This window comes from Streptomyces sp. enrichment culture, from assembly GCF_964272895.1.
Taxonomy (GTDB): Bacteria; Actinomycetota; Actinomycetes; order Streptomycetales; family Streptomycetaceae; genus Streptomyces.
Map to the genome: position 1 here is coordinate 6807435 of NZ_OZ186832.1, position 113529 is coordinate 6920963.

The following is a 113529-nucleotide window of genomic DNA, read 5'->3' on the forward strand; positions in this document are numbered from 1 at the left end:
CCAGGCGGTCGGTGACACGCGGTCCGGTCCTCCTGCGCGGGACCGGACCGCGTCGTACCGCGTCGGCCTGCCCCGCAGACGCCCCCCGCAGAGGCCCCTCACCGCTGCGCCCGCAGCAACAGCAGCGCCACGTCGTCCAGGCGCTCCTCCGCCGCCGCGAGATGCCCCACCAGGGCGTCCGCCAGCCGGTCCAGCGGCTGGTCCCCGACCCGCGCGAGCCGTCGCCCGAGGGCGGCCAGCGCGTCCTCGATGTCCACGCCGGGGGACTCGATGAGGCCGTCGGTGTACAGCACGAGCACCGAGCCGGGCGCGAGCGCCACCTCGGTCGTCGGATACGCGGCGGAGGCGTCGATGCCCAGCAGCGGGCCGCCCGCCAGGTCCAGCACCCGTACCCGCCCGTCCGGCCGCAGCAGCAACGGCGGCGGATGCCCGGCCCGCGCCATCACCGCCCGCCCGTGGGCGGGATCGAGCCGCAGGTACAGACAGCTGGCGAACAGATCGGCGCCCAGGTCGATCAGCAGCCGGTTGGTGCTGGTCATCACCTGCTCCGGCGCCTGACCGACGGTCGTGTACGCCCGTACGGCGGTCCGCAGCTGCCCCATCAGCCCGGCCGCCGTCACGTTGTGCCCCTGCACGTCGCCTATCACCGCGGCCGCCTCACCCGCGGTCGGCACCAGGTCGTAGAAGTCGCCGCCGATGTCCATGCCGCGGGTGGCCGGCAGATAGCGCGCGGCCGCCGTCACGCCGGGCAGCGGCGGCAGGGAGTGCGGCAGCAGGGCCGCCTGCAGCCCGTGCGCGAGCTGGTGCTTGGCGTCGTAGAGCAGCGCCCGCTCCAGGGCCAGCGCGATCAGCCCGCTGAGGCTGATGAGCACCGCCCGTTCGTCGGTGGGGAAGGGGTGCGGCTCGGCGTAGGCGAGCACACAGGTGCCCACCGGCCGGCCGGAGGCGATCAGCGGCAGATACGCCCACGCGGCGAAGCCGTCCGGGGTCGCCAGGCGCGCCGGGTACAGCCGCTCCAGTTGGGCGCGGGACTCGAAGAACGCGGGCACCCCCGTGTTCAGGGCGTGCACCCCGGGCGTCTGCTGGGTCAGCGGGGCGCCGTCGAACCGCTCCACGATGTGCGGGTCGGGATAGCCCCGGTGCCCCAGCACATGCAGCCGGTTCGCCCGCGACCCGAGCACGACCACCGCCTGCGCGCCGACCGCCGGGGCGATCTCGTCGGCCACCAGCTGGACCACGTCCTGCGCGCCCACCGCCTCGGTCAGCGCCCCGGCGAGCGTCAGCACCTGCGAGATCGTCACCAGCCGCGACGGGGCCCCGCCGACGCGAGCCGAGGGCCCGCCCTGCGACGAACCGCCCTCCGAGGCCGCGCTCCCCGGCGAGCCGCCCTCCGACGCCCCGCCCTCCGGCGCCCCGCCGACCGGTGCCCGGCCCTCCGTATCGCCGCCCGAGCCCCCCGGTGCCCCGCCGGCCGCCCCGTCCGCGACCCCGGTACGGGGAGCCGCCGGCCCCATTGGCGCCACCCCCCGCGCACGGGTGATCCGCACACTGAGGCCGGTCGTGCTCGGGTACATCCGGAACGACAGCCAGTCACCCGGTGGGCGCAGCGCCACGAACGACGTGCCCTGCTGACTGAACAGCGCCGCCCGGTACCGGTCCTCGTACACCGGGTCGTTGAGCCAGGGCACCGACGCCCACAGCTGGGTGCCCAGCAGCCGGCTGACCGGGACGCCGATCAGCTCGGCGGCCGCCGCGTTGGCGAAGGCGACCCTGCCGTGCAGATCGAGCGAGCACAGCCCGTACGGCAGCCGCGCGACCATCCGCGCCGCCTCGACCGTGCCGAGGGTGCCCGCCACGCCCCCCACGGGCGGGCTGCCGAGGAGGTCCGGCTCGGGGGCGAGCGGCAGGCTCTGCTCGGCGGCCCGCTCCAGCCGCACCGCGAGCCTGCGGCAGGCCGCGGTCAGATGCTCGCGCTCGTGGTCGGACATCACCGGAGGGTGCGAGCCGGGCCAGGTCACGAACACCGCCCCGTAGACGGTGGTGTCCGTGGCCACCGGCAGCGCGGCCAGCGCGAAGGGGTACGGCAGGACCACCGCGATCCGCGGATACAGCCGGGCCATGTCCTCCTCGCCGCCCACCCACACCAGCCGCCGCTCGCGGGCCGCCTCGGCGACCGGGATCGGCGCGCCCAGCGCCACCCGCTCCCACGGCGCGGCGAACGCCCGCGGCAGCCCCGCCATCACCGCCATCTCCAGCACCGAATGCTCCTGCGACAGCAGATAGACGGCACCGGAGTGCGCATGCACCTCGTCCATCATCGCGGCGAGGGACAACGACAGCAGCGGCCGGCCGACCGGGGCACGGGAGGCCGCCGGCGCCTGCCCGTCGGACACGCCGACCACCTCCTCGCCCGGCCACGGGACACCGCCCCGCGCGCGAAGACGGGGCTGGTCTTCAAATCTCCCCCGACCGCGGCGACGGCGCACGGCGAGACGGCCCGCACGCCCACGGCGGATCCGCCCGGAAGGGCGAGCCGGCGCGAGGAGCCGGCCCTGCGTCCGCCGGGACAGCGTCGGGCGGGCCGGTCCGCTCCCCGCCCCTGCCCCGGCTCACCGCACACGCGGCCGTCCACCGGCGCGTTCGCGGCACAGGGGCTGCGCCGAGGCGTCATCCGCGTTGTAATGACGGACGTGGTCAGTGCGGGCGCCGAGGGACGAGGAGGCAGGGTTCAGCGTGCCGAGACCGCGCTGAAGGCCCTCACCGGAGACCCGGACGCGTCCGACCGGCTGCGCCGCCTGCTGGAGCAGGCGCTCGTCTTCACCTGCGCCACCTTCGCCGCCGTCTACACCCGGGCGGCCGCCCAGGACCTGCTGCGCCTCGTGGAGTCGGCCGGCGTGCCCCGCACCCTGTACGGGCTGCGCGACGGCTACCCGCTGTCCGGCCGCTCCCCGGCGGCGGACGCCCACCGCATCGGCCGCCCGCTGTGGCTCGGCCCCGAGGACCTCGCCGACGGCCCGGAGGCCCGCCGCACCCCCGCGGGCGGCTTCTGGCTGGCCGCGCTGCCCACCGACCCGGAGCGGGACGGCGGCTGCCTCCTCGCGGTCACCGAACGCCCCGGCGGCTTCGACGCCGAGGACCGCGCCTGTCTGGAGCTGATCGCCGACGCCGTCTCCAGCCCGGCCGCGGCCGAGCCCGTCGAGGGCGGTGTGATGCGGCCCGGCGGCTTCGTCCTCGCCGTGGACACCGGACGCGTCGAGGTCGGCGAGGAACTCCTGGACCTGTTCGGCCTGGACCCCGCCGAGTTCGACGGCAAGGTCGAGACACTGCTCGGCCTCACCGTCCCCGAGGACCTGCCCGCGCTGATGAGCGTCACCGAGGCCGACCACATGTCCATCGGCGAGCGCGAGCTGGAGTTCCGGGTGCTGCAACCCGACGGACCGCCGCGCTGGCTCCGGCTGCGCGGCCGGCTGCTGCCCGGCGGCGAGGGCGGCCCCGCCCGCCTCGTCGGCACCGTCGCCGACGCCTCCACGGTCCGGCCCGACATCACCGACGTCGCCCGCGTGCAGCGCCTCGCCGCCGCGCTCGCCACCGCCGGCACCGTCCGCGACGTCAGCCAGGCCGTCGTCGCCGCGCTGCGCACCCCGCTGCGCGCCGACCGCATCGCGCTCGCCGAACTGGAGGGCGACCGGCTCGTCGTCACCGTCCTCGACCCACCCGACCCCGAGTCCTGGCCCGAGCTGTGGCGCATGGAGTGGCGCACCGAGTGGCCCGACGCGCCGGTGCGGGCCATGCCCACCCTCGCCGCGGCCCTGGACGAGGGCCGCGCCCGCATCTGGCCCGCCGGCACCCACCTCGAACCCGCCCTCGCCGACGTCGGCCCCGGCGGCCTGGCGGTGCTCCCGCTGCCCGCCGCGGGCCGCATGGCCGGCGCCTGTCTGATCGGCTGGGACACCCCGCACGACTTCGGCCCCGACGAACGCGCCCTGCTCACCGCCTCCGCCGGTCTCGCGGGGCAGGCGCTGATGCGGGCCCGCGCCTTCGACGCCGAGCACGAGCTGGTCGGCATGCTCCAGCGCCAGCTGCTGCCCCGCCGCCTGCCCAAGCTCCCCGGCGCCGAGGCCGTCGCCCGCTATCTGCCCACCACCTCCGGCCTGGAGGTAGGCGGCGACTGGTACGACGTCATCCCGCTGCCCGACAACCATGTCGCCCTCGTCATCGGCGACGTCCAGGGCCACAGCGCGGCCGCCGCCACCCTGATGGGTCAGATGCGCACCGCCCTGCGCGCCTACGCCGCCGAGGGCCACCCGCCCGACGTCGTCGTCGCCCACGCCAACCGGCTCCTCGTCGACCTGGAGACCGACCTCTTCGTCACCTGCGCCTACGTCGACGTCGACCTGGAGGAAGGATCCGCCTGGAGCGTGCGCGCCGGACATCTGCCGCCGGTGCTGCGTCACCCGGACGGAAGAACCGAGACCGTCGAGGCCGAGGGCGGACTGCCGCTCGGCGTGGAACGGCAGGCCGACTTCCCGATGGCCCCGCTGCGCCTGCAACCCGGCACCGTGCTCGCCCTGACCACGGACGGACTGGTGGAGTCGGCGGGTGCCGACATCGACACCGGCCTCGCCCGGTTCGCGGCCGGCCTCGCCGCGGCCGACCCCGCCCATCTCGGCCTGGTCGCCGACGCCCTGCTCGGCAGCGCCCACCGCAGCGACGACATCGCCCTGCTCCTGATGCGCTACGACGGGATGGCCGTACGCCCCCGGCGGGAGAGCTGGACCGTCTGGCGCGTCCCCGAGGCCGTACGGCACGCCCGCCGCTTCACCCGGCGCACCCTGCGCGCCTGGGGGGTCGCCGAGGAGGCCGACGCCGTCCTGCTGATCGTCTCCGAGCTCGTCACCAACGCGCTCGTGCACACCGAGGGCCCGGTCCGCCTCGACCTCACCCTCGTCAACAGCCGGCTGCGGGTCGCCGTCGCCGACTCCTCCCCGCGCACCCCCGTCAAGCCCACCAGCATCGGCTGGGAGGCCACCGGTGGCCGCGGTCTGCTCCTCGTCGAGGCCATGTCGGCGACCTGGGGGACCCTGCCGGTCAGCGGCGGCAAGCAGGTGTGGTGCGAGGTCGCCCTCGACCGGGCCCCCTGAGGTGTTGCCTTCCCCTCGGTGAAAGACCAGGTCGGACCGGGTTTCCCGAGCCCCGCGACCAGGGGCGACGGGCAACCCGTCGACCCCGGCCCGCCGCCCGGACAGGCTGATGGCGACCGAGAAGCACGGCCTGCGAACCCGCAGGAGACCCGCAAGGGGGAAACATGCGTAACAAGATCCGCGGCGTCGCCGCACTCGCCACCGCCGCGGCCGCCGTCCTCACCCTCGGCGGCGCCGCCGAGGCCCGGCCCGCCGACTGGGACCGCTGCCCGGACGGCGCGGTCTGCATCTACCCCGAGGGCCGGGACCCGGAGACCGACCCCAGCGTCAACCCCACCCACGTCTTCTGGAGCTACGGCGCCCACAACCTGCGCAACCAGGTGGGGCACCACTGGGTCTACAACAACCAGACCGGCGGAGCCACCGCCAACCTGTGCACCCGGTACAACGGCGGCGGCTGCGGTGAGGCCATCCCCGCCGGCGTGGCCGTCTACGCCGACCTCACCCCGATCAACTCCGTCCGGCTGAACCGTCCCTGACCTTTTCCGGCCACGGGGGAGCAGGGCGTCCGGAACCGTCGTACGGCGGCTCCGGACGCCCGCCCGTGTCTCCGTCCCTTCCTCCCCGCGCTCGCCGCCGTCGCCGCTCCGGTTCCGCCGCTCCGGGTTTTTCGCCACTCCGGGTGAAAGACCTGCCGTCCCCCTCCGCCCCGGCAGTAGCCTGGGCGTCCGCCGTCTCACGACGTGGACGCACCATGCCATGGGGGACGTTTTGGGGGACCAGCAGCACGACCCGGCGGACGGGGAGCACAGCGCACCCGCGCCCTCCCCGCGGACCACCGCCTCCTTCCCCGCCCAGCTCAGACGACTGCGACAGCAGCGCGGCCTGTCGCTCGCCGACCTGGCCCGCCGCACCCACTACAGCAAGGGCTACCTCAGCAAGATCGAGACCGGAGCCAAGCGCGCCACGGTCGACGTCGCCCGCCGCTGCGACCAGATCCTGCGCGCCGACGGGGAGTTGCTGCGGCTGGTCGAGCAGCCCGGCCCCGACGAGCCCGCCTGCCCCTACCGCGGACTGTCGGCGTTCGGCCGGGCGGACGCGGCTTGGTTCTTCGGCCGGGAGCGGGCCACGGCGGCGCTCGTCGAACGGGCCTTCCAGCGGGTCGGCAAGGGGCCGGTGATGCTGGTCGCCCCCTCGGGAGCGGGCAAGTCGTCCCTGCTGCACGCCGGATTCGTGCCCGCGCTGGCCCGGCCCGGAGGCTTCCCCATGCCGGGCGCCGACCGGTGGCCGGTGATCACCCTCACCCCCACCGCCCGCCCCGTCGAGGAACTCCTGGAGCGCACCGCCAAGACCCTCGGCGTCCCGGAGCTGACGGGCCGCCCCGACCGGCTCCCGGCCGCCGTCCGCGCGGCCCTGCTCCCCGCGCCCCGCACCGAGCCCCCACCGCCGCCGCTGCGCCCGGTCCTGATCGTCGATCAGTTCGAGGAGCTGTTCACGCTCTGCTCCGACGAGACCGAGCGGCGCACCTTCGTCCGCCTGCTCACCGGGCTCGCCGCGTCCCCCGACGACGGCGCCCTGGTGATCCTCGGCGTCCGCGCCGACTTCTCCGGACGCTGCCTGGAACTGCCCGAGCTCGCCGAGGCGTTCACCGACGGCCTGTTCGTGCTGCCGCCGATGACCCCCGACGAACTCCGCGAGTCGATCACCCGCCCGGCCGAGCTCGCCGCGATCCCCCTGGAACCCGGCCTCGTCCCCCTGCTGCTGCGCGACGCGGGCCTGGCCACCCACACCTCCGCCGCCCTGCCGCTGGTCTCGCACGCCCTCCTCGCCACCTGGCAGCAGCGCGACGGCGCCGCCCTCACCGTCGCCGGGTACGAACGCACCGGCGGTATCCAGGGCGCGGTCGCCCGCACCGCCGAGAGCGTCTTCGCCGGGCTCTACCCGGCCGAACAGCGCACGGTACGGCGGCTGCTGTCCCGTCTGGTGCGGGTCGGCGACGAGACGGGACCGACCCGGCGCCGGGCCCGCCGCGCCGACCTGACCGCCCACCTCGCCGACGCGGACGGCGCCGGGCGCGCCCTGGACGCGTTCGTCCGGGCCCGGCTGATCACCGTCGACCAGGACACCGTGGAGATCGCCCACGAGGCGCTGCTGCACGCCTGGCCCCGGCTGCGCGACTGGGTCCACGCCGACCGCGCCGGACTCCTGGTCCACCAGCAGCTGGCCCACGCCGCCGCGGACTGGGAGAGGGAGGGCCGCGACCCGTCGGCCCTGTACCGCGGCAGCCGTCTGGAGACGGCCCGCGCCTGGGCCGAGGACGCGGACGGGCTCAGCCCCCTGGAGGAGGAGTTCCTCGCCGCGGCGCTCGCCGAGGAGGAGGCCCGCGGGCGGCAGGCGCGGCGCCAGACCCGGCTGCGGCAAGCCCTGCTGGCCGGCCTCGCGGTGCTCCTCGGTCTCGCCCTGACCGCGGGCGCCCTCGCCCAGCAGCAGCGCTCCGCCGCCCTCGCCCATGAGCGCGCCGCCCGCGCCCAGGCCCTCGCCGTACGCTCCGTCTCCGTGGCGGGCGGCCGCCCCGAGGCGTCGATGCTACTGGCCGAGGATGCCTACCGCCTCGACGCGGGCGCCGAGGCACGCGGCGCCCTGCTCAGCACCCAGGCCCAGCCGTTCTCCGCCCGCCTCACCGGGCATCGCGGCCCCGCCAACACGGTCGCCTTCGCCCCCGGCGGCCGGCTCCTGGCCAGCGGCAGCTCCGACGGCACGGTCCGGCTCCGCCGCCTGTCCGACCGCCGCCTCCTCGCCACCTTCCGGGTCCCCGGACGGATCCGCGCCGTCGCCTTCGCCCCGGACGGGCGGACCTTGGCGGCGACCTCGACGGACGGGCCCGTACGGCTGTTCGGCGTGGCGGAGACGGAGGACACCGCCGCTCTCGGGGGCGCCGCCGCCCGTGCCCTGGCCTTCGACCCCCGCGGCGCCCGCCTCGCCGTGGCCGCCGCCGACGGGACGGTCCAGATCTGGCGCACCCGCCCCCGCCCGCGCCGGGAGGCGGTCCTCCCCGGCCACGCCGGGAACGTCAACGCCCTCGCCTACACACCCGACGGACAGCGGCTGCTCTCCGTCGGCGCCGACGGGACCGTACGCCTGTGGGACCCGGACCTCGCGCGGCCGCTCGCCGCCCTGCGCGGGCACACCGGAGAGGTGCTCGGCCTCGCCGTCGCCCCCGGCGGACGCGCCCTGGCCACGGGCGGCACCGACCGGACCGTACGCCTGTGGGACCTCACCGCACGCCGGACCACCGCGACCCTCGCCGGCCACGGCGACGACGTCAACGCGCTGGTCTACACGCCCGACGGCACCACCGTCGTCAGCGCGGGCGGCGACGGCACCACCCGGCTGTGGGACGTGCGCGCCGCCCGCGCGGTCGCCACCCTGGCCGGGCACACCGACTACGTGCTCTCCGTCGCCGTGGACCCCGCCGGGCGCACCCTGGCCACCGCCGGGTTCGACCAGTCCGTGGCGTTGTGGGACCTGCGGGGCCGCGCGCTGACCGCCCGCCCCTTCACCGAGCTGTCGCGCGCCGACCACAGCCCCGACGGCAGGCTGCTCGCGGCGGCGGGCACGGACCACACCGTGCGGCTGTGGGACGTGCGGACGCGGCGGCCCGTGGCGACCCTGCGCGGCCATCGGCAGTCCGTGTTCGCGGTGGCCTTCGCCCCGGACGGGCGCACCCTCGCCTCGGCCGCGTCCGACGGCGACATCCGGCTGTGGGACGTGCGGACCCGGCGGCCCGTGGCGACCCTGCGCGGCCATCGGCAGCCCGTGTTCGCGGTGGCCTTCGCTCCCGACGGGCGCACCCTCGCCTCGGCCTCCGCCGACCGCACGGCACGCGTCTGGGACCTCACCGGACACCGCCCGCCCGCCGTGCTGGAGGGCCACACCGACTTCGTCAACGACCTGGCCTTCAGCCGCGACGGCCGCACCCTGGCCACCGCCGGCGACGATCTGACCGTGCGCCTGTGGGACGTGCCGGGTCACCGGCCGCGGGCCACGCTCACCGGCCACACCGGAGCCGTGCGCGCAGTGGCCTTCGGCCCCGACGGACGCACGCTGGCCAGCGGCGGCAACGACGGGACCGTCCGCCTGTGGGACCTGCGCCGGCACCGCCCCACCGGCACGCTCACCGGACACGCCGGATCGGTGCGCGGCATCGCGTTCTCCCCGGACGGCGGCAGGCTGGCCAGCAGCGGCGGCGACGGCACCGTACGCCTGTGGGACGTGCCGGCGCGGCGGCCCTGGGCGACCCTGACCGGGCACACGGGCGCGGTGTGGGGCGTGGACTTCGCGCCCGGCGGGCGCACCCTGGCCAGCGCCGGCAACGACGGCACCGTACGGCTGTGGGACCTGGACCCGGCGACACGGCTGACGGAGATCTGCCGGCTGCGGCGAGGGCTGGACACCGAGGCCCACGGACCGCTGCTCTCCGGCGTCGCGGTCGCCTCGGGACGCGGCTGCGCCGGACCCTGACACACCCTCAACCACCCTCAGGAGTGAGGGTTTCCCCAGGGTTGACCGTTGCCTCTTTCGAGTGGACCGCGCGCCGGGCGGGAGCATCCCGCCCCGCCTCGGGAGTCTGACAAGTGACCACCCCTCCGCGTGACCACGAAACGGGGACCCGACGATGATCCGCCGCACCTTGATCACCGGCGTGCTCGGCGCGCTGCTCGCCCTCCTCCTCGGCGCACCACCCACCACGGCCCTCGCCCCCGCCGACGACTGCCGCCCCCTCGCCCCCGGCGCCTCCCCGGCCGCCGAACGGGCCGTCGCCGCGGCCTGCGCGGAGGTCGCCGCGGGCACTTGGTACACATGGGGCGGCGGCCACGGCCCGCAGCCCGGCCCCACCTACGGCCAGGTCGACCCCGAGGACCCGGCCAGCGAGCACGATCCCGAGCGGCTCGGCTTCGACTGCTCCGGCCTGGTGCGCCACGCCTACGCCCGCGCCACCGGCCAGGACATCCTGAACGGCGTGGCGAGCGCCCAGTACTACACCCACCGCGCCGCCGAGCGGTTCACCCCCGACCAGGGCCTCGCCCCGCTGCTCCCCGGCGACCTGCTCGCCTGGGGCAGCTCCGACCACCTCAGGCACATCGCGATCTACCTCGGCGCGGGCCGGATGGTCGAGGCCCGCCAGTCCGGCACCAGGCTGATGGTCAGTGACGTCCGCCTGAACGCGAGCTACTTCGGTGCCCTGCGCGTCGAGACAGGACCGGTGTCCGGACCCCTGTTCTCCACCTGGGGCAGCGGTGTGTGGACCAAGGCCGAGCCCGCCACCGCGGCCCGCCGCGTGTACGCCTTCCCCGGCCCCACGACCGTCCGCGTCCGCTGCCAGAAACACGCCGAGCGCGTCACCTCCGACGGCTACACCAACGACGTGTGGTCCTACCTGCCGGACTACCGGGCCTGGATGACCAACATCTACCTCCGGGGCCCCGCCTGGCTACCGGGCGTGCCCGCCTGTCCCTGAGCCGCGCCGATGACCGTCCGGCGAACAACAGGGCAGGCGAAGAAGTACGCCGGGCAACCGCCGACCCCCGAAGATCCCCGCTATGGTGAAGCAGATGAAGGCACTCGTGCTGTCCGGAGGCGCCGGAACACGGTTGAGGCCGATCACCCACACCTCGGCCAAGCAACTCGTTCCGGTGGCAAACAAAGCCGTTCTCTTCTACGGCCTGGAATCGATCGCCGCGGCGGGGATCACCGACGTCGGACTCGTCGTCGGCGACACCGCAGAGGAGATCCAGGAGGCGGTGGGCGACGGCTCCAAGTTCGGCCTGGAGATCACCTACATCCCGCAGGAACGCCCGCTCGGACTCGCCCACGCGGTGCTGATCGCCCGTGACTACCTGGGCGACGACGACTTCGTGATGTACCTCGGCGACAACTTCATCGTCGGGGGCATCACCGGACTCGTCGAGGAGTTCCGCACCAGCCGCCCCGACGCCCAGATCCTGCTCACCCATGTCGCCGACCCGCGCGCCTTCGGCGTCGCCGAGCTCGGCCCCGACGGACAGGTCGTCGGGCTGGAGGAAAAGCCGGAGGAACCCAAGAGCGACCTCGCCCTGGTCGGCGTGTACCTGTTCACCCCGGCCATCCACGAGGCCGTCCGCGCCATCACCCCCTCCTGGCGCGGCGAGCTGGAGATCACCCACGCCATCCAGCACCTGCTCGACACCGGCGCCGACGTCCGCTCCACCGTGATCCACGGCTACTGGAAGGACACCGGCAACGTCGTCGACATGCTGGAGGTCAACCGCACCGTCCTGGAGACCATGGAACGGCGCATCGACGGCGAGGTCGACGAGGGCTCCGAGACCATCGGCCGGGTCGTGATCGAGGAGGGCGCCCGCGTGGTCAACTCCCGCATCGTCGGCCCCGTCGTGATCGGCCACAACACGGTCGTCACCGACTCCTACGTCGGCCCGTTCACCTCGGTCGCCGAGAACTGCCGCATCAAGGACAGCGAACTGGAGTTCTCGATCGTGCTGCGCGACTCCTCCATCGACGGGGTCGGCCGCATCGAGAACTCCCTCATCGGCCGCCATGTCGAGGTCACCCCGGCACCCAGCGTGCCCAGCGCCCACTGCCTCGTCCTCGGCGACCACAGCAAGGTCCAGATCCACACCTGAGGTGCACACCCCCGACATGAACCTCCTCGTCACCGGCGCCGCCGGGTTCATCGGCTCGACCTACGTCCGCATGCTGCTCGCGGACGACGGCCCCGATGCCCCGCACATCACGGTGCTGGACAAACTCACCTACGCCGGCACCCTCACCAACCTCCCGTCCGACCACCCCCGGCTGCGGTTCGTGCAGGGCGACATCTGCGACGCGCCGCTCGTCGACAAACTGGTCGCCGAGAGCGACCAGGTCGTGCACTTCGCGGCCGAGTCCCACGTCGACCGCTCCATCGAGGGCGCCGCCGACTTCGTCCGCACCAACGTCCTGGGCACCCAGACGCTGCTGGACGCGGCCCTGCGCCACGGCGTCGGCCCGTTCGTGCACATCTCCACGGACGAGGTGTACGGCTCCATCGAGACCGGCTCCTGGCCCGAGACCCATCCGCTGAGCCCCAACTCCCCGTACTCCGCCTCCAAGGCGTCCTCCGACCTGCTCGCCCTGGCCTACCACCGCACCCACGGCCTGGACGTGCGCGTCACCCGGTGCTCCAACAACTACGGCCCGCACCAGTTCCCCGAGAAGGTCATCCCGCTGTTCGTCACCAACCTCCTCGACGGCAAGAAGGTCCCGCTCTACGGCGAGGGCCTCAACGTCCGCGACTGGCTGCACGTCGAGGACCACTGCCACGGCGTGGAACTGGTGCGCACCAAGGGCCGCCCCGGCGAGGTCTACAACATCGGCGGCGGCACCGAACTCACGAACAAGCAGCTCACCGGCCTCCTGCTGGAAGCCTGCGGCGCCGGCTGGGACATGGTCGAGCACGTCACCGACCGCAAGGGCCACGACCTGCGCTACTCGGTCGACTGGACCAAGGCCCGCACCGAGCTCGGCTACACCCCCCGGCACGACTTCACCGCCGGGCTCGCCGCCACCGTCGACTGGTACCGGACCCACCGCGCCTGGTGGGAGCCGCTGAAGGAGCGCCGATGAAATGGCTCGTCACCGGTGCCGGCGGCATGCTCGGCCGCGACACCGTCACCGCCCTCACCCGCCGCGGCCAGGACGTGACCGGCCTGGACCACGCCGCCCTGGACATCACCAGCCTGAAGTCGGTGGAGGAGGCCCTCGCCGCCCACCACCCCGACCTGGTGGTCAACTGCGCCGCGTACACCGCGGTGGACGACGCCGAGACCGACGAGCGGACGGCCCTGCGGATCAACGGCGACGGCCCCCGCCTGCTGGCCCGCGCCTGCGCCGCGACCGGCGCCCGCATGCTGCACGTCTCCACCGACTACGTCTTCTCCGGCGAGGCCCGCACCGACGCCTACCCGGAGAACCACCCCACGGCCCCGCGCACCGCGTACGGCCGCACCAAACTCGCCGGCGAGCAGGCCGTCCTCGCCGAACTGCCCGAGCGCTCGGCGATCGTCCGCACGGCCTGGCTGTACGGCGTCCACGGCCGCAACTTCGTACGGACGATGCTGGACCTGGAGGCGTCCCGCGACACCGTCGACGTCGTCGACGACCAGCGCGGCCAGCCCACCTGGAGCGCCGACGTCGCCGAACGGCTCGCCGACCTCGGCCCGCTCATCGGCCCCGGTCTGCACGGCGTGTTCCATGCCACCTGCGCCGGCGAGGCCACCTGGTACGACCTGGCCCGCGCGGTCTTCGACGGCGTCGGCGCCGACCCCGACCGGGTGCGCCCCACCAGCAGCGCGGCCTACCCCCGGCCCGCGCCGCGCCCCGCGTACAGCGTCCTCGCGCACGACCGGTGGCAGGAGGCGAGCCTGCCCCCGCCGCGCGACTGGCGCGACGCCCTGCACGAGGCACTTCCCCTGATCCGCAAGGAGTCCCCTTCGTGAAACGCCATGAGTTCCTGCGCGACCTGCACAAGGCCACCGCGAACCGCAACTACCTGGAGATCGGCGTCAACGACGGCCGCTCGCTGCGGCTGTCGCGGGTGCCGAGCATCGCGATCGACCCCGCCTTCAAGGTCGTCACGGAGATCAAGTGCGACGTCCATCTGGTGAAGGCCACCAGTGACGACTTCTTCGCGCGTGAGAATCCCCTGCAGCACCTCAAGGGCGGTCGCCATCCGCTGCGCAACCTCAAGCGCGGCCGCAGCCCGTTCGGCTACTGGCGGCGCACCACGCTCGACCTGTCGTTCATCGACGGCATGCACCTGTTCGAGTACGCGCTGCGGGACTTCATCAACGTCGAGAAGCACTCGGACTGGTCCAGCGTGATCGTGTTCGACGACATGCTGCCGCGCAACATCGACGAGGCGGCCCGCGACCGGCACACCGGCGCCTGGACCGGCGACGTCTACAAGATCGTCGAAATCCTCGGCCGCTACCGCCCCGACCTGGTGACCGTCCTGGTCGACACCGAGCCGACCGGTCAGCTGGTGGTGTTCGGCGCCGACCCGGCCAACACCGTCCTCAGCGACAAGTACGACGAGATCATGGCCGAGTTCGACGTGCCCGACCCGCAGAAGGTGCCCGAGGCGATCCTGGACCGGGTGCGGGCGGTACGGCCCGAGACGCTGCTGTCCGCCGGGTTCTGGGGTCCGCTGGTGCGGGCCCGCAACCTCGGCGCGCGGCGCTCGCGGGGCTGGCCGCCGCTGCGCCGCGCGCTGGAGGAGTTCGCCGTCAGCCGCTGACCCGGCCGGTGCGCAGCCGCTCGTAGTGGGCGCGGCAGGTCTCGTACTCCGGAAGGAGTCCGTCCTGCCGCGCCCGCGCGAGCGTGGGTGCCTCGGCGTCCTTCGGGGAGAGCACCGGCTCGATGCCCCGCGGCCACTCGATGGCGAGGTCCGGATCGAGCGGGTGCACGCCGTGCTCGCGTTCCGGGGCGTATCCGGTGGAGCACAGATAGACGACCGTCGCGTCGTCGCTCAGCGCCATGAAGGCGTGCCCGAGGCCCTCGGAGAGGAACACCGCGTGCCGGGTGTCCTCGTCGAGGCGCACCGCCTCCCAGCTCCCGAACGAGGGCGAGCCCAGGCGCAGGTCCACGACGACGTCGAGGACCGCGCCACGCACACAGGTGACGTACTTGGCCTGGCCGGGCGGGGTGTCCGCGAAGTGCACCCCGCGCACCACGCCCCGGCGGGACACCGAGCAGTTGGCCTGCGCGAGCGTCAGGTCGTAGCCGGTGGCCTCGCGGAACTCCGCGCCGCGGTACCACTCGTGGAAGCTGCCCCGCTCGTCGGGGAACACCTTGGGCTCCAGCACCCAGGCACCCTCGATCTCCAGCGAACGCACGTCTCACCTACCTCCCGGCCCGGGCGGACGCGCCCCCGAGCATCCTGCGTACCTTGCGGACGACCCGTCGTGCGAGCCCCGGCTCGGGGGCGCGCACGACCTCGACGAGCCCGGAGCGGGCCCGCAGTTCCAGGGACAGCGCGTAGCGGCGGGGCGCGGCCAGGTCCGGCGCGGTGACCAGTGCCGTGCGCCAGATGCCGTCCGCCAGCCGCTCGGCGGGCAGTTCGGCGGTCAGCAGCGAGCCGGTGCCGGGCGTGGCCGGGGACAGTGTGGCGGGCAGCTCGACCGGGGTCGCCGACGCCGGGGAGGTCAGCCGCAGCGCCACCTCGGTGGCCGAGGGCACGTACAGCGGCAGGGGGGCGCTCAGCCGTTCGCCGGTGAGGGTGATCCGCTCGGTGGCGAGCTTGGTGAGCCCGAGGCGCTTGTCGGCCTTGTCGACGTCCAGGGAGAAGTTGCGGTGCGGGTCCGTCCAGTACGGCAGCACCACCCGGCCCGCGACCAGCCCGGCGGGCGGCAGGGAGCGGTCGCTCTTGGGCGCCGGGCCCACCCGGACCTCCTTGGTCCAGCCGCCCAGCTTCAGCCGGGCGACGGCGTCCCACAGCCCGGCCCCGAGCGGGCCGTCACCGGCGGCGGTCGCTGGGTCGACGGTGGCGGTGGCCCGCAGCACCAGCCGGACCCGGTCCTCGCCCGCGGGGACGGCGTCGCGGGTCACCGTGACGGGCTGGAAGTGCGGGGCGGCGTTGGAGCGCTCCTTGAGCACCAGGTCCAGGGTGCCCTTGTCGAAGCGGGCGACGGTGTCCTCGGCCAGCCAGTCGATGGCCTCCTGGACGCTCTCGGGGGGTTCGGCGGAGGGGGCGACCGCGTCGGCCGGGAACGTCATCGGCTTGCCGCCGTGGACGTACTCGGCGGCGAAGACGACCTCCAGCGCCCCCGCGCGCCAGCCGACGCGCTCGGGCAGCGCCCTGATCCTGATGCCGGCCTCCCACTCGGCGAAGGCGGCCACGTCGTCGTAGCGGCCCTCGCGGGCCAGCCGGGCGACGAACTTCTGTGTCGCCGTCAGACCGGCGGCGACACCGGGCCCGAACCGCTCGACGACGACCTCGTGGATCTGCTGGAAGAGCTCCTTGCGGAAGTCCTCGGGGGCCTTCAGGAACCGCGTGCCGCGCAGCCGTTCGACCATCTCGTTGCGCAGCCAGCGCCGGTAGAGCCGGTCGCGCGTCGCACCGGGCTCGGTGTACCGCTCGACGACGTCGAGGGCCTCGCGCAGGTTCTTGAAGTACCCGGCCGGGTCGAACTGCTGGAAGCCCGCGTTGGAGGCGTCGTCGCGGCGTACGTGGTAGTAGCAGACGTAGTCGCTGAGCACCGAGACGTTCCCGGCGCGCAGATACGCCTCGGTGACGAAGACATGGTCCTCCAGGCGCCGGCGGCCCTCGGGGAAGCGCAGACCGGTGCGGTCCAGGAAGGCGCGGCGGACCATCTTGTGCGGGGTGAGGCTGTCGATCAGCGGCGCGTTGTCGACGGTGGCGCGCGGGTGGTTGCGGCGGAACAGCTCCACCGGCACGCCGCGTCCCTTGCCGGCCATCTTGCCGACGATCACGTCGGCGTCGTGGGCGACGCCGTAGTCGTACATCCGCTCCAGGGCCTCGAGGCCGAGGTAGTCGTCGTTGTCGACGAACATCACGAACTCGCCCTTGGAGGCGTCGATCCCGACGTTGCGCGGCTTGCCCGACCAGCCGGAGTTCTCCTGGTGGATGACGTGCACATGGGGGTGCTCGGCGGCCACGGCGTCGAGCCGGGCCGGCGTGTCGTCGGTGGAGCCGTCGTCGACGAAGATCACTTCGTATTCGTCGTCGGGCAGGGACTGACGCAGCAGCGAGTCGACGCAGTCGTCGATGTAGTGCCCCGGGTTGTACACCGGAACGATGACGCTGACCTTCACCGGCATGGCCTCCTGGCCCCCTGGGGTCGTCTGCCGTTCGTATCGAGGAATAGAGCGCGTTGCCCGATCCTATCCCGCCCTCCGTCGCCGATCGGCGTCCGCCGGGCCGGACTTACGCTGGTCGTATGCGTCTGCTGCTGATGTCGGACACCCACCTGCCGCGGCGGGCCCGGGCGCTGCCGGGCGAGCTGCTGGCCGAGGTGCCGGCCGCCGACGTGGTGCTGCACGCGGGGGACTGGGTGGACACGGACACCCTCGATCTGCTGGAGGCGCGCAGCAGGCGGCTGATCGGGGTGTACGGCAACAACGACGGCCCGGCGCTGCGGGCCCGGCTGCCCGAGGTGGCGTACGCCGAGCTGGGCGGACTGCGGTTCGGGGTGATCCATGAGACGGGGCCCGCGCAGGGGCGTGAGGCGCGGTGCGCGGCCCGCTTCCCGGAGCTGGACGTGCTGGTCTTCGGGCACAGCCACATCCCCTGGGACACCACCGCCCCCTCGGGCCTGCGGCTGCTCAATCCGGGCTCGCCCACCGACCGGCGCCGCCAGCCGTACTGCACTTACATGACGGCGTCCGTGGCCGACGGCCGGCTCGAGGACGTGGAACTGCACCGGCTCCCGCGGCGCTGAGCGGCGAGGAGATCTCACCCGAAGGGCTGAAGGGGAAGGGGCCGCTCATGTAGGGCGGGCCGCTCCGGCCTGCCGGTGACGGCCCGCGTGCTTCGAGTCTGGACTGCCTGTCACGGACCTCCTTCCCGCTGCTCTGGGCGGGGGACGTGTTCGTCCCGTTGAGCGGCGACTTCCCCCTCTGTCCGATTTCACACGTTTTGCACGGAGATTTTTTCGGTGCTCAGGGCCTGGTCCCGTGGATCGCCCCGGCCGTCGAGGTCAGCGGGGCCCCGCTGCCGCCCCAGCGCAGCGCGACGATCTCCGCGGCCACCGACACCGCGACCTCCTCGGGCGTACGGGCCCCGAGGTCGAGCCCGACCGGCGAGCGCAGCCGGGACAGCTCCGCGGCCGTGAGCCCGGCCTCCTCCAGCCGTGCCCGGCGCTCGTCGTGGGTGCGGCGGCTGCCCATCGCCCCGATGTAGGCGGCCGGCCGCCGCAGCGCCTCCTCAAGGAGCGGCACGTCGAACTTGGGATCGTGGGTGAGCACACAGATCACCGTGCGCTCGTCGGTGCCGGTCTGCCGCAGATAGCGGTGCGGCCAGTCCACGACCACCTCCACGTCCGGCGGGAAGCGGCGGGGCGTGGCGAAGAGGGGGCGAGCGTCGCAGACGGTCACCCGGTAGCCGAGGAAGTCACCGATCCGGGCGACGGCGGCCGCGTAGTCGATCGCGCCGAACACCAGCATGCGCGGCGGTGGCGCGAAGGAGTGCAGGAACACCGTCACGGCGTCCTCGCGCCGCTCCCCGTGCGGACCGTAGTGCCGCAGGCCGGTCGCACCGAGGGCGAGCTCGCCGCGCGCGTCGGCGGTGACGGCGGCGTCCAGGCCGGGCGCCCCGAGCGTGCCCCGCACCTCGTCGGGCCACACGGCGAGCGTGGCCCCGCGCGGGGCCGGGCCGTCGGTCACCGTGGCCAGGGTCACCGGCCGTCCCTCGGCCACCGACGCGGCGACCGCGCCGAAGGCCGGATCCAGCTCCGCCGTCACCGGCCGGACCAGGACGGTGATCTCACCGCCGCAGGTCAGGCCGACCGCGAAGGCGTCGTCGTCGCTGTAGCCGAAGGTCTGCAGCTCGGCCCGGCCGCTCGCCACCGCCTCGCGGGCCAGCTCCAGGACCGCGCCCTCCACACAGCCGCCGGAGACGCTGCCCACCACCTCGTCGTCGGGGCCGACGGCCATCGCCGCCCCCGGATCGCGCGGCGCGCTGCGGCTGACCGCCACGACCGTGGCCAGCCCGAACGGGACGCCCGCGGACCACCAGCCGCTCAGCACCGGGAGAATCTCACGCACCGCCACGCTCCTCGACGTCGACGCCCATGGCGCTGCCACCACGCTTATTGCGTTGCCGCCACCCACCGGCCTCTGCTGCACTGCTCGGGTCCGAGCGTCGAGCCGAGGAGAGGCAATGCGCGCACCTGTCATGTCCGCCCCGCAAGGAACGACTCCCTCTCCGAAGGACATGACACTTCGTGCACACGCTCAATCTTGGCATTCTCGCTCACGTCGACGCAGGTAAGACCAGTCTGACCGAACGGCTGCTGCACAGCGCCGGAGTCATCGACACCCTCGGCAGCGTCGACGAGGGCAGCACCCGGACCGACACGCTCGCGCTGGAGCGCCGGCGCGGCATCACCATCAAGTCGGCGGTCGTCTCCTTCCCGGTGGACGGCGTCACCGTCCAGCTCATCGACACCCCCGGCCACCCCGACTTCATCGCCGAGGTGGAGCGGGTGCTCGGCGTGCTCGACGGCGCCGTGCTGGTCGTCTCGGCCGTCGAGGGCGTCCAGGCGCAGACGCGGGTGCTGCTGCGGACGCTGCGGCGGCTGGGCATCCCGACGCTGCTCTTCGTCAACAAGATCGACCGGCGCGGGGCGCGGGGCGCCGACCTGGTGCCGGTGATCTCCCGGCGGCTGAAGGTGCCGGTGGTGCCGATGGGGACGGCGGAGGAACTCGGCGCCCCCGGCGCCCGGTTCGTGCCCGGGCTCGGCCCCGGCGCCCTGGACGTCCTCGCCGACCACGACGACGGCCTGCTGGCCGCGTACCTGGAAGGTGCCGTCCCGCCCGGCCGGGTGCGCGCGGCCCTCGCCGAGCAGACCCGTCGGGGGCTGGTGCACCCCGTGTACTTCGGCTCGGCCGTCACCGGCGCCGGAGCGGACGAGCTGATCGCCGGCGTCCTGGAACTGCTGCCCGCCGCCGACGGCGACCCGGACGGGCCGCTGTCGGGCACGGTGTTCAAGGTCGAGCGGGGCCCGGCCGGCGAGAAGATCGCGTACGCCCGCGTCTTCTCCGGCACCCTGCGCGTGCGCGACCGGGTGACCTTCGGCGACCCGCCGCAGGAGGGCAAGGTCACCGCCCTCGGCGTCTTCGAGCACGGCACGGACGTCCCCGCGGACCGCGTGCCGGCGGGCCGTATCGCCCGGCTGTGGGGCCTCGCCGACATCAGGATCGGCGACTCCCTCGGCGTACCGCGCGGGCCGGGCGGGCGCGTCTTCGCGCCGCCGACGCTGGAGACGGTCGTGGTGCCGGGGCCGGGCACGGACCGGCGGGCGCTGCACGGGGCGCTGACCCAGCTCGCCGAGCAGGATCCGCTGATCGGGCTGCGCCACGACGAGGTGCGGCAGGAGACCTCCGTGTCGCTGTACGGGGAGGTGCAGAAGGAGGTCGTCCAGGCCACGCTCGCCGAGGAGTACGGGCTCCAGGTCGACTTCCGCGGCACGACGCCGCTGTGCGTGGAGCGGCCGATCGGGTCGGGGGAGGCGGTGGAGTTCGTCAAGAAGGGCGACCACCCGTTCCTGGCCACCGTCGGGCTGCGGGTCGACCCGGCGCCGCCCGGCTCGGGGGTCGCCTTCGGCCTGGAGGTGGAGCTCGGGGCGATGCCCTACGCGTTCTTCAAGGCGGTCGAGGACACCGTGCGCGAGACCCTGGAACAGGGCCTGCACGGCTGGCGGGTCACCGACTGCACGGTCACCATGACCCACTGCGGCTACTGCCCCCGGCAGTCCCACGCCCACCAGCGTTTCGACAAGAGCATGTCCAGCACCGGGTACGACTTCCGCGGACTGACCCCGCTGGTCCTGGTCGACGCACTGCGGCGGGCGGGCACCCGGGTGCACGAGCCCCTGCACTCCTTCCGGCTGGAGGCCCCGGCGGACACGCTGGGCGCCCTGCTGCCGGTGCTGGCCGCGCTGCGGGCCGTGCCGCGCACCACCCGGACACGGGACGCCGTCTGTGTGCTGGAGGGCGATGTGCCCGCGGCCCAGGTGCACACCCTGGAGCAGCGGCTGCCGGGGCTCACCCGAGGCGAGGGGGAGCTGGAGAGCGCCTTCGACCATTACGCGCCGGTCGTCCGGGGCGAGGTGCCGCGGCGGGCCCGCACCGACCACAACCCGCTCGACCGGAAGGAGTATCTGCTCAACGTGACGCGCCGAAGGGCGGGTTGACGGGGACGGAACAGGGAGTTGACGGACCGTCAGTTCGGTTCGACGGTGAGGAGCATGCTGAAGAAACGTGTGCGTCCGATCGTCGTCCTGGTCGTGCTGTGCGGGTTCCTGTGCGGCTCCCCGGCGGCGGGCACCCCGCCCGCCGCCCTGTCCGACGCCCTGTGGTTCGACGGCTCCCCGCTCACCGTGCGCGACGGCCGCCTCGTCGACGCCCACGGCCGTGAGGTGGTGCTGCGCGGCTACAACGTCTCCGGCGAGACCAAGCTGGAGGAGAACGGCGGCCTGCCCTTCGCCTCGGTGGCGGACGCCCGGAAGTCGGCGGCCGCGCTGCGCGCCCTCGGCGGCGGCAACGCGGTCCGCTTCCTGCTGTCCTGGGCGCACGCCGAACCCGAGCGCGGCCGGGTCGACGGCGCCTATCTGGCCGCGGTCACCGACCAGATCCGCGCCTTCCTGGACGCCGGTGTCCGCGTCTACCCCGACTTCCACCAGGACCTCCATTCCCGCCATCTGTTCGATCCGGACAGCTGGTACACCGGGGACGGCGCCCCCAAGTGGGCGGTGGACGCCGGGAACTATCCCGACGAGTCCTGCGGCGTCTGCTTCTTCTGGGGCCAGAACATCACCCAGAACGAGGCGGTGAAGCGGGCGTCGTACGACTTCTGGCACAACGCGTACGGCGTCCAGGACGCCTTCCTCGCCACGGCCGAGAAGACGATGGCGTATCTGCGTCAGCACCTGAGCGACGGGCAGTTCGCGGGGATCGTCGGCTTCGACCCGTACAACGAGCCGCACGCCGGGGTGTACCGGGCCGGTCAGAGCAGCCGTATGTGGGAACGCGACGTGCTGTGGCCGTTCTACGAGCGCTTCCGGGCCCGGATGGACGCGGCGGGCTGGCGGGACAAGCCGGCCTTCGTCGAGCCGAACCTCTTCTGGAACGCCAACCTCGCCTTCCAGCGCCAGGAGGGCGGCCTCCTCGACGCGGGCAGGCTGGGCCCGCGCTATGTCTTCAACACCCACTTCTACGACCAGAAGGCGATCTCCGGCGTCTTCATGTGGGGCAAGGCGGCCGACGGCCAGTACGCCGGTGACTTCGGCGCCGTCCGCGACCGCGCCGCCGCGGCGGACACCGCGGCGGTGGTCAGCGAGTTCGGGCACCCGCTGAGCGGCACGGTCTCCGACAAGGCGCCGACCGTCCTGAAGGCGATGTACCAGGCCCTCGACTCCCGTCTCCCCGGCGCCACGTGGTGGTCCCGACCGGCGATGAGCGGCACCGTGCTGTCGGCCACGCAGTGGCAGTGGGACATCTACAACGGCCGCCACCACGAGGCGATGAACGGCAACCCCGACAAGATCCTCACCGCGGGCGACGCCTGGAACGACGAGGACCTGTCGGCCGTACGCCTCGACGACAGCGGAGCGGTGACGCTCCGTCAGGATGCGCGTCTGCTGGACCGGTTGTATCCGTCCGCCACAGCGGGCACCACCGTCGCCTTCACCTACGAGGACCGCTCCCGCGACGGGTCGACGACGCTGACCTGGAACCCGGTGCCGGACGCGCTGCCGAACGTGGCCCGGCTGGTGGGCTCCGGCCAGTACGGCGTGCTGCTGTGGCGCTCGGCCGGAGGCGCGGCGCCCACGGAACTGCATCTGCCGGCGTCCTTCCCGCCGGCTGCGACCACCGTCGTCTCCGACCTGGGCACCCTGCACGGCCTGCCCTCCCACCCGGCGGACGCCCCGGTCGCCGTCGCCGCCGAGCCGGGCGGCGCGGGAAGCCGCCGCCTGCTGCTCACCGCGCGGGACTCGGGCGTCCTGCACTACGCGCTGGTGACCAACGGGGCGACGGCTCCGCCCGCTTCCCTGCTCCAGGCGGCCCGAGCGGAACTGGCCGCCTGGGCGGTCAGCTAGCCGGACCGGTCCAGTCGGCGGGCACCTGGGCGAGGCGGACGCGCTGCGGGTGGTCGCCGACCGGGACCGAGACCGTCTTGCGTCCGGTGGCGAAATCGATGGCGGTGACCTGATCGGAGCCGCTCTCGGAGATCACACAGGACCTGCCGTCACCGCTGACCGTGGCCCAGTAGGGCTTGGCGGCGGTGACCAGCGGGCCCTCCTGGAGGGTCGCGCGGTCCACGACGGTGGCGTAGTCGTCCATCGTGCCCGCCACGCACAGCTTGCGGCCGTCCGGGCTCATCGCGATGCCGTGGTGGCGCGAGTCGTTGACCCAGGTCGTGCGGTCCTCGCTGGTGGCCGGGTTCTTCGGCAGGACCTTGGTCCGGGTGATCCGGTCGCTCGCCACGTCGTACTCGAAGAAGCCGTTGAAGAACGACACCTGGAAATAGAGCTTGGACTCGTCGGGGCTGAACGCGGCCGGCCGCACCGCGTCCGAGTACGCACCGAGCCCGGCCGCGTCCAGCCGCTGCCGCATGTCGATCACCTTGACCTGGCGGAACGTCGACGTGTCGACGACCGTGATGCGCCGGTCGCCCTTCGTCCAGTCCAGCCAGGGCGCGTCCAGCGCGGTGTTCACCTCGCCGATGGACATGTTCCAGATGAACCGGCCGTCCCGCGAGAAGACGTTCTCGTGCGGCTTGTCGCCGGTGCCGAAGGAACCGAGCTGTCTGCCGGTGACGATGTCCAGCACATGCACGGTGTTGGAGGTCGACGCCGACACCGCCACCCGGGTGCCGTCGGGGGAGACCGCCATGTGGTCGGCGCGGTAACCCGACACCGCGAAACGCCAGTTGATCGCCCCCGTGGCCAGGTCGAGGGAGACGACATCGGCGAAGCTGGGCCGCGACACCACCATCGACCGGCCGTCGGGGGTGGCGTACATGTCGTCGACGAACTGGTCGTGGCCCTCCCCGACGCTGTTGCGGATCGCCATGAAGTAGACCCACTTGACGGGATCGGCGTTGATCTCGGCCATGCGCTGGTCCTTGTCCGGCACCACATCGATCCGGCCGATCCGGGCGAAGTCGCCGGAGGACTTCAGGACGTCGGCGGTGCCGTCCCAGTTGTTGCCGACGAACAGCACCTCGCGCAGCGCGGCGGGGGAGCCGGCCGAGGCGGTGGTCGCGGGGGCGGTGGCGGTCAGGGCGAGGGCGGCGGCGACGGTGCACAGGTGCCGGGGGCGGAAGGCAGGCATGGCTGCACTCTCCTCGGGAGTGGGGGAGTCTGAATACAGCGCCGTTCAGAGTGACTTACTGGAAAGTAAGGAAGGGGTGCCCTTCTCGACAAGACCGCGGACACGACAAAATCGGTCCGTCGGCGGCGGACGACGGGAGGCACGGTGGCGGGCAGGCTGAAAGGGCCGACCGGCCGCTACGGCGGCAGGTCCGCGCAGGAGCGGCAGGCCGAGCGGCGCCGGCGCTTCCTGGACGCGGCGCTCCAGCTGTTCGGCGACACCCCCGGCTACCGCGGCACGACCGTCGCCGCGCTCAGCGAGGCCGCGGGGCTGTCCACCCGGCAGTTCTACGAGGAGTTCCGCACCCTGGAGGACGTGCTGGCCGAGCTGCACCTCCAGGTCAACGGCTGGGCGGAGGAGGCGGTGCTGGCGGCGGCCGCGGCGAGCGAGGGCCGGCCGATCGCGGAACGCGCCGCCGCGATCTTCCGGGCGTACGCCGCGAACGTCACCGGCGATCCGCGCCGCATCCGGATCACCTTCGTCGAGATCATCGGCGTCAGTCCGCGTCTGGAGGAGCAGCGCCTGGCCCGCCGCGCCCGCTGGGTCGACCTGATCTGCGCCGAGGCCCAGGCCGCCGTCGCCCGCGGCGAGGCCGCCCCGCGCGACCACCGGCTCGCCGCCGCGGCCTTCATCGGCAGCGTCAACGGCCTTCTGCACGACTGGAGCGCGGGCTGGGTCGACGCGACCCTGGACGAGGTCGTCGACGAGCTCGTCCGGCAGCTGCTGGGCATCCTGCGACCGCCGCCATGGGGTCGCTGAGGGCGGCTCGGCTCCCGGACCCGACGGGGGCTCCGGAGTGGTCCCCGGCTCTCCTGCGGGGCTCAGCCCCCGAGCCGCTCCAGGGCCGTGATCACCGGCGTCACTCCGTCCTCGGCGCGGATCGACGTGCCGAGGGACTGGGCGCGGGCGCGGTACGAAGGATGGGAGACGGCGCGGTTCAGGGCGGCGGTGAGGGCGTTCTCCGTGACCTTGCGCAGGGGGAGCGAGCGAGGGGCGACGCCCAGCGTGACCAGGCGGGACGCCCAGAACGTCTCGTCGAACTGGACGGGGACCGGCACCGCCGGGACCCCCGCGCGCAGCCCTGCCGCGGTGGTGCCCGCGCCGGCGTGATGGACTACGGCCGCCATGTGCGGGAAGAGCAGGGAGTGGGCGACCTCGCCGATCGTCAGCATGTCGTCCCCGTCCGCCGTGAGCCCGCCCCAGCCGCGCTGGATCACCCCGCGCAGCCCGGCCCGCCGCAGCGCCCGCACGACCAGCGCGCTCAGCCCCTCGGGGTCCGGCACGGTGGCGCTGCCCAACCCCACGAACACCGGTGGGGGCCCGGCGGCGAGGAAGTCGCGCACCGCGTCGGGCAACCGGGCCCCGTCGTCGTACGGCCACCAGTACCCGGCGACGTCGAGGCCGGGCCGCCAGTCGTGCGGCCGGGGCACCACCAGCGGGCTGAACCCGTGCTGCACCGGCCAGCCCTCCCGCTCCAGCCGGCGGCGCACGGCACCGGCGCGGACGGCGGGCAGCCCCAGCCGGGCGCGCAGCGCGGGCAGGGCCGCGGAGTAGACCCGCTCCACAGCGAGGTTCACCCCCTGCCCCGCCAGCCGGTTGGCGGTCGCGCCCCAGGAGCGGTCGCCCAGCAGCGGCGGACCGAACTCCCGGGTGGGGGCGATCGGTTGGAGGTGCAGCCCCAGGCTGGGCAGCCTGAGCCCCTCGGCGACCGTCACGCCCAGCGGGGCGATCGCGGCGGCGACCAGCAGCACGTCGCTCTGCCGGGCCGCGGCGACCAGGTCGTCCGTCATCCGGCCGACCAGCGCCCGTGCCATGGCCGCCAGCTTCAGCAGCTTGCCCGGACCGGTCGCGCTGCGGTGCAGCGCACGTCCGCGCGGCGACTCCAGCTCGGCGCGCGGATCGACCGGCAGCGCGTGGAAGCGTACGCCGGAGCCCGAGACCAGCGGCTCGAAGCGGGCGTGGGTGACGAGGGTGACGTCGTGGCCCGCGCGCACCAGGCCGTGTCCCAGACCGGTGAAGGGCGCGACGTCACCCCGGGAACCCGCCGTCATGATCGCGACTCGCACGCCGGTCAGTATGGCGGGTCGGACGCGGAGCCGTCCGTCAGGCGTGGGGACGTGGCTCGTTTCGTCCCTCGTGGCTCACGTGTTGTCGTCGTCCCATGCCTGGATCATCGTCTGCTCGACGATCTTGCCGTCGCGGAGCCGGAGCATCGACTCGGACAGGACGCGGACCCCGTCCGGGTACTGGCAGGACTCGCTGTAGGCGGCGCGGTCGCCCTGGACGACGCAGTCCTCCATCTTGTGCGTCATGTCGCGGCTGTAGACGTCGTCGAGCAGTTCGGCGATCTCGTCGCGGCCGTGCATGACCTTGGGATGGCTGGGCTGGGTGTTGCGGTCGACGACCCGCAGCTCGGCGTCGTCGGCGTAGAGCTCCAGAAGATCCGCCGAAGACCGTCCTTCCAGGCCGCGGCGCAGGGTGTCGGCGCTGAAGCCAGGGCTGGTGCTGGTGCCCATGATGACCTCCTCGGGAGGCGGGCGGCCGGGCGACGGGTCGCCGATGCCTCTCTTCGAGCGTCCTCCGGCCCGCCGGACACGGCAAGCGCTCCGCCTGACGGGTGAGGGACGCCCTCCGGCCGTGTCCGCGAGCGGCTCCCCGGCGTTGCTGAGGGCATGATCTCACCTCGTCGTATCCTCGCCGCCGCCTGTCTCGCCGCCGGGGTCGGCGCGCTCGCCGCCCCCGCGGCCGGCGCCGCCGAGACGGACGCCAAGGCCGGCGGTCTGAGCCCGATGGCCATGCTGGACTCGCTCGCCGTCAGTGACATCCCGGCGCCGCACAAGGACGCGGTCCCGCTGCCGTCCCGGCAGCTGAGCCAGCTCAACCGCGTGCCCAGCGACCTCGACCAGCTGCACCAGGTCACCGACCTCGTCGCGCCGGTCACCGGCCTGCTCCCCGCCGTCCAGTAACCGACCCCCGCCCCTTTCGGCCCGCCCGGCCGCGTCCGTGCCCCGGACGCGGCCGGGCGTGTTGCCGCCGGGCGTCCGCCGCCGCGGGCGGCCGGCACATAGGGTCGGCGCGAGGACCACGACGTACGACTGGAAGGGACCGGACGGGCATGGCGCGGGAGGTACGCGGGGTGAGCCACGGCGGTGCGCGGCGCTCGGCGGTGGTGCGGTGAGCGCGGCACGCATCGAACGGCTCGTCACCTCGGGGCGGTTCACGCTCGACGGCGGCAGCTGGGACGTCGACAACAACGTGTGGCTGGTGGGTGACGACCACGAGGTCGTCGTCATCGACGCCGCCCATGACGCCGACGCCATCGCCGACGCGGTCGGGGAGCGCCGGCTGACGGCCATCGTGTGCACCCACGCCCACAACGACCACATCGGCGCCGCGCCCGCCCTCGCCGACCGCACCGGAGCGGTCATCTGGCTGCACCGCGACGACCTGCCGCTGTGGAGGCAGACCCACCCCGACCGCGAACCCGACGCCTGGCTGCGCGACGGGCAGGTCATCGAGGCCGCGGGGACGGATCTCAGGATCCTGCACACCCCCGGGCACGCGCCCGGCGCGGTCTGCCTCCACGACCCCGGACTCGGCGTCGTCTTCACCGGCGACACCCTCTTCCAGGGCGGACCCGGCGCCACCGGACGTTCCTGGTCCCACTTCCCGACCCTCGTCGCCTCCATCCGCGACCGGCTGCTCACCCTCCCGCCCGACACCAAGGTGCTCACCGGGCACGGCGAGTCCACGACCGTCGGCGCGCAGGCTCCGCACCTTGAGGAATGGCTCGATCGCGACCACTGAGCCGGGCGCGGTCCCTAGGATCACCGCCATGACCACCCACACGTTGGAAACCCTGCACGGCGTCCGCGTCCTGCGCTGCGCCCCCGACGGTCCCCTCCTGGACGGGGAGAGCGCGGCGCTGGATCTGATCGGCGACGCCCTCGGCCACGAGGCCGGGGTGGTGGCGGTGCCGGTGGAACGGGTGGCGGACGCGTTCTTCCGGCTCGGCTCCGGTGTCGCGGGCGCGGTGACGCAGAAGTTCGTCACCTACCGGGTGCGGCTGGCCGTCGTGGGAGACGTCTCCCGGCAGGCCGCCGGGAGCGGGGCGCTGCGCGACTTCCTGCGCGAGACGAACCAGGGCGGGCACATCTGGTTCGTGGCCGGGTTCGACGAGCTGGGGGAGAAGCTGCGGGCCGCCGGATGATCCGGTCGTAAAGGCGACAGGAGATGACCGGTTTCCAGGGCAGTGTCGTCGTCACACGACAGTCACGAGCCAAGGAGGCCGGACAGATGGACAAGCCGTTGCAGGGCAGGGTGGCGCTCGTCGCCGGGGCGAGCCGCGGGGCGGGCCGTGGCATCGCCGTGGAACTCGGGGCGGCGGGCGCCACGGTGTACGTCACCGGACGCACCACACGCGAGCACCGCTCGGAGTACGGCCGCCCCGAGACCGTCGAGGACACCGCCGACCTGGTCACCGAGGCGGGCGGCGAGGGCATCGCCGTACCCGCCGACCACCTCGACCCGGCGCAGGTGCGCGCCCTGGTCGAGCGGATCGACGCCGAGCGGGGCCGGCTGGACGTCCTGGTGAACGACATCTGGGGCGGGGAGCACCTGTTCGAGTGGGACGCGCCCGTATGGGAGCACGACCTGGACAAAGGGCTCAGACTGCTCCGGCTCGCCGTCGAGACGCACGCCGTCACCAGCCACCACGCCCTGCCCCTGCTGCTGCGCAGCCCCGGCGGGCTGGTCGTCGAGATGACCGACGGGACGGCCGAGTACAACGGCGCGCACTACCGGAACTCCTTCTTCTACGACCTCGCCAAGGCGTCCGTGCTGCGCATGGCGTTCGCCCTCGGCCATGAGCTCGGCCCGCGCGGAGCCACGGCCGTGGCGCTGACGCCGGGCTGGATGCGCTCGGAGATCATGCTGGAGACCTTCGGGGTGCGGGAGGACAACTGGCGCGACGCGCTGGACAAGCAGCCGCACTTCGCGATCTCCGAGACCCCGCGCTACGTCGGCCGCGCGGTCGCCGCGCTCGCCGCCGATCCCGAGGTCGCGCGTTTCAACGGGCAGTCGCTGTCCAGCGGCGGCCTCGCCCAGGTCTACGGCTTCACCGACCTCGACGGCAGCCGCCCGGACTGCTGGCGCTATCTGGTGGAGGTCCAGGACCCGGGAAGGCCCGCCGACACCACCGGCTACCGCTGACCGTCCGCCGACGGCAGGGACCAGCGCGCCGGGTTGCCGGGCGGCAGCGCCAGATCCTCGCGTACGGCGTCGTAGTAGGCCCGGCGGGCGGCGCGCTGCTTCTCCATCAGCCGCCGCCATGCCTCGGGATCGCGGGTGCCCGCCCGCAGGAAGCCCTCCATCTCCAGGGCCACCACGACCCACGCCCGCGCCCGCTCCACCACCTCGGTGCTGCCGAGCATCAGCAGCGCCTCCCCGACCGGGTCCCGGCCGACCGTCGCCTCCGCCAGCAGCGGCTCGGCCTCCTCGGGGGACAGCGGATGCGGATGCGGGTCGTTGCCGAGGTGCGCGGCCACCCGGTAGGTGAGCGTGACGGTCTGCTTCACCGCCCGCGCGTAGTCCGTGTACACCCCGAGCCGCCGCTCCTCCCAGCGGGCGTCCCGCTCACGCCGGAAGCGGGCGCCGTCACTGCGGACGACCGCCAGATACGAGCCGAGGGCGCCGATGACGACACCGAGGAGCGCGGGCAGTTGGGAGAGGAACGCGGACATGGGCGCACACGGTAGCCGGGGAGGTGATCTTTCGACAGCCCGGCCCATAACTCCGTAGCTCCGCTTAAGAGTTGATGGAGAACTCTTCACTTGTCCTGCGATGCCATGGTGGGGCAGCGTGTTGGCGTGCAGACCGACACCCGTTCCGACTCTCCCTGGCGCGTGCGCGACTTCCGCACGCTCTTCACCGCCACCGCCCTGAGCCAACTCGGCACGAACGTCGGCTATGTGGCCGTCCCGCTGGTCGCCGTCGCCGCGCTGGACGCGAGCCCCGGCCAGGTCGGCGCGCTCGCCGCGCTCAGCACCCTGGCGTTCCTGCTGATCGGGCTGCCCGCCGGGGCCTGGGTGGACCGGATGCGCCACCGCCGCGTCCTGATCGCCGCCGACCTGGTCCGCGCGGCCCTCAACGTCTCGATCCCGCTGGCCTGGTGGCTGGACGCGCTCACCCTCGGCCACCTCTACGCGGTGGTGCTGCTCACCGGCTGCGCGACCGTGTTCTTCGACGTCGGCTCGCAGAGCACACTGCCCCAACTGGTGGGCAGTCAGGCACTGGTGAGCGCGAACGCCGCCGTGGTGAGCCTGCAGGCGGTGAGCAACATCGCCGGACGCGGCGCGGGCGGCGGTCTTGTGCAGCTGCTCACCGCGCCGGTCGCCGTGCTGTTCACCGCGCTCGCCCACCTCGCCTCGGCACTGCGCCTCACCGCCGTCGGCGGACGGCAGGCGCCCCCACCGGCGCCGCGGCGGACCCGGTTGCGCGCCCAGATCGCCGAGGGGCTGCGGCACGTCCTGGGCAACGCCGAACTGCGCGCCCTCGCGCTCACCGCCACCCTCACCAACCTCGGTGTGCAGATCGTCAACACCGTGCTGCCGATCCTGTTCGTCCGCGAACTGGGCCTGTCGGCCGGTGCGTTGGGGCTCTTCTGGGCGGCGGGCGGTCTGGGCCTCCTGCTCGGCGCCCGCTGTGCCCGGCCGCTCGCCGCCCGCCTCGGCCACGGGCGCACCCACGCGCTCACCGGGGTGCTCCTCGCCCCGGCCGCGCTGCTGGTGCCGCTGATCGGACCCGGGCCCTGGCTGTGGGCGGCCGGACTCGGCTGGGTGCTGTCCATGGCCAAGATCGGCACGGCGAACGTGCTCGGTGTGAGCCTGCGCCAGCGGATGACGCCGGACGTCCTGCTCGGCCGTATGAACGCCACCTTCCGGTTCATGCTCACCGGCGCCCTCGCCGTCGGAGCGGCCCTGGCCGGACTGCTCGGTGAGCTCATGGGGGTCGGGGTGACGCTGTGGGCGGGCTCCGTGGTGCTGGCGGCCTCCTTCCTGCCGGTACTGCTCTCCCCGGTGCGCACCCGCCGGGACCTCCCGGCGCGGCAGCCGGACAGCGCCGTCGCGGGCGAGGCGGCGCGCACCGGGGAGGAGGCGCCCGCGTGAGGGGGGCGCGGGCCGTGCGCCGGAGAAGGGCCGGGAAATGTCACCGTTCCGTCGCGAAATGCCCTCCCGCCGCAACCGCCGCTGCCCGACGGTGGTCTTGCAGGCAGACGTCGCACGGTGTGCGTGCGCCGCAGGGGAGTACGGGAAGGTGAGGAAGCTCATGGGGGACATACGCAGACGAGGAGCCGCGGTCGTGGGGACCGGCGCGCTCGTGGTGCCGCTGGCGCTCGGGCTGGGCGCCGCGCCCGCCCAGGCCGCGAGTTGCACCACATCGACCGGGCCCTACCAGAAGCAGGTCGAGAAGTTCCTCGGTCTGACCGTGGACGGCGTGCAGTCGCCGACCGACTGCCAGAAGATCAAGGCGTTCCAGGACAAGCACGGCATCAAGCCGAACATCGGCTACGCCGGTCCCGTCACCTGGGGTGTGATGGACCTCATGCGCAAGCAGCGGGCCGTCGGCGACAACCCCAACCGGGACGGCAAGTGCCCGACCAACAAGGGCCGGATCGCCTGCGTCAACCTCACGCTCCAGATCACCTGGATCCAGGACGGCAGCCGTCTGGTGTACGGGCCGGTGCCGGTGCGCACCGGGCGCAACGGGTACGAGACACGCACCGGTCTGAAGAAGATCTACTGGCGCAACATCGACCACGTCTCCAGCATCTACGACGTGCCCATGCCCTACGCCCAGTTCTTCGACGGCGGCCAGGCATTCCACTCGGTGAAGGTGAGCATGTGGAACCCGCCGGGCTCGCACGGCTGCGTCAACATGACCACGACCACGGCCAAGAAGTACTGGTCGCTGCTGAAGAAGGGCGACGACGTCTTCGTGTACGGCCGCAAGCCCGGAACCTGATGCTTGGATTCCGCTTGAGGTTCCGGCCAGAGGGACGTGATCAGCAACACGGTCTCTTTTGTCCGGTTCGTCCGTCCTTACTCACATGGTCTTCACCTCCGGCGCCGTATGCTTCACAGCATGTCCACCACTGTTGAACCCGTCTCCGAGCGATCGGCCGCGGAGGTCAACGAGGAGATCCGGGCGCTGTGGCGCCGGTCGGGCGGGACACTGACCGTCGAGCAGCGCGAGGAGTACCAGCGGCTCGTACTGGAGTGGGCCGCCGTGGCGGCCCCGCAGCCGGCGCGGGCCGCCTGAGTCACTCGTCCTCCCTCGTCCTCCCGCGGCCTCACGGGGCTCAGCCCCAGGTCGCCGAGTAGTGACTGCGGTAGGCCTTGCGGTCCTGTTCCGCGCGGATGAACCGCGTGGCCACCAGGGCCACAAGGCTTCCCGCGACGATGAGCAGCCCCGGACCCGTGTTCCGCGGATCCGCCAGCCTCGACAGCAGTGTCGAGGCGGGCTCCCCGCCCACCTGAGCCGACGACCCCGGTGAGACCTCGCCCGGTGCGAGGGCGCTCTGCGGTGCCGACGCGGACGGCTCGGGCGCCGGGGCCGCCCCGCCCGCGGGTGCCACCAGCCGTACGCCGAGCGCCTCCAGCGCCTTCGTCACCGGCTGGAAGAACGTCGTACCGCCCACGGCGCAGTCACCGCTGCCGCCCGAGGTGATGCCGAGCGCGATGCCCTCGGCGAACAACGGCCCCCCGCTGTCGCCGGGTTCGGCGCACACGTCCGTCTCGATGAGGCCGCTGACGCTGCCCTCGGGGTAGTTGACCGTCACATCGACCGCGCGGACGACACCGTCGTGCAGTCCGCTCGTGCTGCCGCTGCGGAACACCCGCTGCCCGACCGACGGATCGGCCGCACCGGTGATCCGCACACCCCGCCCGCCCCCGAGGTCCACCACATCGGCGCCGTCGCCCGCCCGGCCGCCGGTGTAGCCCACCAGCGAGTAGTCGTCGCCGGGAAAGCTTCCGCGCACCGTCCGCCCCACCTCCTCGCCGCCCTGAGGGCCGGCGAACCACACCGACCCGGTGGGACCGCAGTGCCCGGCGGTCAGGATGAAGTCCGCGCGGCCGTCGGTGACGTTGAACCCCGCCGAGCAGCGCCCCGCGGTGGACAGGATCGGCTGCGCCCCGTTCAGCCGGGTGGTGAAGGTGCCCGCGGTGCGCTCCACGCGCACCGGGGCGCCGAGGTTCCGCGCCAGAGAGGTCAGCCGCGTCCAGTCCGCGGCCGAGACCGTGCGGTCGGCCCGCAGCACCACCTCGTTGGACCGGTAGTCCAGCGCCCACGCCGTGCCCGCCACGCGCGGGGCCGCGCGCAGCGCCGCCACGGCCGACCGCAGTTCGCCCAGGCTGTGCCGGACGACCTTGGGCTCGGCACCGGCCCGGCGCACCTCGGCCGCGGCGCCGGTGTCGGTGACCGCGACCACGGTCCGCCCGTCCTTGCCGATCCAGCTGCCCGCCGTCCGCGAGGGGCCGAGCCGGGCCTCCAGATCCGCGCCGGCCGACGTGACCCGGGCGCGGGGCGGCGCGGACGGGCCCGGCGGCTCGTCGGCGACCGCCTGGCCGACCATGGCGCCCCCCAGAAGGAGGCCGCCGACGGCCGCCAGCCGTGTCACCCGCCGGACGATCCGCCGTCGTGCGTGCCCCATGCATGACTCCCGAACCCTTGAGGACGCGGCACCTCACGCCGCGGGGCGCTCCCGCAGTCGAGCGCCCACCCCTCCATACGGGCCGCGCCCCACGGGTGTTCAGCGAGTCCGCCGGTACGAGGGCGTCCGGTGCGAGGGCGTCCGGTGCGCCCTCGGGGCGTCCGTCACGCCTTGCGGGCCACCCCGCCGAACATCGCGACCTCCTCCGGCTCGGCGCCGTTGGTGTGCTCCGGCCGCCAGCGCGAGCAGGAGACCACGCCCGGCTGCAGCAGCTCGTAGCCGTCGAAGAAGCGGGCCACGGCCTCGGGCGTGCGCTGGGTGAGCTTCGGGGTGCCGTGCTCGTTCCAGAACTTCACGGCCTCGTCCACGTCCGGCATCTGCGGGTGGGTGACGGTGTGCGACAGCACCAGGTGGCTGCCCGAGGGCAGGGCGTCCATCAGCCGGCGTACCAGGCCGTACGGGTCCTCGTCGTCACCGATGAAGATGACCACGCCGAGCAGCATCAGCGCGATCGGCTTGCTGAAGTCCAGCGTCTTCGCAGCGTGTTCGAGGATCGCGTCGACGTTGCGCAGGTCCTCGTCGAGATAGTCGGTGGCGCCCTCGTCGGTGCTGGTGAGCAGGGCGCGGGCGTGGGCGAGGACCAGGGGGTCGTTGTCGACGTAGACGATCCGCGCGTCCGGGGCGAGCCGCTGGGCCACCTCGTGGGTGTTGTCCGCGGTGGGCAGCCCGGTGCCGACGTCGAGGAACTGCCGGATCCCCTCCTCGGCGACCAGGTGCCGCACGGCGCGGCCGAGGAACAACCGGTCGGCGCGGGCGTACTCGCCGATGCCGGGGTGGAGTTGGCGGATCTGGTCGCCGGCGGCGCGGTCGACCTCGTAGTTGTCCTTGCCGCCGAGCCAGTAGTTCCAGATCCGCGCCGTGTGCGGCTGGTCGGTCTTGATACGGGCGCGCAGCGCCTGGGCGGTCGGTTCTGCGGCCGGCGGGTTCTCGGTCACGGGATCAGCTCCTGGGTTGCCGGGTGGTACGGGGTGGCAACGAGCAATCTAGACCGACAAGTTGATCAATGCCGCACCGCCGGGAAAATACGTCGGCCGGCGCCCGCGGACCGCCGCCTACACTGCGGTTCATGGAGACGATCGCGTTCGACCGGCTGGCCGACGGAAAGTACCTGCTGCTGACCACCTACCGCAGGAACGGTACGCCGGTCGCCACGCCGGTCTGGGTCGTGCGCGACCGGGACGCGCTCGGCGTCTGGACGGTCGCCGACTCCTTCAAGGTGAAGCGGATCCGGGGCCGCGCCGATGTCCTGGTCGGCCCCTGCGATGTGCGCGGCAACCCCACGGGCGCCCAGGTGCCCGGCACGGCCGAGATCTGCGACGAGGCGACCAGCGCCCGCTACCGCGCCCTCATCGCCCGCAAGCACGGCCTGGTCGGCCGCCTCAGCCTCCTCGGCAGCCGGCTCAGGCGCGGCACGCGGGGCACCGTGGGGATCCGGGTGGTGCCGGGCCGGCCCTGACGGTCAGGTCCAGGCGCGGTACGGCTCGTCGATCAGCTGGAAGACGGGCTCGCCGCGCACGGGGTCCTTGGCCGTGGACAGCCGCACCCGGTCGCCGCTGTGGATGCCGATCGGCGGGCCCATGACCCGGCCCCGGATCACAAAGCCCTCGGCCATCTCGATGAGCGACACATTGCGGGCGGCCGGGGTGTTGCGGTGCACGACGGTGGAGTGGCGGACCGTGCCCACGCCCTCGCTGCGCTCGGTGCGCAGGTCGCTGCCCTGGCAGACCGGGCACAGCAGCCGGTGGTACATGGCGGTGCCGCACCAGGTGCAGCGCTGGAACAGGATGGTCTCGGGTGCGGCGTCCCCGGCGCGGGCGGCGGGGCGGTGTTCGAGGACGCCCGCCGCGGAGCCGGATGCATGCTGAGTGACGCTTCCTGAGTGGTGGTACACGCTGGTCAACTCCCTGCGCTCGGCCGGAATCCCGCGCGCGGCACGCCGCGCACGTCTGTACGCGGAGGCGTGTGCCACCGTGCACGGCGACAGCGTATGGCACTCAGTGCCACCAGTAAAGGTACTGGGTTCCAGGAATTTCGGTACCGGGTTCCAGTGCGGTCCGCGGCCGCGCTCAGCCGCGCGGCGCCAGCGTCGTCTCGATCTCCTGCACCACCCGCCACAGGGGGGCGCCGCGCCGCGAGACGACGACCACCACGTCCTCGGGGTCCTCCTCGACAGGCTCTGCGGGACCCGCGCCGAACGCGGACCGCACATAGCCGAGCGCGCGGTCCACCGCCGCCTCCGGGTCGCCCCGGCCGTCCGAGCGCAGCCAGGAGCGCAGCGCGTTGTTGTGCGCGGCCACCACCGCCGCCGCGATCACATCGGCCCGCAGCGTTCCGTCGCGGCGGCCGCGCAGCCGCCGGCGCAGATGGTCGGCCAGGGCCCGCTCGTAGCGCCACACCACCGACAGCTCGTACGCCCGCAGGCCCGGCACCTGCTTGGTGAGCCGGTAGCGCTGCACCGAGAAGGTCGGGTTCTCGGCGTACATCCGCAGCACCAGCCGGGCCGCGTCGCACACCCGGCCGACCGGCTCCTCGGTGCCGTCGCCGGACTCCAGGAAGGCCGTCATGTCGGCCAGACAGCGCTCGTGGTCGGGGAAGACCACGTCCTCCTTGGACGGGAAGTAGCGGAAGAAGGACCGCCGCCCCACCCCGGCGAGCGCCACGATGTCGTCCACGGTGGTCTGCTCGTAGCCGCGCTCCAGGAACAGGCGGAACGCCGCGGCGATCAGCGCGTCCCGCATGGTCGCCTTCTCGCCGCGCCGGGGCGTGGTGCTGCTGGAGCTCATGGGCGGGAACGGAGCACTCGGGGGTGCGGATGGCACTCAGTGCGCTGCGGGGGCGGTTAGCCTTGCCGGGTCCGGCGGCCCGGCCGGGACACCGCACCACCGAGGAGACCCGCATGCCCGAGGGCCGGCACCGCCTGCTGTACGTCACCGACCTGGCCTACCCGGCGCGCGGGCGGCGCTACTGCGACGAGGACATCCGGCTGACCGCGCGGCTGCGGGACGACTTCGACCTGGCGCTGTGTCATCCGCGGGACGCGGCCGCCCTGATGGACGCCTTCGACGCCGTCGTCGTCCGCAACAGCGGCCCCGTCCTCGCCCACCGGGACGCCTACGACGACTTCCGCGCCCGCGCCCTGCGCGACGGCGTGCGGGTGTACAACCCGCTGACCGGCCGCGCGGACATGGCCGGGAAGCAGTACCTGCTGGACCTGAGCGCCGAGGGCCGGCCGGTGATCCCCACCGTCGACCGCGCGGGCGACCTGCACCGCCTGCCCGCGGCGGACCGGTACGTCGTCAAACCCAAGCTCGGCGCCGACTCCATCGGCCTGCGCGTCGTCTCCGGCGCCGAGCTCGGCGGCCTCGCCGACGGCACCGTGCTGGTGCAGCCGCACATCGACTTCGCGTACGAGGTGTCCTTCTACTTCGTCGACCACGACTTCCAGTACGCGCTGTACGCCCCCGACCCCGACCGGCGCTGGGAGCTGCGGCCCTACGAACCGACGGCGGCGGACCTGGAGTTCGCCCGCGGCTTCATCGCCTGGAACGCCCTGGAGCACGGCATCCAGCGCGTCGACGCCTGCCGCGCGCCCGATGGGCGCCTGCTCCTCGTCGAGTTGGAGGACCTCAATCCCTACCTCTCCCTCGACGCGCTCCCGGCCGAGCGGCAGGAGGCGTTCGCGACGGCGATGACCGCGTCGCTGCGCCGCTTCCTGGCCGGCTGAGCGCCCAGGCGGACGCCGAGCGTCCCGGCAGCTGCCGCGCCGCCCGAACGAGGAACGGCCTAGGCATTCTCCGTCGCCAGCCGGGCCACCGCCGCCGCCACCTCCTGCTGCACGGCCTCCGGCGGCGCCTCGCCCTGCACCGCGCTCACCAGGTGCTCGGCGAGGCGGTGCAGCTTGGTGTTGGTGTTCTGGGAGGCGTGGACCAGGACGTCCCACGCCTGATCGGGACTCAGTCCGAAGGAGGCCATGAGCACACCGCGGGCCAGATCGATGGTGGGCCGGGTGCGCATGGCCCGGCGCAGCTGCACCACCTCCACGCCGAGGTCCCGGCCGGCGTCCTGCTCGGCCTGGGTGGTGAACAGGGGGCCGGTGCCGGTCAGGTCGAGCAGCCGCTCGACCGCGGGCGCGGCGGCCCGGACAGTGATCGTCTTGCCCTCGGCCAGGGCCTCCCGGCGCGCCCGCAGCAGCGCGTTGAGGCCGGTGCAGTCGCAGAAGTCCACGTCCCCGAGGTCCAGGTCGAGCCCTGACACCGAGTCGGCCAGGGCGTGCAACAGGCGCTCCTGGAGGCTGTCGTCCAGGTCCAGGCACATCTCCCCGCGGACCGTCACGACCACGCGGTCGCCCTCGGTGCGGGTCGTGACCAAGAACAGCTCGGGCCGTCGGCCGGCGGCGGAGCCGTCTGCTCCGGGGACCGCCACGGCCTCGTCGGCTGAGGACGCCGAATACGCGGGCTCCGGCATCGCGGCCTCTCCCTCACTCGTGCTCCGACTGCGGGCTGGTGCCTTCCTCTGCCCTTCAAGGCTGGACCGGCCGCCCGAATACGTCAAGGGATACATGAAATCTATTTCGCGCTTTGGTATGCGGGAATGGCTGGTCGTATGCTGGTCCCATGGGTGGAGTGCCTGAGCCGCATACAGGGTGGACGTTCCTCACCAATCACGCACGCGTGCTGGCCGCCATTGCCGATGATCACACTGCTCGTATCCGTGACATCGCGGCGTACTGCCGGCTGACCGAGCGTGCCGTGCAGAAGATCATCGCGGACCTGGAGCAGGCCGGATATCTGTCGCACACCCGTGAGGGACGGACCAACACGTACCGCATCGAACCCGGCATGGTCCTGCGCCATCCAGCGGAGGCGGGCCTCACGGTCGCGGCCCTGCTGTCGATGCTCGCGCGGGACGAGGCCACGCGCGGCGGGCAGTCGGTGGACCCGGGCATGGCCTCCGCCGACGCCTGAAACGGGCGTCGCGTCAGCTCCGCGCGTACGGCGGGGGGTTGCGGCGGAGGTTCGGTGCCTGCCCCGCCTGTGCGGGGCCTCGGCGTCGCACCCCGCGTGCGGCGGGAGCGGTTCCGCGTTGAATTGCGCCTGCGCGGGAAGGGATTCGGTCCGTCCGGCGTCGTATCCCGCCTCGGGGGCGGGGTTCAGCGTCCCGCGGTGCGGCCTGCCAGTGCCTCGCTGACGGCGCGGACGCTGCGCGCGATGTGCTGCAGCTGCATGACCTCGGCCGCGTACATCTTGATGGTGTGCTCGATGACCGACTCCGGCATGCCCAGACGCGGCAGATCGGCGCGGGCGGTCTGCAGAGCGGTGCGGGCGACCCGTATCTCCTGCTGCACCTGGATCTGCGCATGACGGGCCAGCAGCACCGGGTGGCGCATGAGCGCCGGATAGCTGGCGTAACGCGCCGGCACCAGTTCGCGCAGCCACTTCGCGGCCGAGCGCTCCCAGTCGTAGCTGCCGGGGGTCTTCACCTGGCAGGGCCAGTCAGGGCTTGTGCGCGTGGTCGTCAGGGGCATGAGCATCGCTTCCGGTCGTGCGGCGTCGGGGGATCTCGACGGCGTGGGCGGCCCCGGCCTAGGGGATGACCGGGGCCGCTCACGGGGATTCGCGCAGGGGATGCGCGACCGAACATCCCGGCGCCGACGCGGGTAGGTGACGGCGGTCCGGGTGCCTGCTGCAGTATTTATATATACCGCTGGGTATGCAACAAGCATGAAAAAATTCATGCCGGGTTTGGGCCGATGGGCCCCCCAAAGCGACGAGAGTGCCCTCAGTCCTTGAGGAAGAATTGATGGTGCTCGGAGATCTGCTCGTACTCCTCCAGGCGGGCGTGCGTTCGCTCGGGGTCCGCGTCCGTCATGGCCTGGAGCAGCGCGGACGCCATCAGACCCGGCGCCGCGTAGGAGTCGAACACCAGGCGTGAGCCGGTCCCGGTGGCGAAGGTGACATCGGCCTCGTCGGCCAGCGGACCGAGCGCCAGATCCGTGATCAGCGCGACCCGCAGCCCCGCCGAGCGCGCCACCCGCAGCGCGGCCAGCGTCTCCTGGGCATGCCGGGGCATCGAGAAGGCCAGCACCCAGGTGCCGCCCGCCTCGCGGGACTGCAGCAGCGCGTCGTAGGCGACACTGCCGCCGCGGGTCACCAGCCGGACGTCGGGGTGGATGCGGCGCGCGGCGTAGGCGAAGTACTCGGCGAGCGAGGCGGAGATCCGCAGCCCCAGCACCGTCAGCGGGGTCGAGCGCGACAGTTTCCGGCCGATCTCGATCACCTGGCCCGGATCGGCGAAGTCGCGCCGCAGGTTCTCCAGGTTCTCGATCTCCGCGTCCACCGCCGACTGCAGCTCGTTGCCGCTCTCCTCGGCGACCGCCGGACCGCCGATCGTGCCCAGGGCGATGGTCTGCAGCTTCTCGCGCAGCGCCGGATAGCCGCTGAAGCCCACCGCCGCCGCGAACCGGGTGACCGACGGCTGGCTGACCCCGACCCGGTCCGCGAGGTCGGTGATCGACAGGAACGCGGCCTCGGTCAGATGGTCGATCAGGTACTGGGCGATACGGCGCTGGCCGGGCGACAGCCGTGGTCTGTCGAAGAGCGTCCTGAGCTGGGACGCCGGGGCGGCCTCCGCCTCCGCGACCGCCTTGCCCTGGCTGATCGCGGACGCCTGTGCGCGTGCCTGCTGCGGCGATGGCACCGGTGTGTCTCCTTTGTTGCCCACGGACGTTCAACATAGCTCACCGACCGCGCTGACCAGGGTCGCAGAGGGTGATCTTCAACGCCTGTAGACGGTGATGGAGTGGCCCACGTCCTCCACCGCCCGGCTGCCCGCGAGCAGCTCGGCCAGTCGCCCCGTCGCCTTGGCGGCCGCCGAGTCGGAGACCACCAGCAGACCGCGCACCCGGTCCACGGGCACCCGGCGCGGATCGTCCGCCTCGATGCCGTAGTACGCGGGCACACCGCTGCCCTTGTACACCAGCCACACCCGCTGCCCGGGCCAGCGGGTCCGCAGCCGCTCCGCGAGCCGCCCCAGGTCCTGGCCCCAGTCGACATTGGAGTCGTGCAGCCGGTACCGGGTGGCCGCCGGGCCGCCGAACGCCTCGTTGGAGTACGGCAGATAGAAGGGGTACGCCCGCACCGAGCTGACCGCCACGCACACCGCGAGCCCCGCGGCTGCGGCGGGCGCCCACCGCCACCGCGCCGCGAGCACCCCGGCCGCGGCCACCCCGAGGAACAGCGGCAGGAACACCGCGTACCGCGTCCCGAAGTCCCGCGAGCCCTGCATCGCCGCCACCAGCAGCACCGCGGCGGGCAGCAGCACATAGGGCGCGGCCGGCCGCAACCGCCGCAGCGACATCAGCGCCACCGCACCGGCCGCCCACAGCACCAGCATGCCCAGCGGGGTCTTCACCAGCAGCGCGGCCGGCAGGTAGTACCACAGCGACCCGGTGTAGAGCCGGCCGAACAGAAAACCCTGCCAGGGCCGGTTCTCCAGCGCGAACTGCAGCCGCATCCCGTCCCGGAACGGCTCCGGCAGCGGCAGCAGCCCGACCAGGAGGCCACGCAGCCCGCGGACGTCGGGCACCTGACCCGGCGTCCACCGCAGCCGCGGATCCACCACCAGATACACCGCCCATACGACGGCCAGGGCGGCCAGCGCCACAACCCCCGCGCCCGCCACCGCCCTTGCCCGCGCGCCCGGCCGCGCGGACTGCACCGACACCACGGCCAGCGCCATCAGCACCGGCACCGCCACGAGCGCGTTCATCCGGGTGGCCACCGCCGCGCCGAGCGCCGCCCCCGCCAGCGGCAGATACAGCTCGGGCCTGCGGCGCGCCCGCCAGGCCAGCCAGGCCGACGTCAGCAGGAACCCGGCCGCGGGCACGTCCAGCGTGGCCAGCGAGCCGTGGGCGATGACATCGGGGGAGAAGGCGTACAGCGCGAGCGCCGTCAACGCCCCCGCCGAGCCCGTGAGTTCCCGCGCGAAGGCGAACACCACCAGTCCGAACAGCAGCGTCAGCGCGATCACCGGCAGCCGGGCGTACAGCATCACCCGCCAGGGATCGTTGCCCGACTCGTACAGCAGCCGCCGCCCCAGCAGACCCTGGTCCGCCGGCAGCGGCGGGTGCAGCTGCGGCCGGGCGAAGGCGACACCGGCACCGATCAGCAGCTTGCCCAGCGGCGGGTGTTCGGGGTTGTAGCGCAGGGTGTGCTCGCGCCACTGGACCACGGCGGTGCCCACGTACACCGGTTCGTCGATCGTGGGTGTCTGCCGCTGGGCCGCGGTCACCATGGCGACGGCCATCTGTGCCAGCAGCAGCACGACGGCGGCGCCCACCGCCCACCGCCCGAGAACCGTCCGCCGTGCCATGCCCCCACCTTCGCACCGGCCGCCGCTCGCGGCCGGCAACCGCCGGATGCGTGTACGGCCCGTGGCGGCGGCCCGTTCAGCCGGGGGTGTCTCGCGGACCAGGGCGGCACGAGTGGCGAGACACCCCTAGGGTGCCGGCATCGCCGTCACCGGCACCACCAGATCCGCCCGGTGCCGGGTGGTGGCGATCAGGTCGGCGTTGCGCTGGTCGGTGCCCAGCACCCATGCCACCGCCTCCTCGTGGGCCTTGCCGAACTCCTCGTGCCGGGCGACGAGACGGCCGATCCGCTCACTCTCCCGCGACTCGCAGAACCACACCTCGTCCAGCTGCCCCCGCACCCGCGCCCAGGCGCCCGTCTCCAGCAGCAGATAGTTGCCCTCCGTCACCACCAGCCGCACCGACGGCTCCACCGGCACCGCGCCCGCCAGCGGCTGCTCCAGCACCCGCTCGAAACCCGGCGCGTACACGGTGTGCGGACCGCCCGCCTCCTCCCGCAGCCTGCGCAGCAGCGCCGCGTACCCGGCCGCGTCGAAGGTGTCCTCGGCGCCCTTGCGGTCCCGCCGGCCCAACCGCTCCAGTTCCGTGTCCGCCAGATGGAACCCGTCCATCGGCACATGCGCCGCCCACGGCTCACCACCGGCGTTCAGCGCCCGCACCAGATGCCCGGCCAGCGTCGTCTTCCCCGCGCCCGGGGCGCCCGCGATACCGAGCAGGACCCGGCGCCGGCCGTCGGCGAGGGCGCGGGCACGGGCGAGCAGGTCGTCGAAGGTCACAGCCACGGCAGGAGTGTGCCATCAGGGCGGGCCCGCCGAGCCGGGCATGTCCGGAAGCACACCCCGTGTGACGCATGTCGGCCACTGGACGCCGCCGAGGCGGGTAACCATGACCACCATGACGGATCTCGGTCTGCCCGAAGGAATCCTGGCCTGCCTGTTCGACCTGGACGGGGTCGTCACCAAGACGGCCGTGGTGCACGCGGCGGCCTGGAAGGAGATGTTCGACGCGTTCCTGCGCGAACGCGAGGGCCCGCACTTCCGGCCGTTCGACGCCGCCGCCGAGTACGACGAGTACGTCGACGGCCGCCCCCGCGCCGACGGGGTGCGCACCTTCCTCGCCGCGCGCGGCATCGAACTGCCCGAGGGCGGCCCCGACGACCCACCGGACGCGGCGACCGTGCACGGCCTCGGCAACCGCAAGAACGCCCTGCTCCTGGAGAAGATCCGCACCGGTGGCGTCGAGGCGTACGACGGCACCCTGCGCTATCTGGAGGCCGTCCGCGCCCAGGGCCTGCGCACCGCGATCGTCTCCTCCAGCGCCAACTGCCGTGACGTACTGCGGGCGATCGACGCCGAGCACCTGTTCGACGTACGCGTCGACGGAGTGGTGGCCGCCGAGCGCGGACTGCCCGGCAAGCCCCGCCCCGACACCTTCCTGGCCGCCGCCCGCGACCTGGGGGTGCGGGCCGAGCAGGCGGCCGTGTTCGAGGACGCGCTGGCCGGCATGGACGCCGGCCGCTCCGGCGGCTTCGGCTACGTCGTCGGCGTCGACCGCGTCGGACAGACCGACGCCCTCTACGCGCACGGCGCCGACATCGTCGTACGGGACCTGGCCGACCTGGGAGGCGAGGCGTGATCACCCACCGCGGTTACGCCGTCGAGCCCTGGACCGTCCGCGAGACCTCCCTCGGCCTCGACGTCCTCGCCCAGAGCGAGTCCGTGTTCGCCCTGTCCAACGGCCATGTCGGCTGGCGCGGCAACCTCGACGAGGGCGAACCCCACGGCCTGCCCGGCTCCTACCTCAACGGCGTCCACGAGATCCACCCGCTGCCCTACGCGGAGGCCGGCTACGGCTACCCCGAGTCCGGGCAGACCGTCCTCAACGTCACCAACGGCAAGGTGCTGCGCCTCCTCGTCGACGACGAACCCTTCGACCTGCGCTACGGCCGCCTCGTCCGCCACGAGCGCACCCTGGACCTGCGCCGCGGCGTCCTCACCCGTATCTGCGAGTGGACCTCCCCGGCCGGCACCACCGTCCGGGTGCGCTCCACCCGCCTGGTCTCCCTCACCCAGCGCGCGATCGCCGCCGTCGCCTACGAGGTGGAGCCCGTCGACTCCCGCGCCCGGCTGGTGATCCAGTCCGAACTGGTCGCCAACGAGTCGCTGCCCGGCTCGGACGGCGACCCGCGCGCCGCCGTCACCCTGAAGTCGCCGCTGGAGCCCGAGGAGCACCACGCCGAAGGCACCCGGCTGCGCCTGGTGCACCGCACCCACCGCAGCGGTCTGCGGGTCGCCGTCGCCGCCGACCACGTCGTCAGCGGCCCCGAGGGCACCACCGCCGACAGCGAGTCCAACGCCGACGTGGCCCGGCTGACCGTCACCTCGGTGCTCGAAGCCGGCCAGAGCCTGCGCGTGGAGAAGCTCGTCGCGCACGGCTGGTCCGGCACCCGCTCCCGGCCCGCGATGAGCGACCAGGTCGACGCCGCCCTCGCGGCCGCCCGGCACAGCGGATGGGACGGCCTGCTCGACGACCAGCGCGGCTACCTGGACGACTTCTGGGCCCGCGCCGACGTGGAGGTCGACGGCGACGAGGAGATCCAGCAGGCCGTACGCTTCGCGCTCTTCCACGTCCTGCAGGCCGGCGCCCGCGCCGAACAGCGCGCCATCCCCGCCAAGGGCCTGACCGGCTCCGGCTACGACGGGCACGCCTTCTGGGACACCGAGACCTTCGTGCTGCCGCTGCTCACCTACACCTCGCCCGACGCGGTCGCCGAGGCGCTGCGCTGGCGGCAGAGCACCCTGCCCGCCGCCCGCGAACGCGCCGCCCAGCTCGGCCTGCGCGGCGCCGCGTTCCCCTGGCGGACCATCGACGGCTCCGAGGGCTCGGCGTACTGGCCCGCCGGCACCGCCGCCTTCCACGTCAACGCCGACATCGCCGACGCCGTGGTGCGCTATGTCACCGCCACCGGCGACACCGGCTTCGAGCGGGAGACCGGCGTCGAACTGCTCGTGGAGACGGCCCGGCTGTGGCGCTCCCTCGGGCACCACGACCCGCACGGCACCTTCCACATCGACGGCGTCACCGGCCCCGACGAGTACAGCGCGATCGCCGACGACAACACGTACACCAACCTCATGGCGCGCGCGAACCTGCTGGCCGCCGCCGAGGCGGTCGCCCGCCACCCCGAGCGGGCCGCCGCCCTCGGCGTCGACGACGAGGAGTCCGCCGCCTGGCGCGACGCCGCCGAGGGCATGCACATCCCCTACAACCGCGAACTCGGCGTCCACGAACAGCACGCCGGCTTCACCCGCCACCAGCGCTGGGACTTCGAGGGCACCCGCCCCGACCAGTACCCGCTGCTGCTGAACTTCCCCTACTTCGACCTCTACCGCAAACAGGTCGTCAAACAGGCCGACCTGGTCCTGGCGATGTACACCTGCCCCGACCACTTCGACGAGGAGCACATCGCCCGCAACTTCGCCTACTACGAGCCGCTGACCGTACGGGACTCCTCCCTGTCGGCGTGCTGCCAGGCCGTCATCGCCGCCCAGGCCGGACACCTCCGGCTCGCCTACGACTACACGGCCGAGGCCGCGCTGATGGACCTGGCCGACCTGGAGCACAACACCCGCGACGGCCTGCACATCGCGTCGCTGGCCGGCACCTGGATGGCGCTGGTCGCCGGGTTCGGCGGGATGCGCCGGGACGCGGACGGACTGCGGTTCGCGCCCCGGCTGCCCGAGCAGTTCAGCCGGCTGGCCTTCACCCTCCAGCTGCTGGGCCGCCGGCTGCGCGTGGAGATCACCCAGGACAAGGCCACCTACACCCTGCTCTCCGGCCGGCCCCTGCGCATCCGCCACCACGGCGAGACCCTCACCGTCGCCCCGGACGGACCCGCCGTCCGCACGGTCCCCGCCCCGCCCGTACGCCCGGCCCCGCAGCAGCCCCCGCACCGCCGCCCCCACGACCGCTGAACCCCGGCCGACCGGCCCCCGGCGACGCGCCCTCCGGTGCGCGGGGCCCCGGTCCGTCCGGCCCGTCTCAGGCACTTGGCCGTACGGCACTCGGCACGACAGTGGACCGTGGGTTAGTTTGTGCTTGTTTTCCCTGAAAACCGTCAGCAATCCGGCGAGCCGTGTGCGCCGCGGGGAGGGGCAGACCGATGGCCGACAGCGCGAGTGCCACGCGCGCCGGGACACTGCGCCTCGCCAGACCGAGCGCGACCGCCCTGGTCGCGGGAGGTTTCGCCCTCGTCCAACTCCTGCTGATCCCCCCGCGGATGGGCCTCGGCTGGGACGAGATCGTCTACGTCAGCCAGGTCGGCGACCACGCCCCCGCGGCCTTCTTCAGCGCACCGCGCGCCCGCGGCGTCAGCCTCCTCGTGGCGCCGGTCGCCTCCTGGTCGGACTCCACCCCCCTGCTGCGCGTCTACCTCGGGCTCCTCGCCGCCCTCGCCCTCTACCTCGCCCTGCGCGTCTGGCGCGGCCTGTTCCCCGAACGCGTCCTCGCCGCAGCCGGCGCCCTGTTCGCCACCCTCTGGGTCACCGTCTTCTACGGCCCGCAGGCCATGCCCAACTACTGGGTCGCCGTCGGCGCCCTGATCTGCGCCGGCTGTGTACTGCGGGTGCGCGCCGATCCGGCCGACCGGGCCGCCCTGTGGGGCGTCGCGGGCAGTGCCGCGCTGATGGCGCTGATGCGGCCCACGGACGCCGTCCACGTCACCCTGCCGCTGGTCGCCCTCGTCCTCGCCGTACGCCACTGGCGGCTGCTCCTCGCCCTCGCCGGAGGTCTCGCGGCGGGCGCCGCCGAGTGGGTGATCGAGGCGTACGTCAGCTACGGCGGGCTCGCCGAGCGGCTGCACGAGGCATCCCGCATCCAGGGCGGCCTCGGCTGGAACAACGCCGTCGGCGACCAGTTGCGCAGCCTCACCGGACGCACCCTGTGCCGTCCCTGCACCGGCGACCTGCCCAACCCGGCGGTCACCCTGTGGTGGTTCCTGCTGCCGGTGCTGGCCGGGCTCGGCCTGTGGCTGGCCGTCCGCGCCCGGCGCACCGAACGCACCCTCGTCCCGCTGGCCTGCGGCCTCACCGCGGCCTTCCCCTATCTGTTCATGATCGGCTACGCGGCCCCCCGCTTCCTGCTGCCCGCCTACGCCCTGCTCGCGATCCCCGTCGCCGACGCGCTGTGGCACCTGGTGCGCACCCCGGCCGGGACCTGGCGGCCCCGCGCCACGGCCGTCGTCGCCGTGGGACTGGCCGGACACCTGGCCCTCCAGGCCGCCCTCGTCCACCATGTGGCCGACCGCACCGTCGGCGCCCGCGACAACTGGGCCCGCACGGCGGACGAACTGCACCGCCTCGGCGTGCGACCGCCCTGTCTGCTCACCGGGTTCGAGTCCATCCCGCTCGGCTACTACACCGGCTGCTCCTCGGGCAACACCCACGGCCACAACGCCAACACCACCGCGGCGGGCGTCCTGGAGACCACCCGCCGCATGCCCGTCGCCGCGATCAGCCGCGCCGGCAGCACCCCGCCCCGCTACGCCCGCTCCTGGACCCCGCACCGCTTCGCCGGTTTCGACCTGTACGTGGCACCGGCGGTCCGGGAGGGAAAGGGAACATGAGGGGACTGCCGCACACCGCCGCCGCGAGGCCGGTGAAGGAGGGCGCAGCCTGATGACGTCCCAGCAGTACACCGCCGCGGCACCCGTGCGCAGACGCGCCTACTGGCGCACCTTCGCCTCCGTCACGGTCGTGCTGGTCGCCGTCCTCCTCGCCCACCAGCACTGGCCGGTCCTGCGCAGCGGGGCCCTGCGGCTGGCGGTCGCCGACCGGGGGTGGCTGCTGGTGGGGGCGGCGGCGACCGTGCTGACCTGGGTGTGCTCGTCGCTGGCCCAGCAGGGCGCGGTGGCGCGGCCGCTGCCCGCGGGGCGACTGGTGGCCGCGCAGTTCGCCGCGTCGGCCGCCAACCACGTCCTGCCCGCGGGCCTCGGGGCCGGTGCCGTCAACCTGCGCTTCCTGATGCGCTGCGGGCTCACCGCCGCCCGCGCGGCGACCGCCCTCGGGGTCAAGGCCGCCGCCAGCGCCCTGGTGCGCGGCGCCCTGATCGCCGTACTGGCCCTCGCCAGTCCCGGTGTGCTCCAGGTGCCGCGCATGCCTCCGGTGGGCCTGGCCGTACTGCTCGGGCCGGCCGTGGTGGTCGCGCTGCTGCTGGCCAGTCCTCTCGGGCCGCGCTGCCGCCGGGCGCTGGCGGCGGTGCGCGCGGACATCCGTGAGGTGCATGCCCGGCCGTCGCGGGCGGCCGCGCTGTGGGGCGGTTCGCTGGCCTTCGCGCTGCTGCACGCGGGTGTGTTGATCGCCGTCACCCAGGCGGTGGCCCTGCCGCTGGCCCCGGCCGAGGTCGCGCTGCTGTACCTGGCCGCGAGCAGCGCGGCGGCCCTGCTGCCGACGCCCGGCGGACTGGGCTCCCTGGACGCCGCGCTCGCGCTCGCCCTGACCGCCTCGGGGGCGACGGCCGACGCCGCCGCCTCCGCCGTGCTGGGCTACCGGCTGCTGACCGTGTGGCTGCCTCTGGTGCCGGGCCTGCTGGTGCTGGGGTGGCTGGTGCGGCGCCGGGCGCTGTGAACGGCACCGGGGTTTCCGGGGCGAGGGCCGCAGGTAGGAGTGGGGTGTCGGACGCGGACGAGGGGGGAGTGGCATGGCAGCGCGCAGTGACAGCGAGGGCCGGCTGGGGGAGGAGTTCTTCACGCCGGGCATCTCGTCGTTCACCGAGTTCCTCGGCGCCCACCGGCCCGGACTGCTGCCCACCAGGCCGCCGTTCGCACCCGGTGTGCGTGCCGCGCCGGACAGCTTCCCGCACGGCACCACCGTGCTCGCCCTCACCTACCGCGACGGCGTGCTGATCGCCGGGGACCGCCGGGCCACCATGGGCAACCTCATCGCCCAGCGTGACCTGGAGAAGGTGCACCCGGCCGACGACCACACCGCGGTCGCCTTCGCGGGCACGGTCGGGCTCGCGGTGGACATGGTCGAGCTGTACCAGGTCGAGCTGTACCACTTCGAGAAGATCGAGGGCACGCCGATGACGCTGAACGCCAAGGCGTCCCGGTTGTCCGGCCTGCTCCGGCAGAACCTCGGCCAGGCCATGCAGGGCCTCGCCGTCGTCCCGCTGCTCGCGGGCTACGATCCGCGGGCCCCCGAGGGGCGGCGCGGCCGTGTCTTCTCCTTCGACATCGCGGGCGGCGCCTACGAGAAGCGGCACTTCCACGCCGAGGGCTCCGGATCGCCGTACGCGCGCGGGGCGTTGAAGAAGCTGTACCGGCCGGACATGGACCGGTCCGAGGCGGCGCTCGCCGCGCTCCAGGCACTGTGGGACGCGGCCGACGACGACTCCGCGACCGGCGGCCCCGACCTCGGCCGGCGGATCTACCCGATCGTCGCCGTCATCACCGAGGACGGCTTCGAGCGGCTCTCGGAGGCGGAGACGGAGGAGCTCAGCCGCGCCATGGTCGCGCAGCGCGGCATCCGCCCGGACGGGCCGGACGCCACCCCGTGACGGGGGTGGCGTCCGGCCGCCGGGTCAGGGCGTGAACACGGCCGAGTGATGGGTGGTGTAGGCGTCCAGCTGGGAACTGCGGGCGCTGTAGAGCACCTTGGTCGCCGTGGTCGAGGCGTCCAGGACGACCTTGACGCCCAGGTTGGCGACGATGTTGTTGGTGGCCAGGTAGTTGGCGTCGCCGCCCTTGACCAGGATGATCGTCGGCGCGGCGCCCGCGGGCCGGATGTTCGCGGCGTCGACCTGGAAGGAGAACTGGTTGGCGACCACGGCGTTGTCGCTGCCGTCGATGTGCACCAGCCCGAACAGATCGTCGTAGCGCGTGCTGGTGCCGTCGCCGTACACCCGGCGGAAGTGGTTGCCGCTGATCAGGCTGCCCGAACTGCCGCCGGTCAGGGCGATCATGCCGGGGAAGTTGCTCAGCAGCTTGTTGGACGTGATCGTCGAGCGATGGCTGTTGACCAGGGTGATGTTGCAGGCCCACAGCACACTGTTGCCGGTGATCAGGATGCCCTCGGCGTTCTCCGCGAACACCGAGTGACCCGCCCAGGCGCTGATCAGGAAGTTGTTGGTGATCTTGGCGACCTGGGAGGCGCCGGTCAGCGAGATGCAACTGCCGCACTCGGCGACGAAGTTGTTCGTGAACGTCGGCGCGTCCGCGCCCTTCACGATCATCGCGTGCTCCAGGTACACGAACCCCATTCCCTCGAACCGCAGCGCGTCGTTGTCCGACTGCACCGAGATGCCGATCTTGGAGTTGCCGGGTGTGTACGGCTTCGACGAGGAGACGCCGTCGATGCAGAAGTCCTGGAAGACGATGGAGTTCAGCCGCCCGACCGTGGCCGGCGCGCCCGCGCGCTGCACCAGGAACGCCTCCCGGTGCCCGTCGGTGTTCTTCACCCGGACATGACTGGCGCCGGGCTGCACCTCCACCCACGAGCCGGTGGACGACTCGTCGCGGATCGCGTTGGACAGGAAGCCGTGCCCGGAGCCCTTGATCTGGAGGAAGCCGACGTCGATCACGACCCGGGTGAGCAGGTCGTAGTGGCCCGGCGGGATGTAGATGACCGCGCCCGGTCTGGTGTTCTGGGTGGTCTGCTTCGCCTTGATGTCGGCGATGATCTCGTTGATGACCCTGCCGATGTCGGTGTACGGGGAGACCGACGCTCCCGGCCAGGTGGTGACGTCGTAGACGGTGTCTGCCATGGGGTTCCTTCCGGTGGCGGGCGGGTCAGAGCAGGCCGACGATGGCCTGGTACGACGGGTGGGGAGCGGGCTTCTCACGAAGGGCGGGGAGCGGGCGTTCGGCGGCCTGTGCGGGGCGGCCGAGCAGCGGGCCGGCCAGTGCGGCCAGCGCGGCCGCGCGCAGCACGGTTCTGCGGGCGAGGGGAGGCTCAGCGGGCATGGCTGCTCCTGAGGTGGGCGGGATTCAGCGGACGGCACCGGCGGTCATGCCGGCGATGACCTGCTTCTGGAAGACCGCGTACAGGGCCAGTTGGGGAAGCAGGACGAGGGTGGCGGACGCCATCATGGCGCCGTGGTCGACGCTGTAGATACCCTGGAACTGGGAGACGCCCAGGGAGACGGTGGTCAGCGTCGGGTCGTTGATGAGGGTGACCGCGAAGGGGAACTCGTTCCAGACGTAGACGACATTGAGGATCGCCAGCGTCGCGACCACCGGCCGCATCAGCGGGAACACCACCCGCCACGCCATCCGCCACAGCCCCACCCCGTCCATCACGGCGGCCTGCTCGATCTCCTCGGGGAAGTCCCGCAGGAAGCCGGTCAGCAGCAGGATGTTGAAGGGGATGGTGACCGCGATGTACGGCAGGATCAGCGCGAGATGGGTGCCGAACAGGCCCAGCGCGATGTCGATCCGGTACACCGGGAACAGCAGGACGTAGACGGGGATGGCGAGCCCGGCCAGGAAGTAGTGGCGCAGGGTGGACTGCACCCGCCTGCGGCGCAGCACCATGCGGGTCAGGGCGAAGGCCGCCAGGTACGACACCACCAGTCCGACCGTCACCGACACCACGGCCAGGATCAGCGTGTTCTTGTACATCACCAGCAGGTTCAGCGTCTGAAGCGCCCGCTCGTAGTTGCCGAGGGTGAGATCGCCGAGGGAGAAGGAGCGGTCCAGGATGCGGTCGTTGCTCTGGAAGGACAGCAGCACGATCCACAGCAGCGGGAAGAGGACGACGAAGGTGATCAGATAGGCGGCCGCCGAGGCCACCAGGCGCCGCTTGCTCAACTCGCCCCGCCCTTCCGGCGGTTGCCGAGGAAGGTGGCCGCCGAGGCGAGCGCGCCGACGACGAAGACCACCACCGCGAGCGCCATGCCGTAGCCGTACTGCTGGGTGGTGAAGGTGATGTGGTACATGTAGCTGACCAGGACTTCCGAGAGATGGATCGGGCCGCCGCCGGTCAGCGCGTAGACCAGCTCGAACACCTTGAACACGCCCGTGACGACCAGGGCGGTCACGATGCCGAACGTCTCGCGGAGCATGGGCACCTGGATGTGCCACAGCTGCTGCCACCGGCCGGCGCCGTCGAGACTGGATGCCTCCAGCACATCGCGTGGCAGCATGCGCAGTCCGGCGTAGAAGAGGGTGAGGACGAAGCCGATCTGCTGCCAGAGGTAGACGAAACCGATCGAGTACGGGCTGAGGGTGGGGCCGCCGATCCACTGGGGGTGGGCGGGGACGCCGATCGCCAGCAGGAAGGCGTTGAGCAGGCCGATCTGCGGGTCCAGGATGAAGATCCACACCAGTCCGACCAGGATCGGCGCGACGATCGCCGGCGCGAACACCAGGGCCCGCAGCGCCGCGCTGCCGCGCACCCCGCCGCTGAGCAGCACCGCGAGCAGGAAGCCCAGCGGGATCAGCAGGAACAGGGCGATGCCGAGGATGATCGCGGTGTTGCGCAGGGAGGTCCAGAAGACCGGATCGCCGGCCATGTGGCGGTAGTTGTCCAGGCCGGTGAAGGCGGTGGCGGAGACGCCGTCGTAGTCGGTGAAGCTGTGGTGGAGCGAGTACAGGATCGGGAAGATCATGTACAGGCTGTAGAGGAGCAGGGCCGGCGCGACCAGGAGCGCGAAGCGCCGGCGTGTGGTGAGCCAGTTCATGCCGTCCCGACCGTCACTTGATGGACTTCTGCACGCTGCGCACGGCCTCTTCCGGGCTGAGGCTGCCGCTCATCACGCCGTAGAAGCTGTCGTACATGGCGCTGGCGGTGGCCGCCGGGACCACCAGGTCGGGCTGGGCCGCGGGGCTCTTCCAGCCGGGCTTGGACGCCTCGGCGAGGACGGCGGCGAAGACCGGGTGCTGCTTGGGATCGACCTGGGGCTCGTACGTGGTCACCGGTGGCTGGGCGTTGTCGACGAGGATCTTCTGGCCCTCGTCGCTGTAGTAGAACTGCACGAACGCCTTCACCGCCGCGTACTTCTTCTCGTCCCCCTTCACCTTCGCGCTGACCACGAAGGGCGCGGACGGCACGTTCATCACGATCTGCTGGTCGCCCACCCCGTCGTCGAAGACCGGGCCCGCCCAGAAGCCGGTGGTGTCGCCGACCTCGCTCTTCTCGATCTTGGCGGCCTCCCACACTCCGGCGTCCAGGAAGGCCGCCTTGCCGGCGGTGTAGGAGGCCACGGCCTGGGCGTAGGTCTGGGTCGTCATGTTCTCGGGGAACGCGCCGGCCTCGGCGAGTTCGCGCACATGCCGGTACAGGCGCAGGAAGTCGGGGTTGTCGTAGCTCGCGTTGCCCGCGAGGATCGCCGGGTACTTCTGCTCGTAGCCGAAGCGGTTCAGCATCGCCAGGAACGCCCAGACGCTGAACGCCGAGCTGTTGGCGCCCTGGGCGATGGGGACCACGCCCGCGGCCCTCAGCTTCTTCACGGCGGCGAGGAGTTCGTCGAAGGTGCGCGGCGGCTGGATGCCGTGCTCGTCGAGGATCGCCTCGTTGTAGTAGAAGCCGGTGATCAGGGCCTGGTAGGGGACGCCGTACTGGATGCCGTCCGGGCTGCGGAAGGCGGCCAGCATGCTCAGGGCGAACTTCGCCTCCAGGTTGTCCTCCCGCAGGATCGGGGAGAGGTCCAGCAGGTCGCCGTCCTCGACCATCGTCCTCGCCAGCGAGTCGTACACCCAGAAGATCTCCGGCAGGGTGTCGCTCTGCGCGGCGATCGTCATGCGCTGGGCGTGCTGTTCGACGGGCTGTCCCTCCAGCCGGATCTTCATGTCCGGGTGACGGGAGTTGAACTCCTCGACGATGCTCCAGGTCGCGGGGTCCTGCGTCTTGCTGTCGGGGTTGTGCATGGACAGCGTGATCACGCCGTCCAAGGAGGCGGTGCCGCCGGTGTTCGTCGCCGAGCCGCAGGCCGTGGCCAGCAGCGCGGTCGCCGTGGCGAGGATCAGGAGGCGGCGGGGGACGGGGGGTTTTCCGGCAGGGGAGGTCGCCATGGTGCTGTGCCTTCCGGGAGGGATGTGCACCGGCGTGGGGGAACCGGGCGGTGAGAGGTCGCCGAGGGGCTTGAGCCGCTGCGCGCAAACGTTTCGATGAAAAGTACTCGGGTCGCTTGCGGTGTCAAGGGGGTGTGTCGTGGTTGTTTCTGAGGCGCGCGGCTGGGGGGTGCCGCTGATCTGGGCGTCCTCGGCATTGACGAGCTGCACTCATCGTGTCATCGTCGGCGCAAACGTTTCGATCGGTGTCCGCGGCACTTCGATAAGCTGCGGCAGCTCTACGGCAAGCAGGGAGGCGGCGAACCACCCGTGGCGACGATCAACGACGTGGCACGCAGGGCGGGCGTGTCCACGTCCACCGTGTCCCATGTCATCAACGGCACCCGGCCCGTCCGCGAGGAGACCCGGCTCAGGGTCGAGGAGGCGGTGCGGGCGACCGGCTACAAGCGGGACGGCCTGGCGCGGGCACTGCGCCGCAACCGCACCGACTCCATCGGGCTGATCGTCTCCGACGTGTCCGAACCGGCCTTCGCCGCGATGGCCCGCGGGGTGGAACGGGAGGCGACGGCCGCCGGCTACACCGTCCTGCTCGCCAACTCCGCCGAGGACCCCGAGCTGGAGGCCCGCATCCTCCAGGTGCTCGCCGAACGACGGGTTGACGGCCTGGTCGTGGCCCCCGTCGCCCGCTCGCGGCGCGAGGAGATCACGGCCGTGCTGGACCAGGGCACTCCGGTGGTCGTGATGGACCGCCTCGGCGGGGTGCGCGCCGACCAGGTGGGGGTGGAGAACACCGCGCCCATGCGGGAGCTGGTGCTGCACCTGGTGGCGCACGGCCACCGCAGGATCGCGCTCGCCGCCGGGGACATCGCCGTGCCGACCATCGCCGAACGCCGGCGCGGGTATCTGGAGGCGCTCGGCGAGGCCGGCATCGAGGTCGACGACCGACTGGTCGTCCGGGGCAGCGGGCTCGCGGGCGAGACACGGGAGCGGATGCTGGAGGTGCTGCGCGGTCGTCCGGACGCCCCGACGGCCGTGGTCGCCGCGAGCACCGAGACCGCCGTCGGAGTGCTGGAGGCGGCGCGCGAGTGCGGCATGGCCACACCCGGCGACCTCGCCTTCGCCACCTTCGACGGCTTCCCGCACGCCGATCTGTTCCGCCCCGGCATCACCACGGTCGCCCAGCCCGCCCACGACATCGGGGCCACCGCCATGCAGCTGCTGCTCAGCCGCATCGACGGCACCCTGACCGCCCGGCACCGGTCCATCCGCCTCGACCCGGAGACGACGTACCGCGAGTCCTGCGGCTGCACCGTCTGAGGGTTCTTCTCCTTGAGGCCACCGCTCTGCGAGGGGCGGCGGGAGAGGTCCAGTCTCCCGCCGCCCGAGTTCAGCGACGAACCATCACTGAAGGGATCAGTCTGTCATGCCCTCTTCCCTCGACCACCTCACGCGCGCCACCAGAGCCCGCACCGCCCGCGTCTCCAGCTGGGACCAGCGCGGCCGCAACCAGGACTACTGGACCACCCCCGCCCACTCCTCCCGCGTGCTGGCCGACCTGGAGGGGCCGGGACGCATCACCCACATCTGGATGACCCAGTTCTGCCGCCGCACCCTCGGCCCCGGCCTGATCGACCCCCTGGAGGCCGACACCGTCGCCCCGGTCATGGAGATCCACAACGCCCTCGGCGTCAACTGGGAGGAGCCGGACCCCGACTACTACCGCAAGGTCCTCATCCGCATCACCTGGGACGACGAGGAGGAGCCCGCCGTCCTCGTCCCGCTCGGTGACTTCTTCGGCATCGGCCACTGCCTGCCCAACAGCTACCAGTCGGCCCTGTTCACCGTCTCCGCCAAGCCCGAGGAGTCGCTGGTCTTCGGTGGCAGCGCGGCCCTCAACTGCTGGGCGCCGATGCCCTTCGACCGGCGGGCGCGCATCGAGCTGGTCAACGAGAACGACCTGCCGATCCAGCAGTACTTCTCCATCGACTACGAGCTGTTCCCCGAGCCGCTGCCCGAGGACACCCTCTACTTCCACGCCCGCTTCAGCCGCAGCAACCCCTGCAACGGCTGGGCGCCCGACATCCAGACCAACAGCCCCGAGGTCAACATCGCCGACCTCACCGGCGAGGACAACTACGTCATCCTCGACACCGAGGGCAAGGGCCACTACGTCGGCTGCAACCTCTCCGTCCATCACCGCCAGGGCAGTTGGTGGGGCGAGGGCAACGACATGATCTGGATCGACGACGACTTCCTGCCCGACGGCTCCCCCAGCTGGCCGCCCTCCCTGCACGGCACCGGCACCGAGGACTACTTCAACCACGCCTGGGGGATGCAGAAGAACGCCTACCTCTACCACGGGGCGATCGTCCACGAGGCCGACGTCCCCGGATACTCCGTCAACTACCGCTTCCACATCGCCGATCCGGTCCGCTTCGAGGAACGCATCCGGGTCTCCGTCGAGCACGGCCACGGCAACCACCTCGCCGACGACTGGGCGTCCACGGCCTACTGGTACCAGACCCTGCCCTCCCCGAAGGCCGTCCTCCCGCCGCTGGAACAGCGGCTTCCCGTACGGCCCGCGGGGCAGCCCATGCCGGTGCCCGCACCGCGCTCCGGCGCGGTCGCCGAGGAGATCGCGGTGATGCGCGAACGGTACCGGGCGCGCTACGAACGCCACATGGAGCGCCTGGCCGAACGCACCCGGCAGCGCGGCGAGCGCTCCCTGCAGGAGTCCGAGGCCAACATCAAGCAGGCGGCCGAGGTGCGCCGCCGCTACGACGAGCGCGCCGATGACTGAGACCCCGGTGCGCCCGGCCGCCGCCCTCGACCCGCACTTCCCGGCCTTCCATCTGCGTCCGCCCGCGAACTGGCTCAACGACCCCAACGGGCTGGTCTTCCACGACGGCCACTACCACGTCTACTACCAGTACAACCCGCACGGTGCCCGCCACGCGGACATGCACTGGGGCCACTTCCGCAGCCGCGACCTGCTCCACTGGGAGGCCCTGCCGCTCGCCCTGGCCCCCACCCCCGGCGGCGACGACGAGGGCGGCGTCTGGTCGGGCAACGCCGTCTCGCACGACGGACGGCTCACCGCCTTCTACTCCGCCCGGCACCCGGGCCGCCGTCACCAGCCGGTGACCTCGGCGGTCTCCACGGACGGCGGCACGGTCTTCCGCAAGCGCGGCCGGCTGCTCATCCCCGAGCCGCCCGACGGCACGGTCATGTTCCGCGACCCGTACGTCTGGAGGGACGGCGACCGCTGGCGGATGCTCGTCGGCGCCGGTCTCGCCGACGGGCGGGGCGCGGCGCTGGAGTACGTCTCCGAGGACCTGGAGGACTGGCGGTACCGGGGCGTCTTCCTCGCGCGGGCGCCGCAGCCGCTGCCCGGTGGGCGGAACACCGAGGAGGGCTGGGAGTGCGCCCAGTACGCCTCCTTCGCCGACGGGACCGCAGCGGTCCTGGTCAGCGCCTGGGACCCGGAGGAGGGCGCGAGCTGCACCGCGTACTTCCCCGGCCGCGAGGCCGACGGCGGCTTCCGTGCCGGTGAGGCGCGGCTCCTCGACCACGGACCGGACTTCTACGCCCCCGCCCTGCTGCGCGCCCCCGACGGGCGGCTGCTGATGTGGGCGTGGATCTGGGAGGCGCGCGACGAGGAGCGGGTCGGCGCGCCCAGCGGCTGGACCGACGAGGTCGGCTGGGCGGGGATGCTGTCGCTGCCCCGCGAGGTGAGCGCCCGCCCCGACGGCACCCTGCGCCAGCGCCCGGCCCGCGAGCTGCTCGCCCTGCGTCGGGTGCGGTGCGTCGACGCGGCCGGGGTGGCGACACCGGGGCGCGCGACCGAGCTGGGCCGGGTGCCCCGCGCCTTCGACGTCACGGCCCGGCTGGAGCGCGGCACCCGGCTGCGGCTGCTCACCTCGGCCGACGGCGGGGAGTACCTGGACCTCGTCCACGATCCCGGTACGGGGGAGCTGGTCGTCGACCGCGACCACGCCTCGCGCGACGCACGGGCCAAGCGGGGCCGGTGGCGGCTGCCGCCGGAAGGGGAGGCGGCGGAGGTGCGGGTGCTGGTCGACCACTCGGTGGCGGAGGTCTTCACCGCCGCCGGGCACACCCTCACCCTGCGCTTCTACCCGACGGGGGACGACCCCTGGCGGCTGCGCGTGGCGGCCACGGGCGACCGGCCGGCGGCCTACGAGGTGCGTGCCTGGGAGTGGTGACCGGCGGCGGCGTCGCCCGTCGCGATGTTTCGGACCGTCCCACGGGAAACGCGGAGGAGGACGCCGGTCACCGGACCGGCGTCCGATCCGACCGCACGACCGCACAGGAGGCCGACATGGCGAGCGAAGACGCCACCCCGGACCCGATGGCCGACGACGCCTACCAGCCGACCGGTGGCAACGAGGAACAGGAGGACGCGGCCCCCTTCGACCCCGAGGACACCCTCGACCAGCCCAGCTACGACGAGACCCTGGACGCGGGCTACTCCCCGCCCGAGCGCCCGCTCGGCGTCACCAAGCACGGCACCACCGCCGCCGAGCAGCACGAGGGCGAGACCCTCGACCAGCGGCTGGCCCAGGAGAGGCCGGACACGGGCGAGCGGTGACGGGGCGACCGGAGGTCGGCCGGGAGGCCGGGGGTGGGGTGGGCGAGGGGCCTCCGGTCGGCTCCGGTGGGGTGGTGGGGGGCACCGGTCGGCTCTGGAGGGCTGGGTGAGGGGGGCACCGGTCGGCTCTGGCTCAATTCCGACGGTTTTTCGCCGTGTTGACGACCGGCGCGGTCACCCAGCGGCGTCGTGGGGATGCAGAGGGTGAGTCACCGATCGGAGGTCGACCATGCCCCACCCCACCCCACCAGGACCGGCCCCCGGCGTACGGACCTCGCCGGAGCGTGCGGCGTGAGGACCGGACCGCAGCGCTATCCCGGCGCCTCCACCGCCTACTGGTACCAGGACGACTATCCGGGCTCCCCGATGGAGACCAACGTCATCCTGTGGCACTCCACCGAAGGCACCTCGCTCCCCTCCTACGGCGGCGGCGCGTCCGCCCCCAATCTCACCGCGAAGCCCGACTTCGGTGCCAAGCGGCTGCGGTGGTACCAGCACTTCGACTTCGACACCTCCTCGCGTGCCCTGCGCAACCAGCCGGGCGGCGTGGAGACCAACACCCTGAACGTGTGCCAGGTCGAGATCGTCGGCACCTGTGACCCGGCCACCCACCGGCGCTGGGGCACCGCACCCCACCTGTACATGCCGAACCTGCCGTCCTGGGTGATCCGGGACCTCGGGGCGTTCGCGCGCTGGGCGCACCAGAGCCACGGCGTCCCGCTGACCAGCGGGCTCACCTTCAAGCCGTACCCGAGTTCGTACGGCGCCAACGGCGTCCGCATGTCCCGCGCCCAGTGGACCGCGTTCAAGGGGCACTGCGGACACCAGCACGCCCCCGAGAACGACCACGGCGACCCGGGTGCCTTTCCGATGGCCGCCATCCTCGCCGCAGCGAAGGGAGAGACGATGGACCTGACCCGCGCCAACCTGAGGGCGATCGCCGTCGCGGTCCTCACCGAGGACGGCATCATCGACAACCCCAACCCGGCCACGGCCGACGACAACCCGTACATCTCGTTGGAGACGTTCGCCCGCAACGCGGAGATCATCCTGCGGCGCATGGAGCGGAAGCTCGCCGCGCTGCAGCCCGTGGAACTGACGGACGCGCAGGTCGCGGCCCTGGCCGACCGGCTCGTCTCGCATCCCGGTTTCGCCGACGCGCTCGCCGACAAGCTCGCGGACAAGCTGGCCCAAAGGCTCAGCTCCTGAGGGCGTCCGCGGGGCGCGCGGCTCCGGACGGCGCCGGCGGGGCGCCGCCCGGAGCCACGGGGCCGTACGTCGCCGCCGCCCCGTCGGGCGGCAGCGTGACGTCAGGGCAGCAGCTTGTCGAGGGCCGCGGGACCCTCCTGCGCCAGCTTCCGCTTCGCCCACTCCAGATTGTGCGGAGTGATGTCCTTGCCCGAGGCCAGGACGATGTCTTCCGGCGACACATCGACGCCGGTGCGGGTGTGGAGGAGATCGTCCGGAGTGGCGCGGTCCGGACGCCAGGTGGCCTCGGGCGGGGAAGCTTCGGGCTGTGAAGTAGACATGATCTGTGCTCCTCCGGTCAGGGAGTGTGCCGCGGCCCCGTATGTCATCGGGTCCACTTACACCATTCAACGCCTTCGCGCCGTGTGCATCCGGAACGCGGGGACATACGTACTCGACACGGGGCGACTTCCCCGGACCCGCGGGGACATGCACCCCTGGATCCGCCTGCGCGGTGCTCAGCGGATCCGGGCGGCGATCGTTCGCGCGCACTCCAGGGACTCGGTGTGCGCGGTGTCGATCTCCAGGTCGTAGGCCACGCCCCGGTGCACGGACTCGGCCTGGCCCGCCGCCATGCCCGGGGCCCGGTCGCCGCGGGCCAGCTCGCGGCCGGCGACGATCTCGGGGGCGCAGCGCACGCCGACCCACAGGACGTCCAGGCCGTGCAGCGCCTTCTGCCAGCGTCGCTGGGAGTCGGCGCCACCGAGGAAGACGTCGTCGAGGATGACGCGTGCGCCCGCGCGGACCATCGCGGCCACGCCCTCCATCCAGGCCGCCTCCAGCGTCATGAAGTCGGCGCCGACGCTGACCGTGCCGTCGGCGGCGATGTCGAGGCCGGCGTCGGAGTTCTGCAGGGCGGCGGGCAGGGCGTCCACGAAGGTGTCGACGCTCAGCGCGAGCCAGGGTTCGGGCAGGACGGCCTGCAGACAGCGCACGATGCCCGTCTTGCCGGAGCTGGAACCGCCGTTGAGAAAGATCACCTGAGTGGCCACCGCGCCACCCTAGGGGCAACCCGTCCGCTGCCCAAGCGGATTTCGCCGGGCTCCGGAGGGGGCCGCCTGCTGCCGGGGGATGCGTGAGCGGCAGGGGAAGGCCGGGGCGTGGCCCGTGGGTCCCGCTTGCGCCGGTGTCCCCCGGCGGACGGGCCTAGCCCTCCTGCTCGGTCAGCAGGGCTTCCGCCTCCGCGAGGATCTCCGTGACCCGGAGGCCGAAGGCCGCGTCGCAGGGGTGGGGGCGGCCGGTGCGGGCCGCGGTGAGGAGGGCGTCGGCGGCGAGGGAGAGGGCCGCCACCGGGCCGTCGCCGCCGTGGGGCAGGCGGGCCACGCCGGCCGAGCCGCGCAGTTCCACCTCGGCGCCGGCCGCGGCGGGCGGGGCGGTGAGGCTGAGCGTGAGCGAGCTGAAGGCGCCGCTCTCGTGCTCGATCACGAGATGCGCGGTGTCCTCGGGCCCGTGCGCGGCGGACGCCACCCGCACCGCGTCGCCCAGCACCGGCAGCAGCACGGACAGGGCGTGCGGGCCCACGTCCCACAGCGCCCCCTTCTCCCGCCGCCACGGCGAGTGCGCGAACGGGCTGTCGCCGCCGCCGAAGACCGACCCGAGCCACTGCGCCCGCGCGGTGAACCACCCCTCCTCCAGGGCCTGTTCGGCGATCCAGGTGGCCGCCTCGGGCCGGAACCGGGTGGTGAAGAAGACGACCGACGCCACCTGTGCCTCGCGCACCGCGTCGGCCACCGCCCGCGCCTGCGGGACCGTCGCCGCCAGCGGCTTGTCGAGCAGCAGATGCCGGCCGGCCCGCGCCGCCCGTACCGCGAGATCGGCCTGCACCCCCGGCGGCAGGGCCACCGCGACCGCGTCCACCTCGTCGAGCAGGGCGTCGACAGCGTCGTAGGGCCGTGCCCCGTGGCGGCTCGCGAGCTCCTTGGCGGCGTCCGGGCGCCGTCCCCACACCCCGGTGAAGTCGAGCTCCGGGTGGGCCTCCAGGGCGGGCGCGTGGGCCATCCGTGCCCACGGGCCGGTGCCGAGCAGTCCGATGCGCATACCGCCGCCTCTCCACGGTGCCGAACCTCGTCCCGACCGGCGGCCGGGCCACCGGTCCGCAGCCGAGCGTGCCACACGCTGCGGGCGCAGGCCCAGACCTTTGGCACGGGCGTCCGAGGGGCGCAGCGACGCACGACCGGTGATTTAGCCGGTGGCCACGGGCGCGGGGGCGCCGACAGTGGCTCTCGCGCGCCCACCGGCGGACGGCGGGCCGCAGACGCCCTACGACCGAGAGGACGACTCGTCGTGCAGCAGCATCCCCACACCCCTGTCACCCCCGAGGCGCCGGCCGCGGCCCGCGCCGCCCGTCGCGGAGGCCGGCGCCTGGCCGGTACGGTCGCGGCGCTGGCGGCCGTCGTCGGGCTCGGCACCCTCGCCGGGCCCGGCGCGCAGGCCGCGGACAACCCCTACGAGCGCGGTCCCGCGCCGACCCACGCCAGCATCGAGGCGTCGCGCGGCCCGTACGCGGTGTCCGAGACGTCGGTGTCCTCGCTCGTGGTGACCGGCTTCGGCGGCGGCACGATCTACTACCCGACCAGCACCGCCGACGGCACCTTCGGCGCGGTCGCGATCTCGCCCGGCTACACCGGCACCCAGTCCTCGATCGCCTGGCTGGGCCCGCGGCTGGCCTCGCAGGGCTTCGTGGTGTTCACCATCGACACCAACACCACCCTCGACCAGCCCGACTCCCGCGGCCGTCAGCTCCTGGCCGCACCGGACTACCTGACCGAGCGCAGCTCCGTGCGCTCGCGCGTCGACGCCACCCGGCTCGGCGTGATGGGCCACTCCATGGGCGGCGGCGGCAGCCTGGAGGCCGCGAAGTCGCGTCCCTCGCTCCAGGCCGCGATCCCGCTGACGCCGTGGAACCTCGACAAGACCTGGCCCGAGGTCACCACGCCCACGCTGATCGTCGGCGCCGACGGCGACTCGATCGCACCGGTCTCCAGCCACGCCGAGCCGTTCTACACGAGCCTGCCGTCCCGCACGGACCGGGCCTACCTGGAGCTCAACAACGCCACGCACTTCGCGCCGAACACGTCGAACACGACGATCGCGAAGTACAGCATTTCGTGGCTGAAGCGGTTCATCGACAACGACACCCGCTACGAGCAGTTCCTGTGCCCGCTGCCCTCCCCGAGCCTGACGATCGAGGAGTACCGGGGGAACTGCCCGCACACCTCCTGACGGTGCGCAACCACTGTGCCGGCGCACGGGCGCGGAGCCGCCGCGCTGGGCGCCGGCACAGACGTGTCCGGGCGGTCGCGGGAAAGGGCAGGTCGCGCGGGTGACCGGGGCCGAGCGGTCCGGACCTACCGCTTCCGGGCGCGGTTACTCGCACGTAACCTGCGAGGAATGACCGGACGGACGACCGTGACGACCCCGAGCGTCCCTGGACGCGAGGCGCACCTGCGGACCCTCACCTCGCTCCCCGAGCGCGCGGCCGCGCTCGTCGTGACCGGCGAGCCGGGCATCGGCCGCACGACCCTCCTCGACCACGCGGCCCACACCTTCACCGCCGGTCCGGTCCTCCGCCTCCGCGCCGATCACGCGCGCGGGCGCCGCCCGTACGAGGGGCTGCGCGCCGTCGCACGGGCGGTGACCGACGCGTGGGGGCCGCGGGGGGTGGCGGGGGACGAGCGGGCTCGGGAGCCGTTCGGGGCCGCGGGGGGCGAGGGCTGGGCCGGGGTGACGGGGGGCGAGGGCTGGGCCGGGGTGACGGGGGGCGAGGGCTGGGCCGGGGTGCTGGTGGCCGCGCTGCGGGGGGCTGCGGCCGGGGGGCCGCTGCTGCTGTGCGTCGACGACGTCCACCTGTGGGACGGGCCGTCCCGTGCGGCGCTGGCGCGGGTCGCGCGGCGGCTGCCGGAGGCGGGGCGGGTGGGGCTGCTGCTGTCCGCCGCCGGGTTCGCCCCGCGGGAGCTGGCCGGGCTGCCCGCGCTGCCGCTGCGTCCGCTGTCGTCGTCGGCCGGGAGCGCGCTGCTGGACGAGGTGGCCGACGCGCCCGTCGATCCGGCCGTACGGGACCGCCTGCTGGAGGAGTCCGAGGGGAACCCCGCCCTGCTCCTCGCCCTGACCGCCCGGCTGACGCCCGGCGAACTGTGCGGCCGGCATCCGCTGCCCCGCCCCCTGGCCGACCCCGCCACCCTCGCCGCCGTCGCAGGCCCCCGCCTCCACGGTCTTCCTCCGCACGCGGCCCGCCTCCTCCTCGTCACGGCGGCGGCCCTGCGGGCCACGGAGGGCGAGGAGGTGGACGCCACGCTGGTCGCGGAGGCGTCGGCGGCGCTGGAGGGGAGCACCGCGGGCGGGGTGCGCGGAGGGCTCGGTGCCGGCGAGGGTGTGCGGGCGGCTGGGTGCGGCGGGCCGCGTCCCGCCGGCGGCCTCGCCGCCCCGCGTGACGGTGGTGCACCGCCGGGCGAGCCGTCGGCCGGGCTGCGCCGCGTCGAGGAGGCCCTGGCCTGCGCGGACGGGCTGGCGCAGCTCGTCGACGGCAGGCTCCGCCTGGTGGGCGCCGTCCTGCGCAGGGCCGTGTACGCGGCGGCGGCGCCGGGTCCGCGCGGGGACGCGCACCGATCGCTGGCGCGGGTGCTGGATGGGAACGGCGACCGGCTGCGGGCCCTGCTGCACCGGGGCTGGGCGGCGGCCGGTCCCGACGCGGGGCTGGCGGCCGAGCTGACCGGGGCCGCGGCCGACCCCCGCACGCCGGTGCCGCACCGGCTGCGCTCGCTGGCGCACGCCCGCGCCGCGGAACTGGCGGCCGACGAGGCGACCAGGGCGCGCTGCCGTACCGCGGCCGCGGAAGAGGCGCTGCGTGCCGGGTCGCCCGGCCGCGCGCTGGAGCTGCTCGGCGAGGTCGCGCGCCAGGGTGTGCCCGACGGGGTGCGGGGGCGAGCCGAACTGCTGCGTGGGGCCGTCCAGTGGCTCGACGGCCCCCTCACCACCGCCCGCGAGTCCCTGCTCACGGCGGCCACCCTCCTCGCCGACCCCGCCCCCACCCTCGCCGCCCTCGCCTCCGCCCGCGCCGGTGACGCGGCCTGGGCGGCGGGCGACCTGCACAGCTGCCTGGAGATCCTGACCGCCGATCCCGCCAACCGGGACACACGGCATCGAGGGCCGTCGGGGCGGGAGGAGGGGCGTGCGGGCGAGGTACGCGTGCCGCCCGTTCCGCGGGCTTCCGACGACCTCCGGTTCTTCCGTCTCGGGCTGCGTGCCGTGCTGGAGGGGCGGCGGGAGGGGGCCGTGGGGCCGCTGCGGCGGGTGGTGGAGGGGGCGCGGGAGCGGGCGGACGCGGAGGGGCTGCTGCGGGCGGCCGCGGCGGCGCTGGTGCTCGGGGACGTGGCCGCGGCCTCGCGGGCGGCGGCGCGGGCGGTGGCGGTGGCGACGGCCGACGGCGACCTGGTCGTCGTACCGCGGGCGCTGGAGTTCCTGGCCTACGCCGAGCTGCGCAGCGGACGGCATCCGCAGGCCCGCGCCCACGCGGAGGAGGGGCTGCGGGCGGCGCGGCGCGCGGGGCAGCGCAACACGGCGGCCGGTCATCACGCCGTACTGGCGCTGGCCGCCTCGATCGAGGGGGAGACCGCCGCGGTCGCCGGGCACGCGGCGGCCGCGCTGGCGACGGCACGGCGGCACGGTCTGGCGCAGACCGCCACGCTGGCCCAGTGGGCGTCGGGCCGGGCGGACCTCGGGCGGGGCCGCCCGCTGGAGGCGGCGGACCGGCTCGGCCCGCTGGTGCGCCCCGGCCCCCGGCGCGGCCACTTCGCCGTGTGGATGCTCGCCCTGCCCTGCTTCGTGGAGGCCGCCGTGCTCGCCGGGCGCCCGGCACAGGCGCGCGGCGCGCTGGAGGACCTGGCCGCCTGGGCCGCGTTCGGCGCCGATCCGCAGGCCCCCGCCCAGCTGCTGCGCTGCCGTGCCCTGCTCGCCCCGCCGGACCTCGCCGACGAGCTGTACACCCGCGCCCTCGACCAGCACGAGCGCACGGCCGGTGACTTCGAACGGGCCCGTACGGAGCTGCTGTACGGCAAGTGGCTGCGGCGCCGGCGCCGGCTGCGCGAGGCCCGTGACCGGCTCGGGGCGGCGCTGGTCGGCTTCGAGAGCTGCGGGGCGCGGGTGTGGGCCGAGCAGACGCGCGGCGAGCTGCGGGCCCAGGGCGGGGCGCCCGACGCCGTGCCCTCGGGCGCGCTGTCCCGGCTCACGCCCCAGCAGTGCCGGATCGCCCGCCATGTCGCCGACGGCGCCACCAACCGGGAGGTCGCCCGGATCCTCTCGGTGAGCACGCGGACCGTCGACTACCACCTGCGCAACGTCTTCGCGGCGCTCGGTGTGCGCTCCCGCGTCGAGCTGGCGCGGCTGGTCGAGCAGGCGCAGACTCCGTGACCGCGGGACGCCCGGTCCGCGCCCGTCCGGAATTCCGGCGCCCGAACCCTAGGGACCGACCGGACGGTATGCCATCCTTCCGGCAGGATGAGTCAGGTCGCACACCTGGGGGAGGACCGTGATGCAACGCGCCCTACGGCACCGAACGCCCAACCGCCCCGTACCGGCCGTCGTACCGCAGCCTCGGACGAGGCCCGTCCGGTCGCTGATCGACGCCGAGGCCATCACGGTCCTGCACCGGGCGGCGCGGGTGCTCCTTGAGGACCTGCCCGAACTGACCGACCGCCTGCTGGCCCTCGTCCAGGACCAGGAACCCTCCTACCGGGCCGCCGTGGCCGGCGACCCCGTCGCCGTGTGGCAGGAGATGCACCGCTCGCTGCGGCACAGCGTCGGATCGCTGCTCGACCCGCGCGGATCGCGGGACGCCGCCCGCCGGTGCAGCTGGAAGATCGGCGCCACGCGCGCGGAACAGGGCGTTCCACTGGATGCGCTGCTGCACGCCTTCCGGCTCGGCGGCTCCCTGGTGTGGCAGCGGCTGGTCGAGGAGACCCAGCGCACGGCGCCCGAGGACGTGCGGCTCCTCGTCCATGTGGCCTCCGACATCTGGAACTTCGTCGACGAGCACTGCACGCTCGTCGCCGACGCCTACCGCCAGGTCGAGCGGCAGCTGGCGTGGCAGCGCGAGAACCGGGTGCGGGTGCTGGTCGCCGCGCTGCTGGAGGGCTCCAGCCGGATCGCCGATCTTCCCGACACCGCCGAGGCGCTGGGGCTGCCCGAGCAGGGGCGGTACGTGGTGCTGGCGGTCGACGGGGGATCCGGGGCACCCGGCGCCGGGCTCGCTGCGGGTGTGCGCGTGCACTGGCACACCGGCGTCGAGGTGGACTACGGCATAGTCCTGGTGCCGGAGGGTGAGCTTCCGCAGCTGTCGCCGACGGACGGGCGGATCGGTGTCAGCGGGGTCGTCGACGGGCTGGCCGCCGTGGGGGACGCCCGCGGACAGGCCGACCTCGCGCTGAGTCTGTGCGCCGCCCAGGGCGGGGTGGTGCGGCTCGCCGAGCAGCTGCCCGCGGCCCTCGTCGTGTCCAGTCCCGACCTCGCCGGAGCCCTGGCCGAACAGGTGCTGGGGGCGCTGTCGGCCATCGACCCGGCCGATCGCGAGGTGCTGCTGGACACCGTCGCCGCGTGGCTGGCCTGCGACGGGTCGGCGCAGCGGGCGGGGGAGCGGCTGTACTGCCACCGCAACACCGTGCTGAACCGGATGCGGCGGTTCGAGCAGCTCACGGGGCGGTCGTTGGCACGGCCCTCGGACGTGGTCGAGGTGAGCCTGGCGCTGACGGCGCGGCGGCTGCTGCGGCACACCGACTGAGCCGTCTGGGCGTCGGCACAACGGCGCCCCCTCCGCCTTGGTTACCCGCAGCCCACCCGCAGATCGCTCTGTACCGGCTTCCCCCCGCCGTGCTGTCGTGAGCTCCCCTTCCCGCAGACCCGTGCCTCTCCCCGGCACGGACCCGAGGAGCCGCGATGCCCGAAGCACCACCGGACGACGAGCCCGCGCTGCATGTCGAGGACCTCGACGTGGCCTACGGCCGGGCCCTGTCCGCACTGCGTTCCGTGTCCCTGACCGTGCCGCCCGGCGCCGTGGTGGCGCTGCTGGGCGCCAACGGCGCCGGGAAGACCACCCTGCTCAGGGCGGTCTCCGGCACCCTGCGCCTGCACCGCGGCGCGGTCACGGCCGGTCGCATACGGTACGGCGACACCGCACTGGACGGGCGCGACCCCGTCGCCGCGGTACGCGCCGGAGTCGTCCAAGTACCCGAGGGCAGGCGCGTGTTCGCCGGACTCACGGTCGACGAGAATCTGCGCACCGGCGGCCTCGGCCTCGGCCGGCGCGCCCCGCACCAGGTCCGCGAGGCCCGCGACCGGGTGTTCGCGCTGTTCCCGCGGCTCGCCGAACGCACCCGGCAGCACGCGGGCCTGCTCTCCGGCGGCGAGCAGCAGATGCTGGCCATCGGCCGCGCCCTGATGGCCGCGCCCCGGCTGCTGCTGCTCGACGAGCCCTCGCTCGGACTCGCCCCGCTCATGGTGCAGCGCATCGCCGAAGTGGTCCGGGAGATCAACGCCCAGGGCACCGGCGTGCTGCTGGTCGAGCAGAACGCCGGGATGGCCCTGTCGCTCGCCACCCACGCCTACGTCCTGGAGGTCGGCGAGGTACGGCTGTCCGGGCCCGCCGGCGAACTCGCCCGCACCGACGCGGTGCGCCGCCTCTACCTCGGGGAGAGCACCGACGACGCCCAGGGGGCCGCGTGAACGAGCGCACCACCCCGCCCGTCCTCGAAGTGCGGGACGTCACCGTCCGGTTCGCCGGACTGACCGCCCTCGACGACGTGTCCTTCACCGTCGTCCCCGGCACCGTGCACGCCGTCATCGGCCCCAACGGCGCCGGCAAGTCCACCTGCTTCAACGTCGTGTCGGGCCTGTACCGGCCCGCCTCCGGCGCGGTCCGGCTCGGCGACACCGAACTGACCCGCCTGGCCCCGCACCGCATCGCCGGGCTCGGTGTGGCCCGTACCTTCCAGAACATCGTCACCACCGAGGGCACGGTCGCCGACAATCTGATGCTCGGCCGCCACGCCCTCACCCGCGCCGGATTCGCCGCCAGCGCCCTGCGCCTGCCCGGCGCCCGCCGGGAGCAGCGCGAGCATCTGGCGCGGGCCCGGGAGATCGCCGAACTCGTCGGACTCGGCGACCTGTTCGACGCTCCCGTCGCCGGGCTGTCCTACGGCGACCGCAAGCGGGTCGAGTTCGCCCGCGCCCTGTGCCTGGAGCCCCGTGTGCTGCTGCTGGACGAGCCCGTGGCGGGCATGAACGGCGCCGAACGCGCCCGCACCGCCGAGGTCGTACGCGATGTCCGGGAACAACTGGGCCTGTCCGTCCTGCTCGTGGAGCACGACATGGGGCTGGTGATGCGGCTGGCCGACGAGGTCACCGTGCTCGACTTCGGCCGGGTCATCGCCCACGGCACACCCGACGAGGTCCGGCGCGACCCCGAGGTGCTGCGGGCCTACCTGGGCGAGCCGGAGGAGGACGCGGCATGAACGACTTCCTCGACCATGTCCTCGGCGGACTCGCCCTGGGCTCGGTGTACGCGCTCGTCGCCCTCGGCTTCGTCGTCATCTTCAAGGCGTCCGGAGTGCTCAGCTTCACCCACGGCTCGCTGCTGCTGCTCGGCGGCTACCTCGTCGCCGTGTTCCACGACGATCTCGGGTTCGCCGGCGCCCTAGCGCTGGCCGTGCTGGTGACGGCGCTCGTGGCGGGCGCGCTGGACCGGCTGCTCCAGCGCGCCGGAGGGCACGACCCGCACGCCGCGCATGTGCAGACGATCGCCACCATCGGCATCGACATCGTGCTGCTCACCGACCTGTCCCGGCGCATCGGCGGCGATCTGCTGACCCTCGGCGACCCGTGGGGCGACTCCGTCACCCGGCTCGGGCCGCTCACCGTCGCCGACAGCCGGCTCGCCGCGATCGCGGTGTCCGCCGTCGTCATCGGCGGGGTGTTCGCCCTGTTCCGGTACACCTCCTGGGGCCTGTCCCTGCGGGCCTCGGCGGAGGACCGAGAGGCGGCGGCGCTGATGGGCGTACAGCTGGTGCGGGTGCGCACCCTCGCCTGGTGTCTGGCGGGCGCGCTGGCCGCGCTGGCCGCGGTGTTCCTCGCCGCGTTCCCCGCGCCCGGACTGGAGCGCACCACCGGCCAGATCGCCCTGAAGGCGTTCCCGGCCGCGATCCTCGGCGGCATGGCCTCGCCGACCGGCGCCCTCGCCGGCAGCCTGATCATCGGCCTCACCGAGTCGCTGGTCGCGGGCTACCAGTCCGAACTGCACGTCCTCGGCGAGGGCTTCGGCGACGTCGCCCCGTACGCCGTGATGGTGCTCGTCCTTCTGGCGCGGCCCACCGGGCTGTTCGGCGCGAAGGGAGCGGCCCGTGTCTGACCTCCTGCGCAAGGTCCTGCCCGCACTGCTGCTGTGCGCCCTGCCGTTCTACGTGGACGCCTTCTGGCTGCGCGTCGGCCTGTTCGCCATGGCCGCCGCCATCGGCGCGGTCGGCCTCGGCCTCCTCTCCGGCACGGCGGGCCAGCTCTCCCTCGGCCACGCCTTCTTCCTCGCCGTCGGCGCCTACGGCTACGCCTGGCTCGCCGGGGAGCCGGGTGCGGGCCTGCCGCCGCTGCTCGCGCTCGTGCTGGCGGTCCTGCTGGCCGGGGCCGCGGGCGGTCTGTTCAGCCCCGTGGCCGGCCGGGTGCGCGGCATCTACCTGGGCGTGGCCACCCTCGCGCTGGTCTTCCTCGGCCACCATGTGCTGCTCACCGCGGACGACGTCACCGGCGGCTTCAACGGCCGCTCGGTGCCGCCGCTGACGGTCGGCGGCTTCGGATTCACCGACAGCGACCCCGAACTGACCGTGCTGGGCGTGCCGTTCGGCGCCGAGGAGCGGCTGTGGTACCTGGGCCTCGCACTGCTCGCGCTGACCTGGTTCACCGCCCGCGGCATCCTCAGGGGCCGGCCGGGGCGGGCGCTGGCCGCGGTGCGGGACAGCGAGACCGCGGCCGCGGTGATGGGCGTGCACGTGGCCCGGCACCGCTCGGCGGCCTTCGTGGTCTCCTCGATGTACGCGGGCCTGGCCGGGGCGCTGCTCGCCCTCGGCTTCCGCCGGATCGTGCCCGACTACTTCGGCCTCGCCCTCTCCGTCGACTACCTCGCCATGATCGTCATCGGCGGCCTGGGCTCGGTGGCCGGCGCCACCGCGGGCGCCTTCTTCGTCACCGCCCTGCCGCTGCTGATGACCCGCTACGCCGACCATCTGCCGCTGGTCGCCACGCCCGGCTCCGGCGACGGCTCGGTCGGCCCGACCGAGGCCGCCCGCTACCTCTACGGCGCCGCGATCGTGGTGATCCTGCTGTACGCCCCCGACGGCCTGCACGGCCTCGCCCGCCGTCTGCGCGCCCGCGTCCGCAGCCGCCGCACCCCCGAACCCCCACCCGAGACGTCCCTCCCCTCCGCCACCGCCGCAAGAGCCAAGGAGCACACCCCGTGAACGTCATGCCCTTCCGTCCCCGCCGCCTCCTGCTGACCTCGGCCCTCGCGGCACTGCTCCTCGTCACCACCGCGTGCAGCTCCAAGGCGGGCGACGACGACGCGGGCAACGGCGCCGACGGCGTCAAGTCCGGGCCCGGCGTCACCGACAAGACCGTCAAGCTCGGCGCGCTGACGGATCTGACCGGCCCGTACGCCACCCTCGGCAAGTCCATCGTGCAGGCCCAGCAGATGTGGGCCGACGAGACCAACGCGGCCGGCGGCATCTGCGGCCGCAAGGTCGAGATCGTCGTCGAGGACCACGGCTACGACGTGCAGAAGGCGGTCACCGCCTACGCCGACATCTCCCCGGACGTCGTCGCGCTGCCCCAGGTCATCGGCTCCCCGGTCGTCGCCGCCCTGCTCGACGACCTGGAGCGCGACAAGATGCTGACCTTCCCGCAGGCATGGGCCGCCTCCCTGCTGGGCAAGGAGTCCGTGCAGGTGGTCGGGACGACCTACGACCTGGACATGATCGCCGCGGTCGACTTCCTCACCCGCACCAAGGGCCTGAAGAAGGGCGACTCCATCGGGCACGTCTACTTCGAGGGCGACTACGGCGCCAACGCGCTGGAGGGCTCCGAATGGGCGGCCGAGCGGGCCGGGCTGAAGGTCGTCGCCCAGAAGATCAAGGCGACGGACACCGATCTGTCCGCGCAGGTCTCCGCGCTGCGCAAGGCCGGTGTGAAGGCGATCCTGATCAGCGCCGGGCCCGCCCAGACCGCGTCCCTCGCCGGAGTGGCCGCCTCCCGTGGGCTGATGGTGCCGATCGTCAGCAACGCCCCCGGTTTCGCCCCGCAGTTGATGAAGACGCCCGCCGCGAAGGCCCTGGCCGGCCTGCTGAACGTGGTCAGCGCGGCCCCGGCGCCCAGCTCCGACCTGCCCGGCGTGCGCAAGATGGTGGCGGCGTACGAGAAGAAGTACCCGGGCTCCCCGGTCGACTCGGGCGTGCTCTCCGGCTACAACGCCGCGCAGTTGCTCGGCGCCGACCTGAAGAAGGCGTGCGCCGCGGGCAGCCTCGCCCGCGAGGACGTCATCAAGGCGCACCGCTCGCAGCAGAACGCGGACACCGGGCTCGGCACCGTGCTGAACTTCTCGGACGTGAACCGGCCGGCGAGCGTCAAGACCTATGTGCTCAAGCCGGACGCGAAGGCGGTCGGCGGCCTTGTCGGCGTCGAGGACGCGCACACCGCGCCCGGCGTGGAGGAGTACCTGCAGTCGCGTACCTCCTGACCGCGGACGCGCGGGTCCTCTCCGGCGGGGAAGTGGGATAGTAAGCGCTTGCCACCCCCCGTACGGCACGCTGGAGAGGACCCACGCCCTATGGCGTCGTCGACCGAGCCACCCCTCGATCACCGCTACCGGGACGAACACCCCGTCCGCACCCTCGTCTACCTCTTCCGCCCCGACCGCAGGCGGCTCGCCGCCGCGGTCGGGGTCTTCACCGTCAAGCACAGCCCGATCTGGCTGCTGCCGCTGATCACGGCGTCCATCATCGACACGGTCGTGGAGCACCGGCCGATCGCCGAGCTGTGGACCAGCACCGGGCTCATCATGGTCATCCTGCTGGTCAACTACCCGCTGCACCTGCTCTACGTCCGGCTGCTCTACGGCAGCGTCCGCCGCATGGGCACCGGTCTGCGCTCGGCGCTGTGCACCCGCATGCAGCAGCTGTCCATCGGCTACCACGCGCGGGTCAGCGCGGGTGTGCTCCAGGCCAAGGTGGTGCGGGATGTCGAGGCCGTCGAGCAGATGGTGCAGCAGACCTCCGAGCTGGGGCTCGGCGCGGTCACCGTGCTCGCCGGCGGCATGATCATCATCGGTGTGCGCACCCCGGAGTTCCTGCCGGTCTTCTTCGTCGTCGTGCCCGCCGCCGCGCTGCTGGTGGCCCGGCTGCGGGCCCGGCTGCGCACCCACAACGAGCACTTCCGGCACGAGGTGGAGACCCTGTCCTCCCGTGTCACGGAGATGACCCGGCTGATCCCGGTCACCCGCGCCCACGGCCTGGAGGGCAAGGCGCTGCACCGCATGGACGGCACCCTGCGCCGGCTGCTGCACTCCGGGATGCGCCTGGACCTGCTCAACGGCCGCTTCGGCTCACTGGCCTGGGTGGTCCTCAACGTCATCGGGGTGTCCGTCCTGGCCGGCGCCGCGCTCGTGTCGTACTACGGCGTCTGGGGTGTCACCCCCGGTGACGTCGTCATGCTCAGCGCCTTCCTCACCACGCTCACCAACGCCACCACCACCCTCGCGGGCCTCGCCCCGGTCATCACCAAGGGCCTGGAGTCGGTGCGTTCGGTCGGCGAGGTGCTCCAGGCGCCCGAACTGGAGGACAACGAGGGCAAGTCCGAGGTCCGGGAGCTGCGGGGAGCGGTGACCTTCCAGCACGTCACCTATGCCTACGGCGCCGACCGGGCCGCCGTACGGGACTTCGACCTCACCGTCGCGCCGGGGGAGACGATCGCCCTGGTCGGGGCCTCGGGAGCCGGCAAGTCCACGGTGCTCAACCTGGTCATCGGCTTCATCCGGCCCACCTCCGGGCGCATCCTGCTCGACGGCACCGACATGAGCACCCTCGACCTGCGGACCTACCGGCGCTTTCTGTCCGTGGTGCCGCAGGAGTCCATCCTCTTCGAGGGCTCGATCCGGGAGAACGTCGCCTACGGCATGGACGAGGCCGACGAGGAGACGGTCCGCGCGGCCCTGCGGGACGCCAACGCGCTGGAGTTCGTCGACCGGCTGCCCCAGGGCCTGGACACCCTGGTCGGCGAGCGCGGCGCCCGGCTGTCCGGCGGGCAGCGACAGCGCCTCGCCATCGCCCGGGCGCTGATCCGCGACCCGAAGGTCCTGGTGCTGGACGAGGCGACCTCGGCCCTGGACACCCGGTCCGAGGCGCTGGTCCAGCAGGCCCTCGGGCGGCTGCTGCACGGCCGCACCACCTTCGTCGTCGCCCACCGGCTGTCCACCGTCCGCAGCGCCGACCGCATCGTGGTCATGGGCGACGGGAGGATCCTGGAGACCGGCACCCACGAGGAACTCCTCGCCCGCGGAGGGGCGTACACGGCGCTGCACGGCGGGCAGGCGGTCTCGTAGGGCGGGGGAGGCCGGGGCGTCGCGGGTCCCGTGGGGCGGCAGGCGCCTCCCTCTTCTCGGGGTGCCCGCCGCCGGAGTCCCGTGCGCGGGGCGCGCTCCCGGGGAGCACGCCCGGCCGGGCGTCCGTGGGCCCGGCCCGGCCGGGATGGGCGGCCGGGACGGCGGGCGCCGGCGTCAGGGCACCGCCGCGTTCGTGCCGCCCCGGCCCCGCTGGCGGGGCAGGGTGGGCGGCTTGGTGCCCAGCCACTCGGCGATGGTGCGGGCGATGGGCTGCCCGGTCTCCACCTCGATGAAGCCGAACTGGCCCGACTGGTTGCACTCCAGGAACCACCACGTGCCGTCGGCGTCCTCGACGAAGTCGAAGGCGCCGTAGGCCAGTTCCGCCTCGCGCAGATACGCGCGCACGGACTCCGCGATCCGCGGCGGCACGTCGACCGGCCGCCAGGGCTCCCCGGATGTGACGAATCGCACATCCACATCGTCGGTGTCCGCGGCCGCCTTGCGCGCGGCCATCAGCCGCTCACCCACCGCGGTGAGCCGGATGTCCGCCCGCTTGGCGATCCGCCGTTGCAGCAGCGTCGGCCCGTAGGCCACCGCCGCGAAGTCGGTGCCCGGCGCCACCCGGCTGGTCGGCACCGCGCGCGGCGGCTCCTGCGGATGCGCCCCGGACACCGGCTTCACGACCAGGTCCGGGAAGCGCTCGGCGAAGTCCCGGGCGGCCTGCGGGAACGTGGTGATCAGCGTGGCCGGCACCGGCAGCCCCGTGCCCTGGGCGAGCCGAAGCTGCCAGGGCTTGTACCGGGCCCTGCGGGCCGCGTCCGGGTGGTTCATCCAGCGTGCGCCGCTGCCGCGCAGCATCCCGTAGAGCGCCTGTTCGGACTCCTCGGTGAGCCACTCGGACGGTTCGGCCACCCGAGCCGCCGGCACCCCCGGCCGGCGCACCCAGACGGACCGCAGCCCGTCGATGCCCACCAGGCGTCCCGCGGACCACAGATGGCCGCGGAAGCCGCCGTGGACGTACTCGGCCGACAGCGCGACCTGGCCGGTCAGATCGGCCGGGTCGAGCCGCAGGACCGGTACGCCGGCGGCGTGCAGATGGACGACCACCATGTCCGCCGTCACATCCTGCTCCGATGTCAGGATCAGAACGGTCATCGACGTTCCGTGTTCAGTCGTCGAAGTGCGTCTTGGAGCCCGCGGTCGACGTCGTGGTCCCCAACTCTCTCAACAGGGCGAGATCGGTGGCGGCGATCCGGCCGTCGAGGAGCACGTTCAACTGCAGTCCGGAGTCATAGGTGTACGCAGCGGTGACGTCCAACTCCACTGCCGGGCGTGCATAGTTGAGCGCGAACGGTTGCATGGTCTCTCCCTCGTCGGTGCTGCCCCGGACAAGTCCCGGCACAGGCCGCTGTCTTGCTTCGCCCCGTCGATCTTGCAGGGCTTCCATTCCTTATACGATTCGAACGAGTGAATGGTTTCGTCACGCTCCGTGAGGCACGGGCGTGAGGTCGCTCTGAACCTGAGACGGGTGAAGCCGTCCGTCGGTTGACTGTTCGTGAGAGAGGCGTGCGTGCGGAGCCGGCGTACGGAGCCGCCTCTGGTCCGGACGGCGCCGTGCGGTGCGGTGGTTCCCCTCAGGCGGTACCGGCCTCGGGCACCGCGGTGACGACGGCGAGCGCGAGGGTGGTCGAGTCCACGGAGCCCTCCTGAGTGCGATGCGAGCGTGTGACGGCCTGGAGCGCGTGCCGCGCCTGTGCGCCCCGTTCGTACAGTGCGCACGCGCTCCTACAGAATTCCCCCCTTCGGCCGCTGTATTGCCGCGCGTGAGGGCCGCCACACCCGTGGGGGGTACGGTGTGCGCCTGTACGCCCCTTGTTCAGCCCGCGGCGGGCGCGTCGGAGTCCTCGGCCGCCCGGTCGGCGCCCCGGCCGCGGGAGGAGCCCCGCAGGCGCTCCAGGGTGCGCGTCAGATGCCGCAACGGCGAGGCGGGCGTGGGCGGTTCGGCCGGTGCGAGCCCCGCCGTCTCCCGGTAGGCGGCCAGCGCCTCATGGGCCTGCTCGGCGGCCTCCCGGTACAGGTCGCGGGACTTGGTCATCGCCTCCAGCGCCTCGGCGTACATGGCGACGAGCTCGCGGGCCCGGGCGAGCTCCTCCTCCAGGGTCAGCAGCCGCCAGTCCTCCCGCAGCGCGGTGAGCGCCGCCTCGGCGTCCTCGGCCGCCGGCCGGGGCAGGGCGGCGAAACGCGTGACCGCCGCGATGAGCTCGGCCGGTTCGGAACCGTCGAGGAAGACGCTGCGCACCGAGAACTCCCCGGCGTCGTACGCGGGCGGCGCGGGCTCGCCGGGCAGCACCAGCGCTCCGCCGCGCGGCACCCGCAGACCGAGGTCCTTCAGGGCGTAGTTCACCGCGTTCAGCTGCTGCGGCGCCGCGCGGTGCTCCACGACCCGGTGCCGCAGTCCCGCCGGCAGCCACTCGGCCAGCGGCACCCGGCCGCGGTCGTCGGGCGTCATGGCCTCATGGATGACGACATGGACCGCCCAGCCGCCGTGCGCCGCGCCCTTGAGCACCCGCCGCAGGTCCTTCTCGTCCTCGGGCAGCGGATTGAGGCCCGTGAAGGACAGCCCCGCGTCGCTGTCCTGCGCCCACTCGGACTCGGTGTCCTGCGGCCAGAACATCTCGGCGGGCGAGGGCCAGGTCAGATCCCAGGCCCGTTCCGCCTCGGCGGCCAGCGTCCACACCCGGTCCCCGTCCGGGCCGGGGGAGAGCGTCAGCCGGGCGCGTACGGTCACCTCGCCCTCGGGCCGCCAGCGCGCCTCGAACACCTGCTCCTGGGCGCCCTCGGCGGCGGGCACCTCCAGGTGGTCGTCGAGCGTCCCCGCGTCCTTGAGCAGCCGCAGCCGCGCGCGTACGGCGCCTTCCGCGCCGGGTCCGACATGGCGGCCGCGGGCCAGCCACACCGTGGGAGGGGTCATCGGGCGGGCGGTCGAGGAGCTCGGCATCGGTCCATCGGGGGAAGGGGGCGTGGTCCACCGGCAAGTATCCCCGTCGGCGGACGGGGACGATCACCGGGGGTGCCTGTCGTCGGCGCACGGGGGTGTGCGCGCCGCGCGAGGAGTGTGCGCGCCGCGCGAGGAGTGTGCGCGCCGCGCGTGGGGTGTGCGCCGCACACCCGACGCCGCTCCGTTCACTCCTGTCCCGGAGCGCGGTGCGGCGGCGACAATCCGGGGGGCGGACAGGGCCCGCCCGCCATCCGCTTCGGGGCGGGCCCTGTCCGCACGGTCCGGCCGCTTACGCGCCGCTGGCCCGCAGCATGTCCTCGCGCTCGACGATCTTCACGCGCTCGCGGCCCTGCGGCTCGCCCAGCGCCTTCTCGGCGGCGTCGAGCTTGTACCAGCCCTCCCACGTGGTGAAGCGCAGGTTCCGCTCGGCCAGGAACGCGTCCACGGCCTCCGGGGTGGGCGACTGGGGCGTGTGCAGACGCTCGTTGGCGAAGTCGTCCAGCAGGTTCGCCACCGTCTCGTTGGCGTCGCCCTTGGTGTGGCCGATGAGGCCCACCGGACCACGCCGGATCCAGCCGGTGACGTACACGGACTGGAGGTGGTCGCCGCCCTCCTCGATGACCCGGCCGCCCTGGTCCGGGACGGTGCCCGACTCGATGTCCCAGGGGAGCTTGGGGAGCTTGTCCGAGAGGTAGCCCACCGCGCGGTAGACGGCGCTGACGTCCCAGTCGGTGAACCGGCCGGTGCCCTTGACGTTGCCGGTGCCGTCCAGCTCGGTGCGCTCGGTGCGCAGGCCGACGACCTTGCCGTCCTCGCCCAGGATCTCCACGGGCGACTCGAAGAAGTGCAGGTAGAGCTTGTGCGGGCGGTCGCCGACATCGCGGATCGCCCAGTTCTCCAGGGTCTTGGCGACCATGTCGACCTGCTTGTTGCCCCGCCGCTCGGCGATCGAGCCCTCGTCGTAGTCGATGTCCTCGGGGTTGACGATGACCTCGATGCTGGGGGAGTGGTCCAGCTCGCGCAGCTCCATCGGGCTGAACTTCGCCTGCGCCGGGCCCCGTCGGCCGAAGACGTGGATCTCGACGGCCTTGTTCTGCTTCAGGCCCTCGTAGACGTTCGGCGGGATCTCGGTGGGCAGCAGCTCGTCCGCCGTCTTCGCGAGGATCCGGGAGATGTCGAGGGCCACGTTGCCGACGCCCAGCACCGCGACCTTCTCCGCCTCCAGCGGCCAGGTGCGCGGCACGTCCGGGTGGCCGTCGTACCAGGAGGCGAAGTCGGCGGCGCCGTAGGAGCCGTCCAGCTCCACGCCCGGGATCTTCAGCTCGCGGTCGGCCATGGCGCCGGTCGAGAAGATGATCCCGTCGTAGAAGGCGCGCAGGTCGTCGAGGTGGATGTCGGTGCCGTAGTCGATGTTGCCGAACAGGCGGACCTGCGGCTTGTCGAGCACCTGGTGCAGGGCCGTGATGATGCCCTTGATGCGGGGGTGGTCGGGGGCCACGCCGTAGCGGATGAGTCCGAACGGGGCGGGCATGCGCTCGAAGATGTCGATGGACACGCCGGGTTCGGCGGCCACGTCGGACTTCAGCAGGGCGTCGGCGGCGTAGATGCCGGCGGGACCGGCTCCGACGATGGCAACCCGCAGGGGGCGGGACATGATCAGTTCCCTTCGAGCGATGACAGGCGATCTTCGAAGGGAACCCTAAGCTAAGGCAAGCCTAAGTCGGTACCGGGGTCCGGTCTATGGGCTCATAAGCCAGGTTTATGGATCCTCAAACCTGGCCTTGGGGCGCCGTCGGGGCCAGGGGGGCGACGTGAGTGGATCTCGATTCGGGCCGCGGAGTCGTAGCCGTGCCGTCGGCGGCGAGGCGGATGTTCGCGCTCGCACCGTTCGCATTCCGGGCCAGGAACCGGCGCCCGCCATGTCGTCGACCTTCGCACACTCGTCCAGCAGGACCCTCGGCACGCCTTCCGGGCCTGCTGCTGCGCAGGGGACCCATCCGTCGACGAGCGGCGTGGCCGTCCGGCCCCCCTGGCGCCGTACGGTCACCGCGCCGCTCACGGGGCACCGTTCCGTTCGCGACCGCGACGATGGTCGAGCAAGCCGCGTCCGCGCTCGGCTGCCGCGGATCACGCGGGGCAGGCCCGCTCCCGCGGGCGCAGCGTCTTGCGCCCGGTCACCGGCGGCGAGGCGGACGCGTGCGGAGGCGCAAGGGGTGGTCATGACGTCCTGGGCGTGGCATGGACGTCCTGCGCACGGAGACGACCCGTGACCGTCCCTGAGGAAGATCGTTCTTGCAGCGCGACAGATCGTCTGCGAAAGGGGAACGGCCGGTGAGCTGCTGGATCACCGTCGGCCTGGGCGCCGCGGCGCTCGTCCCGCTGCCCGCCGCCGCGAACGGGCCGGCGCAGGCCGGTGAGGCCGTCGCGCACGTACGGGTGGGCGTCTGCGTCCTCGACACGGAGGCCCCCGAGGCGCCCACGGCACCTGGCACGCCCCCCGCGGCACCTCGTACGCCCTCCACGGCACCCGGCCGGGCCGCAGGGGCACCCCGCCCGGCCCCTGCCCCTGCCCCTGGGCCGGCCCCCGCCGAGGCCCCCGCGGCGCACCCGTCCGGACCGGCCCCCGGCCGCGCCCAGGCCCCCGCCCCGCAGGCGCGGCACACCCCCGCGCCCCTCCCGCCGGAACGCCCCCGGAACCCCGGCCGCACGGCCCCTCCCGCCCCGGCGGCACACCCCCGCCCGCCCGCGCCCCCGGCACCGGCCGCTCCCGCCCCCGACCCCTTCCGCGATGTGCCGCGGCACCACACCCCGGCCCCCACCGCACGGAAGACGGCCGGCGGCCTCTCTCTGGTCACGACCACCTCGGTGGTGACCACCCCCGCCATCCTGGCCGCCGCCGCCCTGCGTCCCGGCTCCCGCCGCCGCAGCACCTGACCGCACAGCGCCGGCCCCCGGTCCCGCCGCGGAAACCGCGCGCCCCGCATCCCGACCACCCCGTTGGACACCACCCATCCCACCTCCCTGGAGTTCCCACCGTGCCGGAATGGCTGATCTACACCCTGGCCGCCGTCCTGGTCTGCGCCCTCGTCGTCGTCGCGACCGTCGTCCGCCACCGCAGAGTCGACGGCGAGGAGGACACGTCCGAGACGCCGGACGTGCTGGAGTACATGGTGATGATGGTCGGCGTGGTCTACGCGATCGTCCTGGGCCTGGCGATCGCCGGGGTGTGGGAGGCGCGCGGCGCGGCGGAGGACACCGTGCGCCGCGAGGCCCTCGCCCTGCACGAGATCGACCAGCGGGTGGACGTCTACCCGGCGGCCTTCCGCGACCGGGTGCGCGAGCACATCGACGCCTACGCGCAGCACGCCGTCACCGCCGAGTGGCCCGCGATGGCACGGGACGGCGAGCCCGGCCCGACCGGCGCCGAACTGCTCGGCCGGATCCGCGCCGACATCGCTCACCGGACCCCGGCCGACGAGCTCCAGGCCCAGGCGTACCAGCCGCTCCTCGACGAGGTGGCCGCCGCCGACGTCGCCCGCCACGAGCGGCTGGACAGCGCCGGCACCACCCTGCCGGGCGTGGTCTGGTTCGGCCTCGTCGCCGGCGGGTTCGTCACCCTCGGGCTGCTGTTCGCCCTCCAGATCCGCCGCTCCGCGCGCGAGCTGCTGCTCGCCACCGCCTTTAGCGCGCTGGTCGTCTTCCTGCTCTTCCTCGTGTGGAGCTTCGACGCGCCCTTCGGCCACTCCGGCGCCGAGTCCGCCGAGCCGCTGCGGCGGCTGTACGCCTCAAGGGTGTGACCCCGGGCCGCGGGGGGAACCCGGCGCCCATGCATCAACAGGCGCTCACGCACCGGTCGTACTGGCTCGACACGATCCCTCCCGGCGAGCCGGCCCCCGGCCCCGACGGCGACCTCACGGTGGACGTGGCCGTCGTCGGCGCCGGGATCGCCGGCCTGAGCACGGCCTGGGAACTCACCCGGCGCGGCCACGGCGTCGCCGTCCTGGAGGCCGACCGCCTCGCCGCCGGAGTCACCGGCAACACCACCGCCAAGCTCAGCGCGCTGCACACCCTCGTCTACGACCGTCTGCGGCGCACCCGCGGCCGGGAGGCGGCCCGCCTGTACGCGCGCTCGCAGAGCGAGGCGATCCGCGCCGCCGCCGACCTCGTCGCCGAACGGGGCATCGACTGCGACTGGGAGGAGGCGCCGGCCTTCACCTACACCGAGGAGGCCGACCGCCTCCCCGAGCTGCGCGCCGAGGCCGAGGCCGCCCGTGAGGCAGGGCTGCCGGCCTCCTTCGTGACCGAGACCGGGCTGCCGTTCCCGGTCGCGGGCGCGGTCCGGGTGACGGGCCAGGCCCAGTTCCACCCGCGCAAGTACCTGATGGCCCTGGCCGACGCGATCCGCGGGGCGGGCGGCCGCCTGTACGAACATACGCGCGTCGTGGGGCTGCGCGAGGGCGAGCCGTGCGTGTTGACGACCGAGGCGGGCGTACGGGTGTCCGCGCGGGCTGTCGTGGTCGCCACCCACTACCCCGTGTTCGACCGCGCGCTGCTGTTCACCCGCCTCTCGCCGCGCCGGGAACTGGTCGTCGCGGGTCCCGTGGACGCCGCCCGCGCGCCGGACGGCATGTACATCACGCCCGAGGGCAGCACCCGCTCCGCCCGCACGGCGCCCCTGCCCGACGGAGGCCGGCTGCTGATCGTCACCGGGGAGCACTTCACGCCCGGCACGGGCGGAGACGTCGAGGCGCGGTTCGGCGAGCTGGGCGCGTGGGCGGCGGACCGCTTCGGGGTGGACCGCCTCAGCCATCGCTGGGCCGCGCAGGACAACGACTCCACCGACACCGTGCCGCTGGTCGGGCCGCTGCACCCGGCGAGCCGGCACGTCCATGTGGCCACCGGGTTCGGCGGCTGGGGCATGAGCGGCGGGATCATGGCCGGCCGGCTGCTCGCCGACCTGATCACCGGCACCCCGTGCCCGTGGAGCGACCTGTACGACCCGCGCCGCATCCGGCCGGTCGTCCGCGAGGGCGGGCACTTCCTGAAGCACCAGGCGCAGGTGGCCCGGCACTTCGTCGGCGACCGGCTGCTCGCCCCGGCCCGTCCCCCGGCCGACGGTCTGGCTCCGGGCGAGGGCGCGGTGCTCACCGTGGACGGGCGGCGCTGCGCGGTGCACCGCGACGACGACGGGCAGCTGCACGCGGTGTCGGCGCGCTGCACCCATATGGGCTGCCTGGTGGCGTTCAACGCCGCCGAGCGCACCTGGGAGTGCCCCTGCCACGGTTCCCGCTTCGACGTGGACGGCAACGTCCTCCAGGGGCCCGCCGTCCGCCCCCTGGAGCCGAGGGACCTCGGCGTTTAGGGCCCGTCGGCCGGGCCACCCGGTGGACGCAGGTATGTCCCACGGCCGCGTGAGGTGATGTGTTGTGGCACGGAATCAGAAGGCCAAGGCCAAGAAGGAACAGGCCAAGGGCAAGGCCAAGGAGATGATGGGCCGCGCGACGGGCGACGACAGGCTGGCCGCGGAGGGTGACCTGGAGCAGATGAAGGGCGACGCCCGGCAGGCCAAGGAGAAGGCCAAGGACACCTTCAAGCACTGACTGTTCTGTGTGAGGGCGGCGCTGACCGCTCGGTGCCGCCGAGGCATGGTGGTCCGGTTTCCGCGGGGGCGGGAGGCCGGACCGCCGCTCGTTTCGCGGACGGAGTGCGGGGTCAGCTGCCGAGCCGGCCTCCAGCCGGGCCGGCTCCGGACGCACCCCGCACCCCGCGGCCGGCTCCCGCGCCCGCGCGCGGGCCGCGCCCCTCAGTGCACCGACAGTCCTCCGTCGACGAAGATCGACTGTCCCGTGATGTAGGCGGAGGCGCGGCTCGCCAGGAAGACGGCGGCGCCCGCGAAGTCCTCGGCCAGGCCGTTGCGGCCGATCATCGTGCGGGCGGCCAGCTCGGCGACCTTGGCGGGGTCGGCGGACAGCCGGGCGTTGAGCGGCGTCATGACGAAGCCCGGCACGAGGGTGTTGCAGGTGACGCCGTGCGGGGACCATGCCTCCGCCTGGGAGCGGGCCAGCGACTCCAGGCCGCCCTTGGACACCCCGTAGGCGCCGCTCTGCACGAACGCCCGGTGCGCCTGCTGGGAGGTGATGTGGATGATCCGGCCGTAGCCCCGCTCGGCCATGCCCGGACCGAAGCGCCGCCCGAGCCGGAAGGGCGCCTCCAGGTTCACCGCCATGGTGGTGTCCCACACCTCGTCGCTGAGCTCGTCCATCGGCGGCCGCAGGTTCACCCCGGCCGCGTTGACGAGGATGTCCGGCTCGCCGAACTTCGCCACCGCCTCCTCGGACGCCTTGCGCACGCCCTCCCGGGTGCCGAGGTCCGCGCTCACCCAGGCCGCCCGGCAGCCGTCATCGGTCAGCTCCGCCACCGTCGCGGCCAGCTCGGCCTCCCGGCGGGCGATCACCACCACCCGCGCACCGGCGCGGGCCAGCGCCCCCGCGACGGCCCGCCCGATCCCGGAACTGCCGCCCGTCACGAACGCGACCCGCCCCTCCAGGGAGAACAGATCGGAAAGATAAGCATCTTTGATCATGTCCTCACCCTAGAGGGGCGGGCCGGTGCGGCGGGGCTCAGTCCTGGGCGACCAGCGCCGGGGTGGACTTGGTGAGCACCTCGCCGCGGAAGAACTCGGGGCTGCGGCGCTTCATCACGAGCATGATGACCAGGCCGAGGGCCAGCAGACCGACGCCGATGACGAACACCGAGCCGACGCCGAGGACCGAGGAGCCGCTGCCGTAGGCCGGGTCCCACATGTCGATCAGGGTCTTGGCGAACACGGCCGTCAGCATCAGGCCGCCGACCACCGGGAACAGCCCCTTGAAGAGCAGGTCGCGACCCGACCTGCGCAGGTCGGCGCGGAAGTACCAGGCGCAGGCGAAGGCGGTCAGCGCGTAGTAGAAGCAGATCATCAGGCCGAGCGCGTAGATGGTGTCGACCAGCACGTTCTCGCTGACCAGCGTCATGACCGTGTAGAACACGCCGGTCGCGATGCCGGAGGTGACCGTGGCGCGGCCCGGAGTCTTGAACCGGGGGTGGACATCGGCGTAGGAGGCGGGCAGGGCCTTGTACGTCGACATGGCGAGCACCGTGCGGGCGACCGGGATGAACGTGGTCTGGAGGCTGGCGGCGGCCGAGGCGAGCACGGCGACGAACAGCAGGATGCCGAGCGCGGAGCCCATCACCGGGCCGGCCAGCGCGGCGAACACGTTGTCCGAGGTGTCCGGGTTGGCGAGGCCGAGGCCCTTGTCGCCGGAGCCGACGATCATCTGCGCGGCGACACCGGTGGCGAGGTAGGAGCCGACCAGCACGACCATGGCGATCATCGCGGCGCGGCCCGGCGTGCGGCTGCTGCCGCTGGTCTCCTCGTTGGCGGTGAGACAGGCGTCCCAGCCCCAGTACATGAAGATCGACAGGGACAGACCCGCGGTGAACGCGGCGAACGAGCCGACCGCGAAGGGGTTGAGCCAGGACCAGGAGAAGTCGGCGCCGGTCGGGAAGTCGACGCTGCCCGCCTTGCCGAAGGCCATCGCCACGAACACGGCGAGCACCAGCAGCTGCAGGCCGACCAGCGCGTACTGCACGCCCTTGGTGGCGGTCATACCGCGGTAGCTGATGACGGTGGCCAGCGCGATGAGCGCCAGACACGTCACGATGTGGACGGCCTTGTTGCCGTCCAGCGCGGCCACCGACTCACTGCCGGTGATCTCGCCCGCGAGGAGCCAGAAGTACGACGTGGCCACGCCCGCCAGGTTCGACAGCACGATGATCGTGGCGATCACCAGGCCCCAGCCGCACATCCAGCCGACGCGCGGCCCGAACGCCTTCACCGTCCAGGTGAAGGAGGTGCCGCAGTCCGGCATCGCCTTGTTCAGCTCGCGGTAGGCGAAGGCCACCAGCAGCATCGGGAGGAACCCCGCGAGGAACACGGCCGGCATCTGGAGGCCGACCTCGCCCGCGGTGGAGCCGAGCGTGGAGGTGAGGCAGTACACCGGGGCGACGGTGGACACGCCGATGACCGCGCTGCCGAGGAGGCCCACGGAGTTTCCGCTGAGGCCCTTGGTGCGCATGCCTTCGACGGACCGGCCGTCGCCGTCGTCCGCGGCCGGGGGCCGCACGTCCAGCTGAGTCATGAACAGGACGTTAAGTTCTGCGGTTTCCGTGCCGACCGGGTTGCGGGTGACGGCGTCGCACCCGGAGGAGCCCTTTGTTCAATGGTCAAGTGAGCGGGGGTTCCTTCGTTTCGAAGGTGTCCGGTCGGCAAGGGCTGCGTTCTCAGGATCCGTACGGTGGACGTCCGATATTCGGTAATCGCAGCGACGTCCGAAATACGCCTTCCGAAATTTTCCATGTGACCCACGTCACATGGATGGCGGTGGGGTGAAGGGCAGGCGTCAATGCCGTTGCGGGGGTGGCGGATCGCGGTTCCCGGAAGGGGTTACCGCCGGTCCGGCGGGTTGTGACGGGCGTGGTCCATGGGGTGTGTCAAGGGGACGCGCCGGAGGTCTCGCTCGGATCCGCAGGTCGAGGTGGCGGCATGGTTGACGCGCGTCACATGTGCCGCCACCCTCTCCAGTGCCGTATGTCCCCTCCGCTTGGGAGAGCAGATGCTCAGACGCACGGTTCGACTTCTCGCCGCTATTGTCATGATCATGTCCGGAACGTTCGCGGGGACCGTCCTGACCGCGGGCACCGCCCACGCCGACGGCTGCTACACCTGGACCCGCACCCTGTCCCAGGGCTCCTCCGGAGCCGACGTCACCCAGCTGCAGATCCGCCTCGGCGGCTACGCCGGCTACGGCGCCGTCCTCGCCGTCGACGGCTCCTTCGGCCCGGCCACCACGGCCGCCCTCAAACGCTTCCAGTCGGCGTACGGGCTGACCGCGGACGGCATCGCCGGCAGCAACACGTACAACAAGCTCTACGCCCTCCAGGACGACGACTGCACACCGATCCACTTCTCCTACAGCGAGCTCAACGACTGCAACACCACCTGGTCCGGCGGCGCGGTCAGCGCGGCCACCGCCAAGGCCAACGCCCTGCGCACCATGTGGAAGCTGGAGGCCATGCGGCACGCGCTCGGCGACCAGCCGATCACCGTCACCAGCGGCTTCCGCTCCTACGCCTGCAACGACGCCGTCGGCGGCGCGAGCAACAGCCGCCATCTCTACGGTGACGCCGCCGACCTCGGCGCCGGCCCGCACTCGCTGTGCACGCTGGCGAAGCAGGCCCGCTACCACGGCTTCCGGGGCATCCTCGGCCCCGGCTATCCGGGCCACAACGACCACACCCACGTCGACCACCGGGACAGCCAGTACTGGTCGGCCCCCACCTGCGGCATCTGACGCACCCGCTGAGCCCGCCTTCCCGCCCCGCTGGATACAGTGTCCCGCCGATCAGTGAACAGGGGAGAGAAAAGTGCAGCTCGGGGCGGGAAGAGCGGGGCGTGCTCTGGTGGGTGCGGCGCTGCTCGCGGGGGTGCTGACGGCGTGCTCCGACGACGACGGGGGCGAGCCGCGGGCCAAGGCGTCCACCAGCGCGGCCGCCGGCGACGACAAGGCCGCGGCGGTGAGGAGCGGCGGCACGATCGGCCCCGCCGGTTCGGCCTGTGAACTGCCCGTCACCTTCGACATCGCCGAGGACTGGAAGCCGGAGGCGATCGACGCCCTCGGGGCCGGGGACAGCGAGGCCGTCGCCGACCTGCTCCGGCAGGGCCCGGTGACCGCTGCCTGCGAGGTCGACGCCAAGCCGGCCGGCCACATCGGCTTCCTGCGCGTGTGGACCGGCGAGCCCGGCGACGACGACGCGCGCACGGTGCTGGAGGGCTTCCTCGCCGACGAGAAGGGCAACGGCCCGGCGACGTACCGCCCGTTGGAGGCGAACGGCGTCCCCGGTGTCGAGGCGGAGTACCTCTACACCAGCGACCTGCTGGACGAGACGAAGAAGGAGCGCGCCTTCTGCGTCGTCACCGACCGCGGCCCCGTCGTGGTCGGCCTCGGCGGCCTCGACACCGAGGAGCACGAGGCCATGCTCCCGGCCTACGAACTCGCCAAGCGCACCCTGCGGGTGAGCTGACCTCAGCCGAGGACCGTCTCCCAGGTGTCGACGGCATAGTGCACCGTCATCCCGTGGCGGCGGTACAGCTCCGGCGCGCCGGTCGCGTTCGAGGTGTCCACGCCGAGGCCCACCGTGTCCCGGCCCAGGGCCGCGAACGCGCCGAACGCCTGGCGCAGCAGCAGCCCGCCGAGCCCGCGGCCGCGCGCCTCGGGCACGACGCCGATGCTGCGGATCCAGCCCATGGCCTCACGGTCGTTGCGCGACATCAGGAAACCGGCGTCGCCCAGGTCGTCCGTGGCCGCGATCCACACCAGCGACCAGTCCAGGCCGTCGGCGTCGATGTCCGCCAGCCACGCCTCGTAGGCACGCGGCTGGAAGTCGAAGTGCCGGGCGAACGTGGTCTGGTACAGCCGGTGCACCAGCCGCCGGTCGTCCTCGCCGGCGCAGGGGCGTATCCGTACGCCGTCCGGGAGCGCGGGGGACACGTCCGCGGCAGGGTCCAGCGGGCGGCGCAGCACGTGGTAGCGGCGGACGTCCTGCCAGCCGCGGTCGCGCAGCCGCGCGAGGTCGGTGGTGGGCCGTACGTTCAGATGCAGATGGACCACCGCCCGGTCGGCCCCGTTGTCCCGTGCCTTCTCCAGCGCCCTGGCCTCCATCAGGCCGAGCACGGCGAAGCCCGCCTCCTGGTGGTCGGGCAGGACATAGTGGTCGACGTCGATGCGTTCGCCGCCCGACTCGTCCCACAGCAGCCCGTAGGCGACGAGCCGGTCGCTCTCGAAGGCCAGCCAGGAATCGCGTTCCAGGTCGGCCTCGGGATGCTTCAGATCGGCCTCGACGGTGTGCAGATCCGTCTCGGGGCGGCCGATCTCGATGAGGTCGACGGCATTGAGGAGTTCGGTGATGGCGGGCGCGTCGGCGAGCGTGGCCGGACGGACGGTTGCGGGCATGAGGATCAGGGTCGGCGGCGGGGGTGCGCGGCGCAACGGGTTTTCGGGCGGGCCTGTCCACCGGGGCGTCGAGCCGCGCCGGCAAATGCGGTTGCCGGGGCCGCAGGTGGCTGAAACGATCGGCGATCATGGCCACCTTCTCGTCGTACGACGGAACCACACTCGCGTATCACGTCTCCGGCCAGGGCGAGCCCCTGGTCTGTCTGCCGGGCGGGCCGATGCAGGACGCCGCCTATCTGGGGGACCTCGGCGGGCTCGGCGCACGGCGGCGGCTGATCGTGCTCGATCTGCGCGGGACGGGGGAGTCGGCGGAGCCGGAGGACCCCGGCTCCTACCGCTGCGACCGGCTGGTGGACGACGTCGAGGCCCTGCGCACGCATCTGGGCCTGGAGCGGATGGACCTGCTGGCCCACTCCGCGGGGACCAACCTCGCCCTGCGGTACGCCGAGCGGCATCCCGAGGAGGTCGCCCGGCTGGTGCTGGTGACGCCCAGTCTGTTCGGCGCGGGCATCGAGGTACCGGGACAGGTGCGCCGCGAGACGGCGTCGCTGCGGAGGGACGAGCCCTGGTTCGCGGAGGCGTTCGCGGCGCTGGAGGAGATCGTCGCCGGGCGGGGGACGCCCGAGCACTGGGAGGCCGTCGCGCCCTTCGCCTACGGCCGTTGGGACGAGACGGCACGGGCGCACCACGCCGCGGGGGACCGGCAGCGCAACCGGCGTGCGGCCGCCGTCTACGGCTCCGAGGGCGCCTTCGCGCCGGACGCCACCCGCGCGGCCCTCGCCGCCTTCCACCGGCCCGTGCTGGTGCTCGCCGGAGAGGTAGACCTCAACTCCCCGCCCGGCCCGGTCGCCGAGGTCGCCGCCCTCTTCCCGGCCGCGCGCCGGGTCGTACTGCCCGGCTCGGCACACTTTCCGTGGCTGGACGACAAGGCCCGGTTCGTGGCGGCGGTGGAGGACTTCCTCGGCTGACCGGCCGGCCGTCGTCGTACGGGATCAGGCGAGAGCCGTCGCCACGCCCCCCGGCGCGTGGTCGGCCACATCGGCGCGCTCCAGCAGCTGGCGGGCCAGTTCGCGGGCCTCGGTCGCGGTCAGGGACGCCCAGACGCCGGGGCCGCCGTCGCGGTGGCCGCCCACGTCCAGGGTGACGCGGCTGAGCGTCCGCTCCTCCGGCACGAGCCTGAGGCACTTCACCACGATCCGGCGACCGCATCCGGTCACCAGCTCGGTGGCCCCGGCCGCACCGGACACGTCCCGCCCTGTCGACGCCATCGGTCTCACGCCCTTCTTCTGCAACACCGTCGGGAAAGACCCCTCGCCCGTGACCGCCGGGCACTGAGGGGAGCGCGGGCCGGACCCGGTTCCCTTCCCGGCGTCTCACCCTCGCGGTCGGCACAACGCCTGCGCGGCCCGCCTCATTCCTGCCCCCGCCCTCGGGTCCGGGCAGCGACGAGGGGCGCCGGCCACCCGTGCCGACGCCCCTCGACAGGACCGTCACTTCCGCTCGCCGCGCGCCCGGCCCGGACCGTCACTTCCGCTCGCCGCGCGCGCGGGCCGGGGCCCTCAGTCGGGCTCGCCGCGCCCCGGCGGGGCCGTCACTCCGGCTTGCCGCGTCCGGTCAGCATGTCGCGCATCCGGTCGACCAGGCCCATGCCGGGCGCGAGGAGCTTGTTGGCCGGGGGCTTGTCGGGCGCCGAGGGGTGCGGTCGCGTCGGCGCCGTCTTCTTCGCCATCCGGACCTTGTCACCGAGGTCGTCCAGCGTCTCGGGCGGACAGGCCGCGCGCAGTGAGGGGAACAGGTTCTGCTCCTCGTCCGCGATATGCGCGCGGATCTCGGTCATCAGCGCGGCCATCAGCCGGTCGAACTGCGGGTCGTCCGCCTCGCAGCCCTCCAGATCCTTCATGATCTGCTCGGCCTTGGCGTGGTCCTCCAGCTCGCGGTCGGCCATCGTGTCACCGTTCGCGAGGTGCTCGCGCACGGCCGGGTAGAGGTATGCCTCCTCGGCCACCGAGTGCCGTACCAGCTCCATCGTGACCTGATCGGCGTACATCTTGCGGTTCTTGTCACCCGAGGGCAGCGCCTCGATACGGGCGAACAGATCCTCGACCTCGCCGTGATCGGTCACCAGCTCGTCGATGACGTTGCCACCGTGACCCATGTCCTTCACCTCCAGCGTGAACTGACGGGTTCCGGTCGGACCCGCCGGCGCCCGAGTGCCCAGCGACCGTCGCGCTACACGGCGGATGCGCTGAGTAGCGCCCTCCCGGCCCATGGTGAGGGCAAGGAGGTCGGGGTACTCGCCGGGGCAGCCGACGGTGCCGCATTCGGGTGACGGGGCCAGGGACTCCCGGTGCGCAAGGGCCGCAGCGCGGACGCGCGGGCGCGCCGCCGCCGTACGCACGGAAGGGAGCGGCCGCCCATGAACGGTGTCGCGCACACGATCCAGGCGCTCTACGAAGGCGAGCAGGCCCTGGAGAGACAGCTGGCGGCCGCGGCCGTACGCCACGGCGGCGATCACGGGATCCACCAGGCCGCCACCGATCTGGCCCGGTGGTCCCACGACCACCGCGTCCGGCTCGCCCGCACCGGCCGCCTCTACGGCCTCGACCTGCCCGCCCCGCGGGGCGACGGCGGACCACCCGTACGCCGCCTCGTGCGCGACCGAGCCGCCCGCACCCGCGCCCGCCGCCCCGCGACCGGCACCCGTCTCCTCGACGACCTGCTCGAACTGCACCTGGCCGCCACCCGTACGTCGCTGCGCTGGGACATGCTCGCCCAGGCGGCCCAGGCCGCCCACGACGAACGGCTCCTCGAACTGGTGATCACCTGCCGCCCCCGCACGTTGCGCCAGATCCAGTGGACGCGCACCCTGCTTAAAGAGCTCTCACCCCGGTTGCTCACGACTGAACAGGCCCTGCCGGTTTCCTGCGACGGCTTCGGGCAACTCGGCCCCGAGCCCCACCGGCCATGATCGCGCCGGAAGTCCCGTCCCCGCTCGAACCAGGAGTCCCGGATGGCACTCACCCAGCGCCCCGCGCCGAGCCCCACCCTTCCGCGGATCGGCCTCCTCGGGTCGTTCGGCGGATTCAACATCGGTGACGAGGCGATCCTGCTGAGCGTGCTGAGCTGTCTTCGTACCCACCGTCCGGACGCACGGCTCGTGGTCTTCAGCCGCGACGCCGAGCACACCCGCACCCACCGCCGGGACGCCGACGAGGTCGTGCACTGGGAGGGCGTGCCGCAAAGGCCCGTCCTCGACGCCCTGGAGAGCCTGGACCTGCTCGTGGTCGGCGGCGGCGGATTCCTCTACGACGGGGAGGCCCGGCGCTATCTGCGCCTGGTCAAGGCCGCCCAGGACCGCGGCGTGCCCACCTTCGCCTACGCCGTCGGCGCCGGCCCGCTCAAGGACCCCGAGGACCGCGAGGCGGTGCGCACGGTGCTGGCCGACATGGACGAGGTCGTCGTCCGCGACGAGGAGAGCCACCTGGTCCTGGAGGAGGTCGGCGTCGAACGCGAGATCGTCGTCACCGCCGACCCCGCCCTGCTGCTGCCCCGCGAGCCCTTCACCGAGCAGATGATGCGCGCCGAGGGCCTGCCGACGGACACCCGGCTGGTCGGCATGTCCGTGCGCGAACCGGGCCGCGCCGCGGAGAAGCTCGACGAGGGCGACTACCACGCGCTGCTCGCCGACGTCGCCGACTTCCTCACCCGCCGGATGGACGCCCATGTGGTCTTCGTGCCCATGGAACGCCAGGACGTGCACCACGCCCACGCCGTGCTGTCCCGGATGAGCGCCCCCGACCGGGGCCGGATCCTGCACAACAGCTACAGCCCCGGCCAGATCCTCGGCTTCATGAGCCATCTGGACCTGGTCGTGGGCATGCGCCTGCACTTCGTCATGTTCGCCGCGCTGTCCGGGCTGCCGGTGCTGCCGCTGCCGTACTCCGGCAAGGTCTTCGACTTCGCCCGCCGGATGGGCGCCCCGGCCCTGGTCGGTGTGGCCCGCGAGCAGGCGGGGCTGATGCTCGCCGAGGTGGACCGGCTGTGGGACGAGTTCCCGCAGCGCCGGGAGGTGCTGGAGGCCCGGATGCGGCGACTGCGCGAACTGGCCGGCGAGACCTGCGCCCGCTGCGGCGCCCTCCTGGACCGGGTCGACGCCGCCGGTTCCGCCGCGCGGATCCGGCACGGCCACGGCTGAGGAGCCCGAGCACACGACCCCGACCCCGACCCAGTCACGGGAAGAGACCCATGCCGATCCTCGAACCACCCCGCGAGCCCCGGACGGTCACCCTCCCCCCGCGCTCCGCCCGCCACGGGGGCCGTACCGAGGTCCTCGTCGTGGGCGGCGGCCCGGCCGGCACCGCCGCGGCCCAGTCGGCGGCCGACGCCGGAGCCGAGGTCGTGCTGGTGGAGCGCTACGGCTTCCTCGGCGGCAACGCCACCGCCGCGCTCGTCATGCCGCTGATGTCCTTCCACAACGAGCAGAAGCAGGCCGTCTTCGACGAGGCCGGCGGCGACAACCGGCTGCTGCCGTCCGACCACGGCGAGGGCGAGGCCGTCGTCGCCGGTTTCCTGTGGCGGCTGCTGGAGCGGCTCACCGCGCGCGGCGGCTGCATCCCGCCCTCCCTGGACACCGGCTACACCGTGCCGTTCGACCCGGAGATCTTCAAGCTCGTCCTCCTCGACCTGCTCGACGAGTCCGGGGTACGGCTGCTGCTGCACGCCTTCGCCTCCAGCGCGCTGCCCCTGGACGACGGCTGGCGGGTGGTGTTCGAGACCAAGTCCGGCCCGGTGGTGATCGACGCGGACGTCGTCGTGGACGGCACCGGGGACGGCGACATCGCGGTCGCCGCCGGAGCACCGTACGAGATCGGGCGGCCCGAGGACGGACGGGTGCAGCCGATGACCCTGATGTTCCGGATGGCCGACTTCGACCCGGAGGGCTTCGCCGGCTACGTGCGCGCCCACCCCGACCAGTGGCGCGGGGTGCACGGCCTGTGGGACCTGGTGGAGAAGGCCACCGAGGAGGGTGAACTGCGCCTGACCCGTGAGGACATCCTCTTCTTCGGCACCCCGCACCCGCACGAGCTCAGCGTCAACAGCACCCGTGTCACCAAGGCGCTCGGCATCGACGTGTGGGACCTGACCCGCGCCGAGGTCGCCGCGCGCCGCCAACTGGACCAGATCGACCGGTTCCTGCGCACCCGCGTCCCCGGCTTCGAGGAGGCGTACGCCGTGCAGAGCGGCACCCAGATCGGGGTCCGCGAGACCCGCCGCATCCTCGGCGACTACCACCTCACCGGGCACGACATCCTGGGTGCGCAGTCCTTCCCGGACGTCATCGCGCACGGCGCCTACCCGGTGGACATCCACAACCCGCGCGGCTCCGGCACCGTCCTCAAACGCGTCCCGCGCGGCCGCTTCTACGACATCCCGCTGCGCTGCCTGCTGCCCCGCGGCATCGACCGGCTGCTGGTCGCCGGACGCTGCATCTCCGGCTCCCATGTGGCGCATTCCTCCTACCGGGTGATGCCGATCGCCATGGCCACCGGGCAGGCGGCCGGCGTCTGCGCCGCCCTCGCCGTGCGCTCGGGGCGGCTGCCGCGCGAGGTGCCCTACCCGCTGGTGCAGGAGGAACTGCGGCGCCAGGGCGCCCGGGTGCAGGACCCGGCCGTCGCCTGACCCGCGGCCCGCCCCGCGGCCCCGCGTGTCGCACAGCCCCTCACAGCCCGTCCTCCGCCCCGCGCACCTCACTCGGCGGGGTGGCGAACAGCGTGTCTCCCGAGGCGTTGCCGCGCAGATCGTTGCCGTGCGCGCCGCCGCCGTGCCAGATGCCCTCGGGGGTGATGCGCAGTCCGTGCGTCTGGGTCTTGTGCCGCTGGTCGTCCCAGACCCGGTTTCCGTGCAGTTGCAGGCCCTCGACCCGCGCGGCGATCGTGATCCCCGCCCGCGGCTGCGGCGGCTCGGGCAGCCGGTAGGCGGCACCCGCCGGGGGCAGGCCCTCCTCCCAGGCGGTCCGTGCGCCGGGCCGTTTCGGGGCGAGGGCCAGGCGGCGCCCGGTGGTGTACGACACCAGCGCGCTCTGCGAGCCGACCCGCACCCGCTTGCCGCGGTGGCCGTCGGGCGGCCAGTCGGCGTGCTCGTCGACGACCGCGAGCGGCTCGTAGCGGACACCGTCGCCGCCTCCGGCCGCGTCCGGCGCCGCGCGGCGGCCGTTGTTGCGGATCCGGTTGCCGGTGATCGCCACCTCGCGCAGATCGGCGCCGATGCGCACCCCGTCCAGGGCGTTGTCGCGGATGTCGTTGGACTCCAGCACCAGGTCGGCGGCCGGTTCCCGGTCCCCGCCCGCCAGATTGTGCTGCCAGTAGCCGTACCGGCCGTTGGAGCTGATCCGGTTGCCGCGCACCGCGTACGGGCCCGGCGTGTTGCCGATCGCGACGCCGTCGCGGAGGTTGCCGTCGATCACACAGCCGGTGACGATGCCGCCGCGCCCGCCGACCCCGGAGGTGCCCTGCGAGGACACGTCGAAGCCGGCCAGATGGTTGCCGAGCATCGTGCACGAGGTGACCAGCAGGCCGTCGGCGCCCCAGTCGGAGATGCCGTAGCGGTTGTCCTCGGTGTGGCAGGCGGTGATCCGGATGCCGCGCGGCGGCGGCCAGTACTCCTGCTGGAGCTCCACGAAGATGCCGTTGGTCCCGTTGCCGACCGCCGTGCACGCCGACACCGTCAGCCGCTCCACCGGGCCCCAGCCGCCGATCCCGATGCCGATGCCCGCCCCGCCCATGCATTCGCCGGGGTCCTGCCGCCCGCACCGCTCGGCCAGCACCCCCTCCACCACCGTGTCCTGGAGGAAGTCGCAGCCGAAACCGGTCGCCGCGGTGTCGTGGATGTACAGGTCGCTGAAGCGGGCCCGCCGCACGTACTGCAGCCCCAGGCCCTTGGCCAGCGGATCGTAGCGCTCGGTGTGCACTCCTGAGCCGTCCACCTCGAAGTGCGCGAAGGTGAGGTCGCTGAGGTGGTTGTCCCGGCCCGCCCCGTGCAGCTGCGTGGTGAACCAGGCCAGCGGCACGGGTGTCGTCGGCGCGCCCGGATTGCCCAGCGCGAAGCAGGTCGCCCCGCGGCCCGCGCCGATCAGGGAGACACCGCTGCGCCAGACGACCGCCCGGTCACGGACGACGTAGCGGCCCGCAGGGACCTGGATGACCCGGGGGCGGCCGTCCGCGGCGCACGCCGCCCCCAGGACGTCCACCAACCGCTGCAACGCGGGCCCGTCGTCGGTGACACCGTCGCCGCTCAGGCCGTGCTCCTGGGCGTCGACGGTCAGGGGGAGGGTCGTCGTCATGGGGTGCTCCTCTCGCGGCCACTCGGTGCCGGCGTCGGGGGCGGGGCGGGGGCGGCGGCGGATCGGGGTCGGTCGGGGGCGGGGTCGGGGTCGGCTGGGCGGTCCGGCGACGGAGGCCGGGTCGGGTGCGCGGTTCGCCCGCTCGGCGCCGGGTACCCGACAGCCACCGAGGAGCTCATCCGGGTGGTGCCTGTCGGGTGGGAGCGGCGAGAGGGTCGTCGGCTGTTCGGAGCCCGGCGAGGTGCTGCGGTACGCCCCCGATACGGGCGGGCGGCCGACGGCGTGGGTGAGCCGACGGTCCGGCCGGGTCCGCGGTACGCCCGGTCGGCCGTCTTCCCAGGGGTCTGCGCGGGGCGGGCGCTCACCGGTGGTACAGGCCCACCAGCGTGCCGCTGGCGACCTCCCGTTCCTCCACCGCGCGGTGCACCTGTTCCGCGGTGGGCTCGTCGGGCAGCACGCAGGGCTCGCGCAGGGCGTACAGGTGGAAGACGTAGTGGTGCGCGTCGTCGCCGGGCGGCGGGTGCGGGCCGCCCCAGCCGCGCCGGCCGTAGCCGTTGACCAGGTCGGTGCCGCCGCGCGGGTGCTCGCCGGTGCCCGCGCCGTCGCTGTGCGGGTCGATGCCGACGCAGACCCAGTGCACGAAGGTGCCCGACGGGGCGTCGGGGTCCTCGCACACCAGGACCAGCTCGGCGGCGTCGTCCGGCACCCCGGACCAGGTCAGCGGCGGAGAGACGTTTTCGCCCTCCAGCGCGTACCGGCGCGGGATGTAGGCGTTGTCGTTGAAGGCGCTGCTCTTGAGGTCGATGCCGGTCATGCGTCTCGGGGTACCCCTGGGGCGGTGGCGCCATGCGGTGCGGGAGGCGGGCGGGGGGAGGCGGGGGCGTGGGGTGCGGGGAGCGTGTGGAGGGGCGGGGGCGTGGGGTGCGGGGAGCGCCTGGGCAGGCGGGGCGTCCGGTGCGGGGAGCGCCTTGCGGGACCCCGCGTGGCGCCGCCGCGGTGCGCCCCGCTGTGGCGCAGACCACGGAAACGGGCTGGTTACGGACATGTCCGGCGGGGGAACGGCGGGCTACGGTGGTCTGCATCCCAGTGACCGAAGCGACGCGGACGGCCCGGCAGTGCTCGCAGACTTCTCCTCCCTCATCGCGGCGACGACCCGCTGGCTGCTGTGCGCCTATCCGCCCGGTGGCGGTGCGCTGGCCGCCGCCCTGTGCGAGGCCCAGGCCCGCCAGGCCGTCACCGTCGCCGCCTGGCTGCGCTACCCCACCCCCATGGACGCCGCCCTCGTCGGACTGGCCGGGCCCGGCGGTTCCGCGCGGCTGGACTGGATCGCCGGGGCGGACGGCTCCGGTGATCACGACTCGGGCGATGGCGATCCGGACGGCTCCGGCTGGCGCACATGGGTCGACGAGGTCGTGGCGAGCTGGGCGGCCTGTCTGCTCACCGACTCCGCGCTGGCGGCCCGCGGGGTGTCCGCCGTGGCCGGCGCCGAGCACGCGCCGGTGACCCCGCTCGGCTTCCGCCGCCTGACCGCCCCCGACGCCCGCGACCACCAGGCAGCGGCCCTGCTGCGCCACCCGGACCTGCTGGCCCCCGTCGCCGCCCTGCATCGGGCCGGCCTGCTGGACCTCCTTGACTCGGACGAGGCACTGATCGCCTGAGGGGCCAGGGCCCCCGAAGAGGCGCGCGGATCGGCCGAGGCGGACTCAGCAGGGGAGCGGATCACCTGGCCCCCTGCCTTCCAGCGAGGCGGTACCTCTGAGGCGGCCTCCGGCGAGGCGCCACCCGTGACGCGGTCTCCGGCAGGACGGACCCCTGACGCGGCCTCCGGCGTGGCGCGCCCCCGAGGCGGTCTCCGGCGAGGCGCCGCTCCCGAGGCAGCTTCCGGCGAGGCGCCGCTCCCGAGGCAGCTTCCGGCGAGGCGCCACCCCTGAGGCGGCCTCCGGCAAGGCGCCACCCCTGACGCAGCTTCCGCCAAGGCGCCACCCCCGAGGCAGCCCCCGGCAAGGCGCCCCCTGAGGCCCCCGGCAGGACGCCACCCCTGACGCAGCCTCAGCCAAGGCGCCGACCCCCGTAAAGCCGCGGCCCCCACGACCCCCACCGCCCCCTCCTTGTGGACTTTTCGAGGAGAACTCGCGGAGATCTTCCGTCGAGCGCCCCGGCCGGGCACAGTCGAGAGCCGCGATCCATGGGCATCCGCCACTCCGGGGAGGACAGTGATGGCAGCTCACGGCCGACCGCCGCGGCAGGACGCCGCGGAGGAGCCGGACGGAATAGGCAGGCGCAGATTCCTCGGGTACGTGGTGGCCGCCTCCACCCTCACCGTGGCCGCGAGCCTCGGCGAGAACGCGCTGGCGCCCGGCGAGGCGTCCGCGGCCGTGCCCTCGGTGCCGGGCCCGGCGGAGATCTACGACCTCAACGACATGCTCACCCACGCCGCGCTGCCCACGGCGAACCTGATCACCATCCGGATCGAGACCGACGGCACGGCGACCTTCGCACTGCCCCGCGCCGAGGTCGGCCAGGGCATCACCACCTCCAGCGCCATGCTCATCGCGGAGGAGCTGGACCTGCCGCTGGACCGGATCCGGGTCACCCTCGCGGACGCCCGCCCCGAGCTGCTCTTCAACCAGATCACCGGCGGCTCCAACACCACCATCTCCACCTTCACCCCCATCAGGGTCGCCGCCGCCGTCGCCCGAGGCCGCCTGCTGCGGGCCGCCGCCCTCCAACTCGGCGAGACCGTGGAGACACTGACCGCGAAGGCGGGCGCGATCCTGTCCACGGCCACCGGCCGCAGCCTGACGTACGGTGAACTCGCCGAGAAGGCCGCCAGTGTGACGACCTCTCAGGTGGCCGTGACGCTCAAGGACTCCGCGGACTTCAAGGTCATCGGCACCCCGCGGAGCCGCCTGGACGCCCGCGACGCCGTCACCGGCCGCAAGCAGTTCGCCATGGACGTCAAGGTGCCCGGCGCGCTCCCGGCGATGGTCTGCCGGCCGCCCACGATCAACGGCACCGTCCGTTCCGTGGACAACCTCGCCGAGGTACGGGCCATGCCCGGCATCACCGACGTCGTCCCCGTCTCCACCGGCGTCGCCGTGCGCGGCCGCACCTTCGGCCAGTGCATCGACGCCGTCCGTGCCCTGAAGGTCACCTGGGGACCCGGCACGGCCGAGGGCAAGTCCGACGCCACCGTGCTGGCGGAGCTGCGCCGGGCGGAACTCCCCTTGGTCGTGCCGCCGTTGGACCTGCTGACGAAGGCCGTCGACGAGCGGTTCACCTTCCACTTCGCCAGCAACAGCGCGCTGGAGCCCAACTGCGCGGTCGCCGACGTACGCGAGGACTCGGCGGAGGTCTGGGCCAGCCTGAAGAACCCCGTCACCGCCCAGGAGGAGATCGCGCTGAAGCTCGGGCTGCCGGTCCCGGCGGTGAAGGTGCATGTCACCGAGGGCGGCGGCTCGTTCGGCCGCAAGCTCTTCCACGACGCCGCGGGCGAGGCCGCAGAGATCTCCAGGGCCATGGGCAAGCCGGTACGGCTGATGTGGCACCGCACCGACGACTTCCGGCAGGGCCGCACCCACCCCATGTCGACGTCCCGCGTGCGGGCCACCTACGCGCTCGGCGAGGTGCTCACCTACGAGCAGCGGCACACCTCCGTCGCCACCGACTTCGGCCACGGCCTGGGGGAGATCATCACCGCCCAGGCCGCGCGGCTGCCCGTCGGCGACCTCACCTTCGCCGAGACCGTCTTCGCGCTGACCCAGCAGACCCCGTACCACTTCGGAGTCGTCACCCAGCTGCTGAGCGAGACGGACAAGGGCTTCAACACCGGTTCGATGCGCAACATCTACTCGCCCAACGTGCGTTGCGCGCAGGAACTGGTGGTGGACGAGCTGGCCCGGCGGATGGGCAAGGACCCCTATCGCTTCCGCCGGGAGTTCCTGAAGGACGAGCGCGGGCGGGCCGTCCTGGACAAGGTCGCCGAAGTGGGCCGCTGGGGGCGGGAGATGCCCGCCGGTACGGCCCAGGGGATCGCGATCCACCCCGAGTACCACGCCTGGGTGGCGATCCTCGCCGAGATCGACTGCCGCCCGGAGACCACCGGCCGCCGGATCCCGGACGCCTACACCGGCCCCCGGGTCACCAAGGTCGTGTGCGCCGTGGACGTGGGCCTGGCGGTCAACCCGCGCGGGCTCCAGGCACAGATGATGGGCGGCATCATGGACGGCATCGCGCTCACCCTCAGCTCCAGCCTCCACCTGGACGACGGGCACTTCCTGGAGGGCAGCTGGGACAACTACCGCTACACACGGCAGTGGAACACCCCGCCCGAGCTGGAGATCGTGGTCATGCCGCCGACGAGTGGAGAGCCGGGCGGCGCCGGGGAACTGGCGGTGGCGGGTGCCGCGGCCGCCGTAGCCTGCGCCTACGGACGCGCGACCGGCCGTATGCCGAAGACCTTCCCGATCAACCACGACGCACCGCTCGGCTTCGAGCCGAAGCCGACCGTCCCGCCGATCCCCGCCTCCCCGACCGACGGTCTCGACCGCGCCTTCTAGGAGCCTCTCGTGCCCGAACACACCTTCATCCTCAACGGCGAGCGGGTCACCGTGGACATCGAGGACGACGTCCGGCTGCTGTGGGTCCTGCGGGACGTCCTCGGGGTGACCGGCCCGAAGTACGGTTGCGGGATCGGCGTGTGCCAGGCGTGCACCAGCCACATCAACGGCAAAGCGTTCAACCCGTGCTCGGTGCCGGTGGGGGAGCTGGCCCCCACCGACGAGGTCACCACCATCGAGGGCCTGCCCGGCACGGTCGGCCGTGAGCTGCACCCCATGCAGGAGGCGTGGCTGGAGTACGACGTCGCCCAGTGCGGCTACTGCCAGCCGGGGCAGATCATGACCGCCGTCGCCACGGTCCGCCGGGCCCGCGAGGAGGGCCGGGAGATCACCGAGGCCGACCTCGACACGATCCGCAACGTCTGCCGCTGCGGCACCTACCACCGCATCCGGCAGGCCATCCGGGCCGGCGCCGAGAAGTACTGAGCCGGCTCCCGGTCACCTCATCGGCTGGTCGGCACGGGTGTTAGCTTGCTGCCATGGCTCTGCGAAACGCGCTGATGGCGGCCCTGCTCCAGGGCGAGGCGTCCGGCTACGACCTCGCCAAGGAGTTCGACGCGTCCGTGGCGAACTTCTGGATGGCCTCCCCGCAGCAGCTGTACCGGGAGCTGGAGCGCATGGAGGGCGACGGCCTGATCACCGCCCGCGTGGTGGAGCAGGAACGCCGCCCCAACAAGCGCCTGTTCTCCCTCACCGAGGCCGGCTACGCGGCCGTGCGCGCCTATGTGACGGAACCGGCCAGGCCCACGGCCATCCGCGACGAGCTGATGGTGAAGGTGGCGTGCGCGGACGTCGGCGACCTGGACGCGGTGCGCGCCGCCGTCGCCGAGCGGATGGAGCGGGCCCGCGCCAAGCTCGACCGCTACGAGCGGCTGCGGCAGCGGCTGCTCGCCGGGCGGACCGAGGAGCAGTACGTCGCCGAGGCCGAGCGCATCGGCCCCTACCTCACCCTCCTGCGCGGCCTGGCCTTCGAACGGGAGAACCTCCAATGGGGTGAATTCGCCCTGCGCACCCTGGAGCGGCGGGCGGCCTCGCGCGAGGTCTGACGGCTCCCCGGCCGAGGCGGCGGACAGCCCAACGGGCCCGCACACCCCCTAGGCTGCGCCGCACGACCGCGGTCCGCCCCGGTGTCCCGGTCCGGGCCGGGCGGACCCCCAGCCCAGGGGGAACCCATGGACTACTACGACCTCGGCGCCCACACCCGCCCCGTGACCACGTCCTCGCCCACCGCCCAGCTCTGGTTCGACCGCGGACTGGTGTGGACGTACGCCTTCCACCACGAGGAGGCCGTGCACTGCTTCGAGGAGGCAGCCGCGGCCGACCCCGGATGCGCCATGGCCCACTGGGGCATCGCCTACGCGCTCGGCCCCAACTACAACAAACCCTGGGAGTTCTTCGACGAGCGGGAGCTGGCCGGGACCGTCGAGCGCACCCACGCCGCCGTCGAGCGCGCCCACGCGCTGGCGGCCGGCGCCACCCCGGTCGAGCGAGCCCTCATCGAGGCCCTGCGCGCCCGTTACCCGCAGCAGCGGCCCGTCGAGGACTGCTCGGTGTGGAACGCGCCGTACGCCGACCGCATGCGGGCCGTCCACGACCGCGCCCCCGACGACCTGGACGTCGCCGCCCTGTACGCCGACGCGCTGATGAACCTCACGCCCTGGCAGCTGTGGGACCTGCGGACCGGACGTCCGGCCGAGGGCGCGCGGACGACGGAGGCCAAGGACGTGCTCGACCGTGCGCTCGCCACCGGCGCGGGCGCGGTCCATCCGGGCGTGCTGCACCTGTACATCCACCTGATGGAGATGTCCCCGGTCCCGGAGCAGGCGCTGCGGGTCGCCGACCGGCTGCGCGGGCTGGTGCCCGACGCCGGGCACCTGCTGCACATGCCCTCGCACCTGGAGGTCCTGTGCGGGGACTACCGGAGGGTGATCTCGGACAACACCGCGGCGATCGCCGCCGACGAGAAGTACCGGGAGCGTGCCGGGTCGATGAACTTCTACACCCTGTACCGGTCGCACAACTACCACTTCAAGATCTACGGCGCCCTGTTCCTCGGCCGGTTCCGGGTCGCCCTGGAGACCGCCGCGCAGCTGGAGGCGTCCATCCCCGAGGAGCTGCTGCGGGTGCAGAGCCCGCCCATGGCCGACTGGCTGGAGGGCTTCCTCGCCATGCGCGTCCATGTGCTGATCCGCTTCGGACGGTGGGAGGACATCCTCCGACAGCCCTTCCCGGACGACCCGGAGCTGTACTGCGTGACCACCGCGATGCTCCACTACGCCCGCGGGGTGGCCCTGTCGGCCACCGGCCGGGTCGTCGAGGCGGAGACCGAACGGGAGCTGTTCCGGGCGGCGGTCGGCCGCGTGCCCGCGTCCCGCATGCTGTTCAACAACACCTGCGCCGACATCCTCGCCGTCGCCTCCGCCCTGCTCGACGGCGAACTCGCCTACCGCAAGGGCGACTTCGACACCGCCTTCGCGGACCTGGAGCGCTCGGTCGCGCTGGACGACGGCCTCCCGTACGACGAGCCCTGGGGCTGGATGCAGCCCACCCGCCACGCGCTCGGCGCGCTGCTGCTGGAGCAGGGCCGGGTGACCGAGGCGGAATCCGTCTACCGGGCCGACCTCGGCCTGGACGACACCTTGCCGCGCGCGTGCCGACACCCCGGCAACGTCTGGGCGTTGCACGGCTTCCACGAGTGCCTGGTCCGGCTCGGCAGGCACGGTGAGGCGGAGATCGTCGCACAGCAGCTGAAGGTCGCCACCGCCCTGGCGGACGTGCCGATCGAGGCGTCCTGCTTCTGCCGGCTCGACACCGGAACCGCCAACTCCACCGGATCCGGCGGCTGTTGCTCCTGATCACGTGATCGTAAAAGGTGAACCTTTCTCACGTTCAATGTCTTCCCCCTGCGGCTACCCGCCGGTAAACCGTGGGTAACACCTGTATCGGGGAGGCGTAATGAAGCGCACCAGACCCAGGATCAGATGGACCACGGCCCTCGTCGCGACGGTCGCCTCGGCCCTGGTGGGGCTGACCGCACCCACCGCAGGCGCCGCCACCGCCGAGGCGACGGCCGCCTCGACCCCGCTCCCGGCCGAACTGGAGCGGATCCGTGCCGCCGAGGCGACCGCCCTGTACGGCGACCCCGCCGAACGCCCGCTCGCCGAACGCAAGTCGTCACTGATCTCCCTCGGCGACAGCGAGATCTCCGGCGAGGGCGTCGGCACCTACGAACCCGGCACCAACGGCCCGGACAACTGGTGCCACCGCTCGCCCGAGGCGGCCGTCCACCGCACCGGCATCGCCGCCGACGTGACGTACAACGTCTCCTGCTCCGGCGCCTACACCGGCAACATCCGCATCGGCGGCGGCAAGCAGTACGCCGACGAACTCGTCCAGAGCGACAACCTCGCCATCAAGGCCCGCAACACCCGGATCAAGATGGTCCTGCTGGTCGCCGGCGCCAACGACGACCTCCAGTTCGGCCCGGTCATGACCGACTGCGTCACCCGCTGGGTGCTCAGCCAGGGCCCCTGCGAGCCCAAGTACGCCCCCGGCTGGCAGGCCCGCGTCGACGGGCTGCGCCCCAAGGTCGAGCAGACCGTCCGCGACCTGCGCACCGTGATGCGCGACGCCGGATACGCCGACGGCGACTACAAGCTGGTCGTCATGGGCTACCCCAGCCCCATCGGCCCCGACTTCCACGACAACCCGGACTTCCCCGGCAAGCTCCCCGGCGGCTGCGCGGGCTACGACTCCGACGCCAAGTGGGGCCGCGACTACGCGGTGCCCGTCTTCGAGCGCGGCATCCGCCAGGCCGCCCGCAACACCGGGGCGGTCTACCTCGACAACTCCCGGCTCTTCCACGGCCACGAGGTCTGCATGGAGGACCCCTGGGCCCGCGGCCTCTACCTCGATCTCGGCGACCACTTCCCCTGGGACGAGAACACCGCGCGCCAGTCCTTCCACCCCAACGCCCGAGGCCACGCAGCCTTCGCCCGCTGCCTCACCCAGCTCTACAACTCCGGTGCCACTGAGGCCAGTTGCGCCGACCCGGCCAGCACCGGCACCCCGCAGCTGTACCCGCTCGCCTGGGACGACGTCTTCAGGCCGCTGAAGAACGAGGCCGCCGGCACCTGTCTGGACGCCAGCGGCGGGTCCAGCGCCAACGGCACCGCCGTCATCGGCTGGGACTGCCACGGCGGCCGCAACCAGGGATGGTGGTACGACGGTCAGCGCCGCTCCCTGCACATCGAGACCACCCACGACCGCTGCCTCGACGTGCCCGGCGGCTACACCGCCGGCCGTGCGCTCGTCCTGTGGAACTGCCACGGCGGCACCAACCAGCAGTTCGTCCGCCAGTCCGGCACCATCCGGCCCGCCGCCGCGACGGGGCTGTGCCTGACCCTGGCCTCGGCCAAGGACCCGCTGCGGCTCCAGACCTGCGACGGCTCGGCCCGCCAGCGCTTCTCCTGACGCGGACCGCGCACCCGCACACACACCGGAGGCCGCCCCCGCGCCGGGGGCGGCCTCCTCGTCGCTCGGCGGTCGCCTGCCGCTTTCCCCCGAGATGATCCACCGGAGGGGCCGCGGCCGGTCCATCATGAGATCGTCGACACGGACGCCGGGCGGCCGCCGATGCGCGGGCCTCGCCCCGGCTCCGGCGCAACGGGCGGTGACATGACGGAGGGCAGGCACAGCGATGGCTACGGCGGCGGGGACCGGCCCGAACGGCACCGGCCCGGACGACGGCCGCGCCCGCACCTGGGCGCGGCTCGCGGTGGCCTGCGCGGCCGGGGCCGTCGCGGTCGTCGCCGCGGCCGCCGGGTCCGGCGGCTGGCTCATCCTGGTCATCGGCCTCGGCGGGCTCGCGCTGACCGGCGCCGGTGTGTGGTGGGCCCTCGCGCACCGCGGAGCGGCCCGGCTGCTGGGCGCCCTGCTGGCGCTGATCACCCCGCTCGGCGTCCTGGTCTTCTTCGCCGCCACCGACCTGTGGGTCGTGGCCGTGGGCGTCATCAGCCTGTGGGCCGCCGCGCTGGCCGCCGCCCGCGCCTGTCTGCGCCGGCTGCGCCAGCCGTACGGCATGCACGCCCACCGCCGTACCCCGCCCCGCCGCCCCGTACTGATCATGAACCCGCGGTCGGGCGGCGGAAAGGTCGAGCGCTTCGGCCTCGTCGACCGTGCCGAGGCCCTCGGTGCCCGTGTGCTGCTCCTGGAGCAGGACACCGGCCCGGACGCCGAGACCCTGGCCCGCCGGGCGGTCGCCGAGGGCGCCGATCTGCTGGGCGCCGCCGGGGGCGACGGCACCCTGGCGATCGTCGCCGCGGTCGCCGCCGAGCACGACCTGCCGTTCCTGGTCGTCTCGGCCGGCACCCGCAACCACTTCGCCATGGATCTGGGCCTGGACCGCACCGACCCGTCGACCTGCCTCGACGCCCTCACCAGCGGCGTCGAACTGCGCGTGGACCTCGGTGATGTGGACGGGCGGCCCTTCGTCAACACCGTGTCCTTCGGGGCGTACGCGCACATCGTGCAGAGCCCCGAGTACCGCGACGCCAAGGCCGTCACCGCACTCGAACAGCTGCCGGACCTGCTTCTGGGCGACGCGGGCCCCCGGCTGCACGCCGATGTCGGCGACCTCCGGCTCACCGACCCGCAGGCGCTGCTGATCAGCAACAACCCCTATGCGCGCGCCGATCCGCTCGGCGGCGGCCGCAGACCCCGGCTCGACCGCGGCACGCTCGGCGTGGTGGCCGTCCGTGTGGAGAGCGCGGCCCAGGCCGCCGAGGTGGTCCTGCGCGGCGAACGCGCCGGCAGCATCACCGTGCTCACCGGCTCCCGTGTGGTGGTGGGCGCCGACGCCGAGCGCATCCCGGTCGCCGTCGACGGAGAGGCGCTCACCCTGCCCGTGCCGGTGGTGTGCACCGTACGACCGCGGGTACTGCGCGTCCGGGTGCCGCTGCACCGCCCGGGCGCCTCCTATGTGACGCCGCCGGTGGACTGGCGGCGCATCGTCCGACTGGCACTCACCCCTCGTCACACCGTTCCAGGAGCCGATTGATGTCCGACCTTCCGGCCCACGACCGTCCGGCCCACGACGGCGCCGCCTACGACCGTCCGCCCCGCGACGGCCTCCCGCACCGCCGCCTCGTCCGCGATCTCGGCGCCCTCGACCAGGCCCTGTACGAGGCCGTGACCGTCACCGAGACCCCGGCACTGGACGCGGCGCTGCGCCGGCTGTCCGCGGCCGCCGACCACTCCAAGCTGTCGTTCACGGTCGCGGGGCTGCTCGCCCTGGTGCCCGGCCGGCCGCGCCGGGCCGCCCTGCTGGGCGTGGCCGCCGTGGGGGTGGCCTCGGCGAGCGCCAACCTGATCGGCAAGAAGCTGGTACGGCGGCGCAGGCCGCACCGCGCCGAGGACTCGCCGTTCCCCGGGCGCCATGTGCCGATGCCGGAGTCGGCCTCCTTCCCCTCCGGCCACACCGCATCCGCCGTGGCCTTCGCCGCCGCGGTCGGCCCCGTGCTGCCGTTGTCGACCGTGCCGCTCGGCCTGCTGGCGGCCGCGGTGGGCTACTCCCGCGTGCACACCGGCGTCCACTACCCGGGCGATGTGATCGCCGGAGCGCTCCTCGGCACGGGCGCGGCGGCGGTCGTCCTGGGCACCGCGGCCCGCGCGGCACGGGCCGCGCACTGACGCCGGCCCGCCCCCGCCCGGCCCGACGGCTCCGGGCGGCGGGGCCTCGGTGCCGTCGGGACAGCGGCCTCAGCCCGACTGCTCCGCCGCGGCCGGTGCCTGCGCGCTGTCGGCGGCGGCGGACGGGCCGGCGGTGACGGGCGCGTCGGCGGCATCGGGCGCGTCGGCGGCCGAGTAGAACACGGACGTGCCCTGCTTGGTGCGCTGGGCGCGGTTCTTGGCGACCAGGCCCTCAAGGGTCGTCCGGACGACGTTGGTCTTGATCTCCCGGTCCGGGTGCGCGGCACCGAGCGCCGAGGCGACCTCGGCGGCCGAGCGCGGCTCGCTCTGCTCGCTGAGATGACCGTGCACCAGGTCGACGAGCGTGGGCGCGGACGACGCCTTGCCGGACGCCTTGCGAGCGGCCGTGCGCTTCGGCGCCGCCTCGGCCGCCTTGCGGGCGGGCCCCTTCTTCGCGCTGTCCGCAGCCGCCTTGCGGCCGGGCGCCTTGCCCGCACCCTCCGGAGCCGCCTTGCGGGCGCGGCGCGGTCGAACAGGCGCCTCCTTGCGGGGAGTCGGTACGGCGGGACCCTCGGCGGGGGCGGCCGGTGCCGTGACACCGAGCGCCTGCTGCATGCTGAGAAGCACCGAGTGGTCCCGGCGCAGCACGGCCAACTGCTCCTCCAGCGCGGCGATCTCGGCGCTGACGCGTTCCTGTTCCTTGACGTTGCGTTCGAGGTCGCCGGTCACCTGGGCGATGTAGTGGGACGCGAGCTCGGTGGTGTCGGTGGTGGTGTCGCTCGTGCTGTCGGTCATATGTGCCTCCGGCGGGGTGGGCGGGCTGATTGCTGCTGTGAACTGCCCTGTGGGAACAGATGGTAGGCGCGGGTGCGCCGAGTTGGCCCCGTCGCACCCGCAACTGCCCGCCGGTGGCACAGCTGTGCTACGGCAGCTTGACGAACGGGGCGAGGAAGGCGCGGGCGCCCGGGGTGTCCAGGCGGTAGACGACATTGGTGGCGTAGCAGGGGCCGTCACCGGTGATGGTGGTGGCCGCGAGGACCCTCTTGCCGCCCAGCGTGGCGAAGTTGGGGCCGCCGGAGTCGCCGTAGCAGGCGCCGCCGTTGCCCTGCGGGGCGGTCATGGCGAGGCGTACCCAGGCGTCGTTGAGGGCGTCGAAGGTGACGGGCGCCTTCATGCGGACGCCGCCGCCGGGGTGGGTGTGGCCGCCGGGGCCGCGGGCCGCCTCCTGGGTGCCGTAGCCGGCGACGACCCAGTCGGTGGAGTTCAGCCCGCGCGGGCCGAGCGCGCCGAGCTGATCGGCGGTGGGCAGCGTGGCCGGGGTGAAGGACCAGCGGGACTTCACCTTCTCGGCGGGCAGTTGGACCACCGAGATGTCGCGGGTGTCCGAGGCGGGGCCGGGGTAGCCCGGGTGGTTGTGGGCCGTGCCCTCGACGGCGACGGCCCGCGCCTGTGCGGCCGGGTCGCCGGGGTGGCGCTCGGCGGCGGCGTCCAGGCCCGCCTGCACGTCCTGGTCCAGGGACACGTAGAACCGCACGTTCTCCGGCCAGTCGGTGGTGCAGTGCGCCGCGGTCAGGAAGGTGTCCGCGTCGATCATCGTGCCGGAGCAGACCCAGTCGACGCGGTCCGGGGTGGCCGGGTTCCCGTCGTTGTCCCAGGTGGCGACGAGCGCGCCGACCTCGGTGCGTTCGGGTGCCGGGGTGGCGTTGTAGGAGTTGATCGCGGACGAGGTCGTCGCGGTCGCGATCACGGCGGCGCAGGCCGCTGCGGTGACGGCGGTGGCGCGTAGGGAGGTCAAGAAGAACCCCTTCGGACGGTGGTGGACGGGCGTTCTCCTGTGGGAGGTGAGAGGAATTGAAGCGCCTGGGGCGGACGGCCACAAGAGCGGATCACACCGTCATGGCGCTCGGTCCGCCGGCCGTGCCACCAGCGTGCCGTCGTCCGCGCGCTCGACCCGGACGCCGTAGGGCCGGCTGACGCGGGCGAGGACGCCGTGCAGCCACAGCGCGTCGTACTCCGGGGCACGTTCCAGACGGAGCCGGCGGCTGCGCAGCGGGATCATGCGGACCTGCCTCAAGCGCCCGTCGTCCGCGTCGAGTTCGACCAGGTACAGCAGCCGCAGGTCGTTGCGGTAGCGCTCCTGTCCGCCGATGCCCTCGTAGTCGTTCACCAGGTCGCCGCAGCCGTGCAGCACCAGCCGGCCGCGGTGGACCTCCAGGGGGCGCGGATGGTGCGAGGAGTGGCCGTGGACGACATCGGCGCCCGCCCCGACGAGCGCATGGGCCAGCGAACGGTCCGAAGCGGCCGGGGAGTAGCCCCAGTTGGAGCCCATGTGCACCGACACCACCACCAGGTCCCCGGCCCGCTTGCGCTGGGCCACGGCCTCCAGCAGCCGGGCCACGGCCGCCTCCCCGGCGTGGTGGACACCGCTGCGCGCGGCGGTCGCCGCCCAGTCGCGGGGCACCCCGCTGGAGGAGGCGGCGAGCCCGAACACGGCCAGCCGCACCCCCGGCCGCGGCCGCAGCGTCACCGGTGCGCCGGCCTCGCGCAGATCCGCGCCCGCGCCCACGTACGGCAGCCCGGCACCCGCCAGCGCCGCCAGCGTGTCGGCGAGCCCGCGCCGCCCGTAGTCGAGCACATGGTTGTTGGCCAGCACGCACACATCGGGGCGGACGGCGGCCAGGGCAGGGAGGTTGGCGGGGTGCATCCGGTAGTGCACCGCCTTGCCGGGGACGCATCCGTCGTACGTGGTCACGGCCGTCTCCAGATTGACGATCCGTGCCTCGGGCGCCGCCGCGTCCAGCAGCGCGAGCGCCTCGCCCCACGGATACCCGAACCCGGCGCCCCGCGGCACCCGGCCGTATCTGGCCTCCGCCAGCGCGATGTAGTCGCGGGCGTCGCGGACGTACGCCTCGGGGACGGCCGGATCCAGCGGGTGCGGCAGGAGCTGGTCGACTCCCCGGCCGAGCATCACGTCTCCGCAGAGGAACAGCGAGACCGGCTCCCTGCCCATACCTCATGACACCTGCCGTGGCCCGGCCGTGCAAGTGCCCCTCCAGCGGGGACGAAACGGGGCATATGTGAGCCCGGTCCCACTCCCGCGGCACCCCTTGAACGGCCGGAATCCGATGGGGTTAGCATATGAGCGCCGTCTAGCTCGAAAGTGAAGACTGTGACTGTCAACGACGACTCGTTCACCAACTGGAAGAACCGCGAGGAGATCGCGGAGTCGATGATCCCGATCATCGGGAAGCTGCACCGTGAGCGGGACGTGACCGTCCTGCTGCACAGCCGCTCCTTGGTGAACAAGTCGGTGGTCAGCATCCTCAAGACGCACCGGTTCGCCCGCCAGATCGCCGGCGAGGAGCTCTCGGTCACCGAGACGATGCCCTTCCTCGAGGCCCTGACCACCCTCGACCTCGGCCCCTCCCAGATCGACATCGGCATGCTGGCCGCGACCTACAAGGCCGACGACCGCGGTCTGTCGATCGCCGAGTTCACCGCCGAGGCCGTCGCCGGCGCCACCGGCGCCAACAAGATCGAGCGCGGCGAGGGCCGCGACGTCGTCCTGTACGGCTTCGGCCGCATCGGCCGCCTCGTCGCCCGCCTGCTGATCGAGAAGTCCGGCTCCGGCAACGGCCTGCGGCTGCGCGCCATCGTGGTGCGCGGAGGCGGCGACCAGGACATCGTCAAGCGCGCCTCGCTGCTGCGCCGCGACTCCATCCACGGCCAGTTCCAGGGCACGATCACGGTCGACGAGGCGAACAGCACCATCGTCGCCAACGGCAACGAGATCAAGGTGATCTACGCCAACGACCCGTCGGAGGTCGACTACACGGCGTACGGCATCAAGGACGCCATCCTCATCGACAACACGGGCAAGTGGCGGGACCGCGAGGGCCTGTCCCAGCACCTGCGCCCCGGCATCGACAAGGTCGTCCTGACCGCCCCCGGCAAGGGCGACGTCCCGAACATCGTGCACGGCGTCAACCACGACACGATCAAGCCGGACGAGCAGATCCTGTCCTGCGCCTCCTGCACCACCAACGCGATCGTCCCGCCGCTGAAGGCGATGGACGACGAGTACGGCGTGCTGCGCGGCCACGTGGAGACCGTCCACTCGTTCACCAACGACCAGAACCTGCTGGACAACTACCACAAGTCCGAGCGCCGGGGCCGCTCCGCGCCGCTCAACATGGTCATCACCGAGACCGGCGCCGCCTCCGCCGTCGCCAAGGCGCTGCCCGACCTCAAGGCGCGCATCACCGGCAGCTCCATCCGCGTGCCCGTGCCGGACGTCTCGATCGCGATCCTCAACCTCCAGCTCGCCCGCGAGACCACCCGCGAGGAGGTCCTGGAGCACCTGCGCGAGGTGTCGCTGACGTCGCCGCTGCGCCGCCAGATCGACTTCATCAGCGCCCCCGACGCGGTCTCCAGCGACTTCATCGGCTCCCGCCACGCCTCGATCGTCGACGCGGGCGCGCTGAAGGTGGAGGGCGACAACGCGATCCTCTACCTCTGGTACGACAACGAGTTCGGCTACTCCTGCCAGGTCGTCCGCGTCGTCCAGCACGTGACCGGGGTGGAGTACCCGACCTTCCCGGCCGCGCAGGTCTGACCTTCTCGCCCGCCGCAGCACCGGCCCTCCACCGTCGCCGCACGGTGGGGGGCCGTGGTCGTACGGCGGCCGGAGCCCCGGTGCGCGGGCCGTGGCCGGTGGCCGCCCCCCGCTCCCGCGGGCCAGAGCGGGCGGCTGCGCCGTGACCGCCGCCCGGGTGACCGGCGTACGCCCACCGGATGCGCCCGGTGCCGCCGCGGCGGCGGGCGGCCGATGGTGGGGGAGTGGATGTCGAGGAGATCGTCCGGGAGCTGTACGGGCTCAGACCCGAGGAGTTCGTCGCCGCGCGCGACGACCGAGCCGCGCGCGCCCGCAAGGCCAAGGACACCGCCGCGGCGCGACGGATCGCCGCGCTGCGCCGCCCCACCGTCGCGGCCTGGGCCTCCAACCTCTTCGTCCGGCAGCGCCCCCGGGACGCCGAACGGCTGCGGGCGCTCGGCGAGACCCTGCGCGAGGCCCATCGCACCCTCGACGCGGACGCCCTGCGCGGCGCCGCGGCCGAGCAGCACCGGGTGATCGGCGCCCTCGCACGCGAGACCGCCACCCTCGCCCGGGACGCCGGGCACCCCCTCGGCGAAGCCGCCCGACGCGAGCTCGAACAGATCTTCCACGCCGTCCTCGCCGACCCGGACATCTCCGAGCAGTGGGCCACCGCGACCCTCGCCAGGACACCCGAGGCATCGTTCGGCTTCGGCACGGTGGCCCCCGAGGCAGTGGCCCGGCGCGCGGCCGTCAGGGAACGGGCGGACGGGGAGGAGGGCCCAGGGGCCGACGAGGGGCAGACCGAAGCGCGGGGCGGCAGGGGCACGGGCGATACGGCGGCGCGGCGCCCCGGCACCGGGACCGGCGGTACGGCCGGGCGGCGCCCCGGCACCGACAAGCGCGCCACGGCGGCTGAGCGCCCGCCCACCGGTCGGGCCGCCGCGGGCAAGGCCCCCTCCGCCCGCGCCGCCCGCCAGGACGCCGAGCGCCGGCAACGGCTCGCGAAGGCCCGTGCCGCCGAGCAGGAGGCCGCCGCGGAGGCCCGTCGGTGGCAGCGGGAGCGCGAGGCCGCCGAGGAGGCCCGGCAGGCGGCGCAGGAGCGGGTCGCCGAGGCCGAGGAGCGTGTCGCCCGGCTGGAGGAGGAGCTGCGCGAGGCCCGCACCGCCCGGCGCGAGGCCCGCGCCGCGGCCACCGAGGCCGACGCCGCCGCGAAGGAGGCCGCCCAGGCGGCCCGGCAGGCCCATCGCGCCGCCGAACGCGCCGCGCGGGAACTGGCACGGCTCACGGACGAGGACGCCTCCTGACGTCACGCGGG

99 protein-coding genes and 1 pseudogene are annotated in these 113529 nt (G+C 73.4%); 61 read left to right on the forward strand and 39 right to left on the reverse strand.

Translation table 11 applies throughout. The annotated features are described in order from the left end of the window. Positions 1–98: 98 nt before the first annotated feature. On the reverse strand, positions 99–2402 hold the full coding sequence (locus ACSU6M_RS30400) for a PP2C family protein-serine/threonine phosphatase (RefSeq protein ID WP_437074020.1): 2304 nt from the start codon (positions 2400–2402) through the stop codon (positions 99–101). A 279-nt stretch (positions 2403–2681) separates the two neighbouring features. On the opposite strand from ACSU6M_RS30400, the gene ACSU6M_RS30405 reads away from it, so the two are divergent. The 8 genes from ACSU6M_RS30405 to ACSU6M_RS30440 all read left to right on the forward strand — a co-directional run bounded on the left by ACSU6M_RS30405 (position 2682) and on the right by ACSU6M_RS30440 (position 14475). Beyond that, complete coding sequence (locus tag ACSU6M_RS30405; protein WP_437074021.1) at positions 2682–5141, forward strand: SpoIIE family protein phosphatase; 2460 nt, start codon at positions 2682–2684, stop codon at positions 5139–5141. Positions 5142–5305: 164 nt separating this feature from the next. Then, positions 5306–5680 carry a hypothetical protein gene (locus tag ACSU6M_RS30410; protein WP_437074022.1) on the forward strand — a complete coding sequence of 125 codons (375 nt, stop codon included), beginning with the start codon at positions 5306–5308 and terminating at the stop codon, positions 5678–5680. A 220-nt stretch (positions 5681–5900) separates the two neighbouring features. After that, complete coding sequence (locus ACSU6M_RS30415; protein ID WP_437074024.1) at positions 5901–9662, forward strand: nSTAND1 domain-containing NTPase; 3762 nt, start codon at positions 5901–5903, stop codon at positions 9660–9662. A gap of 154 nt (positions 9663–9816) precedes the next feature. Next, on the forward strand, positions 9817–10659 hold the full coding sequence (locus ACSU6M_RS30420; protein WP_437074025.1) for a C40 family peptidase: 843 nt from the start codon (positions 9817–9819) through the stop codon (positions 10657–10659). A gap of 94 nt (positions 10660–10753) precedes the next feature. After that, a complete protein-coding gene (locus ACSU6M_RS30425) occupies positions 10754–11821 on the forward strand; it encodes a glucose-1-phosphate thymidylyltransferase (protein WP_437074026.1) in 1068 nt (355 codons plus the stop codon). A 16-nt stretch (positions 11822–11837) separates the two neighbouring features. After that, positions 11838–12803 (forward strand): dTDP-glucose 4,6-dehydratase, encoded by a 966-nt coding sequence (gene rfbB, locus ACSU6M_RS30430; RefSeq protein ID WP_437074027.1) that lies wholly within the window; start codon positions 11838–11840, stop codon positions 12801–12803. Next, the gene (gene rfbD, locus ACSU6M_RS30435; protein WP_437074029.1) at positions 12800–13675 is read left to right on the forward strand and encodes a dTDP-4-dehydrorhamnose reductase; all 876 of its coding nucleotides are present in this window, start codon (positions 12800–12802) and stop codon (positions 13673–13675) included. The genes rfbB and rfbD overlap by 4 nt, the downstream gene beginning before the upstream one ends. Next, the gene (locus ACSU6M_RS30440) at positions 13672–14475 is read left to right on the forward strand and encodes a class I SAM-dependent methyltransferase (protein ID WP_437074031.1); all 804 of its coding nucleotides are present in this window, start codon (positions 13672–13674) and stop codon (positions 14473–14475) included. The genes rfbD and ACSU6M_RS30440 overlap by 4 nt, the downstream gene beginning before the upstream one ends. Here ACSU6M_RS30440 and rfbC read toward each other — a convergent pair. Then, entirely contained in the window at positions 14465–15073 is a 609-nt protein-coding gene (gene rfbC / locus ACSU6M_RS30445) for a dTDP-4-dehydrorhamnose 3,5-epimerase (protein WP_437074032.1), read from the reverse strand. The two genes, ACSU6M_RS30440 and rfbC, sit on opposite strands and share 11 nt — an antisense overlap. Before the next feature lie 7 nt (positions 15074–15080). Further along, positions 15081–17018 (reverse strand): glycosyltransferase family 2 protein, encoded by a 1938-nt coding sequence (locus ACSU6M_RS30450; RefSeq protein WP_437074034.1) that lies wholly within the window; start codon positions 17016–17018, stop codon positions 15081–15083. A 119-nt stretch (positions 17019–17137) separates the two neighbouring features. Here ACSU6M_RS30450 and ACSU6M_RS30455 point away from each other — a divergent pair, with 119 nt between their 5' ends. Then, entirely contained in the window at positions 17138–17638 is a 501-nt protein-coding gene (locus tag ACSU6M_RS30455; RefSeq protein WP_437074035.1) for a metallophosphoesterase family protein, read from the forward strand. Positions 17639–17858: 220 nt separating this feature from the next. Here the strand turns inward: ACSU6M_RS30455 and ACSU6M_RS30460 are convergent, their stop codons facing one another. Next, a complete protein-coding gene (locus ACSU6M_RS30460; protein WP_437074037.1) occupies positions 17859–18962 on the reverse strand; it encodes an XdhC family protein in 1104 nt (367 codons plus the stop codon). Between the two features lie 179 nt (positions 18963–19141). Between ACSU6M_RS30460 and ACSU6M_RS30465 the strand changes: the two genes are divergently transcribed. Both ACSU6M_RS30465 and ACSU6M_RS30470 read left to right on the forward strand, forming a co-directional pair. Beyond that, positions 19142–21112 carry a GTP-binding protein gene (locus tag ACSU6M_RS30465; protein WP_437074038.1) on the forward strand — a complete coding sequence of 657 codons (1971 nt, stop codon included), beginning with the start codon at positions 19142–19144 and terminating at the stop codon, positions 21110–21112. A 54-nt stretch (positions 21113–21166) separates the two neighbouring features. Continuing rightward, positions 21167–23017 carry a cellulase family glycosylhydrolase gene (locus tag ACSU6M_RS30470; RefSeq protein ID WP_437074039.1) on the forward strand — a complete coding sequence of 617 codons (1851 nt, stop codon included), beginning with the start codon at positions 21167–21169 and terminating at the stop codon, positions 23015–23017. On the opposite strand, the gene ACSU6M_RS30475 is transcribed toward ACSU6M_RS30470, so the two are convergent. Then, positions 23010–24254, reverse strand: coding sequence for a YncE family protein (locus tag ACSU6M_RS30475; protein ID WP_437074041.1), 1245 nt, complete (start codon positions 24252–24254; stop codon positions 23010–23012). The genes ACSU6M_RS30470 and ACSU6M_RS30475 overlap by 8 nt on opposite strands. Positions 24255–24398: 144 nt before the next feature. On the opposite strand from ACSU6M_RS30475, the gene ACSU6M_RS30480 reads away from it, so the two are divergent. Beyond that, positions 24399–25052: a TetR/AcrR family transcriptional regulator gene (locus tag ACSU6M_RS30480; protein ID WP_437074043.1), complete on the forward strand. Its 654-nt coding sequence runs from the start codon at positions 24399–24401 to the stop codon at positions 25050–25052. 62 nt (positions 25053–25114) lie between these two features. Here ACSU6M_RS30480 and ACSU6M_RS30485 read toward each other — a convergent pair whose 3' ends face one another. Continuing rightward, positions 25115–26344, reverse strand: a complete 1230-nt coding sequence (locus ACSU6M_RS30485; protein ID WP_437075416.1) for a glycosyltransferase — start codon at positions 26342–26344, stop codon at positions 25115–25117. Between the two features lie 90 nt (positions 26345–26434). Beyond that, the gene (locus ACSU6M_RS30490; protein ID WP_437074045.1) at positions 26435–26809 is read right to left on the reverse strand and encodes a nuclear transport factor 2 family protein; all 375 of its coding nucleotides are present in this window, start codon (positions 26807–26809) and stop codon (positions 26435–26437) included. A gap of 156 nt (positions 26810–26965) precedes the next feature. On the opposite strand from ACSU6M_RS30490, the gene ACSU6M_RS30495 reads away from it, so the two are divergent. The 4 genes from ACSU6M_RS30495 (at position 26966) to ACSU6M_RS30510 (ending at position 29504) form a co-directional block, all read left to right on the forward strand. After that, positions 26966–27259, forward strand: a complete 294-nt coding sequence (locus ACSU6M_RS30495; protein ID WP_437074046.1) for a hypothetical protein — start codon at positions 26966–26968, stop codon at positions 27257–27259. Between the two features lie 208 nt (positions 27260–27467). Beyond that, complete coding sequence (locus ACSU6M_RS30500; RefSeq protein ID WP_437074047.1) at positions 27468–28100, forward strand: MBL fold metallo-hydrolase; 633 nt, start codon at positions 27468–27470, stop codon at positions 28098–28100. Between the two features lie 28 nt (positions 28101–28128). Further along, positions 28129–28503, forward strand: coding sequence for a DUF4180 domain-containing protein (locus ACSU6M_RS30505; RefSeq protein WP_437074048.1), 375 nt, complete (start codon positions 28129–28131; stop codon positions 28501–28503). Positions 28504–28589: 86 nt separating this feature from the next. Next, positions 28590–29504: an SDR family oxidoreductase gene (locus ACSU6M_RS30510; RefSeq protein WP_437074049.1), complete on the forward strand. Its 915-nt coding sequence runs from the start codon at positions 28590–28592 to the stop codon at positions 29502–29504. On the opposite strand, the gene ACSU6M_RS30515 is transcribed toward ACSU6M_RS30510, so the two are convergent. Then, positions 29495–30034, reverse strand: a complete 540-nt coding sequence (locus tag ACSU6M_RS30515; protein ID WP_437074050.1) for a hypothetical protein — start codon at positions 30032–30034, stop codon at positions 29495–29497. The two genes, ACSU6M_RS30510 and ACSU6M_RS30515, sit on opposite strands and share 10 nt — an antisense overlap. Positions 30035–30160: 126 nt before the next feature. Between ACSU6M_RS30515 and ACSU6M_RS30520 the strand changes: the two genes are divergently transcribed. The 3 genes from ACSU6M_RS30520 to ACSU6M_RS30530 all read left to right on the forward strand — a co-directional run bounded on the left by ACSU6M_RS30520 (position 30161) and on the right by ACSU6M_RS30530 (position 32612). Beyond that, complete coding sequence (locus tag ACSU6M_RS30520; RefSeq protein ID WP_437074051.1) at positions 30161–31459, forward strand: MFS transporter; 1299 nt, start codon at positions 30161–30163, stop codon at positions 31457–31459. 160 nt (positions 31460–31619) lie between these two features. After that, entirely contained in the window at positions 31620–32315 is a 696-nt protein-coding gene (locus tag ACSU6M_RS30525) for a L,D-transpeptidase family protein (protein ID WP_437074053.1), read from the forward strand. Positions 32316–32423: 108 nt separating this feature from the next. After that, the gene (locus ACSU6M_RS30530) at positions 32424–32612 is read left to right on the forward strand and encodes a hypothetical protein (RefSeq protein WP_437074055.1); all 189 of its coding nucleotides are present in this window, start codon (positions 32424–32426) and stop codon (positions 32610–32612) included. A 40-nt stretch (positions 32613–32652) separates the two neighbouring features. On the opposite strand, the gene ACSU6M_RS30535 is transcribed toward ACSU6M_RS30530, so the two are convergent. Together ACSU6M_RS30535 and ACSU6M_RS30540 are read right to left on the reverse strand one after the other, a co-directional pair. Continuing rightward, complete coding sequence (locus tag ACSU6M_RS30535; protein WP_437074056.1) at positions 32653–34005, reverse strand: S1 family peptidase; 1353 nt, start codon at positions 34003–34005, stop codon at positions 32653–32655. Between the two features lie 164 nt (positions 34006–34169). Then, positions 34170–35000, reverse strand: coding sequence for an SAM-dependent methyltransferase (locus ACSU6M_RS30540; protein ID WP_437074057.1), 831 nt, complete (start codon positions 34998–35000; stop codon positions 34170–34172). A 131-nt stretch (positions 35001–35131) separates the two neighbouring features. Between ACSU6M_RS30540 and ACSU6M_RS30545 the strand changes: the two genes are divergently transcribed. Next, complete coding sequence (locus ACSU6M_RS30545; RefSeq protein ID WP_437074059.1) at positions 35132–35521, forward strand: PPOX class F420-dependent oxidoreductase; 390 nt, start codon at positions 35132–35134, stop codon at positions 35519–35521. Positions 35522–35524: 3 nt separating this feature from the next. Here ACSU6M_RS30545 and ACSU6M_RS30550 read toward each other — a convergent pair whose 3' ends face one another. Together ACSU6M_RS30550 and ACSU6M_RS30555 are read right to left on the reverse strand one after the other, a co-directional pair. After that, complete coding sequence (locus ACSU6M_RS30550; RefSeq protein WP_437075417.1) at positions 35525–35956, reverse strand: Zn-ribbon domain-containing OB-fold protein; 432 nt, start codon at positions 35954–35956, stop codon at positions 35525–35527. Between the two features lie 175 nt (positions 35957–36131). After that, a complete protein-coding gene (locus ACSU6M_RS30555) occupies positions 36132–36848 on the reverse strand; it encodes a TetR family transcriptional regulator (protein WP_437074060.1) in 717 nt (238 codons plus the stop codon). Between the two features lie 113 nt (positions 36849–36961). Between ACSU6M_RS30555 and ACSU6M_RS30560 the strand changes: the two genes are divergently transcribed. Next, the gene (locus tag ACSU6M_RS30560) at positions 36962–37789 is read left to right on the forward strand and encodes a hypothetical protein (RefSeq protein ID WP_437074062.1); all 828 of its coding nucleotides are present in this window, start codon (positions 36962–36964) and stop codon (positions 37787–37789) included. 59 nt (positions 37790–37848) lie between these two features. Here ACSU6M_RS30560 and ACSU6M_RS30565 read toward each other — a convergent pair whose 3' ends face one another. Then, entirely contained in the window at positions 37849–38529 is a 681-nt protein-coding gene (locus tag ACSU6M_RS30565; RefSeq protein WP_437074064.1) for an ANTAR domain-containing protein, read from the reverse strand. A 149-nt stretch (positions 38530–38678) separates the two neighbouring features. Between ACSU6M_RS30565 and ACSU6M_RS30570 the strand changes: the two genes are divergently transcribed. Next, complete coding sequence (locus ACSU6M_RS30570) at positions 38679–39029, forward strand: helix-turn-helix transcriptional regulator (RefSeq protein WP_437074066.1); 351 nt, start codon at positions 38679–38681, stop codon at positions 39027–39029. 185 nt (positions 39030–39214) lie between these two features. Here the strand turns inward: ACSU6M_RS30570 and ACSU6M_RS30575 are convergent, their stop codons facing one another. The 4 genes from ACSU6M_RS30575 to ACSU6M_RS30590 all read right to left on the reverse strand — a co-directional run bounded on the left by ACSU6M_RS30575 (position 39215) and on the right by ACSU6M_RS30590 (position 43215). Continuing rightward, a complete protein-coding gene (locus tag ACSU6M_RS30575) occupies positions 39215–39595 on the reverse strand; it encodes a hypothetical protein (protein ID WP_437074068.1) in 381 nt (126 codons plus the stop codon). Positions 39596–39843: 248 nt separating this feature from the next. Continuing rightward, on the reverse strand, positions 39844–40761 hold the full coding sequence (locus tag ACSU6M_RS30580; RefSeq protein ID WP_437074070.1) for a MurR/RpiR family transcriptional regulator: 918 nt from the start codon (positions 40759–40761) through the stop codon (positions 39844–39846). 78 nt (positions 40762–40839) lie between these two features. Next, on the reverse strand, positions 40840–42435 hold the full coding sequence (locus ACSU6M_RS30585) for a glycosyltransferase family 39 protein (RefSeq protein WP_437074072.1): 1596 nt from the start codon (positions 42433–42435) through the stop codon (positions 40840–40842). Positions 42436–42561: 126 nt separating this feature from the next. Continuing rightward, positions 42562–43215 carry a nucleoside/nucleotide kinase family protein gene (locus tag ACSU6M_RS30590; RefSeq protein ID WP_437074074.1) on the reverse strand — a complete coding sequence of 218 codons (654 nt, stop codon included), beginning with the start codon at positions 43213–43215 and terminating at the stop codon, positions 42562–42564. Between the two features lie 112 nt (positions 43216–43327). Between ACSU6M_RS30590 and ACSU6M_RS30595 the strand changes: the two genes are divergently transcribed. From ACSU6M_RS30595 to prcB, 5 genes are all read left to right on the forward strand, one after another. Further along, positions 43328–44068, forward strand: coding sequence for an HAD family hydrolase (locus tag ACSU6M_RS30595; protein ID WP_437074076.1), 741 nt, complete (start codon positions 43328–43330; stop codon positions 44066–44068). Next, the gene (locus ACSU6M_RS30600) at positions 44065–46407 is read left to right on the forward strand and encodes a glycoside hydrolase family 65 protein (RefSeq protein WP_437074078.1); all 2343 of its coding nucleotides are present in this window, start codon (positions 44065–44067) and stop codon (positions 46405–46407) included. Before ACSU6M_RS30595 ends, ACSU6M_RS30600 begins: the two co-directional genes overlap by 4 nt. Before the next feature lie 188 nt (positions 46408–46595). Continuing rightward, the gene (locus ACSU6M_RS30605) at positions 46596–48056 is read left to right on the forward strand and encodes a hypothetical protein (protein WP_437074080.1); all 1461 of its coding nucleotides are present in this window, start codon (positions 46596–46598) and stop codon (positions 48054–48056) included. 52 nt (positions 48057–48108) lie between these two features. After that, positions 48109–49056: a lysylphosphatidylglycerol synthase domain-containing protein gene (locus tag ACSU6M_RS30610; protein WP_437074082.1), complete on the forward strand. Its 948-nt coding sequence runs from the start codon at positions 48109–48111 to the stop codon at positions 49054–49056. A 73-nt stretch (positions 49057–49129) separates the two neighbouring features. Continuing rightward, the gene (gene prcB / locus ACSU6M_RS30615; protein ID WP_437074083.1) at positions 49130–49987 is read left to right on the forward strand and encodes a proteasome subunit beta; all 858 of its coding nucleotides are present in this window, start codon (positions 49130–49132) and stop codon (positions 49985–49987) included. Positions 49988–50011: 24 nt separating this feature from the next. Here the strand turns inward: prcB and ACSU6M_RS30620 are convergent, their stop codons facing one another. Genes ACSU6M_RS30620 through ACSU6M_RS30640 form a run of 5 tightly spaced genes read right to left on the reverse strand, consistent with a single transcriptional unit; the run spans position 50012 to position 54440 of the window. Then, positions 50012–51193, reverse strand: coding sequence for a NosD domain-containing protein (locus tag ACSU6M_RS30620; RefSeq protein ID WP_437074085.1), 1182 nt, complete (start codon positions 51191–51193; stop codon positions 50012–50014). Positions 51194–51218: 25 nt separating this feature from the next. Beyond that, complete coding sequence (locus tag ACSU6M_RS30625) at positions 51219–51392, reverse strand: hypothetical protein (RefSeq protein WP_437074086.1); 174 nt, start codon at positions 51390–51392, stop codon at positions 51219–51221. A 24-nt stretch (positions 51393–51416) separates the two neighbouring features. Next, on the reverse strand, positions 51417–52238 hold the full coding sequence (locus ACSU6M_RS30630) for a carbohydrate ABC transporter permease (protein ID WP_437074088.1): 822 nt from the start codon (positions 52236–52238) through the stop codon (positions 51417–51419). After that, positions 52235–53110, reverse strand: coding sequence for a carbohydrate ABC transporter permease (locus ACSU6M_RS30635; RefSeq protein WP_437074089.1), 876 nt, complete (start codon positions 53108–53110; stop codon positions 52235–52237). The genes ACSU6M_RS30630 and ACSU6M_RS30635 overlap by 4 nt, the downstream gene beginning before the upstream one ends. A gap of 13 nt (positions 53111–53123) precedes the next feature. Continuing rightward, a complete protein-coding gene (locus tag ACSU6M_RS30640; protein WP_437074091.1) occupies positions 53124–54440 on the reverse strand; it encodes an ABC transporter substrate-binding protein in 1317 nt (438 codons plus the stop codon). Positions 54441–54749: 309 nt separating this feature from the next. Between ACSU6M_RS30640 and ACSU6M_RS30645 the strand changes: the two genes are divergently transcribed. From ACSU6M_RS30645 to ACSU6M_RS30665, 5 genes and pseudogenes are all read left to right on the forward strand, one after another. Next, on the forward strand, positions 54750–55757 hold the full coding sequence (locus ACSU6M_RS30645; RefSeq protein WP_437074092.1) for a LacI family DNA-binding transcriptional regulator: 1008 nt from the start codon (positions 54750–54752) through the stop codon (positions 55755–55757). A 106-nt stretch (positions 55758–55863) separates the two neighbouring features. After that, positions 55864–57240, forward strand: coding sequence for a glycoside hydrolase family 172 protein (locus ACSU6M_RS30650; protein ID WP_437074094.1), 1377 nt, complete (start codon positions 55864–55866; stop codon positions 57238–57240). Beyond that, on the forward strand, positions 57233–58663 hold the full coding sequence (locus tag ACSU6M_RS30655; protein WP_437074096.1) for a glycoside hydrolase family 32 protein: 1431 nt from the start codon (positions 57233–57235) through the stop codon (positions 58661–58663). The genes ACSU6M_RS30650 and ACSU6M_RS30655 overlap by 8 nt, the downstream gene beginning before the upstream one ends. A 116-nt stretch (positions 58664–58779) precedes the next feature. Beyond that, positions 58780–59113, forward strand: a pseudogene (locus ACSU6M_RS30660) (DUF5709 domain-containing protein); the annotation flags it as partial. 227 nt (positions 59114–59340) lie between these two features. Continuing rightward, entirely contained in the window at positions 59341–60258 is a 918-nt protein-coding gene (locus ACSU6M_RS30665; RefSeq protein ID WP_437074098.1) for a hypothetical protein, read from the forward strand. Positions 60259–60359: 101 nt separating this feature from the next. On the opposite strand, the gene ACSU6M_RS30670 is transcribed toward ACSU6M_RS30665, so the two are convergent. The 3 genes from ACSU6M_RS30670 to ACSU6M_RS30680 all read right to left on the reverse strand — a co-directional run bounded on the left by ACSU6M_RS30670 (position 60360) and on the right by ACSU6M_RS30680 (position 62334). Beyond that, positions 60360–60578, reverse strand: a complete 219-nt coding sequence (locus ACSU6M_RS30670; RefSeq protein WP_437074100.1) for a hypothetical protein — start codon at positions 60576–60578, stop codon at positions 60360–60362. 177 nt (positions 60579–60755) lie between these two features. Further along, a complete protein-coding gene (gene cpt / locus ACSU6M_RS30675; protein ID WP_437074101.1) occupies positions 60756–61289 on the reverse strand; it encodes a chloramphenicol phosphotransferase CPT in 534 nt (177 codons plus the stop codon). A 154-nt stretch (positions 61290–61443) separates the two neighbouring features. Beyond that, positions 61444–62334, reverse strand: a complete 891-nt coding sequence (locus tag ACSU6M_RS30680) for a Gfo/Idh/MocA family protein (protein ID WP_437074102.1) — start codon at positions 62332–62334, stop codon at positions 61444–61446. 246 nt (positions 62335–62580) lie between these two features. On the opposite strand from ACSU6M_RS30680, the gene bdeA reads away from it, so the two are divergent. The 9 genes from bdeA (at position 62581) to ACSU6M_RS30725 (ending at position 74920) form a co-directional block, all read left to right on the forward strand. Beyond that, complete coding sequence (gene bdeA / locus ACSU6M_RS30685; protein ID WP_437074104.1) at positions 62581–63519, forward strand: bis(hydroxyethyl) terephthalate hydrolase; 939 nt, start codon at positions 62581–62583, stop codon at positions 63517–63519. Between the two features lie 168 nt (positions 63520–63687). Then, on the forward strand, positions 63688–66702 hold the full coding sequence (locus ACSU6M_RS30690) for a LuxR C-terminal-related transcriptional regulator (protein ID WP_437074106.1): 3015 nt from the start codon (positions 63688–63690) through the stop codon (positions 66700–66702). Positions 66703–66823: 121 nt separating this feature from the next. Beyond that, a complete protein-coding gene (locus ACSU6M_RS30695; protein ID WP_437074107.1) occupies positions 66824–68068 on the forward strand; it encodes a PucR family transcriptional regulator in 1245 nt (414 codons plus the stop codon). A gap of 155 nt (positions 68069–68223) precedes the next feature. Beyond that, positions 68224–69009 (forward strand): ABC transporter ATP-binding protein, encoded by a 786-nt coding sequence (locus ACSU6M_RS30700; RefSeq protein ID WP_437074108.1) that lies wholly within the window; start codon positions 68224–68226, stop codon positions 69007–69009. Then, positions 69006–69797, forward strand: a complete 792-nt coding sequence (locus ACSU6M_RS30705; RefSeq protein WP_437074109.1) for an ABC transporter ATP-binding protein — start codon at positions 69006–69008, stop codon at positions 69795–69797. Before ACSU6M_RS30700 ends, ACSU6M_RS30705 begins: the two co-directional genes overlap by 4 nt. Then, the gene (locus tag ACSU6M_RS30710; protein WP_437074111.1) at positions 69794–70690 is read left to right on the forward strand and encodes a branched-chain amino acid ABC transporter permease; all 897 of its coding nucleotides are present in this window, start codon (positions 69794–69796) and stop codon (positions 70688–70690) included. Before ACSU6M_RS30705 ends, ACSU6M_RS30710 begins: the two co-directional genes overlap by 4 nt. Next, complete coding sequence (locus ACSU6M_RS30715; protein WP_437074113.1) at positions 70683–71789, forward strand: branched-chain amino acid ABC transporter permease; 1107 nt, start codon at positions 70683–70685, stop codon at positions 71787–71789. Before ACSU6M_RS30710 ends, ACSU6M_RS30715 begins: the two co-directional genes overlap by 8 nt. Before the next feature lie 5 nt (positions 71790–71794). After that, positions 71795–73060, forward strand: a complete 1266-nt coding sequence (locus ACSU6M_RS30720; protein WP_437075419.1) for an ABC transporter substrate-binding protein — start codon at positions 71795–71797, stop codon at positions 73058–73060. A gap of 90 nt (positions 73061–73150) precedes the next feature. Then, the gene (locus ACSU6M_RS30725; protein ID WP_437074115.1) at positions 73151–74920 is read left to right on the forward strand and encodes an ABC transporter ATP-binding protein; all 1770 of its coding nucleotides are present in this window, start codon (positions 73151–73153) and stop codon (positions 74918–74920) included. A gap of 174 nt (positions 74921–75094) precedes the next feature. Here ACSU6M_RS30725 and tgmB read toward each other — a convergent pair whose 3' ends face one another. The 4 genes from tgmB to ACSU6M_RS30745 form a co-directional block, all read right to left on the reverse strand. Further along, entirely contained in the window at positions 75095–76075 is a 981-nt protein-coding gene (gene tgmB, locus ACSU6M_RS30730) for an ATP-grasp ribosomal peptide maturase (RefSeq protein ID WP_437074116.1), read from the reverse strand. Between the two features lie 13 nt (positions 76076–76088). Continuing rightward, on the reverse strand, positions 76089–76280 hold the full coding sequence (gene tgmA / locus ACSU6M_RS30735; protein WP_437074118.1) for a putative ATP-grasp-modified RiPP: 192 nt from the start codon (positions 76278–76280) through the stop codon (positions 76089–76091). Positions 76281–76796: 516 nt separating this feature from the next. After that, positions 76797–77918: a hypothetical protein gene (locus tag ACSU6M_RS30740; protein WP_437074119.1), complete on the reverse strand. Its 1122-nt coding sequence runs from the start codon at positions 77916–77918 to the stop codon at positions 76797–76799. A 289-nt stretch (positions 77919–78207) separates the two neighbouring features. After that, positions 78208–79572: an FAD-dependent oxidoreductase gene (locus tag ACSU6M_RS30745; protein WP_437074120.1), complete on the reverse strand. Its 1365-nt coding sequence runs from the start codon at positions 79570–79572 to the stop codon at positions 78208–78210. Positions 79573–80249: 677 nt separating this feature from the next. Between ACSU6M_RS30745 and ACSU6M_RS30750 the strand changes: the two genes are divergently transcribed. From ACSU6M_RS30750 to ACSU6M_RS30765, 4 genes are all read left to right on the forward strand, one after another. After that, a complete protein-coding gene (locus ACSU6M_RS30750) occupies positions 80250–80852 on the forward strand; it encodes a hypothetical protein (protein WP_437074121.1) in 603 nt (200 codons plus the stop codon). Positions 80853–80953: 101 nt separating this feature from the next. Next, the gene (locus ACSU6M_RS30755; protein ID WP_437074122.1) at positions 80954–81715 is read left to right on the forward strand and encodes a hypothetical protein; all 762 of its coding nucleotides are present in this window, start codon (positions 80954–80956) and stop codon (positions 81713–81715) included. A 29-nt stretch (positions 81716–81744) separates the two neighbouring features. After that, positions 81745–83280: an FAD-dependent oxidoreductase gene (locus tag ACSU6M_RS30760; RefSeq protein ID WP_437074123.1), complete on the forward strand. Its 1536-nt coding sequence runs from the start codon at positions 81745–81747 to the stop codon at positions 83278–83280. Between the two features lie 64 nt (positions 83281–83344). Continuing rightward, the gene (locus ACSU6M_RS30765; RefSeq protein ID WP_437074125.1) at positions 83345–83518 is read left to right on the forward strand and encodes a CsbD family protein; all 174 of its coding nucleotides are present in this window, start codon (positions 83345–83347) and stop codon (positions 83516–83518) included. Between the two features lie 203 nt (positions 83519–83721). Here ACSU6M_RS30765 and ACSU6M_RS30770 read toward each other — a convergent pair whose 3' ends face one another. Together ACSU6M_RS30770 and ACSU6M_RS30775 are read right to left on the reverse strand one after the other, a co-directional pair. Next, a complete protein-coding gene (locus ACSU6M_RS30770; protein ID WP_437074126.1) occupies positions 83722–84501 on the reverse strand; it encodes an SDR family NAD(P)-dependent oxidoreductase in 780 nt (259 codons plus the stop codon). 37 nt (positions 84502–84538) lie between these two features. Continuing rightward, positions 84539–86098, reverse strand: coding sequence for an APC family permease (locus tag ACSU6M_RS30775; RefSeq protein WP_437074127.1), 1560 nt, complete (start codon positions 86096–86098; stop codon positions 84539–84541). A gap of 474 nt (positions 86099–86572) precedes the next feature. On the opposite strand from ACSU6M_RS30775, the gene ACSU6M_RS30780 reads away from it, so the two are divergent. Next, entirely contained in the window at positions 86573–87310 is a 738-nt protein-coding gene (locus ACSU6M_RS30780) for a D-Ala-D-Ala carboxypeptidase family metallohydrolase (protein WP_437074129.1), read from the forward strand. 73 nt (positions 87311–87383) lie between these two features. Next, positions 87384–88040 carry a lipoprotein gene (locus ACSU6M_RS30785; RefSeq protein WP_437074130.1) on the forward strand — a complete coding sequence of 219 codons (657 nt, stop codon included), beginning with the start codon at positions 87384–87386 and terminating at the stop codon, positions 88038–88040. A gap of 2 nt (positions 88041–88042) precedes the next feature. On the opposite strand, the gene ACSU6M_RS30790 is transcribed toward ACSU6M_RS30785, so the two are convergent. After that, entirely contained in the window at positions 88043–88969 is a 927-nt protein-coding gene (locus ACSU6M_RS30790; protein ID WP_437074131.1) for a GNAT family N-acetyltransferase, read from the reverse strand. Positions 88970–89097: 128 nt separating this feature from the next. Between ACSU6M_RS30790 and ACSU6M_RS30795 the strand changes: the two genes are divergently transcribed. Further along, complete coding sequence (locus tag ACSU6M_RS30795; protein ID WP_437074132.1) at positions 89098–89937, forward strand: alpha/beta fold hydrolase; 840 nt, start codon at positions 89098–89100, stop codon at positions 89935–89937. A gap of 24 nt (positions 89938–89961) precedes the next feature. Here the strand turns inward: ACSU6M_RS30795 and ACSU6M_RS30800 are convergent, their stop codons facing one another. Together ACSU6M_RS30800 and ACSU6M_RS30805 are read right to left on the reverse strand one after the other, a co-directional pair. Next, positions 89962–90237 carry a hypothetical protein gene (locus ACSU6M_RS30800; protein ID WP_437074134.1) on the reverse strand — a complete coding sequence of 92 codons (276 nt, stop codon included), beginning with the start codon at positions 90235–90237 and terminating at the stop codon, positions 89962–89964. Between the two features lie 323 nt (positions 90238–90560). Then, complete coding sequence (locus ACSU6M_RS30805) at positions 90561–91124, reverse strand: hemerythrin domain-containing protein (protein ID WP_437074135.1); 564 nt, start codon at positions 91122–91124, stop codon at positions 90561–90563. Between the two features lie 261 nt (positions 91125–91385). Here ACSU6M_RS30805 and ACSU6M_RS30810 point away from each other — a divergent pair, with 261 nt between their 5' ends. The 3 genes from ACSU6M_RS30810 to ACSU6M_RS30820 are packed head-to-tail and all read left to right on the forward strand — an operon-like array spanning position 91386 to position 94648. Then, positions 91386–91937 carry a hypothetical protein gene (locus ACSU6M_RS30810; RefSeq protein WP_437074137.1) on the forward strand — a complete coding sequence of 184 codons (552 nt, stop codon included), beginning with the start codon at positions 91386–91388 and terminating at the stop codon, positions 91935–91937. A gap of 42 nt (positions 91938–91979) precedes the next feature. Then, positions 91980–93164 carry a polysaccharide pyruvyl transferase family protein gene (locus ACSU6M_RS30815; protein WP_437074139.1) on the forward strand — a complete coding sequence of 395 codons (1185 nt, stop codon included), beginning with the start codon at positions 91980–91982 and terminating at the stop codon, positions 93162–93164. 50 nt (positions 93165–93214) lie between these two features. Further along, positions 93215–94648 carry an FAD-dependent oxidoreductase gene (locus ACSU6M_RS30820; RefSeq protein WP_437074140.1) on the forward strand — a complete coding sequence of 478 codons (1434 nt, stop codon included), beginning with the start codon at positions 93215–93217 and terminating at the stop codon, positions 94646–94648. A gap of 40 nt (positions 94649–94688) precedes the next feature. Here ACSU6M_RS30820 and ACSU6M_RS30825 read toward each other — a convergent pair whose 3' ends face one another. Both ACSU6M_RS30825 and ACSU6M_RS30830 read right to left on the reverse strand, forming a co-directional pair. Next, positions 94689–96308: a right-handed parallel beta-helix repeat-containing protein gene (locus tag ACSU6M_RS30825; protein WP_437074142.1), complete on the reverse strand. Its 1620-nt coding sequence runs from the start codon at positions 96306–96308 to the stop codon at positions 94689–94691. A 361-nt stretch (positions 96309–96669) separates the two neighbouring features. After that, entirely contained in the window at positions 96670–97122 is a 453-nt protein-coding gene (locus tag ACSU6M_RS30830) for a YbhB/YbcL family Raf kinase inhibitor-like protein (RefSeq protein WP_437074144.1), read from the reverse strand. 301 nt (positions 97123–97423) lie between these two features. On the opposite strand from ACSU6M_RS30830, the gene ACSU6M_RS30835 reads away from it, so the two are divergent. The 8 genes from ACSU6M_RS30835 to ACSU6M_RS30870 all read left to right on the forward strand — a co-directional run bounded on the left by ACSU6M_RS30835 (position 97424) and on the right by ACSU6M_RS30870 (position 107617). After that, a complete protein-coding gene (locus ACSU6M_RS30835) occupies positions 97424–97966 on the forward strand; it encodes a hypothetical protein (RefSeq protein ID WP_437074145.1) in 543 nt (180 codons plus the stop codon). 558 nt (positions 97967–98524) lie between these two features. After that, the gene (locus ACSU6M_RS30840) at positions 98525–100867 is read left to right on the forward strand and encodes a molybdopterin cofactor-binding domain-containing protein (protein WP_437074146.1); all 2343 of its coding nucleotides are present in this window, start codon (positions 98525–98527) and stop codon (positions 100865–100867) included. A gap of 9 nt (positions 100868–100876) precedes the next feature. After that, positions 100877–101353, forward strand: a complete 477-nt coding sequence (locus ACSU6M_RS30845) for a (2Fe-2S)-binding protein (protein WP_437074147.1) — start codon at positions 100877–100879, stop codon at positions 101351–101353. A gap of 53 nt (positions 101354–101406) precedes the next feature. Then, entirely contained in the window at positions 101407–101973 is a 567-nt protein-coding gene (locus ACSU6M_RS30850; RefSeq protein WP_437074148.1) for a PadR family transcriptional regulator, read from the forward strand. Between the two features lie 126 nt (positions 101974–102099). After that, positions 102100–103782: a hypothetical protein gene (locus ACSU6M_RS30855; RefSeq protein ID WP_437074150.1), complete on the forward strand. Its 1683-nt coding sequence runs from the start codon at positions 102100–102102 to the stop codon at positions 103780–103782. 100 nt (positions 103783–103882) lie between these two features. After that, positions 103883–105400, forward strand: a complete 1518-nt coding sequence (locus ACSU6M_RS30860) for a ricin-type beta-trefoil lectin domain protein (protein ID WP_437074151.1) — start codon at positions 103883–103885, stop codon at positions 105398–105400. Positions 105401–105626: 226 nt separating this feature from the next. Further along, on the forward strand, positions 105627–106985 hold the full coding sequence (locus ACSU6M_RS30865) for a diacylglycerol/lipid kinase family protein (protein ID WP_437074152.1): 1359 nt from the start codon (positions 105627–105629) through the stop codon (positions 106983–106985). Further along, on the forward strand, positions 106985–107617 hold the full coding sequence (locus ACSU6M_RS30870) for a phosphatase PAP2 family protein (protein ID WP_437074153.1): 633 nt from the start codon (positions 106985–106987) through the stop codon (positions 107615–107617). Before ACSU6M_RS30865 ends, ACSU6M_RS30870 begins: the two co-directional genes overlap by 1 nt. Before the next feature lie 69 nt (positions 107618–107686). Here the strand turns inward: ACSU6M_RS30870 and ACSU6M_RS30875 are convergent, their stop codons facing one another. The 3 genes from ACSU6M_RS30875 to ACSU6M_RS30885 all read right to left on the reverse strand — a co-directional run bounded on the left by ACSU6M_RS30875 (position 107687) and on the right by ACSU6M_RS30885 (position 110627). Then, positions 107687–108412, reverse strand: coding sequence for a hypothetical protein (locus ACSU6M_RS30875; RefSeq protein WP_437074155.1), 726 nt, complete (start codon positions 108410–108412; stop codon positions 107687–107689). 127 nt (positions 108413–108539) lie between these two features. Then, positions 108540–109412, reverse strand: coding sequence for a trypsin-like serine protease (locus ACSU6M_RS30880; protein ID WP_437074156.1), 873 nt, complete (start codon positions 109410–109412; stop codon positions 108540–108542). Positions 109413–109511: 99 nt separating this feature from the next. Next, positions 109512–110627: a CapA family protein gene (locus tag ACSU6M_RS30885; RefSeq protein WP_437074158.1), complete on the reverse strand. Its 1116-nt coding sequence runs from the start codon at positions 110625–110627 to the stop codon at positions 109512–109514. A 159-nt stretch (positions 110628–110786) separates the two neighbouring features. Between ACSU6M_RS30885 and ACSU6M_RS30890 the strand changes: the two genes are divergently transcribed. Continuing rightward, positions 110787–112232 (forward strand): glyceraldehyde-3-phosphate dehydrogenase, encoded by a 1446-nt coding sequence (locus ACSU6M_RS30890; protein WP_437074160.1) that lies wholly within the window; start codon positions 110787–110789, stop codon positions 112230–112232. A 224-nt stretch (positions 112233–112456) separates the two neighbouring features. Beyond that, positions 112457–113518 (forward strand): hypothetical protein, encoded by a 1062-nt coding sequence (locus tag ACSU6M_RS30895; RefSeq protein WP_437074161.1) that lies wholly within the window; start codon positions 112457–112459, stop codon positions 113516–113518. Positions 113519–113529: the final 11 nt, after the last annotated feature.

What these genes read in the sequence shown, in the direction of transcription:
- ACSU6M_RS30405 (WP_437074021.1), top strand. Translation starts at nt 2,682, where the DNA reads ATGACGGACGTGGTCAGTGCGGGCGCCGAGGGACGAGGAGGCAGGGTT.
- ACSU6M_RS30410 (WP_437074022.1), top strand. Translation starts at nt 5,306, where the DNA reads ATGCGTAACAAGATCCGCGGCGTCGCCGCACTCGCCACCGCCGCGGCC.
- ACSU6M_RS30415 (WP_437074024.1), top strand. Translation starts at nt 5,901, where the DNA reads ATGGGGGACGTTTTGGGGGACCAGCAGCACGACCCGGCGGACGGGGAG.
- ACSU6M_RS30420 (WP_437074025.1), top strand. Translation starts at nt 9,817, where the DNA reads ATGATCCGCCGCACCTTGATCACCGGCGTGCTCGGCGCGCTGCTCGCC.
- ACSU6M_RS30425 (WP_437074026.1), top strand. Translation starts at nt 10,754, where the DNA reads ATGAAGGCACTCGTGCTGTCCGGAGGCGCCGGAACACGGTTGAGGCCG.
- rfbB (WP_437074027.1), top strand. Translation starts at nt 11,838, where the DNA reads ATGAACCTCCTCGTCACCGGCGCCGCCGGGTTCATCGGCTCGACCTAC.
- rfbD (WP_437074029.1), top strand. Translation starts at nt 12,800, where the DNA reads ATGAAATGGCTCGTCACCGGTGCCGGCGGCATGCTCGGCCGCGACACC.
- ACSU6M_RS30450 (WP_437074034.1), bottom strand. Translation starts at nt 17,018, where the DNA reads ATGCCGGTGAAGGTCAGCGTCATCGTTCCGGTGTACAACCCGGGGCAC.
- ACSU6M_RS30455 (WP_437074035.1), top strand. Translation starts at nt 17,138, where the DNA reads ATGCGTCTGCTGCTGATGTCGGACACCCACCTGCCGCGGCGGGCCCGG.
- ACSU6M_RS30470 (WP_437074039.1), top strand. Translation starts at nt 21,167, where the DNA reads ATGCTGAAGAAACGTGTGCGTCCGATCGTCGTCCTGGTCGTGCTGTGC.
- ACSU6M_RS30475 (WP_437074041.1), bottom strand. Translation starts at nt 24,254, where the DNA reads ATGCCTGCCTTCCGCCCCCGGCACCTGTGCACCGTCGCCGCCGCCCTC.
- ACSU6M_RS30485 (WP_437075416.1), bottom strand. Translation starts at nt 26,344, where the DNA reads ATGACGGCGGGTTCCCGGGGTGACGTCGCGCCCTTCACCGGTCTGGGA.
- ACSU6M_RS30490 (WP_437074045.1), bottom strand. Translation starts at nt 26,809, where the DNA reads ATGGGCACCAGCACCAGCCCTGGCTTCAGCGCCGACACCCTGCGCCGC.
- ACSU6M_RS30495 (WP_437074046.1), top strand. Translation starts at nt 26,966, where the DNA reads ATGATCTCACCTCGTCGTATCCTCGCCGCCGCCTGTCTCGCCGCCGGG.
- ACSU6M_RS30505 (WP_437074048.1), top strand. Translation starts at nt 28,129, where the DNA reads ATGACCACCCACACGTTGGAAACCCTGCACGGCGTCCGCGTCCTGCGC.
- ACSU6M_RS30510 (WP_437074049.1), top strand. Translation starts at nt 28,590, where the DNA reads ATGGACAAGCCGTTGCAGGGCAGGGTGGCGCTCGTCGCCGGGGCGAGC.
- ACSU6M_RS30515 (WP_437074050.1), bottom strand. Translation starts at nt 30,034, where the DNA reads ATGTCCGCGTTCCTCTCCCAACTGCCCGCGCTCCTCGGTGTCGTCATC.
- ACSU6M_RS30525 (WP_437074053.1), top strand. Translation starts at nt 31,620, where the DNA reads ATGGGGGACATACGCAGACGAGGAGCCGCGGTCGTGGGGACCGGCGCG.
- ACSU6M_RS30530 (WP_437074055.1), top strand. Translation starts at nt 32,424, where the DNA reads ATGCTTCACAGCATGTCCACCACTGTTGAACCCGTCTCCGAGCGATCG.
- ACSU6M_RS30535 (WP_437074056.1), bottom strand. Translation starts at nt 34,005, where the DNA reads ATGGGGCACGCACGACGGCGGATCGTCCGGCGGGTGACACGGCTGGCG.
- ACSU6M_RS30545 (WP_437074059.1), top strand. Translation starts at nt 35,132, where the DNA reads ATGGAGACGATCGCGTTCGACCGGCTGGCCGACGGAAAGTACCTGCTG.
- ACSU6M_RS30555 (WP_437074060.1), bottom strand. Translation starts at nt 36,848, where the DNA reads ATGAGCTCCAGCAGCACCACGCCCCGGCGCGGCGAGAAGGCGACCATG.
- ACSU6M_RS30560 (WP_437074062.1), top strand. Translation starts at nt 36,962, where the DNA reads ATGCCCGAGGGCCGGCACCGCCTGCTGTACGTCACCGACCTGGCCTAC.
- ACSU6M_RS30565 (WP_437074064.1), bottom strand. Translation starts at nt 38,529, where the DNA reads ATGCCGGAGCCCGCGTATTCGGCGTCCTCAGCCGACGAGGCCGTGGCG.
- ACSU6M_RS30570 (WP_437074066.1), top strand. Translation starts at nt 38,679, where the DNA reads ATGGGTGGAGTGCCTGAGCCGCATACAGGGTGGACGTTCCTCACCAAT.
- ACSU6M_RS30575 (WP_437074068.1), bottom strand. Translation starts at nt 39,595, where the DNA reads ATGCTCATGCCCCTGACGACCACGCGCACAAGCCCTGACTGGCCCTGC.
- ACSU6M_RS30585 (WP_437074072.1), bottom strand. Translation starts at nt 42,435, where the DNA reads ATGGCACGGCGGACGGTTCTCGGGCGGTGGGCGGTGGGCGCCGCCGTC.
- ACSU6M_RS30595 (WP_437074076.1), top strand. Translation starts at nt 43,328, where the DNA reads ATGACGGATCTCGGTCTGCCCGAAGGAATCCTGGCCTGCCTGTTCGAC.
- ACSU6M_RS30605 (WP_437074080.1), top strand. Translation starts at nt 46,596, where the DNA reads ATGGCCGACAGCGCGAGTGCCACGCGCGCCGGGACACTGCGCCTCGCC.
- ACSU6M_RS30610 (WP_437074082.1), top strand. Translation starts at nt 48,109, where the DNA reads ATGACGTCCCAGCAGTACACCGCCGCGGCACCCGTGCGCAGACGCGCC.
- prcB (WP_437074083.1), top strand. Translation starts at nt 49,130, where the DNA reads ATGGCAGCGCGCAGTGACAGCGAGGGCCGGCTGGGGGAGGAGTTCTTC.
- ACSU6M_RS30620 (WP_437074085.1), bottom strand. Translation starts at nt 51,193, where the DNA reads ATGGCAGACACCGTCTACGACGTCACCACCTGGCCGGGAGCGTCGGTC.
- ACSU6M_RS30625 (WP_437074086.1), bottom strand. Translation starts at nt 51,392, where the DNA reads ATGCCCGCTGAGCCTCCCCTCGCCCGCAGAACCGTGCTGCGCGCGGCC.
- ACSU6M_RS30635 (WP_437074089.1), bottom strand. Translation starts at nt 53,110, where the DNA reads ATGAACTGGCTCACCACACGCCGGCGCTTCGCGCTCCTGGTCGCGCCG.
- ACSU6M_RS30640 (WP_437074091.1), bottom strand. Translation starts at nt 54,440, where the DNA reads ATGGCGACCTCCCCTGCCGGAAAACCCCCCGTCCCCCGCCGCCTCCTG.
- ACSU6M_RS30650 (WP_437074094.1), top strand. Translation starts at nt 55,864, where the DNA reads ATGCCCTCTTCCCTCGACCACCTCACGCGCGCCACCAGAGCCCGCACC.
- ACSU6M_RS30655 (WP_437074096.1), top strand. Translation starts at nt 57,233, where the DNA reads ATGACTGAGACCCCGGTGCGCCCGGCCGCCGCCCTCGACCCGCACTTC.
- ACSU6M_RS30670 (WP_437074100.1), bottom strand. Translation starts at nt 60,578, where the DNA reads ATGTCTACTTCACAGCCCGAAGCTTCCCCGCCCGAGGCCACCTGGCGT.
- ACSU6M_RS30680 (WP_437074102.1), bottom strand. Translation starts at nt 62,334, where the DNA reads ATGCGCATCGGACTGCTCGGCACCGGCCCGTGGGCACGGATGGCCCAC.
- ACSU6M_RS30690 (WP_437074106.1), top strand. Translation starts at nt 63,688, where the DNA reads ATGACCGGACGGACGACCGTGACGACCCCGAGCGTCCCTGGACGCGAG.
- ACSU6M_RS30695 (WP_437074107.1), top strand. Translation starts at nt 66,824, where the DNA reads ATGCAACGCGCCCTACGGCACCGAACGCCCAACCGCCCCGTACCGGCC.
- ACSU6M_RS30700 (WP_437074108.1), top strand. Translation starts at nt 68,224, where the DNA reads ATGCCCGAAGCACCACCGGACGACGAGCCCGCGCTGCATGTCGAGGAC.
- ACSU6M_RS30710 (WP_437074111.1), top strand. Translation starts at nt 69,794, where the DNA reads ATGAACGACTTCCTCGACCATGTCCTCGGCGGACTCGCCCTGGGCTCG.
- ACSU6M_RS30720 (WP_437075419.1), top strand. Translation starts at nt 71,795, where the DNA reads ATGCCCTTCCGTCCCCGCCGCCTCCTGCTGACCTCGGCCCTCGCGGCA.
- ACSU6M_RS30725 (WP_437074115.1), top strand. Translation starts at nt 73,151, where the DNA reads ATGGCGTCGTCGACCGAGCCACCCCTCGATCACCGCTACCGGGACGAA.
- tgmB (WP_437074116.1), bottom strand. Translation starts at nt 76,075, where the DNA reads ATGACCGTTCTGATCCTGACATCGGAGCAGGATGTGACGGCGGACATG.
- tgmA (WP_437074118.1), bottom strand. Translation starts at nt 76,280, where the DNA reads ATGCAACCGTTCGCGCTCAACTATGCACGCCCGGCAGTGGAGTTGGAC.
- ACSU6M_RS30740 (WP_437074119.1), bottom strand. Translation starts at nt 77,918, where the DNA reads ATGCCGAGCTCCTCGACCGCCCGCCCGATGACCCCTCCCACGGTGTGG.
- ACSU6M_RS30745 (WP_437074120.1), bottom strand. Translation starts at nt 79,572, where the DNA reads ATGTCCCGCCCCCTGCGGGTTGCCATCGTCGGAGCCGGTCCCGCCGGC.
- ACSU6M_RS30760 (WP_437074123.1), top strand. Translation starts at nt 81,745, where the DNA reads ATGCATCAACAGGCGCTCACGCACCGGTCGTACTGGCTCGACACGATC.
- ACSU6M_RS30770 (WP_437074126.1), bottom strand. Translation starts at nt 84,501, where the DNA reads ATGATCAAAGATGCTTATCTTTCCGATCTGTTCTCCCTGGAGGGGCGG.
- ACSU6M_RS30775 (WP_437074127.1), bottom strand. Translation starts at nt 86,098, where the DNA reads ATGACTCAGCTGGACGTGCGGCCCCCGGCCGCGGACGACGGCGACGGC.
- ACSU6M_RS30780 (WP_437074129.1), top strand. Translation starts at nt 86,573, where the DNA reads ATGCTCAGACGCACGGTTCGACTTCTCGCCGCTATTGTCATGATCATG.
- ACSU6M_RS30790 (WP_437074131.1), bottom strand. Translation starts at nt 88,969, where the DNA reads ATGCCCGCAACCGTCCGTCCGGCCACGCTCGCCGACGCGCCCGCCATC.
- ACSU6M_RS30795 (WP_437074132.1), top strand. Translation starts at nt 89,098, where the DNA reads ATGGCCACCTTCTCGTCGTACGACGGAACCACACTCGCGTATCACGTC.
- ACSU6M_RS30800 (WP_437074134.1), bottom strand. Translation starts at nt 90,237, where the DNA reads ATGGCGTCGACAGGGCGGGACGTGTCCGGTGCGGCCGGGGCCACCGAG.
- ACSU6M_RS30805 (WP_437074135.1), bottom strand. Translation starts at nt 91,124, where the DNA reads ATGGGTCACGGTGGCAACGTCATCGACGAGCTGGTGACCGATCACGGC.
- ACSU6M_RS30810 (WP_437074137.1), top strand. Translation starts at nt 91,386, where the DNA reads ATGAACGGTGTCGCGCACACGATCCAGGCGCTCTACGAAGGCGAGCAG.
- ACSU6M_RS30815 (WP_437074139.1), top strand. Translation starts at nt 91,980, where the DNA reads ATGGCACTCACCCAGCGCCCCGCGCCGAGCCCCACCCTTCCGCGGATC.
- ACSU6M_RS30820 (WP_437074140.1), top strand. Translation starts at nt 93,215, where the DNA reads ATGCCGATCCTCGAACCACCCCGCGAGCCCCGGACGGTCACCCTCCCC.
- ACSU6M_RS30825 (WP_437074142.1), bottom strand. Translation starts at nt 96,308, where the DNA reads ATGACGACGACCCTCCCCCTGACCGTCGACGCCCAGGAGCACGGCCTG.
- ACSU6M_RS30830 (WP_437074144.1), bottom strand. Translation starts at nt 97,122, where the DNA reads ATGACCGGCATCGACCTCAAGAGCAGCGCCTTCAACGACAACGCCTAC.
- ACSU6M_RS30840 (WP_437074146.1), top strand. Translation starts at nt 98,525, where the DNA reads ATGGCAGCTCACGGCCGACCGCCGCGGCAGGACGCCGCGGAGGAGCCG.
- ACSU6M_RS30850 (WP_437074148.1), top strand. Translation starts at nt 101,407, where the DNA reads ATGGCTCTGCGAAACGCGCTGATGGCGGCCCTGCTCCAGGGCGAGGCG.
- ACSU6M_RS30855 (WP_437074150.1), top strand. Translation starts at nt 102,100, where the DNA reads ATGGACTACTACGACCTCGGCGCCCACACCCGCCCCGTGACCACGTCC.
- ACSU6M_RS30860 (WP_437074151.1), top strand. Translation starts at nt 103,883, where the DNA reads ATGAAGCGCACCAGACCCAGGATCAGATGGACCACGGCCCTCGTCGCG.
- ACSU6M_RS30865 (WP_437074152.1), top strand. Translation starts at nt 105,627, where the DNA reads ATGGCTACGGCGGCGGGGACCGGCCCGAACGGCACCGGCCCGGACGAC.
- ACSU6M_RS30870 (WP_437074153.1), top strand. Translation starts at nt 106,985, where the DNA reads ATGTCCGACCTTCCGGCCCACGACCGTCCGGCCCACGACGGCGCCGCC.
- ACSU6M_RS30875 (WP_437074155.1), bottom strand. Translation starts at nt 108,412, where the DNA reads ATGACCGACAGCACGAGCGACACCACCACCGACACCACCGAGCTCGCG.
- ACSU6M_RS30885 (WP_437074158.1), bottom strand. Translation starts at nt 110,627, where the DNA reads ATGGGCAGGGAGCCGGTCTCGCTGTTCCTCTGCGGAGACGTGATGCTC.